Origin of the sequence: Carnobacterium sp. 1290_CSPC (assembly GCF_001053265.1) — a bacterium.
GTDB classification, from domain to species: Bacteria; Bacillota; Bacilli; order Lactobacillales; family Aerococcaceae; genus Aerococcus; species Aerococcus urinaeequi.
Genome location: NZ_JVVG01000023.1, coordinates 1 through 87882, shown reverse-complemented (window position 1 = coordinate 87882; position 87882 = coordinate 1). Strand labels below are relative to the sequence as shown.

General features: G+C 39.8%; 74 protein-coding genes, 1 pseudogene and 2 riboswitches. Of the genes and pseudogenes, 19 read left to right on the top strand and 56 right to left on the bottom strand.

Features of this window, described 5'->3' with window-relative positions:
* Positions 1–157: 157 nt before the first annotated feature.
* The 5 genes from AC973_RS01505 to priA form a co-directional block, all read right to left on the bottom strand.
* Entirely contained in the window at positions 158–2350 is a 2193-nt protein-coding gene (locus AC973_RS01505) for a protein kinase domain-containing protein (RefSeq protein ID WP_048726374.1), read from the bottom strand.
* Positions 2350–3168: a Stp1/IreP family PP2C-type Ser/Thr phosphatase gene (locus AC973_RS01500; RefSeq protein WP_048726371.1), complete on the bottom strand. Its 819-nt coding sequence runs from the start codon at positions 3166–3168 to the stop codon at positions 2350–2352. The genes AC973_RS01505 and AC973_RS01500 overlap by 1 nt, the downstream gene beginning before the upstream one ends.
* A 19-nt stretch (positions 3169–3187) precedes the next feature.
* Positions 3188–4636 (bottom strand): 16S rRNA (cytosine(967)-C(5))-methyltransferase RsmB, encoded by a 1449-nt coding sequence (gene rsmB, locus AC973_RS01495; RefSeq protein ID WP_048726368.1) that lies wholly within the window; start codon positions 4634–4636, stop codon positions 3188–3190.
* Entirely contained in the window at positions 4626–5609 is a 984-nt protein-coding gene (fmt, locus tag AC973_RS01490; RefSeq protein WP_048726365.1) for a methionyl-tRNA formyltransferase, read from the bottom strand. The genes rsmB and fmt overlap by 11 nt, the downstream gene beginning before the upstream one ends.
* Positions 5610–5718: 109 nt before the next feature.
* Complete coding sequence (priA, locus tag AC973_RS01485; protein WP_065419840.1) at positions 5719–8136, bottom strand: primosomal protein N'; 2418 nt, start codon at positions 8134–8136, stop codon at positions 5719–5721.
* Positions 8137–8395: 259 nt separating this feature from the next.
* On the opposite strand from priA, the gene guaD reads away from it, so the two are divergent.
* Positions 8396–9760 carry a guanine deaminase gene (guaD, locus tag AC973_RS01480; RefSeq protein ID WP_048726360.1) on the top strand — a complete coding sequence of 455 codons (1365 nt, stop codon included), beginning with the start codon at positions 8396–8398 and terminating at the stop codon, positions 9758–9760.
* 165 nt (positions 9761–9925) lie between these two features.
* Here the strand turns inward: guaD and rpoZ are convergent, their stop codons facing one another.
* Together rpoZ and gmk are read right to left on the bottom strand one after the other, a co-directional pair.
* The gene (rpoZ, locus tag AC973_RS01475) at positions 9926–10138 is read right to left on the bottom strand and encodes a DNA-directed RNA polymerase subunit omega (RefSeq protein WP_048726357.1); all 213 of its coding nucleotides are present in this window, start codon (positions 10136–10138) and stop codon (positions 9926–9928) included.
* Positions 10138–10770, bottom strand: coding sequence for a guanylate kinase (gene gmk, locus AC973_RS01470; RefSeq protein ID WP_048726354.1), 633 nt, complete (start codon positions 10768–10770; stop codon positions 10138–10140). The genes rpoZ and gmk overlap by 1 nt, the downstream gene beginning before the upstream one ends.
* Before the next feature lie 290 nt (positions 10771–11060).
* Between gmk and AC973_RS01465 the strand changes: the two genes are divergently transcribed.
* Entirely contained in the window at positions 11061–11453 is a 393-nt protein-coding gene (locus tag AC973_RS01465; protein ID WP_003142457.1) for a hypothetical protein, read from the top strand.
* 79 nt (positions 11454–11532) lie between these two features.
* Here AC973_RS01465 and cls read toward each other — a convergent pair whose 3' ends face one another.
* The 6 genes from cls to rpsO all read right to left on the bottom strand — a co-directional run bounded on the left by cls (position 11533) and on the right by rpsO (position 19740).
* Entirely contained in the window at positions 11533–12981 is a 1449-nt protein-coding gene (gene cls, locus AC973_RS01460; RefSeq protein ID WP_048726349.1) for a cardiolipin synthase, read from the bottom strand.
* Positions 12982–13092: 111 nt separating this feature from the next.
* A complete protein-coding gene (locus AC973_RS01455; RefSeq protein ID WP_026466392.1) occupies positions 13093–13698 on the bottom strand; it encodes an energy-coupled thiamine transporter ThiT in 606 nt (201 codons plus the stop codon).
* Between the two features lie 11 nt (positions 13699–13709).
* Positions 13710–15413 (bottom strand): ribonuclease J, encoded by a 1704-nt coding sequence (locus AC973_RS01450; protein WP_048726346.1) that lies wholly within the window; start codon positions 15411–15413, stop codon positions 13710–13712.
* 189 nt (positions 15414–15602) lie between these two features.
* Complete coding sequence (locus tag AC973_RS01445) at positions 15603–16646, bottom strand: aspartate-semialdehyde dehydrogenase (RefSeq protein WP_048726345.1); 1044 nt, start codon at positions 16644–16646, stop codon at positions 15603–15605.
* A gap of 505 nt (positions 16647–17151) precedes the next feature.
* Positions 17152–19260 (bottom strand): polyribonucleotide nucleotidyltransferase, encoded by a 2109-nt coding sequence (pnp, locus tag AC973_RS01440; protein WP_048726342.1) that lies wholly within the window; start codon positions 19258–19260, stop codon positions 17152–17154.
* Positions 19261–19470: 210 nt separating this feature from the next.
* Positions 19471–19740, bottom strand: coding sequence for a 30S ribosomal protein S15 (gene rpsO / locus AC973_RS01435; protein WP_003142464.1), 270 nt, complete (start codon positions 19738–19740; stop codon positions 19471–19473).
* A gap of 205 nt (positions 19741–19945) precedes the next feature.
* Between rpsO and AC973_RS01430 the strand changes: the two genes are divergently transcribed.
* A complete protein-coding gene (locus AC973_RS01430) occupies positions 19946–20641 on the top strand; it encodes a phosphatase PAP2 family protein (RefSeq protein ID WP_048726339.1) in 696 nt (231 codons plus the stop codon).
* A 107-nt stretch (positions 20642–20748) separates the two neighbouring features.
* Here the strand turns inward: AC973_RS01430 and uvrB are convergent, their stop codons facing one another.
* Positions 20749–22743 carry an excinuclease ABC subunit UvrB gene (gene uvrB / locus AC973_RS01425; RefSeq protein ID WP_048726336.1) on the bottom strand — a complete coding sequence of 665 codons (1995 nt, stop codon included), beginning with the start codon at positions 22741–22743 and terminating at the stop codon, positions 20749–20751.
* A gap of 103 nt (positions 22744–22846) precedes the next feature.
* Between uvrB and AC973_RS10080 the strand changes: the two genes are divergently transcribed.
* Positions 22847–22978 (top strand): hypothetical protein, encoded by a 132-nt coding sequence (locus AC973_RS10080; RefSeq protein WP_256379456.1) that lies wholly within the window; start codon positions 22847–22849, stop codon positions 22976–22978.
* 195 nt (positions 22979–23173) lie between these two features.
* Positions 23174–23422, top strand: coding sequence for a 30S ribosomal protein S20 (gene rpsT, locus AC973_RS01420; protein ID WP_003143716.1), 249 nt, complete (start codon positions 23174–23176; stop codon positions 23420–23422).
* A 108-nt stretch (positions 23423–23530) separates the two neighbouring features.
* Here rpsT and holA read toward each other — a convergent pair whose 3' ends face one another.
* From holA to AC973_RS01385, 7 genes are all read right to left on the bottom strand, one after another.
* Positions 23531–24565, bottom strand: coding sequence for a DNA polymerase III subunit delta (holA, locus tag AC973_RS01415; protein ID WP_048726331.1), 1035 nt, complete (start codon positions 24563–24565; stop codon positions 23531–23533).
* A 10-nt stretch (positions 24566–24575) separates the two neighbouring features.
* Positions 24576–26759, bottom strand: a complete 2184-nt coding sequence (locus AC973_RS01410; RefSeq protein ID WP_225968902.1) for a DNA internalization-related competence protein ComEC/Rec2 — start codon at positions 26757–26759, stop codon at positions 24576–24578.
* 148 nt (positions 26760–26907) lie between these two features.
* Positions 26908–27741, bottom strand: coding sequence for a helix-hairpin-helix domain-containing protein (locus tag AC973_RS01405; protein WP_048726324.1), 834 nt, complete (start codon positions 27739–27741; stop codon positions 26908–26910).
* 66 nt (positions 27742–27807) lie between these two features.
* A complete protein-coding gene (gene coaD / locus AC973_RS01400; protein ID WP_048726319.1) occupies positions 27808–28308 on the bottom strand; it encodes a pantetheine-phosphate adenylyltransferase in 501 nt (166 codons plus the stop codon).
* Positions 28309–28875 carry a 16S rRNA (guanine(966)-N(2))-methyltransferase RsmD gene (gene rsmD / locus AC973_RS01395; RefSeq protein ID WP_048726317.1) on the bottom strand — a complete coding sequence of 189 codons (567 nt, stop codon included), beginning with the start codon at positions 28873–28875 and terminating at the stop codon, positions 28309–28311.
* A 187-nt stretch (positions 28876–29062) separates the two neighbouring features.
* Positions 29063–29800 (bottom strand): esterase family protein, encoded by a 738-nt coding sequence (locus tag AC973_RS01390; RefSeq protein ID WP_048726314.1) that lies wholly within the window; start codon positions 29798–29800, stop codon positions 29063–29065.
* Between the two features lie 43 nt (positions 29801–29843).
* On the bottom strand, positions 29844–31013 hold the full coding sequence (locus AC973_RS01385) for an ATP-grasp domain-containing protein (protein ID WP_048726308.1): 1170 nt from the start codon (positions 31011–31013) through the stop codon (positions 29844–29846).
* Between the two features lie 214 nt (positions 31014–31227).
* On the opposite strand from AC973_RS01385, the gene AC973_RS01380 reads away from it, so the two are divergent.
* On the top strand, positions 31228–31887 hold the full coding sequence (locus tag AC973_RS01380) for a GNAT family N-acetyltransferase (protein WP_048726305.1): 660 nt from the start codon (positions 31228–31230) through the stop codon (positions 31885–31887).
* A gap of 556 nt (positions 31888–32443) precedes the next feature.
* On the opposite strand, the gene AC973_RS01375 is transcribed toward AC973_RS01380, so the two are convergent.
* The 17 genes from AC973_RS01375 to pdhA form a co-directional block, all read right to left on the bottom strand.
* Positions 32444–33136 carry a Crp/Fnr family transcriptional regulator gene (locus AC973_RS01375; protein WP_048726303.1) on the bottom strand — a complete coding sequence of 231 codons (693 nt, stop codon included), beginning with the start codon at positions 33134–33136 and terminating at the stop codon, positions 32444–32446.
* 16 nt (positions 33137–33152) lie between these two features.
* Complete coding sequence (locus AC973_RS01370; protein ID WP_048726301.1) at positions 33153–33704, bottom strand: Dps family protein; 552 nt, start codon at positions 33702–33704, stop codon at positions 33153–33155.
* 1 nt (position 33705) lies between these two features.
* On the bottom strand, positions 33706–33942 hold the full coding sequence (locus AC973_RS01365) for a heavy-metal-associated domain-containing protein (RefSeq protein WP_016896718.1): 237 nt from the start codon (positions 33940–33942) through the stop codon (positions 33706–33708).
* A 63-nt stretch (positions 33943–34005) separates the two neighbouring features.
* Positions 34006–35856: a heavy metal translocating P-type ATPase gene (locus tag AC973_RS01360; RefSeq protein ID WP_048726298.1), complete on the bottom strand. Its 1851-nt coding sequence runs from the start codon at positions 35854–35856 to the stop codon at positions 34006–34008.
* Positions 35857–36276: 420 nt separating this feature from the next.
* Positions 36277–37113: an alpha/beta hydrolase gene (locus AC973_RS01355; protein ID WP_048726296.1), complete on the bottom strand. Its 837-nt coding sequence runs from the start codon at positions 37111–37113 to the stop codon at positions 36277–36279.
* A gap of 93 nt (positions 37114–37206) precedes the next feature.
* Complete coding sequence (locus AC973_RS01350) at positions 37207–37530, bottom strand: YlbG family protein (protein ID WP_026466410.1); 324 nt, start codon at positions 37528–37530, stop codon at positions 37207–37209.
* Positions 37531–37660: 130 nt separating this feature from the next.
* The gene (locus AC973_RS01345) at positions 37661–41089 is read right to left on the bottom strand and encodes a pyruvate carboxylase (RefSeq protein ID WP_048726292.1); all 3429 of its coding nucleotides are present in this window, start codon (positions 41087–41089) and stop codon (positions 37661–37663) included.
* Between the two features lie 235 nt (positions 41090–41324).
* On the bottom strand, positions 41325–42818 hold the full coding sequence (gene nagE, locus AC973_RS01340; protein WP_048726291.1) for an N-acetylglucosamine-specific PTS transporter subunit IIBC: 1494 nt from the start codon (positions 42816–42818) through the stop codon (positions 41325–41327).
* 54 nt (positions 42819–42872) lie between these two features.
* Positions 42873–43775 (bottom strand): hypothetical protein, encoded by a 903-nt coding sequence (locus AC973_RS01335; RefSeq protein WP_048726288.1) that lies wholly within the window; start codon positions 43773–43775, stop codon positions 42873–42875.
* 562 nt (positions 43776–44337) lie between these two features.
* Positions 44338–45684, bottom strand: a complete 1347-nt coding sequence (locus tag AC973_RS01330; protein WP_220456904.1) for an FtsW/RodA/SpoVE family cell cycle protein — start codon at positions 45682–45684, stop codon at positions 44338–44340.
* A gap of 267 nt (positions 45685–45951) precedes the next feature.
* Positions 45952–47787, bottom strand: coding sequence for a translational GTPase TypA (gene typA, locus AC973_RS01325; RefSeq protein WP_048726281.1), 1836 nt, complete (start codon positions 47785–47787; stop codon positions 45952–45954).
* A 236-nt stretch (positions 47788–48023) separates the two neighbouring features.
* Positions 48024–48803: an inositol monophosphatase family protein gene (locus tag AC973_RS01320; protein ID WP_048726278.1), complete on the bottom strand. Its 780-nt coding sequence runs from the start codon at positions 48801–48803 to the stop codon at positions 48024–48026.
* Positions 48804–48851: 48 nt separating this feature from the next.
* Positions 48852–49127, bottom strand: a complete 276-nt coding sequence (locus AC973_RS01315) for a UPF0223 family protein (protein WP_048726275.1) — start codon at positions 49125–49127, stop codon at positions 48852–48854.
* Positions 49128–49535: 408 nt separating this feature from the next.
* Complete coding sequence (lpdA, locus tag AC973_RS01310) at positions 49536–50948, bottom strand: dihydrolipoyl dehydrogenase (protein ID WP_016896707.1); 1413 nt, start codon at positions 50946–50948, stop codon at positions 49536–49538.
* 7 nt (positions 50949–50955) lie between these two features.
* Entirely contained in the window at positions 50956–52605 is a 1650-nt protein-coding gene (locus AC973_RS01305) for a 2-oxo acid dehydrogenase subunit E2 (RefSeq protein ID WP_048726272.1), read from the bottom strand.
* Positions 52606–52697: 92 nt separating this feature from the next.
* Positions 52698–53675, bottom strand: a complete 978-nt coding sequence (locus tag AC973_RS01300; RefSeq protein WP_048726269.1) for an alpha-ketoacid dehydrogenase subunit beta — start codon at positions 53673–53675, stop codon at positions 52698–52700.
* A 2-nt stretch (positions 53676–53677) separates the two neighbouring features.
* Positions 53678–54781, bottom strand: coding sequence for a pyruvate dehydrogenase (acetyl-transferring) E1 component subunit alpha (gene pdhA / locus AC973_RS01295; protein ID WP_048726379.1), 1104 nt, complete (start codon positions 54779–54781; stop codon positions 53678–53680).
* A 389-nt stretch (positions 54782–55170) separates the two neighbouring features.
* On the opposite strand from pdhA, the gene def reads away from it, so the two are divergent.
* Entirely contained in the window at positions 55171–55743 is a 573-nt protein-coding gene (gene def / locus AC973_RS01290) for a peptide deformylase (protein WP_016896703.1), read from the top strand.
* Between the two features lie 69 nt (positions 55744–55812).
* On the opposite strand, the gene coaBC is transcribed toward def, so the two are convergent.
* Together coaBC and thrC are read right to left on the bottom strand one after the other, a co-directional pair.
* Positions 55813–57024, bottom strand: coding sequence for a bifunctional phosphopantothenoylcysteine decarboxylase/phosphopantothenate--cysteine ligase CoaBC (gene coaBC, locus AC973_RS01285; RefSeq protein WP_048726266.1), 1212 nt, complete (start codon positions 57022–57024; stop codon positions 55813–55815).
* A gap of 23 nt (positions 57025–57047) precedes the next feature.
* Complete coding sequence (thrC, locus tag AC973_RS01280; protein ID WP_048726263.1) at positions 57048–58538, bottom strand: threonine synthase; 1491 nt, start codon at positions 58536–58538, stop codon at positions 57048–57050.
* A 261-nt stretch (positions 58539–58799) separates the two neighbouring features.
* On the opposite strand from thrC, the gene AC973_RS01275 reads away from it, so the two are divergent.
* The gene (locus AC973_RS01275; RefSeq protein WP_016896471.1) at positions 58800–59435 is read left to right on the top strand and encodes a 50S ribosomal protein L25; all 636 of its coding nucleotides are present in this window, start codon (positions 58800–58802) and stop codon (positions 59433–59435) included.
* A gap of 613 nt (positions 59436–60048) precedes the next feature.
* On the opposite strand, the gene thiT is transcribed toward AC973_RS01275, so the two are convergent.
* Positions 60049–60612: an energy-coupled thiamine transporter ThiT gene (gene thiT, locus AC973_RS01270; RefSeq protein ID WP_016896470.1), complete on the bottom strand. Its 564-nt coding sequence runs from the start codon at positions 60610–60612 to the stop codon at positions 60049–60051.
* A 147-nt stretch (positions 60613–60759) separates the two neighbouring features.
* A riboswitch (TPP riboswitch) is annotated at positions 60760–60856 on the bottom strand.
* A gap of 208 nt (positions 60857–61064) precedes the next feature.
* On the opposite strand from thiT, the gene AC973_RS01265 reads away from it, so the two are divergent.
* Both AC973_RS01265 and AC973_RS01260 read left to right on the top strand, forming a co-directional pair.
* Positions 61065–61388 (top strand): iron-sulfur cluster biosynthesis family protein, encoded by a 324-nt coding sequence (locus tag AC973_RS01265; protein ID WP_016896469.1) that lies wholly within the window; start codon positions 61065–61067, stop codon positions 61386–61388.
* A 67-nt stretch (positions 61389–61455) separates the two neighbouring features.
* Positions 61456–62769 (top strand): hydroxymethylglutaryl-CoA reductase, degradative, encoded by a 1314-nt coding sequence (locus tag AC973_RS01260; protein ID WP_048726258.1) that lies wholly within the window; start codon positions 61456–61458, stop codon positions 62767–62769.
* Positions 62770–62830: 61 nt separating this feature from the next.
* On the opposite strand, the gene AC973_RS01255 is transcribed toward AC973_RS01260, so the two are convergent.
* From AC973_RS01255 to AC973_RS01215, 9 genes and pseudogenes are all read right to left on the bottom strand, one after another.
* The gene (locus AC973_RS01255; RefSeq protein WP_048726254.1) at positions 62831–63985 is read right to left on the bottom strand and encodes a hydroxymethylglutaryl-CoA synthase; all 1155 of its coding nucleotides are present in this window, start codon (positions 63983–63985) and stop codon (positions 62831–62833) included.
* A gap of 196 nt (positions 63986–64181) precedes the next feature.
* Positions 64182–64829: pseudogene (locus AC973_RS09925) on the bottom strand (mannonate dehydratase).
* A 691-nt stretch (positions 64830–65520) separates the two neighbouring features.
* Positions 65521–66195: a ribose-5-phosphate isomerase RpiA gene (gene rpiA / locus AC973_RS01245; protein WP_048726251.1), complete on the bottom strand. Its 675-nt coding sequence runs from the start codon at positions 66193–66195 to the stop codon at positions 65521–65523.
* A gap of 21 nt (positions 66196–66216) precedes the next feature.
* On the bottom strand, positions 66217–67599 hold the full coding sequence (locus tag AC973_RS01240; RefSeq protein ID WP_048726248.1) for a Sapep family Mn(2+)-dependent dipeptidase: 1383 nt from the start codon (positions 67597–67599) through the stop codon (positions 66217–66219).
* Positions 67600–67651: 52 nt separating this feature from the next.
* Positions 67652–68368: a TraX family protein gene (locus tag AC973_RS01235; RefSeq protein WP_048726245.1), complete on the bottom strand. Its 717-nt coding sequence runs from the start codon at positions 68366–68368 to the stop codon at positions 67652–67654.
* Between the two features lie 589 nt (positions 68369–68957).
* The gene (locus AC973_RS01230) at positions 68958–69650 is read right to left on the bottom strand and encodes an amino acid ABC transporter permease (protein WP_048726242.1); all 693 of its coding nucleotides are present in this window, start codon (positions 69648–69650) and stop codon (positions 68958–68960) included.
* 16 nt (positions 69651–69666) lie between these two features.
* Positions 69667–70320 (bottom strand): amino acid ABC transporter permease, encoded by a 654-nt coding sequence (locus AC973_RS01225; protein ID WP_048726239.1) that lies wholly within the window; start codon positions 70318–70320, stop codon positions 69667–69669.
* A gap of 13 nt (positions 70321–70333) precedes the next feature.
* Positions 70334–71149 (bottom strand): glutamate ABC transporter substrate-binding protein, encoded by an 816-nt coding sequence (locus tag AC973_RS01220; RefSeq protein WP_048726236.1) that lies wholly within the window; start codon positions 71147–71149, stop codon positions 70334–70336.
* A gap of 34 nt (positions 71150–71183) precedes the next feature.
* Positions 71184–71912 carry an amino acid ABC transporter ATP-binding protein gene (locus AC973_RS01215; protein WP_016896459.1) on the bottom strand — a complete coding sequence of 243 codons (729 nt, stop codon included), beginning with the start codon at positions 71910–71912 and terminating at the stop codon, positions 71184–71186.
* Positions 71913–72226: 314 nt separating this feature from the next.
* Between AC973_RS01215 and AC973_RS01210 the strand changes: the two genes are divergently transcribed.
* Together AC973_RS01210 and AC973_RS01205 are read left to right on the top strand one after the other, a co-directional pair.
* On the top strand, positions 72227–73018 hold the full coding sequence (locus AC973_RS01210) for a hydrolase (RefSeq protein ID WP_378102555.1): 792 nt from the start codon (positions 72227–72229) through the stop codon (positions 73016–73018).
* Positions 73019–73035: 17 nt separating this feature from the next.
* Positions 73036–74148 (top strand): M24 family metallopeptidase, encoded by a 1113-nt coding sequence (locus AC973_RS01205; RefSeq protein ID WP_048726228.1) that lies wholly within the window; start codon positions 73036–73038, stop codon positions 74146–74148.
* Positions 74149–74436: 288 nt separating this feature from the next.
* On the opposite strand, the gene AC973_RS01200 is transcribed toward AC973_RS01205, so the two are convergent.
* A complete protein-coding gene (locus AC973_RS01200; protein WP_048726227.1) occupies positions 74437–74805 on the bottom strand; it encodes a hypothetical protein in 369 nt (122 codons plus the stop codon).
* Between the two features lie 128 nt (positions 74806–74933).
* On the opposite strand from AC973_RS01200, the gene AC973_RS01195 reads away from it, so the two are divergent.
* The 4 genes from AC973_RS01195 (at position 74934) to AC973_RS01180 (ending at position 79109) form a co-directional block, all read left to right on the top strand.
* The gene (locus tag AC973_RS01195; RefSeq protein WP_048726224.1) at positions 74934–75479 is read left to right on the top strand and encodes an FUSC family protein; all 546 of its coding nucleotides are present in this window, start codon (positions 74934–74936) and stop codon (positions 75477–75479) included.
* A 175-nt stretch (positions 75480–75654) separates the two neighbouring features.
* Positions 75655–76818, top strand: a complete 1164-nt coding sequence (gene alr / locus AC973_RS01190) for an alanine racemase (protein WP_048726220.1) — start codon at positions 75655–75657, stop codon at positions 76816–76818.
* Positions 76819–76909: 91 nt separating this feature from the next.
* Positions 76910–77058, top strand: a riboswitch (Lysine riboswitch).
* Between the two features lie 168 nt (positions 77059–77226).
* The gene (gene dapA, locus AC973_RS01185) at positions 77227–78117 is read left to right on the top strand and encodes a 4-hydroxy-tetrahydrodipicolinate synthase (protein ID WP_003142985.1); all 891 of its coding nucleotides are present in this window, start codon (positions 77227–77229) and stop codon (positions 78115–78117) included.
* Positions 78118–78239: 122 nt separating this feature from the next.
* Positions 78240–79109 (top strand): helix-turn-helix transcriptional regulator, encoded by an 870-nt coding sequence (locus AC973_RS01180; RefSeq protein WP_048726214.1) that lies wholly within the window; start codon positions 78240–78242, stop codon positions 79107–79109.
* Between the two features lie 248 nt (positions 79110–79357).
* On the opposite strand, the gene purB is transcribed toward AC973_RS01180, so the two are convergent.
* Both purB and AC973_RS01170 read right to left on the bottom strand, forming a co-directional pair.
* Positions 79358–80659, bottom strand: coding sequence for an adenylosuccinate lyase (gene purB, locus AC973_RS01175; protein WP_048726211.1), 1302 nt, complete (start codon positions 80657–80659; stop codon positions 79358–79360).
* Between the two features lie 144 nt (positions 80660–80803).
* A complete protein-coding gene (locus AC973_RS01170) occupies positions 80804–81886 on the bottom strand; it encodes a tetratricopeptide repeat protein (protein ID WP_225968901.1) in 1083 nt (360 codons plus the stop codon).
* Between the two features lie 396 nt (positions 81887–82282).
* On the opposite strand from AC973_RS01170, the gene AC973_RS01165 reads away from it, so the two are divergent.
* Positions 82283–83215 carry an AraC family transcriptional regulator gene (locus AC973_RS01165; RefSeq protein WP_225968900.1) on the top strand — a complete coding sequence of 311 codons (933 nt, stop codon included), beginning with the start codon at positions 82283–82285 and terminating at the stop codon, positions 83213–83215.
* Positions 83216–83292: 77 nt separating this feature from the next.
* Here the strand turns inward: AC973_RS01165 and AC973_RS01160 are convergent, their stop codons facing one another.
* A complete protein-coding gene (locus tag AC973_RS01160) occupies positions 83293–83973 on the bottom strand; it encodes a hypothetical protein (protein ID WP_048726207.1) in 681 nt (226 codons plus the stop codon).
* Positions 83974–84048: 75 nt separating this feature from the next.
* Positions 84049–84981 (bottom strand): YitT family protein, encoded by a 933-nt coding sequence (locus tag AC973_RS01155; protein WP_048726204.1) that lies wholly within the window; start codon positions 84979–84981, stop codon positions 84049–84051.
* Positions 84982–85193: 212 nt separating this feature from the next.
* Between AC973_RS01155 and AC973_RS01150 the strand changes: the two genes are divergently transcribed.
* Entirely contained in the window at positions 85194–85940 is a 747-nt protein-coding gene (locus AC973_RS01150) for an amino acid ABC transporter ATP-binding protein (protein ID WP_016896446.1), read from the top strand.
* Between the two features lie 68 nt (positions 85941–86008).
* Here AC973_RS01150 and AC973_RS01145 read toward each other — a convergent pair whose 3' ends face one another.
* Positions 86009–86548 (bottom strand): GNAT family N-acetyltransferase, encoded by a 540-nt coding sequence (locus tag AC973_RS01145; RefSeq protein WP_048726201.1) that lies wholly within the window; start codon positions 86546–86548, stop codon positions 86009–86011.
* Positions 86549–86760: 212 nt separating this feature from the next.
* On the opposite strand from AC973_RS01145, the gene AC973_RS01140 reads away from it, so the two are divergent.
* Positions 86761–87729, top strand: coding sequence for a rhodanese-related sulfurtransferase (locus AC973_RS01140; RefSeq protein ID WP_016896444.1), 969 nt, complete (start codon positions 86761–86763; stop codon positions 87727–87729).
* Positions 87730–87882: the final 153 nt, after the last annotated feature.

Below are 87882 nucleotides of genomic sequence, written 5' to 3'. Positions count from 1 at the left end.
AACTTGATTCATCCATGTAATGAATTACACGGTTTTCTCAAGGGGCGACTTTAAATAAAAAACACTCCGACAATTTTTATTCATTAGAAAGGTCTTTAAACTGGCAAAAAAGGCGTAAACAAACTGTCTACACCTTTCTCTTGATTTATTGATTTACCTAATCTTCTACATTTGAACTTTCACGTTGGCTAGATGATGAACTAGCACTCGCTGAAGAACTTGACGCTGAAGAAGTTGAGCTTGAACTACTATTAGATGATGAACTTGATGATGAGCTATCATCGTCTTCGTCGTCATCATCGTCATTGGATGATGAGCTTGAGGATGAAGATGCGGATGAAGATGAAGATGAAGAGCTTGAACTTGATGAACTAGATACTGGTTCCGGTCCATCAGACATCACAATATATAATTCATCTCCTGCTACAAATTCTGTACCTGGTGTAATCGATTGAGAAATCATAACGCCATCCGGTACCCAACCTGAATATTGTGAATCAAATGAAGCAACTAAACCATTTGAATCAGCATATTGTTGGATTGACGCTCTATTCCAACCAGATAAATCGGCCATCGTAAAGGTTTCAACACCTGCAGAAACAACAAAGTTAATAGTTGTCTCACCAGGTATTACTGCTTTACCTTGTTCGATAGATTGGCTCAAGATGTCGCCTGCTTCAACTGAATCAGAGTAGTCTTCTTCTTGGGTGACGGTAAAGCCTAATGCCGTTAATTCTTCTTCAATTTTCGTAAATGGTTGACCAGTGTAATCCTTTAATTCATACGGCTCAGGACCTTGCGAAATATTGACATCGACTTCCGTATCACGTTTCACTTCTGTGTTTGCTGATGGACTTGAATTGATCACACGACCGGCTTCAACTTCTTCATCGTATACTGCTGTTACATCTCCTAGAACTAAATTTAAACTTTCTAAAGTTAAGGATGCCTCTTGCTCTGTCATACCTGCTAAATCAGGTACAGTAATATTGCGGCCTGCCATGTAGTTATAACCTAGGAAAGCAATCAATAGGAGTCCAACGATTATTCCTGTAATAATGGCAAGTGGTCTACGACTTTTCGGCTGTTTATTACTTGGTTTGCCACCTTGTTTATTAGGTTTACTAGTTGGCTTGCTACCACCATTCTTATCGGTACCATTACCACTAGGACTTGGGGATGGGTCTGCTTGTAAGCCACTAACACTAGCAACATCCGCAGCGCCTGCGCTGCCACCACCCGCAACCGTTCCCGGACCCGCTAAGGCGGCTCCAGCTAAACCAGCGCCTGCAGCCAAAACAGCCTTATCTGCAATATCATGTTCATCTGAATCATCTAAAACAGTATCTTCAGCATTTCCATCGGTTGTACCCGGTTCTGTATCGTCATCAACTGCTTTTTCGCCAGCTGCCATTAACTTTACTTCATCGGACTCTCCTAGACGCATTTGATTTTCGATATCTTCCTTAGCCATGACAATCGTTTCATTGGCCATGTTAGCTGGGATAAATACAGGCTCATTTTTCCGGTTATCAGAAAAGACCGTTTCTAAGTCATCAATCATTTCTTGTGTAGATTGATAACGAGCAGATGGTTCTTTAGCTGTTGCTTTGGCCACCACATTAATTAAACTTTGTGGGGCGTCTTCGCGGTAAGCTTCGATTGGTGGTAGGGGTTCTTGGAAGTGTTTCAGGGCGATTGAGACAGCTGATTCACCGTCAAATGGTACCCGACCTGTCAGCATTTCAAATAGGACTACACCTAATGAGTAGATATCTGAAAGACTTGTAGCCATAGATCCACGCGCCTGTTCTGGTGATAGATAATGGACTGAACCAATAATCGAATTGGTTTGGGTGATGCTTGTTTCAGAAGTCACCATAGCAATCCCAAAGTCCATGATTTTAATCGTCCCGTCCTGGTTGACCATGATATTTTGTGGTTTCAAGTCACGGTGGACAATACCGATATTATGGGCAGCTTGCACCCCTGATAGGATTTGGATCATCAGCGTTTGAATAATATCCACTGGGATTGGGTGGTTTTCACGGATATAGGCCTTCAAGTCCATTCCGTCCACATATTCCATCACGATAAACTTGCCTTCCTCATCTTCACCCACGTCAAATAAACTGACTACGTTTGGGTGGTTTAATTCTGATACGGATAGGGCTTCACGCTCAAATCGTTTGGTGGCATCCATGGCATCTGCTTTCCCAACACGCAAGAATTTGATGGCTACATCACGTTCTAAAATGGGGTCGTAAGCAAGATATACATCTGCCATACCGCCTGAACCGATATGGTTAACGATTTTGTAGCGTTCATCAATGACTTGACCAGATCTCATTAGCATTCACCCCTTTCATTTTCGATTTCCTCATTATAAAATGTCTCTTCAATTGTCTCTTCTCTTTCTGTAAATGGTGGTTTTCTATGGGCAATCACCACCGAAATATTGTCTCGGCCTCCATGGTCATTGGCCATATCCACTAATTGGTCAGCTTTTGCTTCAATTGATAGACTTTCATCTGTCAAAATAGCCAAGGCTTCTGTTTCCTCAACCATATCAGTTAATCCGTCTGAACATAATAGTAAGGTATCATCTACTAAAAAGTCTACAATATTAATATCTACATCAACGTTAGCAGCAATACCCACTGCCCGAGTCACGATATTCTTTTGTGGGTGAACCTGCGCTTCTTCTTTAGTAATCATATCCATATCCAATAATTCTTGGACAAAAGAATGGTCTTTAGTAATTTGCTTTAGTTCATCCACTTGATGAATATAGATACGCGAATCCCCTACATGGGCTAAAACCACTTGTGCCAAGTCCTCTAATGGTACAGCTGCGACGATTGTTGTACCCATACCTGACAAATCATGGTATTGATTGGCTTTTTCAAATATATGGGCATTGGCCGTCTTAATTTGATCAGTCAACCATTCAGAAATGATATTGGCGTCCGTCATGTTTTCAGTGCTTTCCCAAGCAGTTCCTACATGATAAATAGCCATTTCCGAAGCAACATCTCCTGCATTATGGCCACCCATCCCATCACAAAGCAATAAGATTGCTGCTTGGTCTTGGTTGTAAAAAACGCCTACTTGGTCTTGGTTTTGTTTTCGTTCGACACCGACATCAGTTTTGCTTGCGATTTCCATGTATGCTCACTTTCCTTCGCTAGTTTTTTTCAAAGCTGGCGATAAAGAAACCATCAGACATATAGGCATGCGGTAGGATTTCAATTGTTCCATCTGCGCCTATTGATTGGTCTAGGTTATCTCGCCAATGTTTAAATGACTTCAATGTTAGGTCTGGATGTTGGTCTAAAATGGCTTTAACCACATCTTCATTTTCTTCTCTTGTAATTGTACATGTAGAGTAGGTAATCACGCCACCCTTTTTCAACAATGGTAATGCTTGGTTCATAATTGTCACTTGAATATCATGTAAAGCATCCAAATCTTGCAATGTTTTATGGTATTTGGTGTCAGGTTTACGGCGGAATAGGCCCACACCTGAACATGGTGCGTCGACTAGAATCTTATCAAAGCTTGTCGGTTCGCTGCCATTCTCCCCAAAACGGTCTAACAAGGCAGTAGCATCTTGATGGAGAATTTCCACGTGGTCAGCTACCTGCATCCGGTCTACATTTTCTTGAATTAAAGGCAATTTATTTTCTGCTATATCACAGGCAATGACATGCCCAGTTCGGCCAACTGCTTCAGCGATTTGCACAGTTTTTCCACCCGGTGCGGCACAAGCGTCAAGAACTGTTTCCCCTGGTTTCGGGTTTAAAGCTTCTACAGCTAGAAGTGCTGATTCATCTTGAATGGTAATTTCCCCGTTCATAAATAAGGATGAATGGGCTGGATTCCCTTTAGTTACCCGTAAGGCAAATGGTGACAAAGGACTAGGCGCTACTGTAAAACCTTCTGCTTCTAATATCTTTTGATATTCGGTCATTTTTTCTGAGTTTAGGTTATTAAATTTATTGTTGGCCCGTACCGTAATAAAAGGCGTTTGATTGAGTGAATTAGCCAATTTTTCGGCTTCATCTAAGCCAAAACGGTCCACAAAATAATCTACCCATACAGGCGGTAATGAGGCCTCTAGGGTTAACTTCTCTCTTGGATCTTCTTTGGTTTGGATAAAATCGGCCATTGTTTCATAACGTCTGGTGAAATTCCGTAAGACCCCGTTAGCGAATTTAGCCAAGGTCTGATTGCCTCGTTTACGGACAATTCTGACCGCTTCGTCAACTACCGCATAATTTGGGATATTATCTAAATAATACATTTGGTAGGCCGAAACAATGAGTAAAGACCAGACCCATGATTTCACTTTATTGGGCTTGGCTACAAAATCACGGACAAAAGCGTCCAATGTATAGTAGTTTTGAACAGACCCATAAACCAGGTTAGTATAGAGGTTACGGTCTGCTTCGGCCACAGCTTCTTCAGTTAACACCCGGTTAACTTCTTGGTTGATGAAGTGGTTGTGGCGGATAATTTGATTAACTGACTCCATCGCTTGAAAACGAGCAGATAATTTCAGAGGTGTTTGGTAGCCCCCACTATGACCGCCATTTCGGGCATTTGACCCTGGTTCTACTTGATTATTCTCCATCTATATCGTCCTCCACTTGGTCAAAGCTATCGCCGACCGCTAAGTTGCCGGCCCCACCGTTAATGAAGGCTGCAACGTCCATTTGTTTCTTACCAGCTGGTTGTAATTGTTCGATAGCTAGAACGGTTTTGTTCCCTGTTGCTACCCATAATTGAGCCGGTTTCTTTTGAATTTTAATAATTGTGCCTGGTTTTTCGTCAGTCGATTCTTCTTTGACTGGTGCTACCTGCCAAATTTTCCACCGTTGCCCGTCCACTTTGGTATGGGCTACTGGCCAAGCATTAAAGGCCCGCACTTGGTTGTCAATTTGCTGCGCTTCTTTACGCCAATCAATTTGTTCCTGTTGGCTGGTAATATTCGGGGAAAATGTCGCTTCTTCCTCAATTTGAGCTGTCGGTGTAATTTCGCCCGTGAATAATTTTGGCAAAGTATCCATCAACAAGTCAGTCCCTGCAACGGATAGTTTGTCGAACATAGTCGCAACGGTATCGTCACTTTCAATTGGGACTACCACTTGGGTTAAAATGTCCCCTGCGTCCATTTTTTTCACCATGCGCATTATCGTCACGCCTGTTTCCTTGTCACCATTCCAAATGGCATAGTGAACTGGTGCGCCCCCGCGGTATTTAGGTAATAATGATGCATGTACATTTACCGCGCCGTATCTTGGCGCCTCTAATATGCTCGTCGGTAAGAATTGACCAAAGGCTGCAGTGACGATTAAATCGATTTCCTCAGCTAATAAATCTTTGATTTCTTGGTCCCGGCCGATTTTTTCCGGTTGGTAAACTGGAATGTCGTGTTTTAAAGCCGCTTCTTTCACTGGTGATGGTGTTAATTTCCGTTTGCGCCCTACTGGACGGTCGGGCTGCGTCACAACTGCAACCACTTCATACTGATCATCTTGCGCAACTAATGCGTCTAATATATTCACTGAAAATGCGGGTGTCCCCATAAATACGATTCTTTTCAAATGTGTCTCCTTTAAATAAATCCTGTGCTTTCTTCTTATTATACCATTATTTCAATCTGAGATTTTCGCTGATCAGTGTCAGGTTTAGATTGAAATGACTAGCTTTTTTTTACATGAAGGTTTGTGGGTCTACGTCAATGGATACGTAAATTTTGTCTTTAGACCAATTTTGGGCCTTGTCTTGAATTTCTTGTAAAACAGCTTGGATGGCCTGGTTGCCTCGGTGCTGGTACAAGAGTTGGTAATAGTATTGATTATTAATTCTTGAAATGGTCGACTGAGCGGGACCGATCACCTTGGTTGCTTGAATGTCAGCCTGCTGTAAAATTGCAGCCACCTTAGCAGCCGTCGCTTGCGTTGTATGGTCGTCAAAATTAGAAATAGTAAAGCGGACAGTGTAATAATACGGCGAATACTGGTTGAGTTTCCGGTATTGCATTTCGGTTTGATAGAAACGGTCATAATCATGATCTTTAGCCAAAGTTAAGGCATAATGGTCCGGATTATATGTTTGAATCAAGACTTGCCCGTCTAGGTCCCCACGGCCAGCCCGTCCTGACATCTGGGTCAAGAGCTGGAAAGTCCGTTCAGCTGCCCTAAAATCTGGCAGATAGAGTGTGGTATCTGCATTGATAATGCCTACTAAAGTAATGTTTGGAAAATCCAGCCCCTTGGCAATCATCTGGGTACCTAGTAAAATATCTGCTTTTTTATCAGCAATTTGCTTTAATATCCGCTCGTGACTCCCTTTACGCCGGGTGGTGTCCATATCCATTCGGGCCACGGTTCTATTCGGGAACAGCTCATTAATTTCTTGTTCCACCTTTTCCGTCCCCGTTCCAAATTCACGTAAGTGGGTTTGACCACAATGTGGACAACGTTGCGGTCTGGCCTCGTTATAGCCACAATAATGACACTGTAATTTCTTGTCGTGATAGTGGTAAGTCAGTGATACATCACAATTTGGACATTGAAAGGTATAACCGCAGTCTCGGCATTGCATGAAATTGGCGAAACCACGCCGGTTTAACATCAAAGCAACTTGTTCGCCCCGGTCCATTGTAGCCTGCATTTGGTCACGTAATTGCCGTGAGAATTGATAGTAATTTTTATGTTTAAATTCTTCACGCATATCAATCATTTCAACAGGCGGTAGTGGCTTTTGATTTGACCGTTCGGGCATTTCAAGTAGTTGATAAACCCCATTTTGGGCTCGTGCTCTAGATTCTAGACTAGGGGTTGCTGAACCTAAAATAACTGGCGAATGGTGGTAAGCTGCCCGCCATTTGGCCACTTCACGTGCGTGGTAACGGGGATTATCTGACTGTTTGTAGGTAGTTTCGTGTTCTTCATCCAAAATAATCAGGCCTATATTTTTTAATGGTGCAAATATAGATGACCGGGCCCCAACAGCTATTTTAGCTTGGCCATTTTTTAATTTGCGCCACTCATCAAAGTGTTCCCCTGTTGATAATTGACTATGCAAGACCGCTACTTGGTTCCCGAAGCGACTTTTCAACCGGTTGACCATTTGCGGCGTTAAGGAAATTTCTGGTACCAGTAAAATGGCTTCTTTATCTTTATCTAAGGCTTCTTGAATCAGTTGCAGGTAAACCTCTGTCTTCCCTGATCCTGTTACCCCTTGTAGTAAGAAAACCCGGTCTTCTTGGTTATCCATGGCTTCTTTTACAGCATTAAAGGCAGCTTCTTGTTGGGCTTGTAAGGGTAACTTTTCTGATTTTTCAATCGCAATATCTGCATAGGGATCACGGTTAACTTGTTGGTCGTAAAGTTTTAACCAACCTTTTTCTGCCCCTGATTTAAGCGTAGCTGTGTGCAAGTCAAATTCATCTCTTAGGTATTTAGCAGGTACTTTCTTACCGTCCAGCTCCATTAACACTTCCACCAAGGCAAGTTGCTTCTTAGCTGTTTTTCGAATGCTGGTGACTTCTTCCTCTAGTTGGTCAAAGTCCATCAGTGGTTGTATCCATTTTTCCGTTTTATAGCGTTTACGGTCTTCTACCCGATAGTCTATGGACAGGTGACCTTTGTTTTTAAGGGCTATCAACTCGGTGAGAATTCCCCTTTTTTCGGCTTCAGACCAGGCGATTTCACTGAGGTCATCAAAGTATTGCTGATGATCCAGATAGGAAATTTCAGGGGTTGGCAGGAAGAACTTTTCATAATTTACCTTGAGCAAGTTAGGCAGCATGGTATGGTAGGCTTCAACTAAGAAACAAAAATTTTGCTTGGCCATATCCTTACCTAATTGCAACATTTCCGCGTTTAAAACCGGTTCGTCGTCTAAAAGTGCGGTAATCAGCTTCAATTCGCCTTCAAAATCAGCCTCGATTTTAGCTGGTGAAATGACATAACCCAAGAGGTTACGACTGCCAAATGGGACTTGTACCCGCATGCCTGGTTGAATAATATTCACCATTTCTTCAGGGATTTGGTATTCAAAAGGATGGTCCGTCTGCATGGTGGGGACGTCCACGATCACTTCTATAACATTTGCCTCAACCATTCCAGTCGCCTCCTTCATCGTATTCATCTATCTATTGTATAGTAATTGGTTGGAATTTAACATTAATTGCCTGTGGCATATATTGCCGCTTTTACTTTGTATATTCGTTCGTTAATTTATCCTATTTATAAGTAAACTCTAATTAATTTGAAATATCATAGTTTATTTACGAACATTTAACCTTAAATCTATTTACTTGTTCGTTAATTTATCTTAAAATGAGAAAGAAGGAAATATTTTTATTTAAAGGGAGCACAATATGATTGGATTAGAAAAAGCCATTTTAGCGACTTATTTTCATACGCCAGAACATGGTCAACTGACATACCAAGAAGACGCACTGATAACCATCAACCAAGATGGGGTCATCGACCGAATTGTCCCTCAAGATGACGGTGACTACCAACCGCTAATCGCCTTATTTGAAGAACGTGGCACTTTAATTCGTCTAACAGACGGTCAATACTTATTACCAGGTTTCATTGATACCCATATCCATGCCCCTCAATGGCCACAGGCGGGGATTGCTTTAGACGCCCCCTTGGATGTTTGGTTAAATGAACACACTTTTCCACTAGAGGCTAAATATAAAGACATTGACTTCGCGAAAGAAGTTTACACAGACTTAGTGGCGACCTTACTCGCTCGTGGCACCACTACTGCCCTTTATTTCGGGACTATTCACAAAGAATCGTCATTTGAATTGGTTAAGATTGCTGCAGAAAAAGGTCAACGCGCCTTAGTTGGTAAAGTAGTTATGGATGACCCACAAGGTAACCCTGACTTTTACCGAGATGCCTCAACTGAGATTGCCCTACAAAAAACCGAAGAATTCATCCAAGAAGTGCGTGCCTATGGTAAGGACGTCATTCAAGGCGTCTACCCTGTTGTCATGCCCCGCTTTGCCCCCTCTTGTACTGACGAGGCCTTAGCTGGTTTAGGTGCACTAGCTCAAAAATACGACACCCACGTCCATACTCATTGTAGTGAAGGCCAATGGGAACATGATTTTACTTATAAACGCTTCGGTAAAACTGACACAGAAGCGCTTAGAGACTTTGGTTTATTCGGTAAAAAATCAGTTATGGCCCACTCTAACTTTATCAATGACGATGATGCTGCGATTTTTGCAGAAAACCAAACAGCGGTTGCCCACTGCCCTATTTCTAACGTTTATTTTGCTAATAGTATTATTCCCATTAAACACCTAAAAGAATTAGACGTACAAGTTGGCTTAGGAACAGATATTTCCGGTGGCTTCTCACCGTCTCTATATGACGGGATTAAACAAGCCGTGATGAGCTCACGTCAATTAGAAGACGGTGTTAATACCCGTTTACCGCAAGCCAAACGCGGTGTGCCAGATTCTCGCATTTCTGTTGTAGAAGCCTTTTCTCTTGCAACACTTGGTGGTGGTGAAGCCCTTGACTTACCAATTGGTTTAATCAAAGAAGGCTATGCTGCTGATTTCCAAGTAATTGATACCACAGCCAAGGAAAATCGTATCCAAGGATTTGGTGTCTTTGAAGACCTAGGACAAACGTTTGAAAAGATCCTATACCTAGCTAATCAAGCCAATATCCAACAAGTATATGTTCAAGGCAAATTAGTCTCTGAAAAATAATATTCAATTGATGATAAGAGGTATGACCGTTTTGATGGTACACCTCTTTTTTTGCGTATTTCATTAGCTAAGTCACCTCACATATCTAGATTGAATTAGCAAAAAAAACCAAGCAACGGAAAGCTACTTGGCTTAATGAAGTTTATATTTTTCTAAAAATGATAATTAGCTTTGCGATAATGAGTCTGGATCAATCACTAAGTCATTAGAAGCGATTTCTTCTAACGCTTGACCTACAAATTTAGGTGATTGGTATTCATTTAACATCGGATTCTTCTCAACCTGTAATTCAGTTGCGCGTTTTGCAGCAATGGATACTAGTGAGTATTTTGAGTCGATGCGGTCTAATAATTTGTCAATTGATGGATAGATAATCATTATTTTTCGTCGCCTTCCTTTAAGTAATTTTCTACAATATCGTCGATAAATCGGTCTGTTTTTAAATGCTCAGCATTTATGATGGTTTGAATTCGTTCAACTGCCGAGTCTACATTGTCATTTTCCACAACATAGTCGTATTGCGTAACCAATTGCAACTCTTCTCGTGCTTGATGCATCCGTTTCTCAATGACTTCTGGGGCGTCAGTACCACGATTAACTATTCTAGATTCTAACTCATGCATAGTCGGTGGTGCAAGAAAAATGAATACACCATCTGGCATACGTCGCTTAACCTGCAATGCACCTTGAACCTCTATTTCAAGGAAAACATCCTTACCTTGTTCAGTCATTTCTTCAACGTATTGAAGGGGTGTTCCATAGTAGTTGCCCACATATTCAGCATACTCCAACAAACGTTCGTCTTCAATCATACCTTCGAATTCGTCGCGCGATACAAAGAAGTAGTCTTTTCCATCTACTTCGCCCGGGCGTGGTTGTCGGGTTGTTGCAGAAACTGAATAATAAAACTGATCATGATTCGTATCAGTCTCGAACAGCGCTTGTCGCACTGTTCCCTTCCCCACTCCAGAGGGACCGGATAATACAACTAATAGTCCTTTCGATTTCATAGAACACCTTTCACCCTTCACATTTTTATATAGCCTTAATAGTACCACAAATTTAAATATTTTTCTCAAAGACCTGAAGATTTTCTTTAATGTTCGGATTAATTTTCAATTAGAATCATACCATAATTAAGCTTCTGAGTAAAAAGTGAACAGATGTTCGTAAAAAGACTTGCATACCGAACGGACGTTCTTTATAATATAAAATGTAAAGCGAACAAATGTTTGCTAAATCAAGTTACGTTACTACGTACCCATCTTTCTGACCACTGTTCAATATAAGGAGGCTTATCATGCAAAACCCATTATCTTATCAATCAATCCGTAATCTATTCATCCCAGTTGATCCAATGTTGCTTGAAGCTGAACAATCTAGCCAGTCAAATATCCTTTCTTTCAATAGTGAAGAGCGCAAAGCGAAAAAGGAAAGCAACGTATTGACAACTATTATGCCAATCAAAGACATAATCAAACATATTAACTATTCAAACGAATTAGGTGACCCCCTATATATTACCGTTACTCGTCAAATCGGTTCTATGAACACCAAAGATATTTTATTTGGTATCTTTCGGTCAAAATATACCGATAAAGACATTGTCCTATTTGAAGATGTTGATAATGATGTTATGCGCATCATTAAAGTCGATGAAATCATGGCTGTTCGTTCAGTTTATGCCGATTAAATTAATCATCGTTATCACCAACAATTCCATAACACCGCAAAAACCAGCTAATCAGATAGCTGGTTTTTGCTTTTACCTATTATAGAACTGGTGAGAACAATCTCGAGAACCCTTGACGGAATTTCTTCCATTTTGTTTGGTTTTCAAAATGATTGATATCTACTTGAGTCGATTCTTTCAAGTCGTTTTTGAAGATTTCCTCTAATTGGGCAACGAGTTTGCGGTCGTAAACAAAGGCATTGATCTCAAAATTCAAAGCAAAGCTTCGGATATCAAAGTTAGCAGTCCCAACGCTAGCAACATGACCGTCTACGCATACTGTTTTGGCATGTAAGAACCCATCTTCACGGTATTTATGTACGTGAACACCAGCTGGCAGTAAGGATTTTACATAGTATTCAGTTGCTCGATATACTAATGGGTGGTCAGGTTTTGATGGAATCATGATATGGACTTCCACACCTGATAAGGCTGCCATCTCAACTGCTTCAAAGATGGCTTCGTCTGGAATAAAGTAAGGCGTTTGAATATAAATATACTCTTCTGCAATATTAATCATCTGCAGGTAACCCATTTTTATTTGGTCAGATTCTTCGTCTGGACCTGATGAAACAATCTGCATGGCTGTTTCACCATTTACTTCTGGGTCTGGGAAATATTCATGGTCAAAGTCACTTGGTTTGGCTTTTTTAGAAGCGAACCAGTCTACCATAAAACGGCTTTGTAAAGTTTTGACGGCATCTCCTGTAATCCGAAAATGGGTATCACGCCAATAACCTAAAGGTCCTTTACCAATATATTCTTTGGCTACATTAAAGCCTCCTACATAACCGACTAAACCGTCAATCACCACAATTTTACGGTGGTTACGCCAGTTTAGACGAAAATTAAAAATAAAGAAGGGACTTTTTGAGAAGAAACTTTCAAACTGTATCCCTGCTTCTTCCATGCGTTTCACTGATTTCTTACTTAGCCGACGACTACCCACTGCGTCAGCCATCAATTTGACCTCTAATCCCGCTTCGGCCCGGTCAATTAAGGCGTCTACTACCCGCATACCCACTTCATCATCAGTAAAAATGTAGTATTGTACATGCACCGAATCTGTTGCGGCATAGATATCCGCAACTAGTCGGTCCATTTTTTCTTGGCCTGAAATAAAGATTTCGACATGATTGTTTTCAGTCAAGATTGAATAGTCACTCTTAAACAAGACACGCATCATCTTTTGAATACCACGCGGATAATGGTCAACATTTTTCTGTTTACCATCTTTATTTAAATACTTTTCTTTTAGACCATTTAAACCATAAATTTCTTGGTTACGAATCCTAAAGATATTTTGGTCGGAAATCTTTCGACCAACAAAATAATAAATAATAAAACCAATACCTGGTAATAATATTAGCACCAATAACCAAGCCCAAATAGTCGCCACAGGACGGTCTTGTCTAAGGACGGTAATAACTGCGGCGATGGTATTTAACACTAAAAGAATTAAAATCCCATAAAAAATATATAAACCCATGTTTTCCCCTTTTTAAAAGTAAAAGAGCAAACAAAATGGTCGATTGAAAATGCCAAGGACTAGTTGTTTGCTCTTACTTACTATTTATTGTTACAAGATATGATGAACGAGTTAGTCATTCAATAAACGCGAACGTTCTTTGCGCGAAATATATGGCGTATTCTTTGGAATCCAATATTTCGATGAAATGTTTAAGATAATTACTAGGATGACTAAGGCTAAGGCTAAGTTAGCCAAGAATGACCATAACATACTCATCGCATATGTACCGTCAGCCACTTGACCAACATTTAGCACATATTGATTAAAGATAAATTTTAGGATGAAGAATGCGGCAAAAGTCATAACTGTCCCGGTAATTAGGTTTAGGTATACACTAGACATACGGCGGTTGAATAACGTCCGCTGTAAGTTTCGGGCAAATTTACCTGATAACCCAACCATAGCTGTTTGGATTGCACTAGCCACTAGCACCATCCACTCTGTTTGTACATTCTCTACTTGTAAATACCCCACTACTGCTCCAAGTACTGCACCAGCGATAAAGCCTGCTGTTGATCCTCTTCTATATGAATAGAAAACCAATAGGGTTAATGAAATCGCTACGGTAATATTGTAACTTGTAATGGTTACTGGGAAGATACTTTCAATTAATAAAGCCAGGATGACAAACAATAAGCCTTCAACCCAGACTACTAATTTTTGTGACGCGTTCATGCCGGACCCCCTTAGTTTTGTTTCCCTTTTTTCTTATCTTTTTTGTCAGGATGGTAGTTTGAAGCTTCCATAATGACTGGTAAAATCATCGGACGGCGTTGAGTTTCACTATATAATTTCTTACTTAGCGCATCACGGATGTCACCTTTTAATTTAGACCATTCAAAGTTCTTGTCTTTAAGATTTTCCTCAGTCACTTCAACGACGACGTCTTTTGATTCATCTAATAAGGTTTCAGAAGCCTTCATATAGATGAAACCACGAGAAATAATTTCTGGACCAGATAAGATTTTACCTAGACGACGCGAAATAGTTAGGACAACTAAGAAAATACCATCTTCAGATAAGATACGGCGGTCGCGAAGAACAATATTGCCAATATCTCCAACACCTGATCCATCAATCAATACGTTTGAAGCTGGTACGGCACCACCGATATGGATATTGCCATCTTTATAGGTCAAGATATCCCCTTTGTCTAATAAGAAGACATTCTCTTCTGGAATACCTACCTCTGTTGCCAAGTGTTTGTGGGCAGACATTAGACGGTATTCACCTGAAATTGGGACCACATATTTAGGTTTCAATAAGCTGAGCATTAATTGTAAGTCTTTTGGACTTGCATGACCACTTGACGCATACGCCTGAGCTAATTCAACCACTTCACCGCCTGCACGGTAAACATCGTTTTTCGTTTCTGCTACCACTTTTTCCATATCATAAGAAGGTGTTGTCACAATAATGACCTTATCACCGTCTTTAATGGATACAGTTGTGTGGCGACTTGAGGCCATTTTTTGTAAGGTTGTTAACGGTTCACCAGATTTTCCAGTTTCTAGGAAAATAATTTCATGATCTTCAAAACGGCCAAGGTCTTTCAAGTTGGCAATCAAGTCTTTTGACGGAATCGATAGTTTGCCTAAGCGAATAGCTACGTCAATAATTTCTTCCAATTCAGTATCATCTAAGAAAACACGACGCCCCAGTTTACTTGCAACATCTAAAACTTGTTGAATACGCATTAAGTTTGAAGCCACCGCCGCAACGATAACACGACCTTTAGCATTACGCACTTCCTTCAACAAACCTTGTTCAATTTCAATTTCAGTGGCGTTGGGTTTCATATTTTCTGCTGCATTGGAATCTGATAGTAAGGCGAATACACCGTCACGACCAATTTCAACAATACGAGAAAAGTCTGTTTTATATGAATCTGAAACTGTCATATCAAACTTGAAGTCACCTGTATAAACGATTGAACCTTCTGGTGTAGAGACTTCAATCCCTACTGATTCAGGTACAGAGTGGGTAGTTTTAAAGAATTTGATCACGACATTACCAAAATCAATTTCATTATCTTCTGAAATAATATGGAAGTCTTGATAATTCTTCAAGCCAATTTTCTTCGTTTGAATTTTCGCTAATTCAATCGTTAATTCTGTACCAAATACGGGTACTTGAATATCTTTTAATAAATACGGTAAAGCACCAATAGCATCCGCATGGCCGTGGGTTAAAAATACCCCTGCTACACGGTCTTGGTTTTCTTTTAAGTATGTAAAGTCTGGAATCATCATATCGATTCCTAATAATTCATCTGGTGGGTATACAAGACCACAGTCTAAGACATAGATTGCTTCGTCAACTTCGACTAGGTACATGTTTTTCCCGTTTTCACGGACACCACCCAGAGCGATGATATTAATATCACTCATATTACTGCCTCCTAATATATTGGGTTTATTTTTATAAAGTCTGGATGCACGCTAAATAGTTAGTGCAGCCTGTATCCAAGCTGACGCAAATTGTTAATCAGGTCGGATATATTTTTTACTCAAAAAAAGTGCGGTGCAATGACGCTTCGCCATATTGCCCGCACATCGCTAGCTTAAGTATAACATAAACTAGATTAATTTATCAGCTACCATTTGTTCTGCAATCTGAATTGAATTCAATGCGGCACCCTTCCATAAATTGTCAGAAACAACCCACATATGGAATCCACGTGGGAAGTCTAAATCTTTACGGATACGGCCAACAAATGTTTCCGTTTTCTTCTCAGCATTTACTGCTTGAGGGTAAAGTTGTTGGTTGATATCATCTTCCAATACAACACCAGGTGCATCTCGTAAAACATTTTGGATATCTTCAAGTGTCACGTCATCATTATCTACTTCAAAGTAAACAGACTCTGAGTGGCCGTATACAACCGGTACACGCACACATGTCGCTGATACCCCAATCGTATCATCACCTAAGATTTTTTTGGTTTCATTGGTCATTTTCATTTCTTCATAAGTATAGTGGTTGTCTTGGAATTTATCAATTTGCGGCAATACGTTGTAAGCCATTTGATAATGTTTCTCATCACCACCAACTGGCAAGATGCCAGGTGTTTGAATATCATTACCCGCTTCAATATCCCGATATTGTTGACGCATTTCTTCAATAGCTGTCGCCCCTGCACCTGATACCGCTTGGTAAGTAGACACAATCACACGGTCTAACCCAAAGGCATCACGGATTGGATTTAAAGCCACAACCATTTGGATTGTTGAACAGTTAGGGTTAGCTATCAAGCCATTATGATTTTTCAATGCTTGTGGATTTACCTCTGGCACTACTAATGGCGTATTTTCATCCATCCGGAAGGCAGAAGTATTATCAATTACGACTGCACCAGCATCAATGGCTGCTTGGCTAAATTCGACTGAACGGTCTCCACCAGCTGAGAAAAAGGCAATATCCACACCTTCAAAAGCATCCTTCGTCAATTCTTCAACAACATAGTTTTTATCGCCCACCGGTAATTCTTTACCTGCTGAACGCGCTGATGCTAATAGTTTCACATTTTTTACTGGGAAATTTGCTTTTGCAACCAAGTGACGTAATTGTTCCCCAACTGCACCTGTTGCCCCGACAATTGCTACATTATACTCTTTTGCCATAATTGATTCATCCTTTTATTTATATTCGATAGTATTCGTATTCGCTGTTTCATTTTATCAGAGCTTAGCCTTTTTCTCAATGAAAATGACAGTATTATGAAATAAAAATGAGAAAACACTCAATTAATATAAAAATTATCTGTTACCCTTCTTCAGTTTGCACGATCAACAATTTAATGGTCTTCACCCTTATTTAGTCCATATCATGAGAATAGAAAAAGTATCAGTATTTTGATTTATTCACTTTTCTTAGAAGTTAATCTCTTCAAATTCATTACTTCCCTATAAATATTTTATACCGTTAGCACATCAAAATTTTCTCTGAACTATGTAAATGTAGCACAACATCAACCTCATTTTATTTGAATGGAAACCTAAATAGTCGAATTTTTATATTTCAATTGATGACGTTTATTGATGATACTGGACCTATTTTTCTTTATCTCTATATAAAAAAGCACCCAGTTAAAAAACTGGATGCTCTCTTATATAAAATATCTGAATATTACTCAGCGTCTAAACCTTTCATCGTCAAGTTGATACGACCACGGTTGTCGATTTCTGTCACTTTTACGCGGACTTTTTCGTCCATTGACACTACGTCTTCCACATTATTGGTTCGTTCTTCTTGCAGTTGAGAAATATGCACTAAACCATCTTTACCTTTAGCGATCTCAACAAAGGCACCAAATTTTTCAATGCGTTTGACAGTTCCTTCATACACTTCACCTGCTTGAACTTTTAGGGTCAATTCAGCAATAATTTCTTTCGCGCGTTTGATCATTGCCGCATTATCTGAAGCGATATTCACGCCACCTTCTTGATCGATATCAATTTTAACACCTGTTTCATCGATAATTTTGTTGATGGTGTCGCCACCTTTACCGATAACCACTTTAATGTCATCTGGATCAATTTGCATTTGCTCAATTTTTGGTGCATAAGGACTTAATTCAGCACGTGGCGCGTCAATTGCAGTTGCTAAGTGACCCAAGATTTCAACACGCGCTTTATGTGCTTGGTCTAAAGCTTCACGTAGAATTTGTTCCGTGATCCCTTTAATCTTGATATCCATTTGTAGCGCAGTAATACCGTTTTCTGTACCGGCTACTTTAAAGTCCATGTCACCTAAGTGGTCTTCTAGACCTTGGATATCTGTTAAAACAGTGTAGTTTTCTTCGTCTTCATCCATGATTAGACCCATTGCGATACCAGCAACTGGTGCTTTAATTGGCACACCTGCGTCCATAAGGGCTAAAGTACCCGCACAAATAGATGCTTGTGATGATGAACCGTTAGATTCTAATACTTCAGCAACTAAACGAATTGCATACGGGAAGTCTTCTTCACTTGGCAATACTTCGTTTAAGGCGCGGTAACCTAAAGCACCGTGACCAATTTCACGACGACCAGGCGAACCGTAACGGCCGGTTGAACCTACTGAGTATTGAGGGAAGTTGTAGTGGTGCATGAAACGTTGGGTAACATCACCTGATAAACCATCAATACGTTGTTCTTCAGATAATGGTGCTAATGTCGCTACTGATAAGGCTTGAGTTTGTCCACGAGTGAATAAACCAGAACCGTGTGTACGTGGTAATAAGCCAACTTCTGAAGCTAATGGACGGATTTCGTCAATTTTACGACCATCAGGACGTACTTTATCGTCAGTAATTAAACGGCGAACTTCTTTATATTCTAATTGGTGAGCGATTTGGCGCACTTGGTCCATTAATTTTGCAACATCTTCATGTTCTGCATATAATTCGCTGTAGTGGTCGATAATCGCTGCTTTAACCGCTTCGATATTTTCTTCACGTTCCAATTTATCAAAAGTTTGGATAGCGTCAACCATTTGTTGATTGTATTGTGCTGTTACTTCAGCAACCAACACGTTGTCCGGTGTATTTAATTGGACGTCCATTTTCTCTTGACCAACTTTTTCACGGATCTCGTCTTGGAAGTAGCATAATTCACGGATTGATGTGTGACCAAACATTAAGGCTTCAAGCATTTCTGTTTCAGATAACTCTGCAGCTGAAGACTCTACCATGTTGATGGCATCTTTAGAACCAGCAACAATTAACTCTAAATCAGATTGTGCTTGCTGTTCTACAGTTGGGTTAATCACCAAATCACCATTTACACGACCAACATTTACCCCTGCGATAGGACCATCGAAAGGAATATCTGAGATTGTTAAGGCTGCTGATGAACCAAACATTGCGGCCATTTCTGGTGAACAGTCTGGGTCTACGGATAAAACAGTATTAATCACTTGCACTTCATTGGTAAACCCTTCGTCAAACATTGGACGGATAGGACGGTCAATCAAACGTGCTGTTAATGTTGCATGTTCGCTTGGGCGACCTTCACGTTTAATGTAACCACCAGGAATTTTCCCTACTGAGTACATTTTTTCTTCATAGTTTACTTGTAATGGGAAGAAGTCTTGTCCTGGCTTAGCTTCTTTTGCCCCTACAACGGCAGTTAATACGACAGTATCTCCGTAACGAACCAATACCGCTGCATTGGCTTGTTTAGCTACCTGACCATATTCGATCGTTAACGGGCGGCCGGCCCAATTCATTTTAAACACTTGCTTTTCTTCCATGTTCTAACATGCTCCTTTATTTGCATACTGCCAACAAGTTTGCTACTAAACAAATTTCTAAGATCAAGACTTGATACTCACAAATTTGCATAGTAGTGAACAACTGTTGGCGCTTTTATTCCATACTAGTTTATTTTCCTATAAAAAGGGTTAAAAATCAACAAAAGCGAGACACAAAAGTATCCCGCTTTAAGATCATATTTATAAGAATTAACGACGTAAGCCTAATGCTTTGATTAATTCACGGTAACGTTGAACATCTTTGTTACGTAAGTAAGCTAACAAGTTACGACGGTGACCAACTTTTTTCATTAAACCACGGTAAGAATGGTGGTCTTTTTTGTGCGTACGTGCATGTTCGTTAAGAGAGTTGATATCTTCAGTTAAGATAGCGATTTGTACCTCTGGGCTACCAGTATCTCCTTCGTGACGTGCAAATTGTTGGATTAATTCGTTTTTACGTTCTTTTGAAATTGCCATGTGACAACACCTCTTTCATAATATTCGCCGTAAACTGCGACAAGCGTTGGTGATTCAACTCGCGAAGTAAACGGTCATCTGACATTATACACATAATCAACTTATAATGCAAATGGATTCTCAAAAAAATCATCAGCCTTTATTCCCTTGCGAAATGTTCATACAATATATACAATAAAGCTTAATATCGACATGGAGGCCAGCAATGAAAAAAGATCCAATTCAACCTTATTTAATAGCATCCGCCATCACCGCAATACCCTTTATTTTAATCTGTTTAACAGCAATGATTGACGTTGATTTTTTGACAGTAATCGACCAAAATATTGGCCAACATCTCTATCAATGGGGCCCAGCGCCTTTTACAACGTTTGTACAATCTTTCACCCTCATTGGTAATGCCCAAGGAATCATTCCTCTCACGATGATTATAGCTGGTATTTTCTATTATATCAGCCAAAAATGGCAAGTATTACTGTGGATAGTTTTCACTATTCTAGTTGGCGCTGGCCCTGTTGTTGACCTAATTAAAAATATTATTCGACGGACGCGCCCTTCCTACGTGACGCACCTTGTTGACCAAGGAGGCTACTCCTTCCCTTCTGGGCATGCAACTGGCGCAGTACTAGCATGGGGATCCCTAGCTTTCTTAATTTGGTATTATTTTAAGGATAAGTACCCAAAGATGATGCCCTACTTAATTGGCTTTACCATCTTCATGGTGGTTGCCATCAGTGCATCTCGCTTATACCTTGGCGTCCACTATTTATCTGACATCATCGCCGGCTGGTCTATAGGTGCTACTTGGTTAATCCTCTGCTTGAGTTACTTTAACCTTTTTATAGCAGATAAAAAAGCATTGGAAAATGAAGTAAAGGATAACAACTTAAAAGAAAAATAGTCAAAGAAAAAGGCACCGCCGACAAAGCGATGCCTTTTTTGTTATTAAAAATCTTATGAAATATCGAACGCAAGCTACGCTTACTTTATAGTTAAGATAAGTATGAGCTATTTCTTCATTTCTGCTTTTAATTCCATAATAATGTCACGCAATTCAGCCGCTTTTTCGAAGTTTAAGTCCTTGGCAGCTTGTTTCATTTCTAATTCCACATTTCTTAAGGCCTGTTCTCTATCATCGCGTTTCAAAGCTCGGAGTTGTTCTGTTAGAGAATTACTCATTTCTTCAGAATTCACATGGGTAATTCGAATAGCATCACGAATTTCTTTCTTGATTGTTTGCGGTACAATCCCATGTTCCTTGTTATAAGCTTGTTGGATAGCACGACGACGGGCCGTTTCATCCATTGCCCGGCGCATAGAGTCGGTGATACCATCTGCATACAGAATTACATGCCCATTTTGATTACGTGCTGCCCGTCCAATAGTTTGGATCAGCGACCGTTCATTACGTAAGAATCCTTCCTTATCCGCATCTAATATCGTGACTAAGGATACTTCAGGTACATCTATTCCCTCACGCAATAAGTTAATCCCAATCAACACATCGAATACACCTAGACGTAAGTCACGTATAATTTCTGTACGTTCTAACGTCTTGATATCAGAATGCAGATATTTCACCTTAATGCCCACTTCTTCCAAGTAGTCGGTCAGGTCTTCTGCCATTCGTTTCGTTAAAGTGGTGATAAATACCCGTTCTTCACGTTCAATTCGGTCATTAATCTCACTAATAATGTCATCAATTTGACCTTCAATTGGACGAACTTCCACAGTAGGATCAAGCAGGCCGGTTGGTCGAATGATTTGTTCTACAATGTCATCTTCGCCTGCTTTTTCTACTTCATAATCCGCTGGTGTTGCGGATACGAATAGGGTCTGGTTTAATTTGCCTTCAAACTCTTCTAATTTTAATGGTCGGTTATCCAAGGCTGACGGTAAACGGAAACCATGGTCAATTAAAACTTGTTTTCTAGCCTTATCTCCGTTATACATGCCGCGCACCTGTGGCATTGTCATATGTGACTCATCCACCATTAATAAGAAATCTTCTGGGAAGAAATCAAGCAAGGTATATGGTGCTTCCCCAGGTTTACGCCCATCCATATGACGAGAGTAATTTTCGATCCCGTTACAATAACCCATTTCAAGAAGCATTTCTATATCATAGCGAGTACGTTGTTCTAGACGTTGCGCTTCAAGCAACTTCCCTTCATCATTCAACTCTTTCAAACGTTCTTCTAATTCAGCCTCAATTGATTTAACTGATTTTTCTACTTGTTCATGGTCCACCACAAAGTGAGTCGCTGGATAAATGGGATAATGTTCTACTTCAGACTGGACCTCACCTGTTAAAGCATCCACTTCACGAATGCGGTCGATTTCATCACCAAAAAACTCCACTCGAATCGATGAAGAATCATGAGATGATAAGAATACATCCACAATATCCCCGCGCACACGGAAAGTCCCACGCTGGAAGTCGATATCATTTCGTTCATATTGATTTTCAACTAAACGACGCATAAAGGCATCGCGGGATAATGTTTGCCCTTGTCTAATTGATATCACATGGTCGCGGTACTCGACTGGGTTCACCAAACCATAAATACATGAAACAGAAGCTACTACAATCGTATCACGACGCTCCAAAATAGAAGACGTTGCAGAGTGGCGTAACTTATCAATTTCGTCATTCACGGACGCTGATTTTTCAATATATGAATCACTTGACGGCACATATGCTTCCGGTTGGTAGTAGTCGTAGTAAGATACAAAATACTCCACCGCATTATTCGGGAAGAAATCTTTCAACTCCCCGTATAACTGACCTGCCAAGGTTTTATTATGGGCTAGAACCAAAGTTGGTCGGTTGGTTTGGGCGATCACATTGGCCATGGTAAAAGTCTTCCCAGTCCCCGTACCACCTAGTAAAACTTGCGCCTTATCGCCAGCCTCCACTTGTTCTACAATTCTTCTGATGGCTTCCGGTTGGTCCCCATTCGGTTCATATTCCGAAACTAAATCAAATTGGTTTATCATCATGAACCTCTCTTCCTTTTAAAATACACAATTACATACCCTAATATTATACCACCTAAGTGATTAAAGCCGAAACCTTAGCCCTTGGGAAAAGGGGGTTCGCGACTTGGCTGACGGCCCAAGTGAAACAGGTATCAGTTTTCAAAATCACCAGCCTTTTTTCCTTCCCAATGCCAATAAATTTTTGAACAAAATCCTTTTACAAGAGACAAGTCATATTCTTGATGGTATCTATTAGCTCGCTATTTCCACCAAGTTTGTTCTGCCCAAGACATTTTTCCTTATGAATACATAAGACATTATCACTTGTTTATAACAGGTTAGATAAGACTCATTAAATTTACCTTGACTTATCTCTTATTATTTCTGTATAATATTGTCTGTTAGTGACAAGTTCACTTTTATAATTTTGACAGGAAAGTGGGTGTTTTTAATGCCAAATATTGAATCAGCAATCAAACGTGCTCGTCAAAACGAAACTGCTAACGCTCGTAACAGTGCGAAAATCGCTTCTGTACGTACAGCTGTTAAACGTTTTGAACAAGCTGCTGCAGAAAACGCAGACAACAAAGACGAGTTATTCCGTAACGCTTCTAAAATGTTAGATCAAGCTGCTAGCAAAGGATTAATCCACGCTAACAAAGCTGCTCGTGAAAAAGCTCGCTTAGCTAAAAAAGCATAATCGACCTTGGTAAATGGTGTTACCAAAACCGATCATTATAAAAAGCAGGAAAATGACGTACGCATTTTCCTGCTTTTTTTGTTGCCTGTTTTTTCTCATATATATGTCTTAACTGGCTACCCTACCTGAACAAAAGTCTAAAATAAACCACTCAATCCCAAGATGCTGGTCTACTTTCCCCTGTTTAATATCAAAGTCTAATTCAATCAACTTCATATAACCCACCATGAGTAAATTCGGCGAATAAGGATTAATCGATTGGCCAGCCATTTTAATCCGGTATGGATGAACGCCAATCGTTTCAGCCATTGATCCTTGGTCATAACCCGCTTTCTTCAATTGGATAATTTGCGTATACAAGCGGAAGTTAGACTGGAGTAAACCAAGAATGGCGATGGGTTGATTTTTCTGTGCGATTAGTTCGCGGTACAACCTTAAAGCAGCGGCCGAATCTTGACGCATAATATGGTCCGTCAGATGGAAGATATTGTCATCCAATGACGGTGTCACCAACAAGTCTACATCTCGCTGGTTGATCCTTTTCTCATCCCCTACATATAAAATCAACTTGTCCATCTCACGAATGGACTGGGTAAGCTGGTAATTGGTCCGTTTCAAGAATAGAGCCATGGCTTCTCTGGTCATATCGACGCCTTCTGAAGCCACATACCGCTGCATATAGTCCTTCACTTGAGGTTCGGCCATGACAGAGGTATCCACAAATGTGGCCTTCTTCTTGAGTTGTTTCACAATTTTCTTGCGGCCATCTAAGGATTCGTAATCAGCCACAATGACTAAAACCACATCATCAGCGGGATTGTCCAGGTATTCGAGTAAGGACGCGTCATCCTGCTTGATGGCATTCTTCTTTTGTGACCCCGTTAAAAAAGCTGGTTGCCGCATTAAAATCAATCTTGGTTCATTGAAAAATGAAATGGTGTTGGCTTCAATCATGACGTCCGCCAAGCTATCTTCTTCCATATCAAAGGACATGTAATTCATGGCGTTGGCGTCTTCTTGTAAGTACTGACCTTCAATGGCCGTTAAAAACCGGTTGATTAAGTAGGTTTCAGGCCCTTGTAGTACATATATGGGGTCAATTTGCCCGTTATTTAGCGCCTGTAATGCCTTTTGTAATTCCATAACCTACCTCCTAATTTGATTGCACGCTGTCTATTTTAGCGGATTTGGGCCAATAAATATAGTGGACAGCACCCATTGTATCCGTCCGGTATATTTTTGTTTGATTGGCTTCTAAATCAGCCACCACCCGGTCAGCTGGATGGCCATACCGGTTGTCCTTACCCACTGAAATCCAAGCGATTTTTGGGTCAGTCCTCTCGATAAAGTCAGCTGGCGTTGAATGGTCTGATCCGTGGTGAGCCACTTTTAAAATATCCACCGGTAGACTCGGGAGGGCATTTTCTGCTGCCCCATCAATATCCCCTGTAAATAGAAAGTCATGAAGTCCTATTCTACCATATAAGACTAAAGAATCCGCATTTTCTCCTGCACCTGATTTAACCGGCGCTAAAACCTGTAAATTGGTTTTTTGGTCAAGGGCCACCTGGTCTCCAGATTTGAGCCAGATAATCTTCATTTTAGGATTTTTCCCCGCCTCGATTGCTTCCTGCAAGGTAGTTAAGGATTCTGTGTCCGCGTCCATTCCGATTGGTAAATATAAGGTTTCGATTTTAAAGGCCTTGGCAATTTCACCAAATGATCCGATATGGTCAAAGTCCCCGTGAGTTAAAAACACCCCATCGATTGTCCTTGTCCCCGCTGCTTTAAGCGCTGGAATTATTTGCCTTTCAGCGACACTTTCACTGTCCCGTAATTGCCATGATTTGGACGGATCTTGGTCAGCTAAAAGTGTAGTGAAGTTGATTTTCCCCGCTAAATCGATTAAATAGACCTTTCTTTGGTAAGGCATTTCTAGGAAAAAGGTATCCCCCTGCCCAATCGCTAGCATGGCTACTTGCCCGTATCTGTGTAAATAAGGGTTCAAATACAGTAAAACTAAGCTAAGCGCTAGTAGTCCGTGCAAGCTTTTACTGATTTTCGCTTTTGAAAGATCCGCTAGATACATGAGTAAAGTGACCACAAAAAATACCAAGACAGCAATTTGTGGCCTACCCGTCACCCACTGAAACCAAGTCCATTTTTCAGCGAATAGAGCTAACATTTCTATTCCCTCAATCAAATAGGCTAATCCAGCTTGTAGCCAAGTGAAATAAGTGCCTAAACCGGTGATTTGAATGAGTAAAATCAAAAGGAGTCCGGGAAATAAAAAGGTGGCGAATAGCCAGGAGTAGCCGTAATTTAAGATAAGGGACGCCCAGGAGAATTCAAAGTAGGTCATGGTTAAAAAGGGAATGGTGACTAAACTACAGATGAAACTTTGCCAGATTTCGACTTGTAGAGAGTGCCGGCATTTGGCTTGGATAAATTTCCCAGTAAATAAAATGGTATAGGACAAGGCATAGGTCAACTGAAAGGACAGGGTAAAGATACTGCGTGGGTCTATAATTAGGAGTAAAATCATGGACCAGGAAGTGCCTACGAGTGATGAAGGCTGCCCGCCCCACCGCTTCTGGAGGACGTTATAGGTATAGGCTACAAAGGACCGAATCATGCCGTCGGGCCAACCTAAAAAGACGGTATATATGAGTAGGATGGCAATGGCGAAATAATCAAAAGATTCTACTGTGATGCCTAATCGAAGAAGGATTTTCTTGAAAAAAGTTAAGAAATACTGGACGTGAAAACCGGAAATCGAAAACAAATGTATCAGCCCTATTGCTTGATATGCGTCTAACACTTCCCCTTCAAGGGCATCCATTTCATTAAAAAAGAGAGACAAAGTATAAGCTGATACGGTCGGATTTTGAATGGTCCCCAGCCAATTGATTATGGCTTGTCTTTGGTTGGCTAACCAATATTGACCGTGATTTAAATCCCCATTAATGTTAATTGCATCCGGTGACATGATCCAATAAATATCCTGCCGTTTTAAATAAGTCCGGTAGTTAAACAGGTGAAAATTTTGGTTTTCATCGGCCATTTCCAAAGTACCCGTAATTACAGCTCGAAATGATTGGTCTTTGTCTAACCACGCTTTTTGGTCCACTTCTTCGTCCAGCATATAAAATACTTGCACCTTTTCATTTTGTCCGTTTAAACGCGTAGTCCCTTGAAAAGACAAAAGGTTACCTTCAACTTTTACATCAGTGATGGCCACGTCCATAACCAATTCTTCTTCTGACCCAGTTAGGATACTGTGTCGGCCGGCATCTTGATATAAAAAATAAGTGCCGAGTAAACAATGTACAAACACTAGTTGTAGCAGAAATTTACTCTCTCTTAAAGCAAGCACCCGGACCATAAATAAGCCATAACAAAGCCAGGCCCAAGGACTATTGGTCAGGGCTACAATAGCAAGTAGGAGTATACCGAAACTATGGAGGACTAACTTATATTGCATCTTAATTCACCGTGATTAAAGGTCGTAACTTCTCCATCGTTTTCTCCCCAATACCTGAAACTTGGTCTAGGTCATCGACGGTTTCAAATAGTCCGTTCGTCTCCCGGTAATTAATGATATCAGCTGCTCGCTTCTCCCCTATACCAGATAAAGTCTGTAGCATTGTAGTATCTGCAGTATTGATATTGACCAGGTCCCCGTCACTTGTACCGTCCCCAGAACTCTCGGATACAGCACTTTCTGTGACTTTGGAATCAGCAACCAATGCTTCAGTTGAAGGACTGACCTCTTCACCAACTTTAGGGACATAAATCACCATTTGATCTGTCACTAATTGAGCTAAATTCACCTGACTTTGGTCAGCCTCTCCAGTTACCCCACCCGCCATTTCAACCACATCATGAACCCGCATACCTGGGGTCACTGGGACAACTTGCGGAACTTTGATAGCCCCTTTAATGTCTACATACCAGGTTTCATTGGGTGCGCTATTAGCGTTAGTTTCGGATTCTTCACCAACTTCTTCTCTAGAGATTTCGCTTGCTATACCACTCACCGCACTTGATGAAACGACAGTATTTTTAGACAAACCATCTTCTGGCACTAACGAGTCTGATGTTCCTTCGTCTGTTTCTGCCTCTACCATTAAAGCATTAGTTTGGCCTTGTCTGCCTTGAAATACCTGACTAAATCCGTAAATGCCTAGTCCACTCACAGTCAAAAAGACGACAAAAATACCCAGCAAGTAGGGTCTATACAAGGACCACACTTGTTGGATATTCATTTCTTTAATATCTAACTGAAATTGTCTTAGCCACGCCCGCAACTGATTCATTATGATCACCTCACCTATTATATACGGCAAGGTCAGTTAAAAGCGTCGGCTCATTTTTCAAAAAATTTAACCATTTAATTCAGTGTATTTGGCTTTAATGGCTTCGTTGACATTCGGCGGCACAACGCCAGACACGTCCCCGTTAAACTTCGCCACTTCCTTAATAATAGAGCTTGAAACAAAACGATATTTCTCACTTGATAACAAGAGAACGGTCTCGATATCTGGTGCTTGATGCTTGTTCATTAAGGCGATGTTGGTTTCTTGTTCAAAGTCACTGCCGTTACGCAAACCACGGATCAAAATACCGCAGTCCAATTCTCTAGCGAAATTCACTGTTAGGCCAGATTTTAAGTAGATCACTTCCACGTTATCTAGGTGTTTAGTGGCTTCCTGAGCTAAAGCAAATTTCTCCTCGCCAGTAAATAAAGAGGTTTTGGTGGTATTTGTTGCGACAGCGACGTAGACGTAGTCAAACATCTTGGCTGCCCGTTCAATCATGTCCACATGGCCCATTGTTAAGGGGTCAAAAGACCCGGCGTATAAGGCTCTTTCTTTTGTTGTCATCTAGTCTTCCTCCATTTGGTATACCAGGATTCTAGTGATTCCGTAAGTCACATCTTTGATCTGTTTGAGTGGTCCAAAGGCTTCCGGCAGTGTGTCTCGCTTGTCTAATTCACAAATTAAGCGGGCATCCGGTGCCAGCCAATTGTCCGCTAAAAAGCCGTTGATCACATCTTCTAATTGTTGGCCTTTATAAGGTGGGTCCAAGAAAACCAAGTCAAATTGCAGGTCTTTATCTACTTGACGTAATTGTTGGATGGCCTTGCGGTTGTCCCCTGACTTCAAAACATATTGGTCCTCAATCCGCACCGCAGCAACGTTTTCCTTAATCGTCGCTTGTGCTTGCCGGTTCTTTTCAAAACCGTAAACGATTGCTGCCCCTCTTGAAATGGCTTCTATTCCAAGCGCCCCAGACCCCGCATAGAAGTCCAGAACCCTTGTGCCCTCATCAAAATAAGGGCCGATAATATTAAATAATGATTCTTTGATTTTATCTGTAGTTGGTCGGGTATTATCCCCTGGCACCGCCTTTAAACGATGTTTCCCAAATTTTCCAGCTATAACGCGCATAGACTTGTCACCCCACGATTTAAAATTTGTCTATATTTTACCATATCAAAGACCGCCCACCTATAAGTGACCCTTTGAAAAAAGAATCCCCAAGATTAAGCTGAGCATTTTTCTGATTCGAAGCACATAAAAAAGAACGCCGTGCTTAAGCACCTGACGTCCTTTTCCAATCAATATTTAAAAGATTCTACACCATATATCCTAGGAAATACGGCAGTTGCTGGCGCCACCAAATCCAGTCATGAGACACATCTGGCCCCCATTCTGCGAACCAGGCTGGGATATTCTTATTCTCAAAAGCTTCACGCAACTTGTAATAACCGGGCAGACCGTCTGCCTCCCAGTCACCTAAACCGGTACAAACGATGATATCTGCTTGGCGCAAGTGGTCGATAAACCATGGATCGTTTAAGGTCCAAATATAGTCCACTGGAGAGTTATAGTAAACGGCTAGGTCACCGCCGAAGTCACCACCGAAGTAACGGGTGTCGTAAACACCTGATAAGGCAATGGTTTTATTAAAGACATCCGGATGCTTCAATTGAAAATTCAGGGCATGGTAAGCACCCATTGAGCAACCTGTTGTCATCATTGGGTCAAACCAACCTGTATAGTGCTTGATGAATGGGATAGCTTCATCAATAACATAACGTTCGTAGGCATTGTGAGCTTCAGCTCGGTCATGTTGGTACTTGCCCTTGTGTAACCAAGATTCTTGGTCATGGGATGATAAGGTGAAGAATTGGACTTTTCCTTCTTCGATAAAATAATGTGCGGCTTCAATCATGCCGAAGTCCGCAAATTCATCTTTAGAACCACCAGATGACGGGAATACCACTACCGGAATACCTGCGTGTCCGTAACGATTTAAGTACATTTCTTGATTTAAGTGACCTGAATAATGGTGTAAGAATTCTGCGTTCATGGGGTTTCCTCCAGTTTTGGGTAAAATGACAGTCAATGTAAAGCTAGCCTTCTTTATGTTGGTGGACGTAGTTGAAGATATCTTCAACCTCCTCTTCTGTATCCGCTAAAATACCATAGAATTGGTTACCTTGTAAGGCCGCAAAAGCATCTGGTAAACGTTTTGAGAAGACAAAACGGTCGCCGTAATGACTGCGTATAGCCGCTTCATCGTGGGCATACGTATTTTGATCACGGTGAGTAATAGCCACGCAATAACGAGCAGGTACAGTCGGTGTTTCAAAAGGTTGACCGTCCACAATGCGGGCAAATTGACGGAATAAATCCACATGATTGGCATAGTTATACATATCAATAGCATAACCACCGGCCACTCGGTTGTTGTATTCAACCACTAGGTAGTCGTCCCCGTTTTCAAAGAATTCAATATGGAAGAACCGCTCCTTCATACCAAATTGTTTGACGATAGCTTGACCGTACGCCCGTAATTTTTCAGGAATTTCCTTTTGAATAATATAGCCGTAGTCTAATTGGTACTTTAATACCTCCAAAGTTGGGGCATGGTAATACAAGCTTGTTTCAAAGACAATTTCACCATTTTGGTTGATTAAACCGTCATAAGATAGTAATTTTGCATTTTCAATATAAGGCTCAAAGAAATAGGCCTCCTTCTCATCCCACTCTGCAATAAATTTATCCACTGCTTCTTGGTCTTTTAACTTGTATGTCCCTGAAGAACCAACACCTGAATTGGGTTTAGCCACTAAGGGTAGACCAAATTCTTTTACAATTCGATTAATCGTCCCCTTCTTATTGGCTATCTTACCAGGGACAGCTGGAACTCCTGCCTTAGCAAACAACTTCTTCATTTCAGACTTAAATTTAACCTTGCGCAAATCTTTGGGCTTGTTGCCAGGAATATTAAACTGTTCCCGAATCTCAGCTTCCAAATTCAACCAATGCTCATTTTGCGACTCAATCCGGTCAATTTTTCCGTGCTTGAAAAATAAATACGCAACGGCTTTTTTGACTTCTTCAGTATTTTCTAAGTCGTTGACTTTGTAGTATTCAGTCAAATCATCTTTTAAAGATTGAGATAATTGGTCATAGGGTTCCTGACCGATGCCAAGAACGTTGAACCCTTGCTGTTTTAACCGGTTAGTAAATAATTGAAAATTCTCTGGATAAAAAGGTGATGTCACAATAAAATTCATGTAAGCTCCTCCGCTCAAGGTCTTTTGCTTGTATTTTATATTAATTTTCGATTAGAATCTCTCATTCATTATAAGTGGTAATGGGTGCAAAAGCAATTGCATTTAAGTTATGGGAAACGCATTCATTCACCCTTTTTAAGCCCCGCATAACGGGCACTCTGTATCATTTGAACTTAATATGCCCATCGGTTAGAATGGAAAGTGGAGGTGTTTTATGACACAAGAAGTTACTTTAAGATCTGCCCAAGCTGCAGACTATCCAGCATTACACGCATTAAACCGAGGCGCTTGGTTTCAATCAGACTATGAAGAATATCCGGAGGCAACTAACGCTTACGTTGACTTAAACTTAAACAACTCATTGAGTGATGCCTCAATGGCAACAGTGGCTGAGGTAGATGGACAAATCGCTGGCGTTATCTTAGCGTCTGCTGACTCAGAACCTAAATACGGACGGATGTTAATGCGGTCAACAGTTGATGCAGCTGCAACTATCCACGCACAAGGTCAGGAAATTGCCGACTATTTTTATGACCGGATGAAAATAGAAAGTGAATACGATGCAAAATTATTAGAAAAAGCGAAAGCAAGTACCGCCTATGATGGTCGCATCGTTTTATTTATTATGGATCCAAATTTTCAAGGTCTAGGAATCGGCAGCAAATTATTCCAAGCCGCTAAAGATTATTTTGAAGCTAAGAATGTGGAAAACTACTACCTATTCACTGACTCTTCATGTAATTATCCTTTCTATGACCACAAAGGCATGCACCGTGCAGGTAACATAACTTATCATCAACCCGGTCTATTTGAACCGTTTGATGGTTCAAAAAGTACTGAACCTTTTGAATTTTTCATCTATGATAATCAATAACAATACTGGAATAATTTCCATATATGGCGTAAACATGTCAGACCCTACCCTTTTTACATATTTGCTTATCTGCAATGGATAGGCAAGGAAATAGTTTAGCAGATGAACTTTTCTTCGATCACTTGATATACCTACAATATGTACACTTATATTATCGATGTCATGCTCTAGCCACAGACTCGACAACATCGGAGATCTACATCTAATTTAGCTTAATATGACATCGATAATCTGTTTCTAAATTTTTTCTCTATCACCCTCATTTTCAGTACGAAAATAATAATTTCATCTTTCTACTAAATGGGTAATGTTAATAAACATATTTTCTGCGAGAATTTCCTATCATTTTTTGTGATTAATTTAATGATGGTAGAATTTCTCGTTTTTTTTAGCATTAGTTATCAAAAAAATAGTGTTGGCGGTATCCTCTAAGACTCCCTGCCAACACCATCATCCTATAAATTCTTCATTGCGTCAGATCTTATAAATATGTACATTATCATTTTCCATACAGAATTATCTTTCTTATAAAAGCGAAGTATCTATATGGCCATTATTAATCTAAAGTAAATAGCAATTGATCTAGATCAAATATCTCAATATATTTATGTGTATGTTGTTTAATTAAACCTTTATCCTCTAACGAAGAGAACTTCCGACTTATTGTTTCGGGTGTTGTACCCAAATAAGAAGCTAGCTCCTTTTTTGACATTGGTAATGTCACATAAGTATGATTTTCCTCATCTTCAACATATTCTGCTAGAAAATTAATAATACGAGACTCTACCTGCTCCATACCAACCTGCATCGTTTGCTTTTCTGATACCTGTAAACGTTTCGTAACATCTGAAAGTATTCGTCTCATAATTTCTGGGTAAATGTCTAGATAGTTATCCATATCTTTTTTATGGATTCTGCATATGCTTACTTCTGATATTGCTTCAGCATAATTAGAATGGTAACTGTCAGTTTGAAAAATAGCCACTTCGCCCATAAAATCACCAGGATTTAGTATGCGTACCGTTTGTTCACGACCGGATTCATTTAAGTTATAAATACGTACACGCCCATTATTTACGATATATAATGTGTCATCTTTATCACCATTTCCAAATAACAACGCATTCTTTGCATAATGTACTTCATGCGCTGATTGTGCAATTAAACTCATTTGTTCTTCGTTTAGATGGTTAAAAATTGGTACTAACCGTATACAATCTACATGACTATGGTGATGATGGTGTGCCATACAACTTTCCTCCTAATTAATCGTTATCTATATAATCATCGTCTTGTAAAGCATCCTTATTAACAAAGGCTTGAAGCTGCCAAATATTTACATCTAAATAATCTTTATAACTAATTAGTAAATCCTCTAACGTATTATCTGCTTCTTCTTGAGCTAAACGCAATGCACGAACGGTAAATTCACGATTAGTTCTAAAATCTTCTACTAACTGTAAGACCATTTCTTCAGCAGAATAATATTTTTCAGACGGATCTTCAGAAATTATTGTAAATTCCTGAAATTCAGCAGTTGTTGATGCTGGCTTAAATCCCGAAGCTAGTAAACGTTCTGCAATTTTATCAAACCATGTTTCATTCTCATTATACAGTTTTTCAAATAACTCATGCAATGAATAGAAATTTGCCCCTTTTACATACCAGTGATATTGATGTAATTTTACATGTAAGGTATGAATATTGGCCAGTATATGATCTGTAACAGCTGCAGCATTAATCTTGGTATGGTGAATGTGTTCTTTATAGGCTTGTTCAGCAGCTAATTTTTCTTGTCTTTCGTTTACTGTTGTCATTTTATAAACCTTCCTTTACTTTTGAACTAATAACGGAATATCCTAAGTTTTCAATAGCGTTTTCAATTGTACTCAAATTGACTTGTTCTTCATCGAAATCCACCTTTACCTTACTTGCATTAAACAGTACTTTTACAGAATCCTTTTCTACACCAGCGGTCTGTTTTAAACCACTTTCAATTTTTTGTAAACATGATGGACAAGTTAATGTTTCTAATTTTAATGTTGCTTTTGTCATATCTATCACTCCTTTAAATAAATTATATAAGGTATTTTTTTAAAAATAATTGATACAGATCAATTATTTTAATTGATATCCTCTTAATCTCATTGCATTTAAAATAACAACCAAAATACTTGCCTCGTGAACTAACATACCAATTGACATAGACATCCATTCACTGAATAATAAACTAAAGAGTAATATTATCACCACACCAACAGCAATAAGAATATTTTGTCGCATATTCGCATATGTCCCTTTAGCTAAACCTAAAGCATGGGGGAGACGATTAAAATTAGAATTCATCAAAACAATATCTGAACTTTCAATGGCTACATCTGTTCCATTTCCCATAGCTATCCCTACTTCTGCAGTAGCTAGAGAGGGGCTATCATTCACACCATCACCAATAAAAGCAACAATTTCACCAGTAGACTGTCTTTCTTTTAAAAATGCTTGCTTGTCTTCAGGTAGCATATCGCCATGGGCCTCGGTTAATCCTAGCTCCTTTTTAACTAAATTAACAGTACCTTGATTATCCCCTGATAATACAATGAGATTTTTAACACCAAGTGATTTTAATTTTTGTAGGTCTTGTTTAACACCTGGTCGAACTTGGTCACGGATTCCCATTAAAATCATTAACTGATGATCAACTGCTGTTAATACAATTGAACTACCGTCTCTTTCTAATGTATCTAATTTTTTAAGCACATCAGCAGATAGTGGTATCCTTTCTTGTTCCATTAAGTTTTTATTCCCTACTGCAACGATGTGTCCATCAACGTGAGCAATTATGCCCCCACCTTTTATAACCTGTGTACGCTCTACAGGTCGTAGTTTATATTGTGCTAACTTATTCGTAATAGCGACTGCTAAGGGATGATCAGATTCCCTTTCAACCGAGAATAATAGAGACAAATCCTCCTCTTGATTATTTCCATAGTAAACAAATTCGCCCACTTCAGGCTTTCCTTCAGTTAAGGTACCTGTTTTATCAAATAGGACTGTATCTACATTCGCAAAATGACTAATCACTTCAGAACCTTTAAACAAAATACCATTCTTTGCACCATTTCCTATACCCGCCACATTTGAAACCGGTACACCAATGACCAAGGCACCTGGGCAACCAAGTACTAATACAGTAACTGCTAGTGCCGTATCTTTGGTTAATACCCAAACTAATAACCCAATGAAAAGTACTACAGGTGTATACCAACGAGAGAACTGGTCAATAAATCGCTCAGCTTCCGATTTAGAATCTTGTGCCTCTTCTACTAATTCAATAATTCGACCAAATGTAGAATCCTCCCCAATTCTATCAGCGACTATTTGAATAGTCCCATTATCCATAATGGTACCGGCAAATACTTCGTCACCTTTTTCTTTCTTTAGAGGTAAAGATTCGCCAGTGATATTAGCCTCATTTACATGTCCCTTTCCAGTAGTTACCCTACCATCTACTGGAATCTTAGCCCCAGTTTTTACTAAAAGAATATCTCCTTCCTCTACTTCATCAATATCTACTTCTTCAAATTGCCCCTCGTTCAATTGCTTAAAAGCAGTCTCTGGAGCCATTTCTGTCAACTCTTTAATCGCAGATCGTGTTTGCTTAAGTGTACGCTGCTCTAAATATGAGCCAAATAAAAATAAAAAAGTAACAATAGCTGACTCTTCGTAATTTTGAATAAAGAAAGCACCAATAACCGCTATCGTTACTAAAACATCAATACTCACTACTTTTACTTTCATAGCCTGATAAGCCTGTATTGCAATGGGCATAACACCCAATATGGAAGCAATGATAAAAGCACTGTTAAAGATAACCGTATTAGTAAAAATGAAATGTGCAATAAAACCTATCATAATAAGTAAACCACTGATAACTGTAATCTGATTTTTATGTTTCAAAATAATTTGTTGCATATAAATCCCTCCTATACTTTTGTACAACTACAGTGTATTCATTTTTGAAAGATATAAAATTGATGCGCATCAATTTTATAAACATAGTATAAAAAAGTTAAGATTTCGTATTTTAGTCATTTTTTCAAAACTAATTATTATCCTTAAAAAAAATAGTCATCTCAAATTTTCCACAAAAAAAAGAGGGTTTGCATGGTCGATTTAGTTAAATAACTAAATTGTCCATGCAAACCCTCGTATTGATATTTACAGTATTCGTTTTTTGACAATAGATATTATCCAAGACATAGTCGTTAAGATACGATTAAGCCATAAAGAGTAAACTTTCAGTTGTAAAATTGTTATTAATCTAAATTTATATAAATGATAAGTTCAATTTTTTTTAGAAGACCCAACAAATAATAACCAAATCATAAGCGTTTACAATGGCCAACCTTGGCTAATAAATCGTAGACAATCTGGTAGGTGTTTAGACCAATATTTTTCTGAATGTTCGTCCCCATGGAAAATATTCAAAGACACATTCTCTGGCGCTACACCTGCCTGCATCACCTGTTGGCTATATTTAATGGCATCCGTAATATAAGCCTGTTCAGTATAAGGACCGATGATCATCTCATCTATCTCGTCCCCTTCTTCAGTCCCGCATTCGATATAAATCCGTTGATCATTTGGCAAATCCACCCGTTCAATAAACCGGTCAAAATCTTGCGCAACGGCCCAATTGGTCAAAGAAAAAATCCCTAAACGACCAATTTGATCTTTATAGGCAGCGCCAAGATACGTGGAAATGGTCGCCCCAAAGGAAGACCCAATCATCGCTGTGTGGGCAGCGTCCGGTATAGTCCGGTAGTGTTTGTCGACAAAATCTTTGACTATAGTCACCACAAATTCAGAAAATTCAGCGCCCCGTCCCCCTTGACCAGATAGGCTTGAATCATAAGCTTCTTTAACCGTCCACGGTAGGTATTCCAAGGTCCGTGTCTCCTCGCCATTATCAATGCCGACAATAATCATACTTGGTAAATCCGGATTCCGCTTGACCGCGTGAATTGTTTTCCAAGAATGTTTCGAAAAAGCTTCCTTGGAATGAAACACATTCTGTCCGTCATGCATATAAACTACGGGATAATGCTTATCTGCATTTTCTTCATAGCCCTTAGGTAAGAGGACACGAATTCGCCGCTTAGCCAAGGTATAAGGCACATCTAAAATATGTTCTTTAAGTTCCAAATAGAAAAATGGTGCAAACTCCATCCTGACTCTCCTCCAATTATTGAAAAAGGACCCTGGGCACATTCAATCCCAAGGTCCCTTCAAAATTTCATTTACTATATATTTTATTATATATTAAGCATACCGTTCATTCAAACGATCTTTATCATCCGAATCCTTCTTGGCCATCAAGTCTGCCGCATAGGCATCAAAAGCCGTCGCATAATCCGTCGCCATTGCCTGTCTAGGAGACACATCCACCTGACGCACGAAATGTAACTTCTCAAGATTCTTTTGAATATGGTCCGCTTCCGACACATCCGTATACAAAACCGCATACTTCATCTTCCGCGAGACATAATAAACGAATCCGTACTTCTGTAACTGTTTCACCTTTTTATTAGAATACATCCACACAATCAACGCTTGCCGTGACTGTCTTTCATCATAAATACTCATATCATCGACTTCCTTTAATCACTCGCTTTAATTTCATTATAACAGGAATTCCAAAGTCCGTAACCCCTAAACCTTTATATGGCAAAATAACGGGCCTCAACTTGCTGGCCCGCTATTCTTACCTCTTATTTTATTCCAATACTAATAGCAGGTCGCCAGAATTTACTTGGTCGCCGTTGGCAACAAGTAATTCTTTCACAACTGCCTTACGCGGTGCTTTCAAAGTAGTCTCCATCTTCATGGCTTCAGAAATCAACAGTAATTGACCTTCTTCAATTTCATCACCTTGTTGCACCTGAACATCAAGGATTGTACCAGGCATTGTCGCTGCAATATGGTTTGTATTGCCGTGATCAGCTTTACGACGAACAGCAGCCGTTGTTTTAGCATTGGCGTCACGTACTATAATTTCACGAGATTGTCCGTTTAATTCAAAGAAGACAATCCGTTGACCAGTTTCATCCAACTCACCAATTTGGATTAAGCGGATGTATAAGACTTTACCCTTTTGAATTTCAACATTCACAGTTTCACCAGTCTTCATACCATAGAAGAAGCTTGGTGTTGGGATGATTGAAACGTCAGAATAACGTTCAAGTTTATGACGGTAGTCTACAAAAACATCAGGATACATAATGTAAGATAAGACGTCTTGGTCGTCTACATCTTCATCACCTAATTTAGCAATCAATTCTTGACGAGTAGCTTCAAAATCAATTGGTGCTAAGTGTTCACCTGGACGATCAGTTGAAGCCTCTTCACCTTTTAAGATGATGTCAGATACATCTTGCGGGAATCCACCTTCTGGTTGACCGATTTTACCTTTAAATAAATCGATAACAGATTGAGGGAAGTCGTATTTTTTCCCTTCTGCGAAGAATTTATCAATTGTTAGGTCATTTTGAACCATAAATAAGGCCATATCACCAACAACTTTAGATGAAGGGGTAACTTTAACGATATCACCAAACAAGAAGTTTACATCATGATACATTTGTTTTACTTCGTCCCAACGACTACCCAAACCAACAGATTTAGCTTGTTGTTGTAAGTTTGTATATTGACCACCAGGCATCTCTGTATTGTAGATTTCAGTTTCTGGACCCTCTAAACCTGAAGTGAATTCATCGTAGTAAGAACGCACACCTAACCAGTATTGGTTAATTTTCTCTGCATTTTGTACATGGATATTTGGTTTACGGTCGTTATACTCCATCGCATAATATAGTGATTGCATAGATGGTTGTGATGTTGTTGAAGCAAATGCAGAACTTGCCACATCCACAATGTCTACACCTGCACGTGATGCTTCAGTGTAAGTTAAGATACCGTTACCTGCTGTATCATGCGTGTGTAAATGAATTGGCACATCGATATGGTCTTTCAATTCTGAAATTAAAGCATAAGCAGCTTGAGGTTTTAATAAACCAGCCATATCTTTCACTGCAATAATATCTGCGCCCATAGCTTGTAACTCTTTGGCTAAATTTACATAGTAGTCTAGAGAATACTTAGTACGCTCTGGATTTAAGATATCACCTGTATAACACATTGTCGCTTCAGCGATCTTACCAGCATCTTTCACATATTGAATTGGTTTTTCAATTTGTTTAGTCCAGTTTAATGAGTCAAACACACGGAAGACGTCAATTCCTGAAGCTGCAGCCTGGTCAATGAAAGCTTTCAAAGTATTATCTGGGTATGAAGTATACCCAACCGCATTTGAACCACGGAATAACATTTGTAACAAGGTATTTGGCATTGCTTCACGCAACTGCTCTAGACGGCTCCAAGGGTTTTCAGTTAAGAAACGGAAGGCTGCATCAAATGTCGCCCCACCCCAAACTTCCATAGAGAATAGGTTTGGCAAAGCATCTTCCATAACTTTAGCTGGTTTCACCATGTCACGCGTACGCATACGAGTCGCAATCAATGATTGGTGTGCATCGCGCATTGTCGTATCTGTTAATAATAAGTCATTTGAATTTTTAATAAATTCTTGTACACCTTTTGCTCCATCACGGTCTAAAATTTGTTTAGCAGATAAACCACTACGGTCCACCAATTCAATCTTAGGTGTTGGAATCGTTAAGAATTCTGCTTTTTCATTTTCAATACCTGGGAAACCATTTACAGAAATGTCCCCGATGTATTGTAAGACTTTGTTTCCTCGGTCACGGTTTCGTTCTTTAGGGAAGTTGAACAATTCAGGTGTATTGTCGATGAATACAGTGTTTGCAGTACCCTCTTGGAAAACAGGATGGTTTACAACGTTACGCAAGAACGGAATATTGTTCTTAACACCACGCACACGATACTCTCTTAAGGCACGGTCTGTTTTTGCTACCGTATCTTCGAAATCTGTACCGTAAGTGATTAACTTAGCGATCATTGAGTCAAAGTACGGACTAACAACCGTATTTTGGAAACCATTACCCGCATCTAAACGGACACCAAAACCGCCTGGAGAACGGTAAGTGTTGATTTTACCTGTATCTGGGAAGAAATTGTTATTTGGATCCTCTGTAGTTACACGACATTGGATTGCAAAACCATTTAATGGTAAGTCTTCTTGTGCTGGTAAACCAATTTCACTTAAGCTTTCACCTGCTGCAACACGGATCTGTGTTTGGACAATGTCCACACCAGTGATTTGCTCTGTAATTGTATGTTCTACTTGGACACGAGGGTTTACTTCGATAAAGTAGAAGTCATCGCCATCTAACAAGAACTCAACAGTTCCGGCATTAGCGTAGTCCACTGAATCTAAGAAGTCACGGGCAGAATTACAGATACGGTTACGTAGTTCCATTGACATGTTTACAGTTGGGGCAACCTCAACCACCTTTTGGTGACGACGTTGAACTGAACAGTCACGTTCCCATAAATGCATAGTGTTTCCTTGCTCATCAGCCATGATTTGAACTTCAATATGTTTAGGTCCTTCTACGTATTTCTCAACGTAGGCTTCACCTGAACCAAAAGCTTTAGTCGCTTCAGAAACCGCTAGACGGTATTGTTCTGCTACTTCATCTTCTGAACGTACCACACGCATACCACGTCCTCCACCACCTAAGGCAGCTTTGATGATAATTGGGTAACCAGCAGTTTTACCAAATTCAACCACTTCTTCAAGACTTTCAACTGGTCCATCAGAACCTGGAATCAACGGAATATTCGCTTTTTTAGCTGCTTCACGAGCTTTTACTTTATCCCCGAACATATCTAAAATTTCGTGTGAAGGACCGATAAACTTGATGCCCTCTTCCTCACAACGACGCGCAAATTCAGTATTTTCAGACAGGAAGCCGTAACCAGGGTGAATCGCGTCAGCATTCACATCTTTCGCAATTTGGATAATTGACTCGATATCTAAATAAGCCTCAACAGCCTTTTTATCCTTAGACAATCGATAAGACTCATCCGCCTTGAAACGGTGAACTGATCCTTCATCCTCTTGTGAATAAACTGCGACTGTATTAATTCCTAGTTCAAAACACGCTCGGAAAATACGGATTGCGATTTCCCCACGGTTCGCAACTAACACTTTATTTATCATTTATAGTAACTCCTTCTCTTACGTCTCTCATTTCTTGACGCTTGTTTCCACTTGCCAATTGTATCATAGTTTGCCATATTTTGAACAATTTTGATATAGAAAAATGAAAGAAATCTCATTTTATTATCATAATTATTAAAAACTATTAAAGATCATTTATTTAGATATTATTTTATTCTTGATCGTTTTGGCCGTAAAAAAAGAAGCTGAGTTTTACCCCAACTTCTCTTAAATATTATTGATCTTCTATTTTTTTCATTTCATCGGCAACGAATTGAACGTCTGTACCCACAATGACATGTAGGTGGTTTTTGTCTAAGACATTGACGCCCGGAACACCAAGACCTTTGATTCTTGCTTGATCGACTTGGTCAACATCATCTAATTCAAAACGCAATCGTGTTGCACAGTTGTAGTAGCTTCGAATGTTGTCTTGTCCACCAACGGCATCAAAGATGACATTGGCCATGCGTGAATATTTGTCATCGCTAGCTTGGGACGCAGCACCCTCTTTGCCAGCAATAGTTTCTGAATCAGATTCTGTAATCGCTGCTTCAGTTACGGCATTTTCTCTGCGTCCTGGTGTGGCAAAATCGAATTTACGGATAGCAAAATCAAAGATAAAGTAGTAAACCACGAACATCACTAAACCTAGAACTAACAGCATTAATGGTTGGTTAGCAATCGGCACATTCAAGCTTAATGCAAAGTCAACTAACCCTGCTGAGAACCCAAATCCAGCGGTCCAGTGGAAGGTTGCTGCGACAAACATTGAAACCCCTGTTAGGAAGGCGTGAACCAAGTATAATCCTGGCGCTGCAAACATAAATGAGAATTCTAGTGGTTCAGTAATTCCTGTAAAGAATGAAGCGAAAGCACCAGCAATCATAGTACCAGCTGCAATTTTCTTAGCCTTTGATTCTGCGTTTTTATACATGGCTAAAGCTGCCCCAGGTAAACCGAACATCATGATTGGGAAGAAGCCGGCTTGGTACATACCAGTAACCCCTTTTACCCCTTCAGAGGCCCAGAAGTTTCCGATGTCATTAATCCCAATTAAATCAAACCAGAATACTGAGTTTAAGGCGTGGTGTAGACCAGTTGGAATCAGTAACTTGTTGAAGAAACCGTAAATACCAGCACCTAGCGCGCCAAGGCCTGAGATGAAAGTACCGAATGCTACTAAAGCGTCATAAGCTACTGGCCAAACGAAGTACAACAGTAAGGATATGATTAACATAGCGCCTGCTGTTAGGATTGGAATCAACCGTCTACCTGAGAAGAATGCGAGCGCTGTTGGCAATTTAGTACCTGAATAGCGGTTATATAAGGCTGCCGATACTGAACCAGAAATAATGGCCATAAAGACATTTTGTGTTGCGCCGAAAGCCATCGGTACTTCTACAACTGGCATGTCGAGTAAGACACTTAAACCATCTGTTGATAATAGGTTTGTTACAATTAGGTAACCGACTAAACCTGATAAACCAGCCGCCCCATTGGAATCCTTAGATAATCCAGTAGCAATACCGACTGAAAATAGAATCGGTAAATTGTTGATAATGGCAGTCCCTGCTTGAATCAGGAATACAGCCGCTTGGTTCGACCCGTCACCAGAAAGTCCAGCTGGATCAATCCAATAACCTATCCCCATTAATAATGAAGCAACAGGTAAAATCGATACCGGTAGCATGATCGATTTCCCTAAATTTTGTAAATAATTTTTCATATTATCTTATCCTCCCTTTTGATAAAGACAGTTTTTTATATTTTTTGATGACGTTTAACGATTAACGGACTGAACCATACGAAAATAAGTATGACGTTTACCCCGCACCGCCAAACTCAAAGCGGTGATATTTTCTGGATCAGGCATCCGACCGTAGGCACCATCACCAATGTGGTGACAGTCTACGCCAACACGTTTATTAGATAAACCTATCGCCTCGATCACCGAAGCTTGGGCAGACTCTTGACTAGTCCCAATCGTCGCCATCACCAATCCACCGCGTGCATGCACACCTTTCGTGACCACCTGGTTTTCAAGTTCATTCACCCCAGGCACCGTATTCACAGCCGGAATCAAGACCCCATCAGCGCCCTCATCCATAAAACCAAGCAAGGCCTCTTCATTGACGATACTCTCCGTAAGCCCCGCCCCATGCATTTTACCCGCAAGGACTAGCCCTGAAAAATGGCTTTTCGTCATTTTGACAGCAGCCTTGATTGCTGACATAGTCACGCCCGTAGCTGGATTCCCTGTCAGTAAAATCATGTCTACACCCAAATCATCCGCCGCTTGTAAACTCGCTTTAGACACTAAGCGACCTGGATTTAAAGCCACCCGACTTTCAAGCAATTCCTGCTCTTCATCAACAGGCTCCAAATTGATTGCGATCGATCGCCCGATTAATCGCTTCAATTCACGGATGATCTCTTTTGACCCCGCAAATACTTCCAGACCTGGAATTTCTGGGTTGAAGACATCTAACTCATTCAAGACAATGATGTCTGCACCAAACGTCGCCATCACTTCAGGGTTTGACAGCCCTTGAATCAAAGGTGGCGATGTCACTACGGTTTCAGCAACAATTGTCCGTCCTTCACTGGCAAAAATTGCTTGTTTCAATTGACTAGCATCCATCTTATTGATTTCACTGGCACTAGCCGAAATTAAACGTTTCATTCCCTTTCTCCTCCCATTGTAACCGCTAGTTCATCATCAACTAACCGATTACATTTCTCTCTGAATATTATATCAATATTGATAGCTATTACGAAACCTATAACAAAAAGAAACTGGATTTATACACCTAACTTCTTTGTTGATTTTATTCTTTTCGACCTAAAATTTGGTTGATTTTTTAGCTAATTATATCAGATTTACCGCCAAATATAGCTTGAACACCCTTTTGTACTTCAAGTACGGCTTTGTCACCTAAGTCATTTAGGTATCTTTATCAAAAATCCCCGTTAGGAATGGTATTAAGGCCCTAAGAGATAGACACCTACATCCTCAGTATCGTTCTCTTAATGTATATCAGAATAATGAAAGAATTTCGTTTGATAAAGCTTAACAGCATCAGTCAAATGTAATAAAAACCCTTATTGGCAATCGCTTTTAGAATCTACCTTTGCATTTACTTAATTTGCAAGTTTATTTCTGGATAAAAATGAAATGATTTTCAATTTTATCCGTAAATATAAAAAAAACAGACCTTTTAAAAGATCTGCTCTTAGAGATGATGTTATTTTTCATTTTCAGCCAGACTATTTTGATGAGCTTGCTTCTTTTTCATCTGGAGACTACGCCGCCATGAACGATCAGAGGCGATGACGGATAAGGCGATACCTGTCATTATACTCGTTACAAGAAGGCTAGACCCTCCATAAGACATGAAGGGGAAGGTAACACCTGTTAAGGGAATTAAGCCTAATACCCCACCCAAGTTTACAAAAGCTTGAATTAAAAAGTATGAACCAACACCAACAAGAACGGTTTGGTCAAATATACGGCGCATTTTAATAGCCTTGTGGAAGATATAAACCACTAGTGAAAAGTACAAGACAAGTACAAGCATCACGCCCCACAAACCAAATTCCTCTCCAATAATTGCCATAATAAAATCATTATGCGCTTCAGGCAAGTAGCCAAGTTTTTGGATAGAGTTTCCTGCACCACGGCCAAGGATCCCACCATTTGATAAGGCATAATAGCCATAAACTAATTGCAGTCCTGTATCCTGTGCATCCGCGAATGGATTAATAAAAGAGGTAAAGCGGGCAATCTGATAATTATCTATATGCGATAAATCAAATAGATTCAAGACAATAATAACTGCGATATACATAATAATTGCTATTAGAACTGTTTTGGTCAGCCATTTCATTGTTAGACCTGAATTCAATAGGAGGATGACAAATAAAGACCCAAGAATGAGCACCCCACCTACATCAGGGAAGAAGAATACGAGCGTTAACCAAATACCAATAGCTGCCGTCTCTTTTTTGTAATGAGTAATCAATTTAAATGGACTGTTTATTTCAGCAATCTCCGCCTGAACTTCATCTTTAGCTAAAAAATTCGCTACTAAGATAACCAAGGCAGGTTTTGCAAACTCGACGGGTTGAATGGAGAAGGCGCCTACGCCAATCCAACCTTGAGCCCCATTAATAGTTTCCCCAAATATGAAGGTAAAAACTAATAGGACTGTGATACCTAAATATAACATCCTTTGAAAACGTTGATGTCGCCATATTTCTGGCTTGATAATATAAATTATAATGATAGCTAACATACCCACAACCGCAAAGCCGCCCTGTCTCACTAAATAGTAGTATGTAGGCAGTCCAGATGATGTAGCTAGGTAGGATGAAGCAGTTGTCACCATCAGTAACCCAATTATTAATAACAAGCCATATAGTATCAAAATCTTTCCGTTTAAATCCTCACAATGCGCAAGTATTCGCTGAAACGTGCTTGGTCCACCTTTAACTTGTTTGCCTTTTTTACGTTCTTTTTTTGCTTGTTTCTTTACTTTCGCTTCTTTTTGTTTTTGCTTATTTGATTGGGCTTTTTTTTCCTTGGATTCCATTGACACAATCGCCCTCCTTTATGGATTTTAAATGATGCCATACATTTATTGCTACTAGAAGTCAGTATTGGTATAGATAACCATGACTCAGTTATCCATTATAGCATAATCCGCTTCTACATTAACGGCATCCTATTTCATTTTATAAAAAATAAAAGAGGTTTTAGCACCTGATCTACTACTCAATCTACATCTCAAAAAAAAGGCGTAGACAATTTGTCCACGCCTTATCATCTTATTTACTTCTATACCCTCATTGAGTATTGATTAACTTAGATTCTTTTTCTTAGCTGATTTTGCACGTTCAGCTTCGTTTAAAATTGATTTACGTAAACGAATGCTTTCTGGTGTTACTTCACAGTACTCATCTTCATTCATGAATTCTAATGATTCTTCAAGTGTCAGTAGTTTCGGTGTTTTGATTGAAGCTGTTTGGTCTTTGTTTGAAGAACGAACATTAGTTAAGTTTTTAGAACGGATAATGTTTACAACAATATCTTTTTCACGTGTACTTTCACCAACAATCATACCACCGTATACTTGTGTACCTGGGTTAACAAAGATTGTACCACGGTCCTCAACTTGCATGATACCGTAAGTAGTTGCTTTACCAGTATCAGTTGATACTAAGGCACCGTTACGACGACCACCGATTGGCTCGTTGATGTATGGTGCATAGTGGTCAAATGTATGGTTCAAGATACCGTAACCATGTGTTAATGACATGAAGTAAGTTGTGAAACCAATCATACCACGAGCTGGTACATGGTAAGTTAAACGAGTTGTACCTAGACCTGTAGAGATCATGTCTACCATAGTACCACGACGTTGGTTTAAGGCGTCGATAATTGAACCTTGGTATTCTTCAGGTGTATCGATTTGAACTAACTCGAACGGTTCAGATTTCACGCCGTCGATGTTACGGATGATAACTTCTGGACGAGATACTTGTAACTCGTAACCTTCACGACGCATGTTTTCAATCAAGATAGACAAGTGAAGCTCACCACGACCTGAAACAATCCATGCATCCGGAGATTCTGTATTGTCTACTCGTAATGAAACGTCAGTATGTAATTCGTAACGTAAACGTTCTTCTAGTTTACGAGAAGTTACGTGTTTACCTTCTTGACCTGCGAATGGTGAATCGTTTGTTAAGAAAGTCATTTGTAATGTTGGTTCATCAATACGTAATGGCTCTAAAGCCTCTTTGATGCTTGAATCTACAACTGTTTCCCCAACGAAAATATCTTCCATACCAGAAACGGCAATAAGCTCTCCGGCTTTCGCTTCGTTAATTTCAACACGCTCTAAACCTAAGAAACCAAATAGTTTTGTTACACGGAAGTTTTTCTCAGTTCCGTCAAGTTTCATTAAGGTAACTTGGTCCCCTACACGGATAGTACCGCGGAATACACGACCAATACCGATACGACCAACATAGTCGTTATAGTCTAGTAATGATACTTGGAATTGTAAACCTTCTTCAGAGTTATCAACTGGTGCTGGGATTTCATCAAGAATTGTATCGAAGATTGGGTCCATTGTTTCTGATTGGTCAGCTGGATCGTCAGAAAGACTTGAAGTACCACTTAAAGCTGAAGCGTATACTACTGGGAAGTCTAACATTTCATCATCTGCACCTAATTCGATAAACAAGTCTAATACTTCGTCAACAACTTCTGATGGACGAGCTGATGGTTTATCAATTTTGTTTACAACAACGATTGGTGTTAAGTTCGCTTCGAACGCTTTTTTCAATACAAAACGCGTTTGCGGCATTGTACCTTCATAAGCATCTACAACTAAAACTACACCGTCTACCATTGTCATGATACGCTCAACTTCACCACCGAAGTCCGCATGTCCTGGAGTATCCATGATGTTAATGTGGTGACCCTTGTAGTTTACAGCTGTATTCTTAGCTAGGATGGTGATACCACGTTCTTTCTCGATATCGTTAGAGTCCATTGCACGCTCATCAATTTTTGTACGTTCATCTAAAGTATCTGATTGTTCCAACAATTGGTTAACCAAAGTAGTTTTACCGTGGTCAACGTGGGCAATGATTGCAACATTACGAATATCTTCACGTTTTGCCATTTTTAAAAATTCCTCCATTTATATAATAAATACAAAATTTGTATCAATTATTTGTCAAGTTTATGAAACCGTTTTACCGTAAAACCCATAGTTATAAACTTTAACAAAGTTTCTCGTAATAAAACCGCCATAATATCGTATCACTTATCAATTGAAATTACTAGTTTTTTCGATTATGTCGACCAAATAAATCACAAAGTTCAAGCCCCTCTTGATATGAAAAGTACAATGCTTGCTTATCTTGAACCCTTCAGATTTTCAATCATTCGTCGGTATGCTGACGGGTAGGCTGCTAATACCCGATTTTGGTTTAATAAATCAACCGGTTCGCCAGTAAATTGCGACACTTGAATGCCCACTTCGTTTGCCAAGACTTGGCCGGCAGCAATATCCCAGGGTTGCAGCCTCGGTGATACGTAAGCGGCGATTTCACCCTTCAACAAGGCGATGATTTCAATGCCCGCTGACCCATAAATGCGAAGACCCATAGATTCTTTGACTAGTTCTTGTACTTTATAGGCGTCAGTCATTACCATGCCCCCATTGACCGCGATCAAGGAGTCTTTTAGGATTTTGTCCTTGAATGGTGGTTGAAAGACTTGGCCGTTTCGTTTAATGCCTTGACCAGCGGTGGCTTCAAAGTAATCGTCATTCATCACGTCGTACACGACACCTAGCTTTCCAAGGCCGTCTTCGTAGTAAGCGACCATGATGGCAAAGTGATTTTGTTGTAAGACAAAATTGGCTGTCCCATCGATAGGGTCTACAATCCACACACCGCCAGCCAGATTGGACGGTGTGTCCCCCATTTTCTCCTCACCGATATAACGGTCATCTGGAAAGTTCTCTGCAATCTTCTGTCTAAATAATAATTCGACTTCCTTATCTACACTGGTGACCAAATCTTTTCGGTTTGATTTACTCTGGATTTCGATTTCACCATCCAATTGATCATGTATGTAAGCTGTTGCTTCTTCAATCCACTCTCTCACCAATGCTGCCCGCACTTCTAACATCTATTAACATGCCTCCTACTTTACTTACAACACTTTACCATTTCACCCTTATGGCATTGAAATGGATTTTGTTTCTAAATTTCTAGCTTTTTTGATCGTGCCATAAAGTTGATAGCCAGAAATCTTTTCAAAGCTATTGGCTAATTGTTTTTCTTCCATTTTGCTTGGCACAACTTGCTTAAAAGCCTTATATCTACTCAACAATTCTTCGCGGTTGATGCTTGATTCATAAGCTTGTTCCAAGCCATTCCACATTTTTACCACAATCGCCATTTCTTCACTCGTCCAATCTAAATCGATCGGATATTGATAATTGTTAGACATCGTATTCCTCCGCTTTTGTTTTCATCTTTATTATAGCGGAAAATATGTAAAAGAGATAACTTAGCCATCAGTTTTTCAAGTTTTCATTGCACTTTAATGCTAGTACCCTATTATTTGGCGCTATACCATTCGCATTTGTTTTAACCTTTGGACTGATCTTTACACCTAGTTTTCTGCAAATATTGCACAAGGAGCTCAAACCATTATGGCAGATGCTAGTTTATATTTGAGGCTGATATTGGTTGGCTTTCCTTTTACCTTTATTCAAATTTCTTTTAGAGGCTTTTTTTAATATAAAATTCAAAGAACTCATTTGGTATAAAGTCAAAAAAAAAAAAATCCCGCGTAAGTTAAACTTACACGGGATTTTCTCGTCTGAATATTCAAATTGTGATTCATTAAAATGGCCTACATGTGAATTGGCATACCCAATAATCCTTCAGCTGCATCCATTACAGCTTCAGATAATGTAGGGTGACCGTGGATTGTTAAGGCAATGTCTTCTGCGTTCATGCCTGCTTCGATTGCTAAACCAACTTCAGCCATAACGTCTGAAGCGGAGATACCAACCATTTGCGCGCCAACTAATACGTCATCTTCTTTAGTCGCTACTAAACGGATGAAACCTTGGCCAGCGTTTAATGATAATGCACGACCGTTACCCGCTAGTGGGAATTTCACAGTTTTCACGTCTAAACCTTGATCTTTAGCTTCTTTTTCAGTTAAACCGTAAGAAGCTAATTCAGGTGTAGTGTAAGCTACCGATGGCATTACTTTGTAGTCGATAGCTGCTGGTTTACCTGATATTGCTTCTGCAGCAATCTTACCTTCGTAAGATGCTTTATGTGCTAAAGCAGCACCAGGAGTGATATCACCGATTGCGAAGAAGTTTTTCACTGAAGTACGACCTTGATTATCAACTTTCACTAAACCACGTTCAGTTAACTCAACCCCAATTGCTTCTAAACCTAAATCAGCAGTATTCGCACGACGGCCAACAGATACCAATACGTAGTCAGCAGTGATTTCTTTAGCTTCACCTTTAACTTCGTACTTAACTGTTACTGAGTCACCGTTGTCTACGGCTTCTTTGGCCATAGCGTTGACAGTTGTTTCGATTCCGATGTTCTTCATTTCTTTTTCTACAACTTTTACCATATCTTTTTCAAATGTTGGTAATAATTGGGGAGAACCTTCTAAGATTGTTACCTTAGAACCTAGGTTAGCGTAAGCCATACCTAATTCAGAACCGATAACCCCGCCACCGATAACAACTAAGCTTTCAGGAACTTCTTCAAAGTTTAAAGCGCCTGTTGAATCTACAACACGGCCACCAAATTTGAATCCTGGGATTTGGATTGGTGTAGAACCTGTTGCAACGATTGCGTTGTTGAATGAGTATAATTGGTGAGAATCATCGTCACCCATTACAGTAAATTCATTTTCGTTGTTGAAGTAAGCTTCACCACGGATGATTTCAACTTTGTTCTTTTTAAGTAACATTTCAACACCAGAAGTTAAAGTATTTACTACTGTATTGTTCTTCCAGTCTTGTGTTTGCGCGAAGTCTAATTTAACGTCTCCAGAAGTTACACCAAAGACAGCATCGCCGCCTTTAGCGTTATGGTAAGCATGACCAGCTTGGATCAAGGCTTTAGATGGAATACATCCAACGTTTAAGCAGACACCACCGATGAACTCACGTTCAACGATAGCTACTTTTTGGCCCAATTGCGCGGCACGGATGGCAGCTACATAGCCCCCAGGTCCAGAACCAACAACAACTGTATCTAATTCAATTGCGAATGCGCCTACTACCATTCTAAAATCATCCTTCCATTAATAATAATTCAGGGTCAGCCATTAAACGAGCGATTTCATTAAGCGCTTGTTGACCTGTTGCACCATCAACGATACGGTGGTCAAATGTTAATGATAATTTCAATACGCGACCAGCAACAACTTCACCATCATCGTTAACTACTGGTTCAGATTTGATTGCACCGAAACCTAAGATTGCTGTTTCTGGGTAGTTTAAGATTGGTGTGAAGAATTCACCACCAACAGAACCGATGTTAGAGATAGATACTGTACCGTCAGCCATGTCTGGACCTTTAAGTTCGCCAGCGTGTGCTTTAGCAGCATTTTCGTTGATGATATCAGCGATATCAAACATTGAACGAGTGTCTGCATTCTTGATGTTTGGTACGTATAAACCAGCATCTGTATCTGTTGCGATACCAATATTGTAGTAATGTTTGTGTACAAACTCTTGGCTTGCATCGTCAACTGACGCGTTTAATTGAGGGTATTTCTTAACTGCAGCAATTAAAGCTTTAACTGCGTATGGTAAGAATGTCAATTTAGTACCACGTTCAGCCGCAACGTTTTTGAATTTCTTACGGTGATCCCATAATTTAGAAACTTCAACGTCTTTGAACAATGTAACAGATGGTGCTGTATGGTTAGCAGTATCCATTGCTTTAGCGATTGCTTTACGCATTGGTGTCATCTTGATACGTTCTACGCGGTCTGAGTTGTCAGCAACTGCGGCAGCTTTCTTAGCTGGTTTAGCTGCTGGTGCTTCTGTTGTCGCTGCAGCTTGAGCAGTTTCAGTAGCAGGTGCTTCAGGCGCAACATTTGCTGCGCCGTTAAAGTTGGCAACATCTTCACGTAAGACACGACCATTTTTACCAGTACCAGCAACAGCTGTAATGTCAACACCTTGCTCACGCGCAAATTGACGTACAGAAGGCATTGCTAATACGCGTTTGTTAGGGTCTGAAGCAACTGGTACATTACCAGCCGATGCGTTTGTAGATACGCCAGCTGCTGGATCCGCCGCTTTAGTTTCTTGTGCAGGTGATTCTGGTGTAGAAACTGGTGCTGATGCTTCTGAGTTATGACCAGGTGCATCAATTTCAGCTAATACATCACCAACGTTAGCAACCGTTCCAGCTTCAACTAAGATACGAACGATCTTACCTGTTACAGGAGAAGCTACTTCTTCAACTGATTTATCGTTTTGGATTTCAACTAATGAATCTTCTTCATTTACTTCGTCGCCTTCAGCAACCAACCAAGAAACGATTTCACCTTCAGCCATACCTTCACCAACGTCTGGTAAAGTGAATTGGTATACGCCGCCACCTGTTGCAGGTGCAGCTGGTGCTTCCGCTGTTGGTGCAGGTGCTGCAGCTTCTTCTGCAGGCGCTGATGCAGCTGCGTTGTCTTCTAATCCTTCACCTTCAAAAGTGATTAATGGTGTACCAACAATGGCAACATCACCTTCACTGTAATGTAATTCAGTTACTTTACCTGAAACTGGTGAGTAAATTTCTTCTACTGATTTATCGTTTTGGATTTCAACGATTGGATCTTCTTCGTTGACTTGGTCGCCTACAGCTACTAGCCATGAAACGATTTCACCTTCCGCCATACCTTCGCCGACATCTGGTAAATTAAATACAAAGGCCATATTTTTAATTCATCCCTTCTAATTTGAGCTTAAAGTTTATATTTTAACAAGTAATAAAGGGGGCTGTGACATCAGTGTCACGCCCCTAATTACTATTTACCTGTAATTTCGTTAGCAGTCGCAACAATATCAGTTGCATTTGGCAACCAAGCATTTTCAGCCATACCAAATGGGAACACTGTATCTGGCGCAGCTACGACTTTAATAGGTTCTTCTAGAGATAGAATGCTACGTTGAGAAATTTCTGAAGCTACTTTATCGGCAACACCTGCTTGACGTTGTGCTTCTTGTACGATTACTACGCGACCAGTTTTTTCAACTGATTTTGTAATTGTTTCCATATCTAATGGAGAAACTGTACGTAAGTCAACGATTTCAACAGAAACGCCATTTTTAGCTATTTCTTCAGCCGCTTTGATTGCTTCACGAACCATGTAGCCATAAGCAATGATTGTTACATCAGAACCTTCTTGAACTAGGTTAGCTTTACCAATTTCTAACTCGTATTGTTCTTCAGGGACTTCTTCACGGAATGAGCGGTAAAGTTTCATATGCTCTAAGAATAATACTGGGTCGTTATCACGAATAGCAGCTGTTAATAAACCTTTTGCATCGCGTGGGTTTGATGGAATAACAACTTTCAATCCAGGTGTCTGTGCCATTAAACCTTCTAATGAGTCCGCATGCATTTCTGGTGTATGCACACCACCACCAAATGGTGAACGGATAGTGATAGGTAAGTTACGAGTTTGGCCCATACGAAAACGTGTACGGTTCATTTGACCAGCAATTGAGTCAAATACTTCAAATACGAAACCAAAGAATTGGATTTCCATCACTGGACGGAATCCGTGTAATGCCATACCAATTGCCATACCACCGATAGCTGATTCAGATAATGGTGTATCGCTTAAACGTTCTTCGCCATATTTGTCGAATAATCCTTTGGTCGCACGGAAAACACCACCGTTTTTACCAACGTCTTCACCAAAAATATATACTTTTTCATCACGAGCCATTTCTTGGTCTAGCGCTTCAGTGATTGCTTCGATCATTGTTAAGTTAGCCATAATTATTTAGCCTCCTTTGCTGAATATGCTTCAATTTGTTCTTGAATATTTTGTCCAGGCACTTCGAACATGTTTTCTAAGAATTGAGTAACTGTTTGTTTAGGTGCCATGTCAGCTTCTTTCGCAGCTTCTTTGATTTCTTCACGAACTTGTTCTACATATTCATTTTCGATTTCTTCAGACCATAGGCCTTTTCCTTCTAAGAATACACGCATACGGATTAACGGTTCACGTTTAGTCCAGCTGTCGATGTCTTCTTGCGTACGGTAGATCTTAGGATCATCACCTGAAGTAGAATGAGCGCCTAAACGGTTTGTAACTGTTTCAATTAAAACAGGTCCATTACCAGCTAATGCCCATTCTCGTGCTTGTTTAGATACAGCGTAAACTGCTAAAGCATCGTTACCGTCTACTTGAACACCTGGGATACCTACAGATACAGCTTTTTGTGCTAAAGTTTCAGCAGCTGTTTGTTTGTAACGAGGTGTTGAAATTGCAAAACCGTTGTTTTGGATAAAGAATACGACTGGTGCCTTATACCGAGAAGCATAGTTCATACCTTCGTATACATCACCTTGAGATGAACCACCGTCACCTGTATATGTAAATGTTACAGCTTTGTCACCATTTAATTTTTGTGCACGAGCAGACCCCATCGCTTGGATGTATTGTGCACCAATGATAATTTGTGGTGGCAATGCATTTAGATCAGCTGGGTAGTTGTTACCTTCAACATGTCCACGAGACCATAAGAATGCTTGAGAGATTTTTAAACCGTGAGCGATTAATTGAGGGATATCACGATATCCTGGGAACAACCAGTCATCTTTTGTAAATGCATAAGAACTTGCCATTTGAGAAGCTTCTTGACCTAAAGTAGGTGCATAGAAACCTAAACGACCTTGTTTTGCCAATGCCATTGAGCGTTCATGAAGTGTACGTGAGAAAACCAACCGTTTCATTAACTCAACTAATTCTTCATCTGATAAATCAGGCATGAAGTCAGGGTTAACAACATTTCCATCTTCATCTAAAATTTGAACCATTTGAAATTGAGCACTGATAGCATCTAGCTGCGCGTCATAATCCACTGGTAATTTAGCCATTTGTAACACATTCCTCTCTTTTATAAAAATTACACATACGATTGTTAATCTGTGTTATTTTATTTACCTTACTGATTTACTTTATCAAATCATGCGAGCCTTTTCAATCTTTTTGCAATTTTTGCAACAAAATCTATTATAATACAGAAACCGCGATTAGAAACCCCTTCCATTGTTAATTTTGTAGTAATCTTTATCTTTTGCCAAATAATAGGACTTTTCAACACATTAAGAAAACAAATGTTTTTAAGGTGTTTACAAACTGTACTAGTCTATTTTTATCTTCTGTTACATATCGTGAATAAGAATACATGATTTGGTATTTTTGCATTCAGGGACTTTTTATGAGAAAATATATCAGTTATGATAGAAGAAAAGGAGTTGTTCAGATGATTACTATGAAAGACATTATTCGCGAAGGACATCCTACCTTACGAAAGAAAGCTGAAAAAATTACTTTCCCAGTTTCTGATGAAATTCGTCAGTTAGCTGATGATATGATGGAGTTTTTACGCAATAGCCAAGATGAAGAATTAGCTGAAAAATATGGTTTACGGGGTGGCGTTGGGATTGCTGCGCCACAATTAGATGTATCTATTCAAATGACTGCCCTATTAGTGCCAGACTTAATGGATCCAGAAAATGCCGAGCCACTATTAAACGGTGTATTCCTAAACCCACGCGTTGTCAGCCACTCTGTTGAAGGTGTTTGCCTTCGCGAAGGTGAAGGTTGTTTATCCGTTGACCGCGACGTACCAGGTTATGTCCCTCGTCACGCCCGCATTACAGTTACTTACAACGATATTGACGGTAATGAATATAAGAAACGTTTCTCTGGCTACCCAGCCATCGTATTGCAACATGAAATTGACCACTTAAATGGGATCATGTTCTACGATCACATCAGTGAAGAAACACCATTCGCCCTTGACGAGCATACCAACTTGTTAGGCGACGAGTAATTTAAGATTAATTACTTATATATATGAAAAAATGATGCTGGATTTCAATTCCGGCATCATTTTTTTGCGTTATTTGAGTTCGTCTTGTATACGGGCTAACAATTCAACTGCTACACCGATTTTACTTTGTCTTTCTAAAGGTCGTTCACTATCTTTAGTGATTAAAGTCACTTGGTTGTCATCTGTATTGAAGCCAATTGTTTGGTCTGAAACGTCATTAGCGACAATCATGTCAACCCCTTTTTTCACTAATTTGTTGCGACCATATTCAATCACCTTTTGCGTTTCAGCTGCAAAACCCACTGTATAATGACCTTCTTTAGGCAGACTAGCTAAAATATCAGGATTTTCGGCCAATTGAATGGTCAACCCATCTTGATTAGATAGCTGGTCTTTTTTCATTTTTTGATCAGCTGGATAGGCAGATCGGTAGTCAGATACAGCGGCAGACATGATAACAATATCCTTGTCTGTGACATGTTTGTGCATGGTGTCATACAATTCTTGAGCTGATTCGACGGTGACCACTTCTATGCCGGGTAGAACAGGCAGATTTTTAGCGTGGTCAGTACGGACTAGGGTCACTTGTCCGCCAGCTAGTGCGGCCGCATTGGCGATAGCCAAACCCATTTTGCCAGAAGAACGGTTGGTCAAGAATCGGACGGGGTCTAATTTCTCGGTAGTCCCGCCGGCTGATACCAGTAGTTTATGCCCGGTTAAATCAAGAGTTTGCCCCTGCTTATCGATGGCAATATAGGCTAATAGGGCTTGGAATACGGCTTCAGGTGCTGGCATCCGGCCCTTTCCTTCATAGCCCTCTGCTAGGAATCCGGTATCTGGTTCTACCACAATATGGCCGTCTAAACGGAGTTGGCTGACGTTACGTTGAGTAGCCTGGTTAGTCCACATTTTCTCGTTCATAGCGGGTACAAATAAGAGTGGCGATTTCAAGGCCAACATCATGGACAATGCTTCGTTATCCGCAATGCCATTGGCAAATTTCCCAATTGTATTGGCGGTTGCTGGCATAACGATGGCGTAGTCAGTCCAATCGGCTAAAGCGATATGGGCCACGGTATCCGGGCAGTGGACACCTTCAACTAATGATGGATATTTGGTTAGGACTTCAAAGGTAAATGGTGTGACAAATTGCTTGGCAGACGGTGTCAAGGCAACGCGCACATTAGCCCCTGCTTTAATGAGGGTACGGACAAAATCTGGGATTTTATACGCAGCGATGCCACCTGTGACAACGACTGTTAAATTTAATCCTTTAAGCATGGTCTCCTCCACTTTCCAATTGGCTAATCTCCAGTTAAAATGCCCACAACTGTTGCCTTCATATCCGCTACAGTCGATACGCGGTTGTGACGTACTTCAGCAGTTTGAATTTCTTTGATGGCATTTGGATAATCGCGATTTCCTGCAGATTTAATGTTGGCTACCAATTCATCGTCAGTCGCATTTTCAACATCTTGTCCAATAGCTGTCAAAACAGCTTGTGGGAACTTGTATGGGCTAGCTGTTGACACAACAACGCTTGGTCCATTTAGGGCATCTTTGGCCTTCAATTTTTGTAGACTCGCTGATGCAACACCAGTATGCGGATCCATTAAATAGTCGTATTCTTGGTATACGCGGTCAATTTCCGCTTTAGTTTGGTCCTCGTCGGCGAATTCGCCAATGAAGGATGCAAATTTCTCGCTCAGGTCAGCTGGGAATTCGTACCGCCCTTTTTCATCTAGGTCATTCATCAAGTCTGACAATTGGGCCACGTCATCCCCTAAAGCGTGGAATAACATCCGTTCGAAGTTACTTGAAACCAAGATATCCATAGATGGTGAAATAGTTAGCTTGAAATCACGGTTTTTGTCGTAAACTCCTGTGTTGAAGAAGTCGTATAAGACAGTGTTATCGTTAGAAGCACAAACCAATTTACCAACTGGTAGGCCTAATTTTTGTGCATAGTAACCAGCTAAGATGTCCCCGAAGTTTCCTGTTGGGACCACAAAGTTGACCGGACTGCCCGCTTCAATTTCTTCGTGTTTCACTAATTGGGCATATGTGTAGAAGTAGTACACCACTTGCGGAATTAAGCGCCCGATATTCATTGAGTTCGCTGATGAGAATTGGATGTTTTCTGCCGCTAAGTCAGCGCGTAAAGCTTCATCGTTAAATAAGCGTTTTACTTCTGTTTGCGCATCATCAAAGTTCCCTTCAATTGCCACCACAAATGTGTTGTCCCCTTTTTGTGTTACCATTTGTTTTTCTTGAATAGTAGAAACCCCACCTTGCGGGTAGAAGACAATAATTTTTGTACCTGGTACATCTGCGAATCCAGCCATTGCTGCCTTACCAGTGTCGCCTGAAGTAGCTGTCAAAATGGCAATCTCTTTGTCATTGGCATTCATTTCAGCTGATTTTTTCATTAAATGAGGTAAGATTTGTAGCGCTAGGTCTTTAAAGGCAATCGTTGGACCGTGGAATAATTCTAAATAGTAGTCTTCGCCAACTTTCGCTAATGGCGCAATTACATCCGTATCGAATTTTTCATCGTAAGCCCCATCGATACATGCTTTTAAATCTGCTTCTGAAAAGTCATCAAAAAAGATAGACATGACAAAATAAGCCAATTCTTGGTAGGTCATCTCTTTTAATTCAGACCAATCAAGGTCAATGCTAGGCCATTCTGTTGGGACATAAAGTCCGCCATCAGTTGCTAGTCCTTGAATAATGGCCTGTGAAGCTGTCACGATATTATCCTGGTTACGTGTACTTTTAAATTGCATCTTAATCCTCCTAAGCGACTCGTTTTACCCTTTTTATCCATACCAGTCACTCTTTATATTTGCTTCATTTTACCACAGAAGGTCCCTTTATGGCAGTGTGGGCTACTTTTTCTCATACTTTTCTATTGAAAAATTCATTACCAATTGTTTGTTTCCTATCAGTTAAAATAGATTTTACTACTCATATGTGTTATTATTAAGTGTGTTTCTAAATTTTTAAATTGTAGGAAACGTAAATACAAACGTATATACTCAGGAGGTATTCGAATGAAATTTACAGCTCAAAAACGTGATGGCGCTGGTACTTCAGCAGCTAAACAATTACGTAAAGAAGACTTAGTTCCCGGCGTTGTGTACGCAAGTGACTTAGATCCAGTTAACATCTCATTGTCAGTATCTGATGTAGAACAAATTCGTCGTGAATTAGGACTTAACTCAGTATTTGATTTAGAGTTAGATGGTAAGACACATACAGTTTACGTACGTGAAATTTCACAATCAGCGTTGAAACCAACTATCTACAACATTTCTTTACAAGCAATCAAAAAAGGTCAAAAACTTGAAATGCCATTATCTATCGTTATTGTTAACGAAGATGCTTTAGCAGATCAAGAAGGTGTAGCTTCTACGACAACACTTGAAATTAACGTTGTTGCTGACCCAGCAACTGCGCCAGATTCAGTTGAAGTTGACGTTACAGGCTTAGCTATTGGTGACTCAGTAACTGCTGGTGACTTAAAACTTGCTAGCGATATTGAATTAGTAACAGATGCTGAAGAGGTTGTTGTAGCTATTTCTGCGCCAGTTGAAGAGCCAGAAGAAGTTGACCCAGATGCAGAAGTTGCTGAACCAGAATTAATCGATGAAAAAGAAGGCCAAATTGTAGAAGATACTGAAAACTAATATTTTTTCAATTCCTTTCATTACATAAGAACCGGAGTGATTTATTTCACTCTGGTTTTTTGTTTTCTTTAAAAATTAGAAATTCTTCGGCTTTCACTTTACCTGTCATGCCTTAAATCCAGCGAGGCCAAGTCCTTAGCCTTGTTCTAAGGGCTTGGCTGATTATCCTACTTCACTGCGACGGCATGCCAGGTAAGTTTCAACCTATATCGGGAATGCTATTCAAAAAAACTGTACTTAAAATTTCTTTTAACTGTAGATCATTTTGAAAAATCTAGTTTATTTTGGACAGTTAGGGGTTACATGAAACGTTGCCTTATTCTGCACTCCCTAAGGATATTATTTCAAGTCATTTTACCGTCAATATATTAATTCGATTTAATAATTCTATCCATTCGCTCTCAAAAACAGTGTCAAACCACTCGTACGCTACTCCGCTATTCAACACAAGATTGATAACGCTACGTAACGCATTATTTAAGAACAATAATTACCAAAGTTGTGCATTTTCACTGCACATTTTCAAAGAATTTACGTCATTAACCAAATAACTACATGCATCAAAAAACAGGGCGTGATTTCTACGTCACGGCCCTGTTTTGCTTGCGGATATTTATTTTTCAACTAGGATAATTTTCTTATTGGTTTTGATTAGTAGGTAAGAAATAGCATAGCACGCGCCCCATGTCGCAAGTCCTGACATGGCGTTCATTACACCTGAGTATACCCATGGGCTCATGCCTTCTGGTGCGAATTGGCCCCAAAAGGCTACACCGGCTAGGAAGTGGACAAAGTATTCTGCAAATATGGCGATGAAAGTTGCTAGTCCTACGTATAGGAATAAGTTTTTTTCATGGTTATTCTTTGCTGCTTCTTGGATTTGTAGGGCAAAAATACCCGCTAATCCAGCTAAGGCAAAGGCAAATATATATTCTATGATACCTTGTACTGGTGTTAAAATACTGGCAAATCCAGAAATAAATTTAATCAGTCCTAACAAGAATCCTGACAATAAACCAGCACGAATCCCTCTTCTAAACGCTACAATATAAATAATGGCTAGTGAAATTTGGACCCCAAAGCTTGGGCCAATTTCAATCGGTATCATTGATACTATAAAAGCAATTACTGCTGCAATAGCAGCCTCGATATTTTCATTTAACTTAACTGATCTCATTTCTTCTTCTCCATTCCTTTGTAAGCACATTGAAAGCTATTTTGAAATATCATCAAAGCAAATAAAAAAATCGCATCTATCACAATTGTGACAAACACGACCTCTCAATGTATTCAACGATTTAACGCATTAAATCATTCACCAACAAATGGCTATTGAACACTTCCTTCCGCCAGTATAAACCGGATCAAGTTATGAGGGTCTGTTTTGAAACATCTCAGCAAAAGCTCCCCTAGTGCATACAAGTATATTATTTCTTTTAGTATATGCTAACCTTGCATCTTTAGCAAGAGGTAACCCAAACATTTTATAATCGTTCTTACTTATTGTATAATAGAAATGAGCGCTGGTTCATCAAAACCACACTATTGTATTAATATCATCAACATGATATATTCTTAAGAACGTATTTTTTGCATTCTTTTATTTTGAGGCCTATGGGGGGATGAAATTTGAAGCTATTTTTTTCGAATAAAGCAATCAATAAATTGCAATCATTATCACAATTTGAACATATTTGTTTAAATGATACACAATATTTACATATTTCTAATGAACAGGAAGTTGACCTGGTTTTGCGGACCAATGAGACGGATTTTTCCGCCTACGACGAGGTACTAGAAACCCATATTGGCCAAGTTCACATAAGAAAGAGTGCTTTAAAATTTTTAGGCCATGATAACCGCATTGATTTCGATGACTTTAGACAAGTTTTCGTTTTAATCGTTGATGGTCATGTAATGAACGATAATATCTACCTACAAAAAGCGTCATAATATATATTATTTTTAACCAAGCGGGCTAGGTATACTGGTCCGTTTCTTTATTGAAAAAGGAGTTATCATGTCTGAAAATCCATTCAAATCCTACTATAAAAAGTCTCGCCAAGACCGTATCGATGTCTTAGTGGCCCAAGAGCAAATCACTAGTGACCAAGCTGAATTTTTAAAAAACGGCCAAGGTTTACCCACTGAAATCGCTGATAATATGATTGAAAATGCCCTTTCAACCTACGGACTTCCCTATGGTTTGGCCTTAAACTTTCTAATAAACGATCAAGAAATCCACATTCCTATGGTGACTGAGGAACCTTCTGTGATTGCGGCTGCTTCAAATGGCGGTAAAATTATCCAGCAGGCAGGCGGTTTTAAGAGTCAGGTTAACCAGCGTCTGATGACTGGGCAAATTGCTTTTACCGGACTTGAAGATGACGCGCAGGCCTTGCGCCTTGAAGCGTATGTGACAGAATTTGCGGATGATTTACTGGCTGTGGCTAATGCGGCCTACCCTTCCATTGTTGGACGCGGTGGTGGCGCGCGCTCCATTCGTAGTCAATACTATCCAGCAACCGCTAGTAGTGCCTCTTTTTTCATTGTGTATCTAACGATAGACACTCAGGAGGCGATGGGGGCCAATATGATGAATACTATGCTGGAGGCTTTGAAGGCGCATATTCTTGGACAGGTGGATTTTATAGCGAATATTGATGGGTTGATGGCTATCCTATCCAATTATGCGGTTGAAGCGACGGCAACGGCGACTTGTGAAATTACGGCCCGTTTACTGGATAAAGGCCCTATTTCCGGGGTTGAAGTGGCCAGCAAAATCGCTTTAGCTAGCCAGTTGGCGCAAGTGGATGTTTACCGGGCGACCACACACAACAAGGGAATCATGAACGGGGTCGACGCTTTTGTATTGGCCACTGGAAATGATTGGCGGGCAGTTGAAGCGGGTGTCCATGCCTACGCAGCTCGAGACGGCCAATACCGAGGCTTAGCCAAATGGACTTACGACAGTGACCGAGAAATTTTATCTGGTGAACTCACCCTACCGCTAGCCTTAGGGGCTGTTGGCGGGTCGATTGGGATCCACCCAACTGTGCAAGTAACCAAGTCAATTTTAGGTCAATCGGACGCTAAACATCTGATGGAAATTGCTGTTTCACTAGGCTTAGCGCAAAACTTTGCCGCAGTTCGGGCCCTTGTTACTGAAGGCATCCAAGCTGGCCACATGCAGTTACAAGCTAAATCATTGGCCATTCAAGCAGGTGCTGACGGCGACCAAGAAATTAATGCCGTAGTGACGGTCTTAGAAAACGCTGACCATAAGAACCTGGCCGCAGCCAAAGAAATTTTAGAAAAATTAAGACAAGAATAATCGAAATAAGCAAAAAATCGTTACCCACTTGAAGTTGATCCTTCTTGTAGGTAACGATTTTTTATTTATACAGTCGTTTATGACCTTCCACCCCGGCTAATTGGAACTGCTCTTCATCTTCAGATAAGACTAATTGACTACCATCTGTTGGTAATTCTTCTTGGAAAATCAATTCGTAGTCGGCAACCGATAGTTGGATACGGTTATCTAACATGGCTTGATGACTTTCGTCAGCTAACATGTCCTTGAAGCCTTCCACTAAAGTAATAGAGAAGAACTCACCTACTGCGCCTGATCCGTATGAATAAAGGGCAATAGTATCGCCTGCTTGTAGATCTTGACTTTGATCCAATAGGGAAATTAAACTTAGATACAATGACCCAGTATAGATGTTTCCAACCCGTTTATTGTAGACACGGCTGGATTCAAATTGTTCTGTTAAGGCTGCTTGTTTAGCTTCATCCACTTCTGGCAATAATTGACGCAAGCCCTTTAAGCCCATTTTAGAATAAGGTAAATGGAAGGCTAAAGCCTTAAAGTCAGCTAAAGTTTTATTGGTCCGTTTTTTATATTCAGTCCACACTGTCTCTAAGTATGATAGGTACTGTTCATTAGAGAATTTACCATCTACTTGGGCATATGTAGAATAATTTGGTCGCCAGAAGTCGTAAATGTCTCCAGTGTAAGAAACTGCGTCGTCGTTAATAACTGCAACGCGTGGGTCTTTACTAATTAACATAGCTACTGCACCTGCACCTTGTGTCGATTCTCCTGAAGTATTCAAGCCGTATCTAGCTATGTCGGTTGCAATCACCAACACTTTTGACTCTGGATGACGAGCGATATGGGATACCGCAGTTTGAAGACCTACAGTTGCTGCATAACAGGCCTCTTTCATTTCAATAGCGCGAGCAAATGGGTTAATCCCCAAAAGCTGGTGCACATGGACTGCCATTGCTTTTGATTGGTCGACACCTGATTCTGATCCCACAATAATGAAATCAATTGCCTCTTTATCTTCTGCTGTTAAAATTGGCCAAGCTGCGTTAGCTGCCATTGAAACTGGATCTTGGGTTAAGGGTGCCACTGCTTGCTGGGTTTGACCTAAACCAATTGTAAACTTAGCCGGCTCAACGTCTCTAGCTTCAGCAAGTTCTTCCATATCCACATAGACATGCGGTGTGAAGAAATGTAGTTTATCTATACCAATGTTCATATTCAATACTCTCCCAACATCATTTTTATACGCATAACGTACTTTCTCAACTATCATTTTATCATATTTCACCCTCCCTATCCGCATTTGTCGCATTCTTAGGAAATTCTGAACATATTTTTCCAGAAAAAAAGCGGAAACTGTCCGATCAATTGGGTTAATACTTTAGTTACAAGTCATCATTTACCAAAAAGTCTTATTTTGATACGACGTCAGCAGCGTCAAAATACGGTACTGCGTTGTTGAAAGAAACGTCAGTGATTAATTTTTCTAATAATGCTTCATTATTAGGTATTTCACCACGTTCAACCAAGTCACCGATATAGTCGCAGAATAAACGACGAAAGTATTCGTGACGAGTGTAAGAGATGAATGAACGAGAGTCAGTTAACATACCAACAAAGTTCATTAATAAGCCACCTTCAGCTGGATCCATACGTTCAACAACTTCTTTGATGGACGCTAACGATTTAGAACCATCTGGTAAGCCATGGTTTGGGTCAGAACGAGTCCAGTCAAATACTGGTATAAAGTTATAACATGCAACAGGTATTCCTGCTTTACCCAAGTTAGTTAAAGTCGTTTTGTAGTTTTCGATTAATTAGCCCCGGTTAGGTTTACCTTGTTTGATATCCTCCTGAACCGGTACTGATTTGATAACTGAAATATGTAGACCTGTATCTTCAACATCTTTCTTAAGTTGTTCGATACGCGCCATTGGCCAAACTTCGCCTACAGGAATATCGTAAATCGCTGTAACGATACCTTGTATACCTGGGATTTCACGGATTTGTTGTAATGTAACAGAATCGTCCTATCCATACCATCTAAAACTCATTTCCATAATATAATACGCCTTTTTGTGTGATATAAACTCGCACTATATTTTATGAGCAAACACTTACGCTCATTCAACTACATTCTACATAGTGAAGAAAACATGTTTAATAGTAAAATAACAATAAATGCAATTTTTTGTAAAAAATGTTAGAGGGTACATATTTATAGGCTATCACTTTAAACTTTAATCTTTTTCATGGTATAATAAGACATACCAAAAAAGTTATTTATCTGTAAGGGGGTTAAGCATATGCCAACTAGTAAGGCACAGAAAAAAAGAAACCGTAAAATACTATGGTATCTATTGTTAATCATTTTTACGATTGTACAAGGTTTTCTGATTTCAGATGATGATCAGGCATAGTTAATTGAATATACTATAATTAGAACGTCAAAAAATGGTTTTCCTTATTTTTTGACGTTTTTTTATGAATACCTATCATTATCAAAATATGCAATGATATTGAGCATTTAAGAAAAATATAATCAAGTAATAATATTTTGAAGATAAGTAGTGCAACAGAATCCTACCATTTAAAAATATTTTACTGCTTTATAAAACTACCTTTCTCATCTTAAATTTCCCCCATTCCTATTCACTCGATTTCAGTCTAAATTTATATTTTCCCTTTAATAAAAACTGCATAAAAAAAAATCGAGCTAGGAAAATTCCTAACTCGATTTTAACTCACTTACTACCCATTAAATTCTACGACTTGCCCATCATTGGCCATTAAGACTTTGTCCGCTATTCCCAAGAATAAGCCATGTTCAACAACACCGACCATTTGAATCAAATCGTCAGCCAACTTTACTGCGTCTTCTATTTTTTCTAAATGAAGGTCAATAATAAAGTTACCTGAATCAGTTACAAATTTAGTACCATCTAGTGATAAACGGAATGTCGGAGCATAGTTTTTATCCTCAAATGCATACAATAAGTGTTGACTTGCTGCTGGAATCACCTCTACAGGTAAGGGAAAGGCCCCCAGTTGGTCTACTTGCTTGCTGTGGTCACAAATCCAAATGACGCGTTCACTATTCACTGCAATAATTTTCTCGATCAGGTGCGCACCACCGCCACCTTTAATCCCATTTAATTGTGGATCAAATTCATCGGTGCCATCTATTGTTAAATCAATTTTAGCCACATCATTTAATGAAGCAATAGGAATATCTAAATCAGCAGCTAATTCGGCTGATTGAATGGAGGTAGGTACACCGGTAAAGGTTAAGCCCTCCTCTTTTATCCGTCTGCCTAGTTCTGTAATCAGGTAATAGGCTGTTGAGCCTGTGCCTAATCCAACGACCATACCATCTTCAACGTATTGGGCTGCTGCAACCCCAACTAATTCTTTTTCGTTCACCATATGACTCCTTTGTCTGGCGCCCTATCCTAATTGATCTGCTTGACCAAGTTGGATAAAGGCATCTGTATATAGTTTTAATAGTTTTTCTAATGTATCCATTTCGATGTATTCATCAGCTTGGTGCGCTACATGTGCGTCATGCTGGAAGTTCATCCCAAATGACACGCAATTTGGCATTACTTTACTATATGATACCCCACCAGAGATAATAGGTTCAATAGCGTGGTCTGGGAAATGTTTGTGGAAAGTATTTAACAATAATTGGTTTGCTGGTAAATTCACGTCAGACAGAATTGGTGCTGTATCAAAGGATTTCACAAATGGAATATCCGCGAATTCTTTGGTGAAGGCGGCTGTCAATTCTGGTTCGGTAATATTGGTTGGGTAACGAACATCGATGGTAAAGGCAATTTGGCCGTCTGCTGTTTTCTCAATAACGCCTTGGTTTAAAGTCAATGGGCCCATAATATCGTGGTTACGGGCTACATCAAATCCTGACCCATCATAAGGACGAAATAGGCGTGTCCACTTGTTGGCCAAGTCATCTGAATAGGTATTGGCGATGATTTCAAAGCCACGGGTGATCGCTGAGTCCCCTGCTTCAGGCGTTGAGGCGTGGGCAGAAATTCCGTAAACAGTTAGGATGGTTTGCCCGTTTTCTTCTTTGATAGCGATTGGCCATTGTTTGTTATTAGCATAAGCTTCTAAACCAGGATTTAAGGTATCAGCGATGACAAATGTCGCTTCTGATGGCACTACATTTGACCCGGCCCCACCGACTACACTTTTAATGATGGTATCTGACTTTAAATCGCCCTTGAAGTTCCATGTTGTGGCCCCTTTTTCCCCGATTTGTAGTGGGAATTGCCCGTCTGGTGTGATGGCGAAGTCAGGTGCCCCTTCTTTGATAACGTATTGTGGGATGTCCGTCATGTCCGATTCTTCGTCAGACCCAATCACGATACGGATGGTATTTTTTAAGGGAATTTGGTAGTCCTGTAAGATTTTAACGGCATAGTATGACAAAACGGCATTCCGTTTCATATCTGATGTTCCTCGGCCATACATACGACCGTCGATAATTTCAGCGCCAAATGGTTCTTTGGTCCAATTTGACAAGGCTCCTACAGGTACGACGTCAATATGGCTAGCAACATCCACCCGGTGGTTAGTCCCCGCATTTTGGGATTCCATGTGTACGGTATATGGGTAAACATCCCCAACCTTCATGTCGTCACGGACAGCTAAATCGTGCATAAAATCTAGTGCTTTGCGGACTTCAGGTCCATAAGGGGCATCTGCTGTAGCCGCCTCATCATCGCGAATAGATGGGATGCGAACCAAACCTTGGATGTCTTCGATCATTTGTGGTATATATTGTGCAAAATCTATTTTATCTAACATGTTATTCTCCTAGTTTTTCTAAATTTTAAATTTTTTGTGTTATATAAATGGGCTAAGTGATGAAATAACGGGCAATTAAGCCGAATATCAGCAGATGAATAGGGTAAATCCAATACAGCCACTTGGCATTGTAACGGCCCCTTAATCCATTGTAGAAGTAGGTCATTACAAAAGCTATCGGCGCAGTCACTTCCCATAGGACGAGTACAGTCCCAGCAAAGGATTGGATGAGACGTTGGTCTCGGGTGACATAAAGGGCACCAATTAACACCACGCCAAACATGCCGTAATCCGTATTGAAATACTCTGCAGCGATTGCTAATAAGACGATAGGGATAATACCTAGCCAGCGGTATTTCATTATACTAGCCAGCCAGATTGCTAATAGCCCCAACAACAAGGTAAAGAATACATTTTGATAGGCCAAATCAAAAAATTGCTGGCTAATGGCTAGGTTAAAAGAAATTTCCGATATTAAGGAAAAAATTCCTAACCTTATAGCATATTTTTGTTTATTAGAGGTATAGAAGAAACCTTCAACCAATAGGAAACAAAATATCGGAAAAGCAATGCGCCCAATTAGCCGAAAGCTGGTATAAGCCGTATAAGCCAAGGAGTAATCAAATGTTTCCAGTTGCCCACTATTTAATAAAGGCAGTAAAATAGCTGCACCCATATGATCAATAATCATGGTGACCATAGCAATCCATTTCAAAGTAGAACCCGAAAGCCCACCCTGTTTATTTTGTACGTTCATTGCTTGAGTCAAGCGACCACCTCCTTATTTTCACGATTTTCATGATGGTGTTATTCTATCATAGTTTTTTCATTTTTCTTTATTTATCACATTGTTTGGGCAAAGAGAAAGGCCGAGAAAAAAATCCCGACCCCTAGTTGATATTAAAACATTATCGAACACAGACTTTTTTTGAATCCCTAACCTGTGTTCAGATTCATGAAACCATTTAGGTACAATGTAAAAAATATCCTATCTTATAATCAACCCACATATTCTTGTGGTCCTTTGAAAGCACGCCTTCTTCAAGGCTAAGGCTGGCGCTTTTCTAGCATGCCTGCGCGGTGACGGAGGATGATCTGACGTATATCAGACTATGTGGCGTAGCCCTACAGAATGAATAGTCAGACAAGGAATTAGACCATTAGGGTGAGAGAACCCGACTATGGCTAATTCCGGTCCCACCACATAGACGAGCTTGCCAGGGCAGTCAGATCGCCACTTCAGATTAGTTTGCATCACCCTTTGTGTGATACGGCACTAATCTTCCAGTGCTGTCTGTCTTAGCGCCCTGGTTCAGAGACCATGATAGAAAAAGCAAAGGCCAACAGCTTGAATTGTACTATGCCGGTGTTTTCAAAGCACCATCTTTTGCTATGGCCTTGTTAGAACGTCGGTTTGATAGGTATTTTGAAAATTTAGACAAGGTATAACATACCAACCAATATAGGAAGGTCATGATCACAAACATTGGAATCACATATGCTGTATTTTGGTTGTAGATAATCTTCGCATTATGCGTCAATTCCGGTAAGGAAATAATTGTCGCAAGCGATGTATCCTTAATCAAGGCAATCAATTGCGACACAATCGAAGGTGCCATTGACCGCACAGCTTGTGGTAATAAAATATATACCAAGGTTTGAACACGGGTTAAACCGGTTGAAATCCCTGCTTCTGCCTGCCCTTTTGGAATAGCATTCAATCCACCACGAATAATTTCTGAAATCATGGCTGATTCAAATATGGTCAAGGCCCCTACTGCTGCCCAGAAAATATTTAAGCGAATCCCTAATTGTGGCAAAGCAAAATAAGTAAAGAAGATAATCAATAGTAAAGGTAAGTTACGAATAATATCAATAACTAGCCCTAAAGCTTTAGATAAAATTGGAATCCCCATAAAACGAACTATCCCAAAAATACCACCTAAAATTAACGAGAATATGATAGCGTAAAACGTTACTTGAAGCGTAACCCATAGACCATCAAGTAAAAACTGGATATTCATCCATTGAAATGCACCTGCAAAATCCATCTATTACCGCTCCTTTCTAACGTACGTCCTGTTGTGCTAATCGTTTTTCAATATATGAAACTAATAAAGTTAAAGGTACTGTAATGACCAAGTAAATACCTGCGATCATTGTGTAAGTCCCTAAAGTATTAAATGTTTCACTGGCAATTAAATCACCGTAATACATTAAATCTAACCCAGCTACCATAGCTAGAATAGAAGAGTTTTTCACTAAGTTGATAAATTGGTTACCTAATGGCGGAATTACAATTTTCACAGCTTGTGGTAAAACCACGTACTGCATCGTTTGTCTGTAAGTCATCCCTTGTGAAATAGCTGCTTCTCTTTGGCCTTTAGGTACAGCGTCAACCCCTGAACGCACAACGTCCGCGATAAAGGCAGATGTATAAAGGGTTAAACCGATAATCCCTGATTGGAATCCGGTAATATCCACCCCGTATAAAGGAATAACTACATAGAAAAACATCACAATAATCAATAAAGGAATATTACGGAAAAATTCTACATAGATATCCCCAATTTTAGCTAAAACCTTATTATCTAAGGTTTGGATAATCCCCATTAAACCACCAAGAATTAAGGAAGCAATCAGAGCGATCACTGATGCAATCAAGGTATTGATAAATCCTTCGATAATTAAATCAGAATAATTTGTTAATAATTCAAACATGTGCTCAACCTCCCTACTCTGCAATTGATGACTCAGTATCGTCACCAAACCATTTTGCATATATTTCTTGATACGTACCATCAGCTACCATGTCATCAATGGCTTGGTTTACTTCATTTAAGAAGTCATCTTGGCCCTTGTTGATGGCAATACCATATGGTTCTGTTGTAAAGGTTGAGCCAGCAATTTTGTAACCCGTATTTTGTTCCATGATGCCTAATAAAATCGCATTATCAGTAGTCATCGCGTCCCCTTGACCTGATTTTAAGGCTGTGAAGGCTTCAGCGTAGTTTTCTAACTCTAAGACATTCGCATCCGGAGCTGCTTCTTTAATTCGTTGGGCTGATGTAGACCCTTTTACCGCCAAAACGGTATGTTCACTCGTCAAGCTTTCAACACTTTCGATATCAGAATCTTCAGGCACCATCAAGGCTTGCCCAGCGTCAAAGTACACTTGACTAAAGTCAACTTGTTTTAACCGCTCTTCTGAGATGGTCATGGTTGCAATCAAAGCGTCTACGTTCCCGTTTTTCAGTAAAGGAATACGGGTTTTAGAGGTTACCTCAACAAATTCTGCTTCGGCATTTTCCCCACCGACACGCTTGGTAATTTCTTTCGCCATATCGATGTCAAAACCTTCGATACGGTTTTCTTCAATATTATATTTCCCAAATAAGTTGGTATCGACTTTTACCCCCCAAGTGATGACCGGGTAGGCTTCGCTGTCAATTCGCTCAGCAATATCCTGTTGGCTGGCAGCAGAGCTTGTACAGGCCGTAGCCAAGAAAGCAAAAGCCACTAGCACAACGATTCGCCATAGTTTTTTCATAGTATTTCCCTCTTTCCTTAAGCGTACTTGGTGATTAGACTAAGATCTTGCTTAGGAATTGAACGGCACGTTCATCATGTGGATCTTCGAAGAACTCTTTTGATGGACGGTCTTCTAAAATTTCTCCGTCTGCCATAAAGATGGTTCTATTCGATACTTCTTTGGCAAAGCCCATCTCATGCGTTACAACCACCATAGTCATGTTGTCCTCAAAAGCGATACGTTTCATTTGGTCTAATACTTCCCCAACCATTTCTGGATCAAGGGCTGAAGTTGGTTCATCAAATAGCATCATTTTCGGACGCATAGCTAGACCACGTGCGATAGCCACACGTTGTTTTTGCCCACCTGATAATTGACCTGGGTAAGCATCACGTTTATCCCACATGTTTACACGTTGTAATAAACGCTCTGCTCTATCTTGGGCATCTTTATCGGTTTTCTTCAAGACTTTTAAAGGTGCCAATGTTACATTTTCTAACACGGTCATGTGAGGATATAATTCGAAGTGTTGGAACACCATACCGCAGTCGCGGCGAATTTGACGGATGTCAGTATTGCGGTCTGTAATATCTTTCCCGTCAACAATTAAATGACCTGAATCTATCTTTTCTAAAGCATTTATCGTCCGAATCAAAGTTGATTTACCAGAACCAGAAGGTCCAATTAAGGTCACAACTTCACCCTCATTTATCTTCAGATTAATGTCTTTCAATGCGTGGAATTTACCATAATATTTTTCAACATGATCAAATGTAATCATCATAGCACCTCTTCTTATTTGATTTTTCCTTTTGAATACAATTGCAATAAACTTGAATGTAAACAGGATTCTTGCTTAAAGATAAAATAATTCTAATCATTTCTTAAGCATGTGTCAAATTTTTTGATAGGTTTCTTAACATGTAGCGGTATCAATGTTATCTTATATTTCATAATCGAATTATTTGAACACCTTTTTCACTTGATATGACGCCCTGTCGAGATTTTGAATTGTCATTCTTTTTATATAAGTACTATAATAAGACTAGAACTATTTGAAACACCCATTCAATCAATTAAATGGAGGTTATAGCGTTGAATCAACCAAAAAACGGCTCTCAAAATATCTCTTCGCAATTTAGAAGCGATATGGTGATGGTGCCAGAAGTTATTAACGAAGCATCCGGTATTCGCGTGTTTGGACGAACTTTAAAATCATTCGTCTTTACAACTGACGTCGCCACAATCCTATACTGTAACGCGGATGCCGTCTTAGCTGTCTACCCATTCTCCCCGCATCCTGCAATCATTTCAGCAGTAACATCAGTAGCCAGTCAACCTGTATTTGCTGGCGTTGGTGGTGGTACAACTCAGGGGAAGCGTAGCGTAGATATTGCCCTTTTTGCCGAAGCAACAGGCGTTCAAGGGGTTGTGGTGAATGCCCCGATGACCGCAGAAAATATTCTAGATATTGAACACACCGTTGACTCCCCAATTGTAGCGACAGTTGTCTCTGCCTATAACGATATTGATGCGCGAATTTCTGCCGGTGCGGATATCCTAAACGTTTCAGGTGGCAAAGAAACTGCCGCTATAGTTGAACGGATTCGCCGGGATTTCCCAGATGTGCCGATTATCGCAACTGGTGGTCAGAATGAAGACACCATTCGTAAAGTGATCGAAGCAGGCGCCAACGCCGTTTCTTGGACACCGCCAACTACTGGTGAAATATTTAAAGAGAAAATGGTCAAATACCGTAAAGACCGTCGCGAGGACTTCCTTGAAGCCCATGATGGTATGACCTTACGTGAATTTGAGGAATATATTGAGGAACATCCAGAAGCTGAAGAGAAATATAGTGAAGATTCTTCTGACGGCTATCTGTAAGACGAGATGGAGGACATATGGATCAAGAACATAGCAACCGACTAACAACCATTCAACAACAAGTTAAAAACCACAACTTAGATGCCCTAATCATTAGCGACAAGGCATCCATCGACTACTACACCGGTGTCATTTTTGACCCTATGGAACGTTTTTGGTTATTAATTATCCAACCGGAAAAAGATCCACAAATTATTGCTAACAAGCTATTTGTGTTCGACGAATTAGCTGGAGTTGACGTCACTTGGGTAGATGATAACTATACAATCGCTGAAGCCTTCGCAAATCTAGCGGATTTTCCAGCAACCGACGCCCCACTACGAATCGGCGTGGATAAATTGTGGCGGGCTGACCAACTATTAGCCATCGCCAAAACATACAACCAGGCCACTTTTGAAGTAGGATCTGACTTAGTTGATGCCCAAAGAGCCATTAAAACCGCTGAAGAACAAGAAAAAATGCGTAAAGCTTCAGACATAAACGACCGTGCCATGGCTCGTTTAATCGAAGAAGTCTTACCACTTGGTTTGGACGAATTGGCTGCAGTAGATAAATTAGCCCGCATTTACGATGAAGAAGGTGCAGATGCCGGCTTTTCATTCGAACCCATTATCGCTTACGGTCCAAACGGCGCTGACCCACACCATGAATCTGACCATACCTTGCCAAAACGCGGTGATTCGATCGTCATTGATATCGGCTGTAAACATGAAGAATACTGTTCCGACATGACCCGTACCGTTTATTACGGTGAGCCTAGTGCTGAGGCCAAAAGGGTATACGACATCGTACTGGAAGCCAATTTACGCGGCATTGACGCGGTCAAAGTTGGCGAAACTTTGGCAAATGTGGATGCTGCAGCGCGTGATTACATCACAGCCCAAGGATACGGTGACCAATTTACCCACCGACTAGGACATTTCATTGGACGCGAAGTTCATGAAAAAGGTGATGTGTCAAAAGCTAATACAGATACCATCAAAGATGGCAATATCTTCTCAATCGAACCTGGTATTTACCTGACTGGTAATACAGCCGTTCGTATTGAAGATTTAGTGATTGCACATGATGGTCGCACTGAAAACTTGAACCACTTCACCAAAGATATGATTATTATTCAACCAAAATAAAACATTACACACTAAAAAACACGACAGTTGTCGTGTTTTTTAGATCTATGTTTATATACCCTATGTAGTAATTTAGATATATTTCGTAATAAAGAAGGCTTTGGCTTCACTTTTCAAGGAACGTCCAAATTAATACAGATCACCCAGGCCACAAATGCCCTATTTTTCATTTTATGATTTCAAATATTAAAAATATAAGCTTCAAAAAAGCTCCCAACACGACAAGTGAAGGGAGCTTTTGCTTGTATTCTAGTGGTTTATTTCTTAACGACTTCTGTCGCACCTTTTCTACTTAAAGATCATTTGGAAGAATTCGAATACGCGCGGTCCGAGCAAGGCTACTGCTAGGATGGCGAGGGCTAGAATGATCCATACCAGCACTTTGCGTGAGTGATTGCTTGAACCTGACCAAAAGTACTGTTTCTGTTTTTGTCTTTCAAAGAAGATTTCATTGGTGTCTAAGTCTTGGAAGGTTTCTTTTGGCAAAGGTGTTTCCGCAAACGTTTCGACGTTAAATTCAGCAGTATCCTGTGTGAGTGTCGTCTCAGGGACCAAGGATTTAATGTCATCTGAAAAATTTTTTCCATATTTTTTTTGGTTATTCTTCTTCTCGCGTTCAAGCTCCTTTTTCGCTTGGCGATATGTTTGCCGCTTCACCTAGTGCACCACCTTCATTATTTAGTTCATTTCATCAAGTATTCCTAGTATAATCTATTTACAAGAAAATTCAAATTGTAGAGAAGGGGAATTTTTCAAATTTCCCTCTTAATTAAAGGAGCTTATTAGTGAAACAAAATTTTCACGTTGGTATGAGGACCTTGAAGACTTCTTTGAGTGTCTTTATGATTGTTCTTATTTCAGCATTTATCTCTATTGACCCACAAATCGCTGCCCTTTCAGCGGTATTTTCACAAAGGGCTGACGTCACTTCGTCGCTTTCTTTTGGTTTGCGCAGAACCTTAGCCATTGTTTGTGGGGCTTTTGCCTCATTAGTTTTTATTTTTTTACATAACTTATTGCCTGACCATTATTTGATTACTGCACTTTTAGGCGGTTTAGGTATTTTAATTACGATTCAAACCAACCTTCTAGTTAAGAATCCACAAGGGGTTATTGGTGGTAGCGCCACTTTCCTTGTCATTGTCTTCAATATTCCAGCGGACAATCAATATGTATATGCGCTACTTCGGGTATTAGATACCTTCTTGGGTGCCATTGTCGCTGTTGGAATCGAGTACATTTTTCCAAGAGACCGAGTTGTTCCTTGGATCCTTATTTACAATAGCCATGTACCGAAGTTTCTACAAATTTCTACTTCTGAAGACGTTTAACTGACCACTAAGGTTACCTTAGGGTTGAACTAACTTAGCTTTTCCTTAAGTTAGAGACCCTTCTTTCGGGTTTTCACCCACACGTGGTATAATAAATGAGAAGTGAAATGCGCGATATTAACGCCCTTTCCTATCTATTTCGATCAATCCATGTGATTAAAGAGAGGTTTAAACTATGACCATTAGTTATCATCGCCCTAGTAAGGCCAGCGTGTCTCTAGATGCGATTATTCATAATTATTTCGCTATTAAAAAGCATATCGGTAATAAAGCTGTCATGGCAGTTGTTAAGGCTGACGCCTATGGTTTAGGTGCCGTCAAAATAGCTGACGCCCTCCAATCTCGCGGTGCGGACGGTTTTGCGGTCGCAGTTGCGGATGAAGCGTTAGAACTAAGAGACGCTGGGATTATTGCCCCTATCATGATTTTAGGTTTGACTGATCCAGACGATGCTTGGCTTTTAGCTAATTTAGAAATTGGTGTGACAGTCTCTAGCTTGGACTATTTAAAATACGCCAAGAAACACGATAAAGACTTTTCTCGCCTTCATCGATTGAATGTCCACCTTAAAGTGGATTCTGGGATGGGGCGGATTGGCGTGCGATCTGCTGAAAAAGCGCAAAAAATCATTGATTACATTGCCAAACATCCGAAGAAATTTAAGTTGGCTTCAGTCTTTACCCACTATGCTACCGCTGATTCCTTCACTGACCATGGTAAGGACAAGGTTCAAGCCCAATCTGACTTTTTTGAAGGTTTGCTTGGTCAATTGGACTACTCAGCATTAGGGTACACCCCCCTTTTCCATCAATCAAACTCTGCCTTAAGCCTTTGGTACCCGGAAAAAACTTTGGATGCTGCGCGACTTGGCCTGGGCTTATACGGATCCATTCCAAGTATGGAAGATGTGGCGTCGCCTGTTGATTTCAAGCAAGCATTGACTTTGGAGACGGAAATTATCTACGTCAAACAAATGCATGCGGGCGATACGATTTCCTACGGGGCTGATTATGTGGCCGGTGCGGATGAATGGGTGGCTACCCTACCGATTGGCTACGCGGACGGCTGGCAAAGAAGTTATTTGGGCTTGGATGCCATTGTTGACGGCGAGCGGTGCCCGAGTGTGGGCCGGATTTGTATGGACCAGATGATTATTCGCCTACCCCATGAGATGCCTGTTGGCGCTAAGGTGACTTTAATCGGGACAAATGGCGGCCAAACTGTTGATGTAGTGGACGTTGCTAGTCACGCTGGAACGATTGCCCATGAAGTCTTGACGAATTTAGGCCAACGATTGCCCAGAGAATATACATCTAATAAGAAAAAGAAAATGAAATAACGCTTTCGAAATCTAATAGTTTTTTCATTTAATCCTTGCCTTTAGTGGATAGTCATGTTAATTTTAAACTAACGATTATACAAATAGAAAGTATAGATATAGAGGATGCGCAACCAATCAGTAGCCGATGGTGAAAGGTGGTTGTGCCGAAATGCAGATTTTCTGTGTTGGGGGTAATACCTAAAAGGGTTATCCCTGTCAAACCTTAATGCCCATTAAGGTGAGGAGCGCTTGTCTTATGCTAGGGATTAAAAACTGTTAGGGTTATTGAATGCTATCAGTATTTTTTGACACGTTTTCCTAGGTAGACATAGAGTGATGCTCTTGTCTGCCTTTTTTATACTCAAGCTATCTGATCGTTTTTTCATAAAGACAATTACAAAGTGCGAACAATATAGGAGGATTCTCATGACAATTTTTAAAGGTTCTGCGGTAGCCATCGTTACCCCTTACGATAATTCATTAGAACAAAATATCAATTACGATGTGTTTGCGGAGTTGATTGAATTTCAAATTGAAAATGGTACAGATGCCATTGTCGTTGCCGGAACAACTGGTGAAGCTTCAACACAAACTGACGAAGAACAAGTTGAATTAGTAAAATTCTGCGTGGAAAAAGTCAATGGCCGTGTGCCCGTGATTGCTGGTGCTGGGTCTAATGATACTGCCCACGGGATCCAATTAACGAAAGACTGTGTAGCCGCAGGTGCAGATGCTATTCTTTCTGTAACGCCTTATTATTTAAAAACGAGCCAAGCTGGTTTATTGGCGCATTATAGTGCCATTGCAGATGCTGTAAAAACGACGCCTATTATCTTATATGATGTACCAGGACGTACAGGTATGTCTATTGCACCAAAAACATTGGCGGAACTTAAAAATATCGAAAACATTGTCGCGATTAAAGATGCAACTGGTGATTTAGCCAATGCAGTGGATGCGCGTTACCACGTTGGTCCTGATTTTGATGTGTACTCTGGAAACGACGATACGGTTATTCCATTAATGAGTTTGGGTGGCCAAGGGGTGATTTCTGTTTTGGCTAACATTGCACCAAAACAAGTACATGAAATGACTCATTATGCCTTAAATGGCGACTTTAAAAAAGCGGCTGAAATTCAAACGACTTTTAAACCGTTAATCGACATTTTATTCAGTGAACCAAATCCAATTCCAATCAAAAAAGCTATGTCTATGCTTGGTTTCGATACAGGTTCAGTGCGTCTACCACTAGTCCCTGCCCAAGAGGAAACAGTGGCTGCACTAGAAGCTGAAATGAAACGATTGAATTTGCTATAGTCTTTTCAATTCTGAAGTAAATTGTGGTATATTAAAGGGTGTGTAACTTATGAGTGCACGCTCTTTCTTTTATTGCAGCTGATAAGTGATAGATTGAATATGTAAAATAGGAGTTTTGATTTATGCCAACTGGAACACCACCATTTCGAATCAAACTAAAAAAAGTTGATCAGCAAATGGTTGACATTTATAATCGTTCTTCTTTCCATCGAAACGAACTCTTGATTCCCCTTAGACCCTTCTCTATTGAGTTAGCCGACAAGAAAATTGACGTCTCTGTTCGTCAAATTGTTGTCTTACCTGAACCGATTATGAGACGGTTAATCTTACCGGAAAAAGACTGTGATCCTCACGTTGACGACCACAAACCAACAGAAGAAAAAATATATGCCTATATTTTATCCCTAGGCGAACCTTACTTAGATGCCATTGCCAATGATTTTGTGGAAACGCCTGAAGTTAAACACATTTTTGATGAACCCCATGTCTTCAGTTTCTCTTTCGTCACTTGGCAACATCTACTACAAACTTTGATTCAATTACAGTTGGAATTGAAACGACCTGAAGATAACATTCAAAAGAAAATGATCTTTAGTATTGTATCGACCATATTCCTTGAATTGTGTCGACTTTCTTCTGCTTCAAACCAAAACCGATTAGAGATGTCTGAAAGAGAAATTTTAGCCTACGAAATTAAACATTTTATTGTTGATTCCTACCGAAAAGACCTAACCCTTCAAGACATCGCAGACAAGTTCGACATTTCAACGTCAACTGTCAACCGAGTATTTCAGCCTTACTTCCATTCAACCATTTACCAATTCATCTTGGACTTGCGGTTGGGCTATGCCTATACCCTGATTGAAAATGGTTTGTCTATCACGGAGTCATGGCAAAAAGCTGGCTTTAATGATTATAGTAACTTCTATAGAGCCTTTATTAAGCATTATCATATTAGACCGCATCAGGTACCAAAAAAAGGAGACTCATAAGAATCTCTTTTTTTTGATTATAGATTTATTGATTTATTGATTTCAGTCGTCGGCTGTCTCTTTACCTATCATAGCCTTAAAAGCAGTGGCACCACCCTCAGTCCAGGATCGGACAAAATAGTGCTGAATCATGCTACTTGCAACAAGTTTTTTCATACATCAAACAAAAAGTTCACGGTACTTGCCCTAATCTGGGTTAAGTACCGTGAGCTTTTTTTGTATACAGTCATTGCAATTTTGCTAATAATCTACTCTTCTACTATTCCTAATTTTTCGAAAATGTCCTCTACTTTTTGGATATGGTAGTGGTAGTCAAATGCATCATCAATAGCTGCTTGATCAAGGTGACTAGTGATTTCTTCATTGGCTTCTACAAGCCCTTTAAAGTGCTTGCCTTCGTCCCAAGCGATTGCAGTTAGAGGTTGTACTAAGTCGTAGGCTGCTTCACGTGATAAGCCTGCATCAACCAATTTTAGCAATACACGTTGTGAGTAGATTAAACCGTGAGTAGCATCCATGTTGCGTTTCATATTTTCAGGGAATACGGTTAGTTTTTCCATGATGTTTGCGAAACGATGTAACATGTAATCTACTAAGATTGTTGTATCTGGTAGGATAATGCGTTCAGCCGATGAATGAGAGATATCTCTTTCATGCCATAAGGTCACGTTTTCATAAGCAGTCATGATATGACCACGAACGACACGGGCTAATCCAGCCATGTTTTCTGAACCGATTGGGTTACGCTTATGTGGCATTGCGCTTGAACCTTTTTGCCCTTTTGCAAAGAATTCTTCCACTTCACGTGTTTCCGATTTTTGTAGTGAACGGACCTCGGTCGCAATATTTTCAATCATTGTAGCGATTAAAGCGAGTGATGAAATATATTCAGCGTGTAGGTCACGTGGTAGGATTTGCGTTGAAATCTCTTGTGCGTTAATGCCTAAGTGTTCACATACATAAGTTTCAATAAATGGCGGTACATTGGCGTAAGTACCTACTGCACCAGAAATTTTACCTGCTTCAACACCGCGAGCAGCCGCTTCAAAACGTTGGATATTTCGTTTACATTCTGAATACCAACGCGCTACTTTCAAACCAAAAGTCGTTGGTTCAGCGTGAACACCGTGGGTACGGCCCATTGTAACAGTGTATTTATGTTCAATCGCACGCGCTTTTAACACTTGCAAGAATCGGTCTAAGTCTTTACGAATTAAATCATTTGCTTGTTTTAATTGGTAACCTTGAGCTGTATCCACAACATCAGTAGACGTTAAGCCATAATGCACCCATTTACGTTCTTCGCCCAATGATTCAGACACGTTACGGGTAAAGGCAACCACATCATGACGGGTTTCTTTTTCAATTTCTTCCACTCGTTTTGCATCAAAAGTGGCCTTTTCACGAATGGCTTGCGCATCCTCTTTAGGGACTTCACCTAAGGCCGCCCATGCCTCTGTTGCAAGAATTTCAACTTCCAACCAAGATGCATATTTATTTTCTTGTGACCAGATTTGCCCCATTTCAGGACGGGTATATCTAGGTATCATAACATTCTCCTTTATTGCACGCGCTCAATTTTTGTATGCAACAATTATATCACAAGCCAGCTTTCTGGCAGTGATTATTTTTCGAAAAAAAAGACGAGTCCCGCTACTGAATTGTAATTGGTCTCGTCTCTGTAATTTTATGGCTTAATGATGGTGGTGGTCGTGATCATGGTCCAATTCTTCCATCAATAAATCAGGATGGTCAGCTTCTAGTTGGTCTAAAACTGCCGTCACTTGCGGGTCAACGTTTCCTAAGATATCTTCATAAATGGCTAAATATTCATAGGCCGCTTCATATTGGTCGTGCTCGTTAAAGCGGAATGCGGCTTCTTTTAAAGCTGTTAACATATCCACTGATGGGTAGTCGTTTAAGCCCAGATCATCAAGGAAGGCTTCTTGTTCCTTACCTTCAAGAATTGCTGGCCACTCGCGGTCTAATTCTTCTAAGACCTCCAAACCTGCTCTGGCATTGTCATTTTCATTCCACATAAGGGAAATATGGTATAACGTATAAGCTTTTTCAAAGTCTTCTTTACGGTAGTAGAAGTCCCCGATTAAAGCAAAACCATAAGCTAGGTCCTCTACTCTAAGTGAGTAACTCAAGCCATTAAGAATGGTTGGGTAAGACATCCCATACTGTTCCATTTCTTGGTATAGTTCCGCTAAGGCGTAGATGGTATCTACATCATAGGGATTCCATAATAAGGCTTGTTGGTATGAGTCAATCGCTTCACGCCATTCATTCGCTTTAATTTGCACTTTGGCATACTCCACATACATACCCGCATAATCGCGCGTAGTTGGTGATAATTCTAAACCTGTATCATTATTATAGATAAATTGGAAAAGGTCTAGTTCATCATAAATACTTAAATTTTTAATATTTTTCTTTGGTGTGAATCGGTCGAAATCGTCTTCCATCCGGCGAATGTATAATGACATTTCAAAATTAGCACGGACTGGGTCGACTGCCGTAATGTTGCGAATGCGTTTGACGAATTCGGCATCATCTTGCATTTTAATTTCAGCAATCATTTGATTGTAATCTGTTGATTGATTCGGGAATTTCTCTGTCATCACTTCATTGAAGGCTTTAATAAAAGCTTCATCGCTGGTGTGTTTGTGGTTATCTCTTAAAATTTTAGAGATAACTTGAATGCAGTAGCTGTAATCATCAGTTGGCACAGCTTGAATTCTTTGTATAAGTTTTTCTTGGTCCTTATCCATAAGCTCGTCTCCTAAAGCAATAAATTTCAGCATAAAATAAGTTCTTCATTACACCAAAATTTATTGTACTGTTTTTTTTGTGCTATTGAAACCAAAAAGCCTTTAAAATACTCTTTCATTTTTGCTTTTAAAGTTGCGCAGTGTTAAAAATTGTATTTTTCCTGACTGTTGTAAAATACTGTATTGCATGAGATTAAAACTGGCATTGGTTATCAAAGGCCTCATCTTCCCTTAAATTATAACATATAATACAGGATTTTTACGGCACAATCCCTTTCTTAAAATTAAATTATAAAAAGCCTTGAAACCGCTTGTAGAAGTTTAGTACACTATAGACATAAGTTAAATATTGCAAAGTATAATTATATTAAGAAAGTTAAATTAGAAGGTGAAATCTTGGAAGCATTAGCGGTTAATACATTTCAGAAACATTTCTCTCTTAGCTATCATGATGAGCGTCGCACCATGATGCGTAAGTCCTATAACAATCAGGAACAATTAAACCTTAATGAAATGGATCTTGCAGAATATTCTAGAATTACTACTAGTATGCATTATCATGACCATCTTGAAATTCTATTCTACTTAGGCAATCAATGTCAGTTTATCGTAAATGATACCAGTTACACACTCTACAATGGTGATATTATGATCATTCCACCTAACGTTCCGCATTTAATGTCTAGTGAAGAAGGCATTAATAATACCCGTTATATCTGTATGGTGCCTGAGAATTTGATTCATCAATATGCTATGGTAAATGATAATATTTTTGAAGATATTATTCGCTTTTATAATGAACCGGGTCATTACCGTTTAGATAAAGAAAATCTAGATAAGACAATTACTCATTTAAATAAAATTCTTACTCATGGTGATGAAGAAGTAGAAGATACTACCTTCGTAACTGCTTTTTACCTATACCATTCATTGATGAATGTCTACCATGCGAAGAAAATCCCGTCTATGTCTGGTGATTATAAAGATGACAAGCACTTTAGTCACATCATCTACTATATCGACCAACACTTTAAAGAATCTGACTTACAATTAGACCGGATTACACAAGTATTTGATATTTCGCCCTATTATTTATCAAAATTATTCCGTAAAGAAATGAACCAAAATTTCCACGAATATTTGATTGAGAAACGTGCCAACTATGCTGCACAATTAATCAATCATATGAGCACCAACAAAATGTCCTTACAAGACGTATCCAACGCATCCGGATTCGGTGACTATTCTACTTTCTACCGTTCATTCAAGAAAGTATTCAACACCTCTCCGAAGAAGTATGCACAACAAAATACACAGTCTATTCTATAGTGGTTTAAGAGACGAAATAGCAGAAGCACGATACCCTAGAATTTCCATGGACATCGTGCTTCTTTTTTTATCATATTTTATTCAGGTTTATCATCTTCACCATTTCTTCGAAAATCTGAAATATCGTGAATATCCCCAGAATTTAAATGGTTATCCTCTTCACTATCAATATTTTCATCTGCTTCATCAGCTTTACTGTATGATGGTTCAGCCTCAGGCATATCCAGATTATAGCGGTCATGGATATTTTGTGAAAACTCTTCATAAGAAATAACTTTAACAAACGAATCTGGGGTAAAGCGTGGTCGATATGCCTCCGGGAAATCATCAAATTCTGACATTGAGAATAAGAAGCTTTCTCTTTGTTCTGGTGTTAGCGTAGTAAAATAAGCTAATGGAATCATATCGTCCGTTAAACGTTTGTTTCGTAGGCGTTTAATAAAATGCACAATATTATTTAAATCATGGTAATAGGCAAAATATAGGGCTGACTGCCGTCCTTCAATTGGTGTTTGTGCATAGTTGATGAGTAAGGTTAATAAGGCTTGTTTTTCGAGTTCATTTCTTGCCTCAAAACCTTCATAAGTTGTACGAATCATGTATGGTTGGTCTAAAGCTACTTCAGCCAGTTTGGAATCATCATCGTAAATTTTTAATATACGATGCTTCGACCCATCCTTGTATTCTTTGCTAGCTACATAATAGTTTTCAATAAATCCTAAATTAATCAACTTTGAATATAGTTCATCTGTTCTCACACTAGCCCTCCGTTCGTATTGCTATCATTCTTATGATATATACCTTTATTATACATGATTATTGGAACAAAAAGGCTAATTGTTGATACTAGAATTTTTTCCTTTCAAAGCACGCGCTCTTAGTTTAGCAATTCGAGACTGTTTTCTCCTCACTTCAAAAGAGAATCCGCGCCCAGTCACTTCAGATACTGGCGACACATACATAAAAGCATTCGCATCCATTTCAGTTACTTGGTTTTTCAACCGTAATAATTCTTCACGGTCAACAACTGTAGTAATCACCGCACGTGATTTCTTAGTGTATCCACCCTTAGCCGTATAGATTGTTGTCGCACGGGCCAATTCTATCAAAATAAAATCGTTGATTTCCCCAGCAATTTCTGACGTAATATTCACGTTGTATCTTGCAGAACCACCAGTGATTACGCGGTCAACAACGACATTGGCCAGTAGGACCCCGATTGTGGCATACAATCCACGTTCAATCCCAAATACCAGCATATTCGCAAGCAAGATAGTCATATCGGAAATCATGACCCCTGTCGCAAAGGTGACAGGTAGGTACATGTTCATTATCTTGGCAATAATATCTACCCCACCAGTTGTAGCACCGGCATTAAAAACTAAGCCGACACCAGCTGAAAGGAGGACTTGCCCCAAAATCAAGTTGACCAAGGGATCATCAGCAACTGCCCCTGTAACTGGTACAAACCGTTCGAATAAGGCATAAAAGCCTGAATAGAGGATGACAGAATACAGGGTTGTCCCACCAAACTCCTTACCAATCACCATAATCCCAATGACCAGTAAGACTATATTAATGGCAAAAAGGATCACTGAATAAGGTAGCGGAATAAATGGTGCCAATACCTGCGCCATACCTCCAGTACCCCCACCAACAAGGGAATCAGGTACTAAGAAGAAATACAAACCAATGGTCATGCTTAAAGTCCCCAAAGTGATGATGAATAATTGCTGAATATCTATAGCTGCTAATACTTTTTTCAATTTAATACCTCTCTTTTTTGTCCAATCTAATACACAAAATATAACAAAATACCCCTGGGCAATCAATCAGTGACCCTCATTGTTTACATTACAAATTAAAGCTTGTGATAAAAGTTGACAAAGTGACAATTTCAAATTAAAATACCATTAAATTTATCAATCGAAAATATACGAATAGATGAATAGGAATTAAATCCGAGAGGGATGAGAAAATGGCTGAAACAACAGCAACTGCAAAAGTTATTGTAAATGATTTAAAGAAAAGCTTCGGTAAAAATGAGGTCCTTAAAGGGATCGACTTAACCATTAACCAAGGTGAGGTAGTTTGTATCATCGGACCATCAGGGTCTGGTAAATCAACATTCTTACGTTGTTTAAACCGCTTAGAAGACATTAACGGTGGTGAAGTTTTAGTAGATGGCACAAATATTGCCGACAAATCTATTGATATTAATAAAGCACGTCAAAATATCGGCATGGTGTTCCAACACTTTAACCTATTCCCACATTTAAGCGTTTTAGAGAATATTACCCTTGCCCCGACTGAATTAGGTAAGACACAAAAAGATGCCAGCAAAGAACAAGCTTTGTCTTTATTAGAGCAAGTAGGCTTAGCGGATAAAGCAGAAGCTTTTCCAAACTCTTTATCTGGTGGACAAAAACAACGTGTGGCTATCGCCCGCGCTTTAGCAATGAATCCTGACATCATGTTGTTTGATGAACCAACATCAGCACTTGACCCAGAGATGGTTGGTGACGTATTAAACGTAATGAAAGACCTTGCTAAAGAAGGTATGACCATGGTCGTTGTAACACATGAGATGGGCTTTGCCCGTGAAGTAGCTGACCGCGTAATCTTCATGGACGGCGGATACGTTGTCGAAGAAGGTAAACCTGAAGACATCTTCAGTAACCCACAACACAACCGTACAAAAGAATTCTTAGACAAAGTTTTATAATAAATAACGACAGAAAAAGGTATGTGATGTTTTCTATCACATACCTTTTTCTTTATTCACTTCAAATTCTATCTTACAGCACCATACAAGGCTTTGTCCGAAATACCTGAATTATTGGCTAAAGCTGCTTTTCGTAGCCCTTCATATTCGAAGTTTAAGGCTAAAGCCAGTTGTCTGTCAGCTTCATTTCGACTATCTTGATCAAAAGACAAACGGTTCATTTGCACTTCTTTAAACAAGAAATGCACAATATTTTCTAAAGCTTCCTTCGCCAAATCTTGGTCTTTATAGGCTTGACCCATACAGAAGGTTAAGTCTGCTGCCTGGGTGTCTTTATGCACTTCAGTCACTACGATTTCTCCTACCGCTTCTCCAGAAGATTTGTCTTCCACACACCATCTGTAGGTTTTACTTCTGTCCTTGCGTTTATCCCACTTCTCTAAAATGCTTTTACTATCAGAAACGGATTGGTGCTTGTCCCAGGTAACAAATTCTGTATCTGCCGTATTCCCTGCCCAATTCTTGAACATGTCCTTGGCATCACTTGTTTTGAACTTACGTAACAATAGATGTTGCGTTTCTATTGTCTTGGTTCCTTTATGATTCATAACTAACCCCTACTAACGATTTACTTGAAAATTCATGTAATCGATTCATATTTCACAATCTATTATAGCATGTTTTTCTAATGTAAAAATAGGATTGTGAATTTTCTAAACATTCGAAACAAATTTAGTACTTGTTTATCCCTGGTTTATGCCTTATAATGTAATCCGTAAAAACTCGCAGTCATACCTGCAATATGATGGAGGAATAATAAATGAATAATAACGAATTCCAGGTACTACTTTACTATAAATATGTACCTATTAAAGATGCAGAACAATTCGCCAAAGACGAATTACAATTCTGTAAATCACTTGGCTTAAAAGGCCGTATTTTAATTGGTGATGAAGGGATCAATGGTACTGTATCTGGTCCAAAAGAAGCGACTGAACGCTACATGGAACACATGCACGCTATGGAAGAATTTTCTGACCTATGGTTTAAAATTAACGAAGCGGATGACTACGCACACAAAAAAATGTTCGTACGTTACCGTGAAGAAATCGTTTCTTTAGACCTAGAAGAAGATTTAAACCCTAACGAATTATCTGGTACCCACTTAGATCCAGCTGATTTCCGTGAAGCAATGTTAGATGAAGATACTGTTTTATTAGATACACGAAACGACTATGAGTATGATCTTGGTCACTTCAAAGGCGCTATCCGCCCTGATATCCGTAACTTCCGCGAATTACCTGAATGGGTACGCGAAAACAAAGAAAAATTCATGGACAAAAAAGTCCTTGTTTACTGTACTGGTGGCGTACGTTGTGAGAAATTCTCTGGTTGGATGATCCGTGAAGGTATCGAAAACGTTAGTCAATTAAACGGTGGTATCGAAAACTACGGTCAAGATGAAGAAACTCGTGGCGACTTATGGGAAGGTAAAATGTACGTCTTTGACGACCGCATCTCTGTACCAATCAACCATGTTGACCCATCAATCGTTGGTAAAGACTACTTCGACGGTACACCATGTGAACGTTACGTAAACTGTGGTAACCCTGAATGTAACAAACAAATCTTAGCTTCAGAAGAAAACCAAGAAAAACATCTTGGTGGTTGTACACACGAATGCCGTGTTCACCCACGCAACCGTTACGTACAAGCTAAAGGTTGGTCACACGATGAAATCGTTGCACGTTTAGCAGCAATCGGTGAAGAACTAACCGTAGAAGCATAATTTAGAAATCAAAAGACCGCTAGGAAAACCCTGGCGGTCTTTTTGCGTCCCTTCTTTGCAAATTGATATCAACTTGGTTGTACTCTTCTACTATCTAAATAGTATTTTCTAGTGTAATTTTTCATACTCTCTTCCGGGACATAATGTTCGACG

Bases quoted from the DNA above. Each gene is read 5' to 3' on its own strand.
- AC973_RS01505 (WP_048726374.1), bottom strand. From the start codon at position 2,350: ATGAGATCTGGTCAAGTCATTGATGAACGCTACAAAATCGTTAACCAT.
- AC973_RS01500 (WP_048726371.1), bottom strand. From the start codon at position 3,168: ATGGAAATCGCAAGCAAAACTGATGTCGGTGTCGAACGAAAACAAAAC.
- rsmB (WP_048726368.1), bottom strand. From the start codon at position 4,636: ATGGAGAATAATCAAGTAGAACCAGGGTCAAATGCCCGAAATGGCGGT.
- priA (WP_065419840.1), bottom strand. From the start codon at position 8,136: ATGGTTGAGGCAAATGTTATAGAAGTGATCGTGGACGTCCCCACCATG.
- guaD (WP_048726360.1), top strand. From the start codon at position 8,396: ATGATTGGATTAGAAAAAGCCATTTTAGCGACTTATTTTCATACGCCA.
- rpoZ (WP_048726357.1), bottom strand. From the start codon at position 10,138: ATGATTATCTATCCATCAATTGACAAATTATTAGACCGCATCGACTCA.
- gmk (WP_048726354.1), bottom strand. From the start codon at position 10,770: ATGAAATCGAAAGGACTATTAGTTGTATTATCCGGTCCCTCTGGAGTG.
- AC973_RS01465 (WP_003142457.1), top strand. From the start codon at position 11,061: ATGCAAAACCCATTATCTTATCAATCAATCCGTAATCTATTCATCCCA.
- cls (WP_048726349.1), bottom strand. From the start codon at position 12,981: ATGGGTTTATATATTTTTTATGGGATTTTAATTCTTTTAGTGTTAAAT.
- AC973_RS01455 (WP_026466392.1), bottom strand. From the start codon at position 13,698: ATGAACGCGTCACAAAAATTAGTAGTCTGGGTTGAAGGCTTATTGTTT.
- AC973_RS01450 (WP_048726346.1), bottom strand. From the start codon at position 15,413: ATGAGTGATATTAATATCATCGCTCTGGGTGGTGTCCGTGAAAACGGG.
- AC973_RS01445 (WP_048726345.1), bottom strand. From the start codon at position 16,646: ATGGCAAAAGAGTATAATGTAGCAATTGTCGGGGCAACAGGTGCAGTT.
- pnp (WP_048726342.1), bottom strand. From the start codon at position 19,260: ATGGAAGAAAAGCAAGTGTTTAAAATGAATTGGGCCGGCCGCCCGTTA.
- rpsO (WP_003142464.1), bottom strand. From the start codon at position 19,740: ATGGCAATTTCAAAAGAACGTAAAAACGAATTAATCCAACAATTTGCA.
- AC973_RS01430 (WP_048726339.1), top strand. From the start codon at position 19,946: ATGAAAAAAGATCCAATTCAACCTTATTTAATAGCATCCGCCATCACC.
- uvrB (WP_048726336.1), bottom strand. From the start codon at position 22,743: ATGATGATAAACCAATTTGATTTAGTTTCGGAATATGAACCGAATGGG.
- rpsT (WP_003143716.1), top strand. From the start codon at position 23,174: ATGCCAAATATTGAATCAGCAATCAAACGTGCTCGTCAAAACGAAACT.
- holA (WP_048726331.1), bottom strand. From the start codon at position 24,565: ATGGAATTACAAAAGGCATTACAGGCGCTAAATAACGGGCAAATTGAC.
- AC973_RS01405 (WP_048726324.1), bottom strand. From the start codon at position 27,741: ATGAATCAGTTGCGGGCGTGGCTAAGACAATTTCAGTTAGATATTAAA.
- coaD (WP_048726319.1), bottom strand. From the start codon at position 28,308: ATGACAACAAAAGAAAGAGCCTTATACGCCGGGTCTTTTGACCCCTTA.
- rsmD (WP_048726317.1), bottom strand. From the start codon at position 28,875: ATGCGCGTTATAGCTGGAAAATTTGGGAAACATCGTTTAAAGGCGGTG.
- AC973_RS01390 (WP_048726314.1), bottom strand. From the start codon at position 29,800: ATGAACGCAGAATTCTTACACCATTATTCAGGTCACTTAAATCAAGAA.
- AC973_RS01385 (WP_048726308.1), bottom strand. From the start codon at position 31,013: ATGAATTTTATTGTGACATCACCTTTTTATCCAGAGAATTTTCAATTA.
- AC973_RS01380 (WP_048726305.1), top strand. From the start codon at position 31,228: ATGACACAAGAAGTTACTTTAAGATCTGCCCAAGCTGCAGACTATCCA.
- AC973_RS01375 (WP_048726303.1), bottom strand. From the start codon at position 33,136: ATGGCACACCATCATCACCATAGTCATGTAGATTGTATACGGTTAGTA.
- AC973_RS01370 (WP_048726301.1), bottom strand. From the start codon at position 33,704: ATGACAACAGTAAACGAAAGACAAGAAAAATTAGCTGCTGAACAAGCC.
- AC973_RS01365 (WP_016896718.1), bottom strand. From the start codon at position 33,942: ATGACAAAAGCAACATTAAAATTAGAAACATTAACTTGTCCATCATGT.
- AC973_RS01360 (WP_048726298.1), bottom strand. From the start codon at position 35,856: ATGCAACAAATTATTTTGAAACATAAAAATCAGATTACAGTTATCAGT.
- AC973_RS01355 (WP_048726296.1), bottom strand. From the start codon at position 37,113: ATGGAGTTTGCACCATTTTTCTATTTGGAACTTAAAGAACATATTTTA.
- AC973_RS01350 (WP_026466410.1), bottom strand. From the start codon at position 37,530: ATGAGTATTTATGATGAAAGACAGTCACGGCAAGCGTTGATTGTGTGG.
- AC973_RS01345 (WP_048726292.1), bottom strand. From the start codon at position 41,089: ATGATAAATAAAGTGTTAGTTGCGAACCGTGGGGAAATCGCAATCCGT.
- nagE (WP_048726291.1), bottom strand. From the start codon at position 42,818: ATGAAAAATTATTTACAAAATTTAGGGAAATCGATCATGCTACCGGTA.
- AC973_RS01335 (WP_048726288.1), bottom strand. From the start codon at position 43,775: ATGAAACGTTTAATTTCGGCTAGTGCCAGTGAAATCAATAAGATGGAT.
- AC973_RS01330 (WP_220456904.1), bottom strand. From the start codon at position 45,684: ATGGAATCCAAGGAAAAAAAAGCCCAATCAAATAAGCAAAAACAAAAA.
- typA (WP_048726281.1), bottom strand. From the start codon at position 47,787: ATGGCAAAACGTGAAGATATTCGTAATGTTGCAATCATTGCCCACGTT.
- AC973_RS01320 (WP_048726278.1), bottom strand. From the start codon at position 48,803: ATGTTAGAAGTGCGGGCAGCATTGGTGAGAGAGTGGATTGAAGAAGCA.
- AC973_RS01315 (WP_048726275.1), bottom strand. From the start codon at position 49,127: ATGTCTAACAATTATCAATATCCGATCGATTTAGATTGGACGAGTGAA.
- lpdA (WP_016896707.1), bottom strand. From the start codon at position 50,948: ATGGTAGTAGGCGCATTCGCAATTGAATTAGATACAGTTGTTGTTGGT.
- AC973_RS01305 (WP_048726272.1), bottom strand. From the start codon at position 52,605: ATGGCCTTTGTATTTAATTTACCAGATGTCGGCGAAGGTATGGCGGAA.
- AC973_RS01300 (WP_048726269.1), bottom strand. From the start codon at position 53,675: ATGGCTAACTTAACAATGATCGAAGCAATCACTGAAGCGCTAGACCAA.
- pdhA (WP_048726379.1), bottom strand. From the start codon at position 54,781: ATGGCTAAATTACCAGTGGATTATGACGCGCAGCTAGATGCTATCAGT.
- def (WP_016896703.1), top strand. From the start codon at position 55,171: ATGATTACTATGAAAGACATTATTCGCGAAGGACATCCTACCTTACGA.
- coaBC (WP_048726266.1), bottom strand. From the start codon at position 57,024: ATGCTTAAAGGATTAAATTTAACAGTCGTTGTCACAGGTGGCATCGCT.
- AC973_RS01275 (WP_016896471.1), top strand. From the start codon at position 58,800: ATGAAATTTACAGCTCAAAAACGTGATGGCGCTGGTACTTCAGCAGCT.
- thiT (WP_016896470.1), bottom strand. From the start codon at position 60,612: ATGAGATCAGTTAAGTTAAATGAAAATATCGAGGCTGCTATTGCAGCA.
- AC973_RS01260 (WP_048726258.1), top strand. From the start codon at position 61,456: ATGTCTGAAAATCCATTCAAATCCTACTATAAAAAGTCTCGCCAAGAC.
- AC973_RS01255 (WP_048726254.1), bottom strand. From the start codon at position 63,985: ATGAACATTGGTATAGATAAACTACATTTCTTCACACCGCATGTCTAT.
- rpiA (WP_048726251.1), bottom strand. From the start codon at position 66,195: ATGGTGAACGAAAAAGAATTAGTTGGGGTTGCAGCAGCCCAATACGTT.
- AC973_RS01240 (WP_048726248.1), bottom strand. From the start codon at position 67,599: ATGTTAGATAAAATAGATTTTGCACAATATATACCACAAATGATCGAA.
- AC973_RS01230 (WP_048726242.1), bottom strand. From the start codon at position 69,650: ATGGATTTTGCAGGTGCATTTCAATGGATGAATATCCAGTTTTTACTT.
- AC973_RS01225 (WP_048726239.1), bottom strand. From the start codon at position 70,320: ATGTTTGAATTATTAACAAATTATTCTGATTTAATTATCGAAGGATTT.
- AC973_RS01220 (WP_048726236.1), bottom strand. From the start codon at position 71,149: ATGAAAAAACTATGGCGAATCGTTGTGCTAGTGGCTTTTGCTTTCTTG.
- AC973_RS01215 (WP_016896459.1), bottom strand. From the start codon at position 71,912: ATGATTACATTTGATCATGTTGAAAAATATTATGGTAAATTCCACGCA.
- AC973_RS01205 (WP_048726228.1), top strand. From the start codon at position 73,036: ATGGATCAAGAACATAGCAACCGACTAACAACCATTCAACAACAAGTT.
- alr (WP_048726220.1), top strand. From the start codon at position 75,655: ATGACCATTAGTTATCATCGCCCTAGTAAGGCCAGCGTGTCTCTAGAT.
- dapA (WP_003142985.1), top strand. From the start codon at position 77,227: ATGACAATTTTTAAAGGTTCTGCGGTAGCCATCGTTACCCCTTACGAT.
- AC973_RS01180 (WP_048726214.1), top strand. From the start codon at position 78,240: ATGCCAACTGGAACACCACCATTTCGAATCAAACTAAAAAAAGTTGAT.
- purB (WP_048726211.1), bottom strand. From the start codon at position 80,659: ATGATACCTAGATATACCCGTCCTGAAATGGGGCAAATCTGGTCACAA.
- AC973_RS01170 (WP_225968901.1), bottom strand. From the start codon at position 81,886: ATGGATAAGGACCAAGAAAAACTTATACAAAGAATTCAAGCTGTGCCA.
- AC973_RS01150 (WP_016896446.1), top strand. From the start codon at position 85,194: ATGGCTGAAACAACAGCAACTGCAAAAGTTATTGTAAATGATTTAAAG.
- AC973_RS01145 (WP_048726201.1), bottom strand. From the start codon at position 86,548: ATGAATCATAAAGGAACCAAGACAATAGAAACGCAACATCTATTGTTA.
- AC973_RS01140 (WP_016896444.1), top strand. From the start codon at position 86,761: ATGAATAATAACGAATTCCAGGTACTACTTTACTATAAATATGTACCT.